Source organism: Bradyrhizobium tropiciagri (assembly GCF_018130545.1).
In the GTDB taxonomy this organism is placed as follows: Bacteria; Pseudomonadota; Alphaproteobacteria; order Rhizobiales; family Xanthobacteraceae; genus Bradyrhizobium; species Bradyrhizobium tropiciagri_A.
The window spans coordinates 55,607-170,691 of record NZ_JAFCKF010000008.1 but is presented as its reverse complement, the minus strand read 5'-3'; the positions used below and the strand labels follow the sequence as shown (position 1 = coordinate 170,691).

The window sequence follows — 115,085 nt, the reverse complement described above, 5'->3', positions numbered from 1 at the left end:
GTGATCAGGCGCAGCGGCTGCGCGACCTGGATCGCCGCAAGCCCGATGCCGGGCGCGTCGTACATGGTCTCGAGCATGTCGTCGGCGAGCTTGCGGATCTCCGGCGTCACCTTCTCGATCGGTTTCGACACCAGCCGCAACTGCTTGTCCGGCAGGATGATGATTTCTCGTAATGCCATGGCGGCGATTTAAGCCGCGGGCCTGATGCGGTCAATGCGTTCAGGAACCAGTTAAGACAGCCTTAACCACGTTTCTTCACGCCCGATTAACCAAGAAAGTTCGGAAAGCATTTACCATAAGCGTTCCCTCTTCGTTCGCGCCCGGTCGCGAATCGGCTACAACGGACGCCATGAACGAGATTCTGCTGATGATTGGCGACCTCCCGGTCCGCGTCTCCGACGCGCTGATCGGCCTTGGCGCGCTGGCGCTGATCCTGCTGTTCGCCATCGCCGTGGTGATCGCCCGCGGCAGCCGGCGCGGCGCGGAACTGGCGATGGCCCAGGCCATTCGCGCCGACGAGCTGGAGGAGCGGCTGGCCGACATGCTCCGCGCCCAGAGCGAATCCTCCGGCCGGGTCGACGCCAAGGTTGATGCCTTCGCGCAGGCGCTAGCCGGCCGCCAGGCCGAGATGGCCCGCGCCGTCAACGAGCGGCTGGACTCGGTGACCCACCGGGTCGGCCAGTCGATGGAGCAATCGACCCGCAACACGATGGATTCGCTCCGCGTGCTGCATGAGCGGCTCGGCATCATCGATCACGCCCACAAGAACCTCAACGAGCTCACCACCCAGGTGACGACCTTGCGCGACGTGCTCGCCAACAAGCAATCGCGCGGCGCGTTCGGCCAGGCGCGGATGGAGGCAATCGTCCAGGACGGCATGCCGAAGGGCTCGTTCGAGTTCCAGTACACGCTGAGCACCGGCAAGCGACCGGACTGCGTCGTGTACCTGCCCGACCAGCGCCCGCTCTGCATCGACGCGAAATTTCCGCTGGAAGCGATGACCGCGCTGCACGATGCGCGCAGCGACGAGGAACGCAAATTCGCCAGTCAACGGCTGCGCGCCGACGTGCTGAAGCATGTCAGCGACATCGCGGAGAAATATTTGATCCCGGGCGAGACCCAGGACACCGCGCTGATGTTCGTGCCGTCGGAATCGGTCTATGCCGAAATCCATGACGGCTTCGACGACGTGGTCCAGAAAGCCTATCGCGCCCGCGTCGTGCTGGTGTCGCCCTCGCTGTTGATGCTGGCGATCCAGGTGATGCAGCAGATCCTGAAGGACGCCCGGATCCGCGACGCCGCCGACCAGATCCGCAACGAGGTAATGCATCTCGGCGATGACCTCGGCCGGCTGCGCGAGCGCGTGCTCAAGCTGCAAAATCACTTCGGCCAGGTGAACGAGGACGTCAGGCAGATCCTGATCTCCGCCGACAAGATCGAGAAGCGCGCCGGCCGCATCGAGGAACTCGACTTCAGCAAGTCCGAGACCCCGATCGAGGTGCCACGCTTCGTCAAGCCCGCCGCCACCGACCTGTTCCCCGCCCCGCGCAAGCTGCAGGCGGGGGAGTAGGCGTTGCCTTAGGGGTTGTTTGGCGCGTTCGCACCACCCAATCGGTGTCATCACCCGGCTCGACCGTCGCCCGGTCAAGCCAGGCGATGGCAGACGTGGGGAACAAGGTTGTCTCCACTTGTCGTCCCTGCGAAAGCAGGGACCCATATGCCGCGGCTTTCGTTGCTGCGGGGTTCGTTGTTCCAACATCGCCAACCACCGCCATTCGTGGTTATGGGTCCCTGCTCCCGTGCGCAATTGCGCACTCGGCAGGGACGACATCGAATTTGGCGTGGCGTCCCCGCCAACCTTTTGATGTCAGCGCCCGCCGGGCGATGACAGTCTTTTTGCGGTCGAATCTGGTAACAACAACCCTATGACCGCACCTGAAGCCACGTCGGACGGATCTACCAAACCGGTCCCAGCGTCCGCCACCTCCTGGCGCGATAGCTTCGCTGTGTACTTGCAGCCACGGGTGCTGATCGTGCTGCTGTTGGGCTTCTCCTCGGGCCTGCCGCTGGCGCTGTCGGGCTCGACGCTGCAGGTCTGGATGAAGGAGGCCGGGGTCGATCTCGGCACCATCGGACTGCTGGCGCTGATCGGCACGCCCTACACGCTGAAGTTCCTCTGGGCGCCGCTGGTCGATGCGCTGCACGTGCCGCTGTTCACGCAGGTGTTCGGGCGCCGCCGCGGCTGGCTGCTGCTCTCGCAGTTACTCCTGATCGCAGCGATCGTGGTGCTCGCTGTGGCCGATCCGGCGCGATCACCATGGTTTGCCGCGTTTGCCGCGCTCCTGGTCGCAACGGCGTCGTCGACGCAGGACATCGTGGTCGATGCGTTCCGCGTCGAAAGCCTGCCGGAGAGCGAGCAGGCTGCCGGCATGGCGTCCTATGTCGCGGCCTATCGCGTCGGCATGCTGGTCTCGACTGCGGGTGCGCTGTTCATCGTCAGCGGCTTCGAATCCGCCGGCCTTGCGCGCCCGTCGGCGTGGATGTGGGGCTATATGGTGATGGCCGCGCTGGTCGTGATCGGTATCGTCACCGCGCTTGCCGCGACCGAGCCGCCCCAGTCGAAAGGCGCGGAGGAAGCCACGCACGCGCAGAACGCAGCGGAGCGCGTGCTGCACGCGGCGCTCGGCGCATTCTCCGAGTTCCTTAGCCGCAAGGACGCACTTGCGGCGCTCGCCTTTGTGGTGCTGTTCAAATTCACCGACGCGTTTTCAGGCACCATGACTGCGCCGTTCGTGATCGACATCGGCTTCTCCAAGGTCGATTACGCTGCGATCGTGAAGGGCGTCGGCCTCGCCGCAACCCTGATCGGCGGCTTTGCCGGCGGCTTCGTGGCGCGGCGCTATTCGCTGGCGTCGAGCCTGTGGATCGGCGGCGTGCTGCAGGCGGTCGCCAACCTGTCGTTCTCCTGGCTCGCCCATGTCGGGGTCGATCAATGGGCGCTGGCGCTCGCGATCACCGCGGAGAATTTCACCAGCGCGATCGGCACCGTGATCTTCGTCGCCTATCTCTCGGCGCTGTGCCGCAATCCGCTGCACACCGCGACCCAGTATGCGCTGCTCACCGCACTCGCGGCGGTCGGGCGCACCTACCTGTCGTCGGGTGCCGGCTATATCGCCAAGGCGGTCGGCTGGCAGGTGTTCTTCGTGATCTGCGTGCTGGTCGCGATCCCGAGCCTGATCCTGCTGGCCTGGCTGCAACGCCGTGGGCACTTTGATGAGCTGGGGCCGGTGCGGGTTTAGCTCGACTGTCGTAGCCCGCCACCGGGTCGCCCGCCTGAACTCTCTCCGCGTCGTCCTGGCGAAAGCCAGGACACATAACCACCGCACTTGGTTGTGAACGGGATTCTGGCCTCAGCGTCGCGCAATAACGGATAGTTGGGGTAATGGGTCCTGGCTTTCGCCAGGACGACGATGCGGACGGTTCAGGATGCCAAACAACTCGTTCGCTGACACCGCGATTGAGCCGGTTACTTCGCGACCACGCTCCACTTGGTGACGATGGCTTCGCTCATCTCGCCGGCGTCCTTGGCGCAGGCGACCTCGTCGACCTTCACCGAGATGGCCTTGCCGGAGAGGCTTTTGAGCTGCGCGGCCTGGGCGTCGTTGGTCGGAATCAACTGGAAGGTTTCCGGCCCGGTTTCGAGGTTGCACAGACCGTTCGGCGGCGGCAGGCGGCGCGGCTCGCTGGTGATCTGGTAGGTCGCGACGCGCTTGCCGCGATTCTTGGTATCGCGCACCTTCATGACGCCGAGTTCCCCCGACAGCACGTCGCCGGCGTGAATGATCTTGCCGGGCTTCTGCGGCGCGTCGCTCTGCTGCGCGATCGCGCCGGGCGCGGCGAAAATTGCCGCGAGACACGCAAAGCCCAAGCGTACGCCGAATCGGTGTGTCGTCATTTGCCGTGGTTCCGTATTTGATTCGTCAGAGTGTGGATGACCATCCCCGAATCGTCATCCACCCTATCATTTTGTTTCAGTGCGATCTTTTCGACTTGTGACGGATCGCCTGGCGAAGTCCGTCGCGTCTGGCTTCCAATCGCGCTAAGGCGCGATGAGATGAATCGTCATCGCGCCTTAGCTCTTTGTTTGAGCATGATCTTTTCGGAAAACCGCTTCGCACTTTTCCGGATCATGCTCTAAAACAGCGTCCGCTGCCGCATGGCAGCCGATAGCGTACCTTCATCGAGGTAATCAAGCTCGCCACCGACCGGCACGCCATGCGCCAACCGCGTGACCCGCACATTGGCCTCCGACAACAGGTCGGTGATGTAATGCGCGGTCGTCTGGCCATCGACGGTCGCATTCAGCGCCAGAATGATCTCACTGACTTCGGGCGCATGCGCGCGCGCCACCAGCTGATCGATGGTGAGATCCTGCGGACCGACGCCGTCGAGCGGCGACAGCGTCGCGCCGAGCACGTGATAGCGGCCATTGGTCGCATTGGCGCGTTCCAGGGCCCAGAGATCGGCGACATCGGCGACCACGACGATGATCGCGGGATCGCGGCGCGGATCGGTGCACACCGTGCAGGGGTTTTGTGTATCGATGTTTCCGCAGGTCTTGCAGACCTGGATCTTGTCGATCGCGACCTGCAGCGCCGCCGTCAGCGGCGTCATCAGCGCTTCGCGCTTCTTGATCAGATGCAGCGCCGCGCGCCGCGCCGAACGGGGACCTAAGCCCGGCAGCCGCGCCAGCAACTGGATCAGGCGTTCAATCTCGGGGCCGGCAACGCTCGCAGCCATTAGAGCATGATCCGGAAAAGTGCGATGCGGTTTTCCGAAGAAAGCATGCTCAAACAAAGAACCAAAGCACGATGATTCATCTTGATCTCGCCGAGCTCTAGGTCGGACCAAATCCCGGCGGCAGGCCGAGCCCGCCGGTCAGTGCCATCATCTTCTCCTGCATCGCCGCCTCGGCCTTGCGGCGAGCATCGCCATGCGCGGTGACCAGCAAATCCTCGAGCACCTCGCGCTCCTCCGGCTTCATCAGCGACGGATCGATCTTGATGCCCTTCACTTCCATCTTCGCGGTCATGCGCACCGCGACCAGGCCGCCGCCGGAAATGCCTTCGACCTCGACATTGCCGAGCTGCTCCTGCATCTCCTGCATCTTGGATTGCAGCTGCGCTGCCTGCTTCATCATGCCGAGAAAATCAGCCATGCGTGCGTTCCTATAACCGGATCAATCGTCGTCGCTGTCGGAAGTTTCAATCGGGTCCTCGCCGGTCGCAACCGGAACCTCGGCGGCAAGGCGGCGGACCTCGATCACCTTGGTGCCGGGGAAGCGCGCCAGCACCTCCTGCACGCGCGGATCGGCTTCCGCAGTGCGCTGATGCTCGCTGCGCGCCAATTCGTTCTGCGAGCGCACCGTTGGCTGGCCGGCCTCGTTGGAGATGATCACGGTCCAGCGCCGCCCGGTCCACAGTTCGAGCTTGCGCGGCAGGTCGGTGATGAGCGCGCGCTGCGCCTTCGGCTCCATTGCGATCTCGAGCTGACCGTCTTCGATGCGCACCAGCCGCACATCGGCCTCCAGCGCGCTCTTGGTCATGATGTCGCGCTTTTCGCCGGCGAGCGCGATCAGCTGCGGGAAGCTCGTGATCCGCAGCGCCGGCGCGGCATTGCCGGCCGGTGCCGCCATCTGCGGGCGCGCGGCAAGATCGGCGCGCGGCGCACCCTGCGGTGCGCGTACCGGCGCCGACGACGGCATGGCTGACATCGCCGAGGCCGGTGCGCCGCGTGACGGGGACGATGCGGCGGAGCCTGATGTCGCGGGCGCGGCGCCGCCGCCGTTCTCGATCATCATCCGGATCGCTTCATCCGGCGTCGGCAGGTCGGCGACATAGGCGATCCGCACCAGCACCATCTCGGCGGCGGCGGCCGGGCGCGTCGCGGTCTGCACCTCGGCGATGCCCTTGAGCAGCATCTGCCACATCCGCGATAGCACCCGCATCGACAGTTTTGCGGCGAACTCACGCGCGCGCACGCGCTCGGTCTCGCCGAACGCGACATTGTCTGCGGTCGCCGGGATGGCTTTCACGCGGGTAACGAAATTGACGAACTCGGCGAGGTCGGACAGCACCACGACCGGATCGGCGCCGACATCGTACTGCGCACGGAATTCGGTGAAGGCGCTGGCGAGATCGCCGCGCGCCAGCGAATCGAACAGGTCGATCACGCGGGTGCGGTCGGCGAGGCCGAGCATCTGCCTGACCGCGTCGGCCTTCACATTGCCGGCGGCGTGCGCGATCGCCTGGTCGAACAGCGACAGCGAATCGCGCACCGACCCCTCGGCCGCGCGCGCGATGATGCCGAGCGCCTCGGGCTCGACCTCGACGCCTTCCTTGGTCGCGATGTTGCCGAGATGCTTCATCAGCACGTCGGCCTCGACGCGGCGCAGGTCGAAGCGCTGGCAGCGCGACAGCACCGTGATCGGCACCTTGCGGATCTCGGTGGTGGCGAACACGAACTTGGCGTGCTCCGGCGGCTCCTCCAGCGTCTTCAGGAAGGCGTTGAACGCCGCCGTCGACAGCATGTGGACTTCGTCGATGATGTAGACCTTGTAGCGCGCGCTCGCCGGCGCATAGCGCACGCTGTCATTGATCTGGCGGACGTCGTCGACGCCGGTGTGCGAGGCGGCATCCATCTCCAGCACGTCCATGTGCCGGCTTTCCATGATCGCCTGGCAGTGCACGCCGAGGTCGGGCATGTGGATGGTCGGCCCCTTCACCGAGCCGTCCGGCTTGGCGTAGTTCAGGGCGCGGGCGAGGATGCGGGCGGTGGTGGTCTTGCCGACCCCGCGGACGCCGGTGAGGATCCAGGCCTGCGGAATCCGCCCGGTCTCGAACGCGTTCGAGACGGTGCGGACCATGGCCTCCTGGCCGATCAGATCCTCGAAGCTGGAGGGGCGGTATTTGCGGGCGAGGACGCGGTACGGCTTGGCGGCATCGGGCGCTGTACCGAGATCGAAACCGCTCTGGTTTGCGCCGTCGGACGGTTGGGAGGGGTCGCCAGCGTCATTCATGCGTCGATCCGCAACTTGGGTGTCTCTTCAGCCGGCGTGCGGATAGGAGCCGAAATCGAGCGCCGGGCGCGGAGACCGCCATTCCAGCGCGATTCGCTCGGAAAAACAGGTAGGAGACTGACGAGCGACCCGATCCGGACCTCGTTAGGGCTGCTTCCTTCCGGACCTGACCCGGTTGGCGAGTGGCTCGTCCACCGCCAATCTCCCGGTCCCTATTTGGGGCCAAAACCGCCGGAAAGCAAGCGGCCTGACCGGCTTTGTAGGGCTGGCTTTGTGGGGCTTGTCTGGGAACACGGAAAGGCATTATTTGCCCCTCATGCCCGCCTCCAATTGGTCGCTGCATTCGCAGCTCAACAAAGACACCATCGACATCGGCGACCTGCCGCTGTGCAAGGTGCTCGTCATCAAGGATGCGCATTATCCCTGGCTCTTGCTGGTGCCGCGGCGCGACGGCGCGGTCGAGATCATCGACCTCGACGAGGTCGAGCAGGCGCAGCTGATGACCGAGATCACCCGCGTCTCGCGGGCCCTGAAAGAGGTCACCAAATGCGACAAGCTCAATGTCGCAGCGCTCGGCAACCTCGTCCCGCAGCTTCACGTCCATGTCATCGCACGCCGCACCAGCGACGCTGCATGGCCGCGTCCCGTTTGGGGCGTGATGCCGCCGCTGGCGCATGACGCCGAGGAAGTGCAGAATTTCATCAGCGCGCTTCGCCGCAAGATCTGGTTGGGTTGAAATTCAATGTCCGCATCCGATTCATTTCCGCTCGGCCAGCCGGCCTTCGTCACCCATGTGCTCGACCGCGCCGCGCATCTGCGCACCAGTGACGAGAAACTGTTCGCGCTGGAGAGCCACCGCGAAGCCCGCGCCTATGTGATCTACCGCGACTCGCTGGTCGTGAAGCAGGAGGATGGCGGCGCCCGCGCGCTGCTCTCGCTGGAGGAGGCGCGCGGCTACGGCGCCAATCCCGGCACGATCTTCCTCGGCCTGCGCGACGCGGCGCCGATCTTCGGCATGGGGATCGCGCCGCAGGCGGCCGAGAAGCTGGTCGGGCGCGGCGACGTCGCGATCACCGAATTGCGCGGCATGGCGATGCAGGGCGTGGTGCCGCCCGAGCAGCTCTCCGCGATCGCGATGGCGAAATCGATGGTGACCTGGCATCAGCGCCACGGCTTCTGCCCGAACTGCGGCACCCGCACGGCGATGAAGGACGGCGGCTGGAAGCGCGAATGCCCGAGCTGCAAGGCCGAGCATTTTCCGCGCACCGATCCGGTCGTGATCATGCTGGTCACTTCAGGCGACAAGGTGCTGCTCGGACGCCAGAAGCAGTTCATGCCCGGGATGTATTCCTGCCTCGCCGGCTTCGTCGAGGCCGCCGAGACCATCGAGGACGCGGTCCGGCGCGAGATCTTCGAGGAGTCCGGCATCCGCTGCACCGACGTCAATTATTACATGACGCAGCCCTGGCCCTACCCGTCATCACTGATGATCGGCTGCACCGCGCGCGCGACCAACGAGGACATCGTGGTCGACCGCACCGAATTGGAAGATGCGCGCTGGTTCGACCATGCCGAGGCGACGCTGATGCTCAAGCGCCAGCACCCCGACGGCCTTGCCGGCCCGCATCCGTTTGCGATTGCCCATCATTTGCTCGGCCGCTGGGTGCACCACCGAAACCCGCTGGACCAATAGCGGGAACCGGACATCGTTCTGCCGATTAGACTGGTCACAACTTGTGCCAGTTGGAGCATGATCCGGAAAAGTGCGAAGCGGTTTTCCGGAAAGATCATGCTCAAACAATGAGCTAAGGCGCGATGACGATCGCGCGTGGAACCATTGCGACGGATCCCTGCATGAATTTTCAAGACGGCGCCCCGAAAATCCCGCCCCGTATCCTCTGCATCGGCCTGCCGGTGCGCGACCTGACGTTCCGCGTCGGCGTTCCGGCCCGCGGCTCCAAGGAGAACGCGACCCATTTCGAGGAGATCTGCGGCGGCAACGCGCTGAACGCCGCGATCGGCATCGTCCGGCTCGGCGGCCGCGTCTCGATCTGCGGACCGATGGGCGATTCGCGGGAGACCTCGAGCCGCTACATCTTCGACAAGCTCGGCCAGGAAGGTATCGAGACCAACCATCTCATCCACATGCCTGATCTGGTGACCCCGATTTCGGCGATCATGATCGACGACACCGGCGAGCGCACCATCGTCACCTTCCGCGACCCCGAGCTGTGGAAGGTCAAGCTGCCGCCGACCGACCTGTTGCTGGAGGATTGCGCGGCGATCCTGACCGAGAGCCGCTGCGCGCCGTTCTGCACCGAGCTGTGCGCCGAGGCCGTCAAACGCGGCATTCCCGTGGTGGTCGACGTCGACCGCGCGATGTCGATGCGGGAGGGGCTGCTGACCGCCTCCTCCCATTTGGTGTTCTCCAGCGAGCCGCTGCAGGAGACCGCCGACGTCACCGATGACGGCCAGGCGCTGCACAAGCTCGCCAAGCTCACCCCCTCCTTCCTGGCCGGCACCCGCGGGCCGATGGGCACGATCTGGCTCAATGAGCAGGGCGAGCTCGAGGAAACCCCTGCGTTCCCGGTCCACACCGTCGACACGCTCGGCGCCGGCGACGTCTTCCACGGAGCGTTTGCGCTGGCGATCACCGAGAAGCAGGAGCTGCGGCAGGCGCTGCGCTTCGCGTCCGCCGCCGCAGCGCTGAAATGCACCCGCTTCGGGGGCGCTTATGCCGCACCGCAACGTGCTGAAGTTGAAGCGTTTTTGGGCGAGCACGCCGAGGCCCGGCCAGCCTGACCGGCTAGGAACCGCTTGCGCGAGAAGATTTTTCTCTATATGAGGGATATTGATCCTTCATATGGAACTTTCTTCTATGTCCGAACTCGCCGTTCAGCTTCATGACAATAATCGCCGCCTCGACGCCATCGATCGCAAGATCCTGACCGTGTTGCAGGAGGATGCCTCGCTCTCCGTCGCCGAGATCGGAGACCGGGTCGGGCTGTCGTCGACGCCGTGCTGGAAGCGGATCCAGCGGCTCGAGGCCGATGGCGTGATCCTGCGTCGCGTGGCGCTGGTCGACCAGAACAAGATCGGGCTCGGGATTTCGGTGTTCGTCTCGGTCGAGAGCGCCGACCATTCGGAAGCCTGGCTGCGCAAATTCGCCGATGCGGTCAGCGCCATGCCCGAGGTGATGGAGTTCTACCGGATGGCCGGCGACGTCGACTACATGCTGCGCGTCGTGGTCGCCGACATGCAGGCCTATGACGTGTTCTACAAGAAGCTGATCAGTGCCGTGCCGCTGAAGAACGTCACCTCGCGCTTTGCGATGGAGAAGATCAAGTCGGTGACCGCGCTGCCGGTGCCGGCGGCGTAAGCATCCCGCCCAACTGTCATCGCCCGCGCGGGATGACAGCGACCTCACACACGATCGTCGTCCTGGCGAAAGCCAGGACCCATAACCACGATAGTTGATGGTGAACGGGATCGTGGCCCCGGCACCGCACAACAGGACTCATTTGGGGTAATGGGTCCTGGCTTTCGCCAGGACGACGATGAGGATGGCGCTGGATTCAAGATGTCGGACGACTCGTTCGCTCGCGGCGGTCCCGCCTCAAATCTTCTGATTGTACTCGCCGACCTCGGGATAGGTGCGCAGCACGGAATCCATTGCCTCGAACATGTCGCGCATGCGCTGTTCGCTGACCGGGCTCTCGACCACGACCACGAGCTCCGGCTTGTTCGAGGATGCACGCACCAGGCCCCAGCTGCCGTCCGCGACCGTGACGCGCACGCCGTTGACGGTGACGAGATCGCGGATGTTCTGGCCCGCAACCTTGCCGCCGTTCTGCTGCAACGCCTCGAAGTGCTTCACCACGGCGTCGACCACGCCGTACTTCGTCTCGTCGGCGCAATGCGGCGACATGGTCGGCGACGACCAGGTCTTCGGCAGTGCGTCCTTCAGATCGGCCATCGACTTGCCGGGCGCACGGTCGAGCATCTCGCAGATCGCGATCGCCGACACCAGGCCGTCGTCATAGCCGCGGCCGAACGGCTTGTTGAAGAAGAAGTGGCCGGATTTCTCGAAGCCGGCGAGCGCACCGAGCTCATTGGTGCGGCGCTTCATGTAGGAATGGCCGGTCTTCCAGTAGACAGTCTTGGCGCTCTGCTTCTGCAACACCGGATCGGTCACGAACAGCCCGGTCGACTTCACGTCGACGACGAACTGTGCGTTGGCGTTGATCGCCGACATGTCGCGCGCCAGCATCACGCCGACCTTATCGGCGAAGATCTCCTCGCCGGTGTTGTCGACCACGCCGCAGCGGTCACCGTCGCCGTCGAAGCCGAGACCGACATCGGCCTTGTGCGCCAGCACCGCATCGCGGATCGCGTGCAGCATCTCCATGTCTTCCGGGTTCGGATTGTATTTCGGGAAGGTGTGATCGAGCTCGGTGTCGAGCGGAATCACCTCGCAGCCGATCGCCTCCAGCACCTGCGGCGCGAACGCGCCCGCGGTGCCGTTGCCGCAGGCCGCGACGACCTTCAGCTTGCGCTTCAGCTTCGGCCGGTTGGTGAGGTCGGCGATGTAGCGTGCCGGATAACTCTCGTGAAACTGATAGGAACCGCCGGCGCTATTCCTGAACTCCGCGTTGAGCACGATCTGCTTCAGTCGCGTCATCTCGTCGGGACCGAAGGTGAGCGGGCGGTTGGCGCCCATCTTGACGCCGGTCCAGCCATTGTCGTTGTGCGAGGCGGTGACCATCGCGACGCAGGGCACGTCGAGATCGAACTGCGCGAAATAGGCCATCGGCGTCACCGCCAGCCCGATGTCATGCACCTTGCAGCCGGCCGCCATCAGGCCCGAGATCAGCGCGTATTTGATCGAGGCGGAATAGCCGCGGAAATCGTGGCCCGTGACGATCTCCTGCTTGACGCCGAGCTCCGCGATCAGCGCGCCGAGCCCCATGCCCAGCGCCTGCACGCCCATCAGGTTGATCTCCTTGTTGAACAGCCAGCGCGCGTCGTATTCGCGAAACCCGGTCGGCTTCACCATCGGCTCGGATTCGAAGGCATAGGTGTTCGGGACCAGCGCGGATTTCGGCTTGGGAAACATGGGTCGGCCTTATGGTCGTATGCAGAAAGACATCGCCGCAGCCTTTAGCGAATGGGCAGGCCGGGCGAAAGGTTGGATTGCGGCTGGTGGCCGACAATTACGGCGGAAATGGGCGATGACTATCCCTAATCGTCGTCCCGGCGAAGGCCGGGACCCATACGCCGCAGCCGGCGCAATGGGCACGCGGCGAGACGGTTTTCTAACAACACCCATTCGTGGTTATGGGTCCCGGCCTCCGCCGGGACGACAGCGAGTTTGTTGCACGGTGCCCCGTGCGGATGGGCTCTTATTGCTCCAGCAATAATTTGCCATTGGCGTATTCGAAGCGCTTCAGCTTCGACAGGAAGGACAGGCCGAGCAGGTTTTCCGACAGCGCCTCGTCGGGCAACACCAGGGCGTCGACGTCGCGCACGGTGATGCCGCCGATCTCGACCATGGCGAGACGGGCGCGGGCGGCCTTGATGGTGCCGTTGGCGGTGGTGACGCGCGAGGTGTAGTCGCCCGGCACCGGACGCAGGCCGAAGCGCGCGGCCGAGGTCTCGTTCAGGGCAACCACGGAGGCGCCGGTGTCGACCATGAAATTGATACGCTGGCCGTCGATCCGGCCGTCGGTCGCGAAATGACCGCGCGGATCGGGCGCGATGCTGAGCGTGCGGGCGCTGGCCTGCGCCACCGTGACGGCGGGGGCGACGGTCTGCTTGGTGGTGGTCGCGGCGGCGGGCGACATCTTGCTGGCCATCTGGGCCATGAAGGTGCCCAGCCCGATCAGGATGGCCGCGAAAATCATCAGGTTACGCATGACACCAACTCGGAGAACCGAACACGCAATTTCACCACGCCGCTCGTCCCGCCGCGAGCAAGCGCGGCAGCGCGAGCCTGCCATTTTGGCGAAAAGGATGAGCGAAGAGTTAATGCGAGCCCAAAGTGGCGGCCGAATGCTGTCGGCCGCCTGCCAAAGCAGCAAATTTGACGGCCCTCAGGCCGTCCTTCAGGCGGTTTTGGCAACCGGGCTCGGCATCGCAACACGCAGCGCGTAGTAGACCGCCCCTGCGATCGCGACCCCGAAGAACCAGCCATAGACCGCCCACCACGCCGGCAGGATCGAGGTGAAGTTCGGCAGCACCGACGAGAACAGCGCGCCGACGGCAGCCGCGATCAGCGCGCTGACGTTCCAGCCGTTCTGGAAGCGATACTCGCCGTTCTCTTGATAGAGCGCCGGCACGTCCACCCGGCCTTTGGCGATCAAGTAATAGTCGACCATCATGATCCCGTAGATCGGCCCCATGGTCGCGCCGATCAGCCCGACGAACGAGGCCGCGCTGCCCTCCCAGGGCGCGAACGGATACAGCGCCAGTGCGATCAGCGCCGCGATGTAGCCGCCCTTCTTGAAGTCGATGTGGCGCGGAAACACGTTGGAGAAATCGAACGCCGGCGAGACGAAATTGGCGACGACGTTGATGCCGAGCGTCGCCACCGCGAAGGTGACCGCGGCGAGCAGCGCCAGGAACCAGCTGTCGAACTTCGCCGAGATCTGGTCGGGATGCAGCAGCACCTCGTGATAGACGTTGAAGGCTGCGATCGTGGTGACGCCGGCGACCAGCGAGAACAGGATCAGATTGACCGGCAGGCCCCAGATATTGCCCTTGCGCAGCGCGTGGACGTCGGGCGCGTAGCGCGAGAAGTCGCAGAAGTTGAGATAGAGCGCGGCGAAATAGGTGATCCAGGTCGCGGCGACGGCGCACAGCGCCGGGAACGAGCCGGGCACCCCGGGCACGCCGGCCTCCTTGGTCTTCTCCAGCAGCACGTCCTGCGGGATCGGCGCGGTCAACGAGATGCCGCCCGCCGTGACGCAGAGATAGATCGCGAGGATCAGCATCATCAGCCACACCGCCGGTCCCGCCCAGTCCTGGAAGCGCCGCACGGTCTCCATGCCGCGCTGGATGATCAGCAGTTGCAGCGCCCAGATCACGACGAAGCAGATCACCTCGAGCGTGGAATGGCCGAGCATGTGGCTCGATTGGTGGAACGCCTTGAAGCCGTCGATGCGGGTCAGCAGCGCGACGATCGCGCCCGAGGCCGCCGCGGTCTGCGCGCCGTACCAGAAGCAGGCGACGATGGCGCGCACCAGCGCCGGAATGTTGGCGCCCCAGACGCCGAACGAGGCCCGCGCCAGCACCGGATAGGGCACGCCGGTCCGCACCCCGGCGTTGCCGATCAGGCTCATCAGCACGAAGATCACCAGCGAGCCGACGCCGATCGCGAGGATGAAGTTGACGAAGCTGCCGCACAGCAGGAACAGGCTGGCGGCGAGATAATAGCCCCACAGGCTGTGCACGTCCGAGGTCCAGACGTTGAAGATGCTGAAGGCGCCCCAGTTGCGTTCCTTGGCCGGCGCCAGGTCTTCATTGTACAGCGACGGCGATGCGTTCTTGATCTCCATGGCGGCGTCCCCAAGATGCGAGCCCGTGATCCCGACGCATAAATCTAACCACCGTTTGCCGGCGCTTGCCAGCGCATCCGATCGGGTATGAGCAGGAAAAGAGACACTCCCTGTCGTCCCGGCGAAGGCCGGGACCCATAACCACAAATGTCAGTTGTTGCGCGACGTTGGAACGACGAGTCCCGTCCACAACACCGGCCGCGGTGTATGGGTCCCGGCCTTCGCCGGGACGACGAACGAGAGAAATGCGACCTTCGGGTGCAACAGCGCGAAACGTTGCACGAACGCTGAGGCGTTAGCGCAGTTCAAGTGCCGCGCGGTTTCACGCGCCGTGTCGGCATCGCGCTGGCGGGATCTTCCGGCCAGGGGTGGCGCGGATAGCGGCCGCGCAGGTCGGAACGCACGGCGGCGTAACTGCCGCGCCAGAAACCCGGCAGATCGCGCGTCACCTGCACCGGCCGCTGCGCCGGCGACAGCAGTTCCAGCACCAGCGGCACCGCACCCTTGGCGATCGAGGGATGGGTGTTGAGTCCGAACAATTCCTGCAACCGCACCGCGATGGTCGGGCCCTGCTCGGCCTCGTAATCGATCGCGAGCTGCGTTCCGGTCGGCGCCTCGAAATGCGTCGGCGCCTCGCGATCGAGCCGCGCGCGTAGTTCCCACGGCAGCAACGCCATCAGCGCGTCCGACAGGTCACCGGCCGACAGGTCCTTCAGCGCGGTCTTGTCGTAGAGTGCAGGCACCAGCCAGTCGTCGGGCCGCGCGGCAAGCGCGGCATCGGACAGATCGGGCCAGCTGTCGTCCTCGGCCTTGCGCAGGAACATGATTCGGTCGCGCCACTGTTTGGCTTGCTTCGACCACGGCAGGCGGTCGAGCCCGGCCGCGATCAGGCCGTCGGCGAACACGCGCGCAGTCTCGGACGATGGCTTGAGCGACATCGGCGCCTCCGAGAACGTGATCGCGTGCAGCGAACGGCGGCGGCGCGCGCGCAGCGCCATCGCGCCGCGGTCGAAGGTCACCTCTTCGATCGTCTCGATCTGGTCGGCGAAGCGCTGCTCGATCTCCTCCTGGGTGATCGGCGCCGCCAGCAGGATGCGGCCGCTCGCGGCCGTGCCGGTCAGCTCGGCAACCGCAATGTAAGGCAGCCGCGCCAGCGCCGCGGTCTGCTCGACGGCGGCGCCGCGGCCATTGGCCAGCACGAAGCTGCCATTGCCGCGGTTCTTCGCGACCCGATCCGGAAACGCGAAGGCCAGCATGACGCCGGTCGAGAGTTCCTTTTGCTCGACAACCGGCACCTTCACCTGCGAGGCCCAGCGCGCGGCCATGCTGCGCGCGCTCGAAGCCCGCTGCGAACGATCTCGGCGGAACTGATCGAGCCTGTGGTCGAGATCGACGCTGTCGCCGCCGAGCCCTCGCTCGGTCAGCACGGCGGCGATCTCGGCGGCCTCCTCGCCCATGCCGAAACGCGCGGAATCGACGATCATGCGCGCCAGCCGCGGCGGCAGCGCCAACGCACGCAGGCTCTGGCCTTCCTCGGTGATGCGGCCATCGCCATCGAGCGCGCCGAGCTCTGACAGCAGCGATTTGGCTTCCTTCAGCGCCGGCCCCGGCGGCGGGTCGAGGAAGGCGAGGCTTGCGGGATCGCTGACGCCCCATTGCGCGAGGTCGAGCACCAGCGAGGACAAATCGGCGGAGAGAATCTCGGGCGCGGTATAGGCCGGCAGCGATGCGGTCTGCGGCTCGTCCCAGAGCCGGTAGCAGACGCCGGGCTCGATACGGCCGGCGCGGCCGCGGCGCTGGTCGACCGCGGCGCGCGAGGCCCGCACGGTCTCGAGCCGGGTCAACGCCATGTCAGGCTCGTAGCGCGGTACCCGCGCCAGGCCGCAATCGACCACGATGCGCACGCCCTCGATGGTCAATGAGGTCTCGGCGATTGACGTCGCCAGCACCACCTTTCGAATGCCTTTCGGCGCCGGCGCGATGGCGCGGTCCTGCACGGCGGCATCGAGCGCGCCGAACAGCGGCACGATCTCGACCGAGGCGTCGTGCACGCGCTCCGCGAGGAACGTTTGCGTGCGACGGATTTCGGCTGCGCCCGGCAGAAACGCGAGCACCGAGCCGGCATCGGCGCGCAGCGCGGTCGCGATCGTCTCGGCCATCTGTCGCTCCACCGGCGCGTCGACCTTGCGGCCGACGTAACGGGTCTCGACCGGAAAGGCGCGGCCCTCGCTCTCGACCACGGGTGCATCGCCGAGTAGCTTTGCGACGCGCGCGCCGTCGAGGGTCGCCGACATCACCAGGATGCGCAGATCCTCGCGCAGGCCGGTTTGCGCGTCGCGCGCCAGCGCCAGGCCAAGATCGGCATCGAGCGAGCGCTCGTGGAATTCGTCGAACAGCACCGCGGCGACGCCGTTGAGCTCGGGATCGTCAAGGATCTGCCGCGAGAAGATACCCTCGGTGACCACCTCGATCCGCGTCGCGCGCGACACTTTGGAGCCGAAGCGCACGCGATAGCCGACGGTCTCGCCGGGACGCTCGCCGAGCGTCTTCGCCATCCGCTCGGCACTGGCACGCGCGGCGATGCGGCGCGGCTCCAGCACGATGATCTTCTTGCCTTTGGCCCAGGGTGCATCGAGCAACGCCAGCGGCACGCGCGTGGTCTTGCCGGCGCCGGGCGGCGCGACCAGCACGGCGGCATTGTGGCGATCGAGCGTGCGGTCGAGCTCATCGAGCACGGCGTCGATCGGCAGCGGGCTATCGAATTGGTGCGGCAAGGAGTCTCATCGCAGGCCACGGCCCTCGGCCAGCCCAGCGTCCTGTGGTTAACGAGCGTCGGATTCTCTTAGGATTTCCGGGGCTCTTAGACCATTCGCCTGGTCCAGGGAACCGGGGAAAGAGCGGGGGTTAAGCTGGCACATCCCTTGTACTGATAAAGGAGAAAGCAACCGATCGGGCCGATGATAGGCCCGATCACGCCGAAACGGGACAAGGATGACCACAAACGGCACAATCGCTGCGACAGCTCGTTCCCCCGGGAACGCGAGCGCGCGCGTCGATTGGGTCGACTATGCCAAGGGCATCTGCATCATCATGGTTGTGATGATGCATTCGGTGCTGGGGGTCGAGAAGGCCGCCGAGCAGACCGGCTTCATGCATTATGTCGTGATGTTCGCCAAACCGTTCCGGATGCCGGACTTCTTCATGATCTCGGGACTGTTCCTGTCGGTCGTGATCAATCGGGACTGGCGCACCTATCTCGACCGCAAGGTGATGCACTTCGCCTATTTCTACGTGCTGTGGGTGACGATCCAGTTCGGCTTCAAGGCACCGTTGCTGGCCGCCGAGGCCGGTTGGGCCGAGGCCGGGCGGCAATACCTCATCGCCTTCGTGCAGCCGTTCGGCACGCTGTGGTTCATCTACCTGCTGCCGATCTTCTTCGTCGTCACCAAGCTGACCCGCAACGTCCACCCGCTCGTGATCTGGCTGATCGCGGCCACGCTGGAGTCGGCGCATGTCACGACCGGCTGGTACGTGATCGACGAGTTCAGCGCCCGCTTCGTCTATTTCTATACCGGCTATGTCCTGGCCGATTACGTGTTCGCGCTGTCCGACCGCGCGCGGTCGCGGCCTGCGCTTGCCCTGCTCGGGCTTGGGCTGTGGGCCCTCGTCAATGGTGGCCTGGTGGCGCTCGATGTCAGCGAATGGCCGATCGTTTCGCTGGCGCTAGGCTTTGCCGGTGCCTGCGCGATCATCGTGACCGGCACGCTGCTGGCGCGCAGGCATTGGCTCGGCTTCCTGCGCTTCTGCGGCGAGCATTCGATCGTGATCTATCTCGCCTTCTTCCTGCCGATGGCTGCGACCCGCACGCTGCTGCTGCGATTCGATGTCATTCCCGACATCGGGCTGGTCTCGCTGATCGTGACCGCGGCCGGTGTCGCCGGTTCGCTCCTGATCTGGCGGCTGGCGCTGGCGGTTCGGGCCACTTTCCTGTTCGAACGGCCTGACGCCTTCTGGATTGCCCCGAAAAAGGCAGCGACCGCTTTGCAGGCGGCCGAATAGTGCCAAAAGTCATGGCGCGGATTCGTTCCAACCGGGACGATTCCAGCCTCCTGGAATTTCCCCCCGTTGAAATTACTGACTTTTCGGTCCCGAATGTTTCGTCGTCCCGCCGGCGACGAAACAATTCTCCCGGTCACGAAACCATTTTCCGCTTTTCGCGCAGACATCCGGAAACGGGCGGTAACTAGCTTTCTCCCAACGAACTGCCGCCTAACGGCGAACTGGGAGCCTGTCATGCCGAACGTCATCGCCATCAACGCTGCAGCCGCGAAACATATCGAAGCTGCCCGCGCGACCTCGGATGAAACGCTGCTCGCGCGTATCGCAAAGAATAACCGCACCTCGATGCACACGCTTTATGCCCGCCACAACGTCCGGGTTTACCGCTTCGTGCTCCGGATGGTGCGCGACACCACGATGGCCGAAGACCTGGTCAGCCAGGTCTTCCTGGACGTCTGGCGCACCGCAGCCCAGTTCGAGGGCCGCTCGCAGGTCTCGACCTGGCTGCTGTCGATCGCCCGCTTCAAGGCGCTGACCGCGCTGCGCCAGCGCAAGCATGAGGATATCGACCAGGACGACGTGCTGGAGATCGCCGACGGCGCCGACACGCCGGAAACCTCGCTCGATCGCGCCACCACCAGCGAGATCCTGCGGGCCTGCGTCGCCAAGCTGTCGCCGGCCCACCGCGAGATCATCAATCTGGTCTACTACCATGAGAAGTCGGTCGAGGAGGCCGGGCAGATCATCGGCATCCCGCAGAGCACGGTGAAGACCCGCATGTTCTATGCCCGCAAGCAGCTCGCCGACCTCCTCCGGGGCGCCGGCGTGGACAGCGTTGCGGCGTAAAGCGACGGCATATCAATAGCTTAAAAGGAGATCGCGCAATCCGGCCAATTGTCCACGAAGCCGAAAAAGTCCGGCGACGAAACAATTGAAACAATCGACGACATCACCCGGAAAAACGCGATCTCTATACCCATATCCAACGACGCAACCCCAACCCAATTCACTGAACCAGTTTCGACGCTTCCTAGTTCTAACCTCCCAAGTAAACCTCCAACGACCCGGCCGGGATGCCCCTCAGCCGGGTCGCTCTGTTTTTGGCGCGCGTTTGTGAGGCCGGACACGCGTCGTGTCACACAGACGTGACGGCGCCTGCGATCGCCGCACAGTAACGGCCGCCCCGTCCTTCCGAAGATCATCAGGCGTACCCGGCACGGCCCTCTGGCGCGCCGGGACTTCTGATGGACGGACGACGATGCTCAGCCTTGCCCCTGCCCTTACCTTGGCCCTGCTTGCCGGTGTCGCCACCGTCGCCGCGCCCTGCACCCTGCCGATGCTGCCGATCCTGCTTGGGGTATCGATAGGCCAGACCGGCAAGGCGCGGCCCGCGATGATCGCGCTCGGCTTCGTGATGTCATTCTCTGCGGTGGCATTGCTGCTGAGCGCGATCACGCGCGCCTTCGATTTCGATCCCAACCTGCTGCGGACCGGCGCAGCGATCCTGCTCGCGGGCTTCGGCCTGTTGATGATCTGGCCGGCGCCGTTCGAATGGCTGGCGATCCGGCTCACCGGCACCGCCGGCAATCTCGGTCGGGCCGCGCCGTCGCCGAGCCTGTTCGGCGGCTTCGTGCTCGGCTCGACGCTCGGCCTGGTGTGGACGCCCTGCGCCGGTCCGGTGCTCGGCTCGATCCTGACCATCGTCGCGACCTCGAAGGATACCGCATGGGCAAGCCTGCAGCTCGTGACCTACGCGATCGGCGCCGCGATCCCGATGCTTGCCATTGCCTATGGCGGGCAGGCCGTCACCACCCGCGTGCGTAGCCTGGCGCGGATCGCGCCGCGCCTGCAGCAAGGCTTCGGCGTCGTGATCATCGGCTTCGCCGCGCTGTCCTACCTGCAATACGACACGCTGATCGTGGCGTGGCTGACCCAGTTCTATCCCAACGGCCAGATCGGCCTGTGAGCCCAACAAGGAGAGTACAATGTCCCTGCGCATGATTGCCGTATCCGCTGTGGTCGCGGGCCTTGGTCTCGGCGGCGCCGTCATCCCCGGTCTCTGCACTGAATCCGACACGCCGACCGTGCCGGTGCCGAGGGCCGTCGCCATGACGACCGAACAGAGTCAGGCTGCGCCCGAATTCACCGGGATCAGCAACTGGTTCAATTCGCAGCCGCTGAAGCTCGCCGACCTGCGCGGCAAGGTCGTGGTGGTGGATTTCTGGACCTATGGCTGCGTCAACTGCGTCAACACGCTGCCGCACGTCACCCAGCTTTATTCAAAGTACCGGGATCGCGGCCTCGTCGTGATCGGGGTGCACACGCCGGAATTCCCATTCGAGCGCTCGGCCACCAATGTGCAGGCGGCGCTGAAGCGGCACGGCATCCTCTATCCGGTGGCGCAGGACAACAATTCGCAGACCTGGAACGCCTACGGCAACCAGTATTGGCCGGCGCAATACATCATCGACCAGAACGGCAAGATCGTGTTCCAGCACGCCGGCGAGGGCCAGTACGACGAGATCGACCGCACCGTCGCGCGGCTGCTCAACGCGAGCAGCTAGTGGCGAAGCAGACAGGGATATCGCCTTGTGACGCGGAGCGGACACTCAGTTGTGCCTCACTCACAACGGAAGCTGAAGCAGGTCTCTTCCGACAACGATGTTGCCTCCAAACGTCCTCCGAACCGCATCTCTCCATACCTCGGGCGCCACGTTGTTGTCACCGGCAGGCACGAAGTGATTTAGAACAAGCGTTTTTACGTTCGCCATCGCTGCGATCCGACCCACGTCCTCCGCGCGAGTGTGGTGGCTCAGAATGCTGGCTTTCAACTTCTCGGCGTTCGGCACGCGGCGCACTACGGTGTCTAGACCGGGTTCGTACAGCGCCTCATGCACGAGATAGTCGGCTCCCTTCGCGAAGTCAGCGAGCGGCGGAAAGAAGGTAGTGTCGCCCGAAAAGACCACTGTCTTGTCGGCCAACTGGAATTTGAAAGCGTAGCTCTCGGTCACCGGTGGATGGTTGACCTTCAGCGCGAAGACGCGAACGTCGTCATGAGACATCGTCAAACCCTCACTCAGTTCGTGAGGCGTAACAAGCTTACGAGGATCTGGCCTGCCTTCATCGGAGATCCGCGTCTCGATGTCGAAACGATTTGACTCCCAGTAAGCGGAGAGCATCGCGGAAAGGCCCATCGGTGCATAGACGTCGACCGGTGTTCGCAATCCAGCCGCCCACGCATTGTATAGAAGCGGGCCAAGCCCGAGATTGTGATCAGAATGGTGGTGCGTGATGAAAATGTACCGCAGCAGGGGCAAGCGCAGCCCGGCATCGACCAGCTTGAAGGTGACGCCGTAACCGGTGTCGACCACGTACGGGACGCCTCTGTAAACCAGCAAATTTGCCGGGGGGCTAGGCGAGTAACCGGTGATGTTCGGGCCACCCCGCGTCCCGAGCAATACGATGCGGTCGGGACCCGGATTATTCGGGGGCTGCTGTGCAACCATCGATTTGACACCTGAGCCGAAGATGCCGACTACAAGACCGGATTCGATCAGAAAACGGCGTCGCGTAAGCGGCATAGCCCCCTCCCGTTACCGGAACCAAATTTTCGAACCGTTGTTGATATTAGTCCACCCGTGTTAGGTAGCGATTCAAGTTCGTAATCGGCTGTTGGCTGATGTGTCCGCCGGAGTACTGGAGATCCGCTTTTGACGCTGAGCGGACGTGTCCACCTGGCCGCAGGTTCAGACGAGACAAAGAATGAAACGGCACTGGCGCGCCAGGAGAAGTCGAACGAACTTCGGCTGCGGTCCACCAATTCGCTTGCTATTCGTACCCCGCCTTCTCCAGCCCACCGAAATAGAGCTCCCTCATCCACGCGTGGGCAATCATGGTTCTTTCAGTTACTTCTTTCAGCGTCTGCACTGGCGTGAGTGATCGGAGGACAGCAACCGCCTCCAAAGCGTCCTCACTTCTGCCGAGATGCGCAAGAGTTGCCGCCTTATAACGCCACGTCACTCTCGCAGATGGCGCAAGCTCGATAGAGCGATCCAATAGCGACAAAGCTTCCGAGAACTTTCTCTCAAAGAACAGAACGATTCCCAGACCTTGGATCAAGAAATAATTGCGAGGATCAAGCGGGTTGATGCGCAGCGCTCTTTCGAAGTTATGGCGGGCAGCGTCCAGTTCGCCGCGATAGAGATAACCAAACCCACTGTTGACGCAGACAAAAGCTGAATTTGGCTGAAGGCGTAAAGCACGCTCGGCGTATTCTCGAGATGAATCATGCTTGCCAACTAGGATCGTATGGACCCAAGAAGCGATTGCCAGCGCAGTGCCATCTTCGGGATCGGCTTGGACCGCCTGCTGAGCGATCCGCTGAGCCTCGAGTACTCGTTCCCTATATGGCTGCGCACCCATGATGCACTGTCGGCCAATACAATCGGCCAAGAGCGCAAGAGCACTGGAATATTGCGCGTCGAGGCTAACGGCCCGTCGGAGCAATTGTTCCGCCTGTGTATAGGACTGTGGATCGAATTGCCGGATGAACGGCTGGGCCCGCAGGAAGTAGTCGTAAGCACTAAGGTCTGAAGTCGGTCTCTTTTTCGACTTTTCTAACTCCCTCAAGTTGATGGTCGGCTCGATAGCCGCAGCGACAGCGGAGGTCATCTCGTCTTGCAGCTCGAAGACGTCTTTGTACTCGCGCTCGAATCGTTCCGCCCAGATGTGATGTCCCGTTTCCGCCTCGATGAGCTGGCCCGTAATACGAACCCTGTTTCCCGCTTTGCGGACGCTTCCTTCAAGGACATATCGGACACCAAGCTCACGCCCAATCTGCTTGATATCGACAGCTCTGCCCTTGTACGTAAATGAGGAATTGCGGGCTATTACAAAAAACCACTTTACCCGCGATAGCGCGGTGATGATGTCCTCGACCATACCATCCGCGAAATACTCCTGTTCAGGATCGCCACTCATGTTCTGGAACGGCAAGACTGCAATCGATGGTTTGGCAGGAAGCGGCGGGTAGGCTGAGTCGCTTTGCACTGTTCTCGTACTCACCGACAGCACCTGCATCGGCCTTGGCAGGTTTTTCAGGCTGACTTCGCCCTTGTCAAGGAACGTGACCTTCACTCGATCCCGAACCTGATCATAGAGGGGCCGCGAGATGGTAATGCCACCCGGCTCGGCTACGCCCTCCAACCGAGCAGCTACATTGACGCCGTCTCCGAGCAGGTCGTCTTGATCGGCTACAACGTCTCCAAGATGGATGCCAATTCGCAGGCGCATCTCGGTCGTTCCGTTTTGGATAGCGATGGCACATTCCAAAGCTCTGACAGGGCTGGCGAACTCGGCGAGGAAGCCATCACCCATCGTCTTGAACAGGCGACCTTCGTGCGCGCGTATTGACGGCTCGATAACTTCGTGTCGCAATCGGCCGAGTTGGACCAAGGTAGTAGCCTCGTCTGCCGCGACCAGCCCCGAGTAGCCGACCACGTCAGCCGCCATGATGGTCGTCAACCGCCTATGGATCGGCTCCTCCTGCACGATCATCCTCCGCGCGACATCAGCATGTATCAAATCACATCGTCGGGGTACCGGGAAGCGATCAGAAACGCTAGACCATCGAGCCAGGGTAGACGTTGCCGCCAATTCCAGGCTTTCTTGGTTTCGAGCTGCATCGCTCAATCGAAAATCCTCATCGTTACCGGTTCCTGACGATGGGATAGCGCTTCTGCTCATAATGCTTTTCGAGCATCGACGACATTCGTCGAATGGCGGGCGCTGGTTGGACCATGTTGCGCTGGGCCGCCCGAGGTAGAGCATACCGAGACGGTGGTATCGACGTTCCAAGAGTCTTCCTGAGGCCCGCTTCTGACGGCCATGCGGACGTCCTTTGTTGGGCGGATGCATGGGTACGCCTAGTGCACGGCATCATGCGGTTGCTTCTAATCGCATGATGTTCCCCCTAGGCAATCCGCCCTGTATTGTCGTCATCGCCGTCGTGGTAGGGTCCACGCCGGGGATGACGCGATCCCGAACGCGCATGCCGTGACCGGATCGCGCCCCAGAGCGTTGGCAATGGGTGGTGCGTGATGTTCGAAGGCTGGGATGCGGTCGTACTCGCCCGCGCGCAATTCGCTTTCACGATGTCGTTCCACATCGTGTTTCCCGCATTCTCGATCGGGCTTGCGAGCTATCTCGCGGTGCTGGAAGCGCTGTGGCTGATCACCAAGCGTGAAGTCTTCATCAACCTGTTCAATTACTGGCTGAAGATCTTCGCGGTCGCGTTCGGCATGGGCGTGGTGTCGGGCATCGTGATGTCCTACCAGTTCGGCACAAACTGGTCGTCCTTTGCCGACAAGACCGGGCCGGTGATCGGCCCGATGATGGCCTATGAGGTGTTGACCGCGTTCTTCCTCGAGGCCGGCTTCCTCGGCGTGATGCTGTTCGGGCTGTCGCGCGTCGGCCCGCGGCTGCACTTCCTGGCGACGATGATGGTCGCGATCGGCACGCTGATCTCGGCATTCTGGATTCTGTCGGCCAATTCCTGGATGCAGACGCCGGCCGGCCAGGCCGTCAATGCCGACGGCCAGTTCGTCGCCGCCGACTGGCTCAAGGTGATCTTCAATCCGTCCTTCCCCTATCGCCTGGTGCACATGGTGCTGGCGGCCTACCTCACCACCTCGCTGGTGGTCGGCGCGGTTGGTGCCTGGCACCTGTTGCGCGACCAGCATCTGGCGGGCGCGCGCGTGATGTTCTCGATGGCGATGTGGATGGCAACCTTGGTGGCGCCGATCCAGATTTTGGCCGGCGACCAGCACGGCCTCAACACGCTGGAGCATCAGCCGGCCAAGGTGATGGCGATGGAAGGCCACTTCCAGAGCCACAAGGACGGTGCGCCGCTGATCCTGTTCGGCTGGCCCGACCAAAAAGATGCCAAGGTGAAATACGCGATCGAGGTGCCGAAACTGTCGTCGCTGATCCTGAAGCATTCGCTCGACGCCCCGCTTGCCGGCCTCGACACCGTGCCACGTGAAAACTGGCCGCCGGTGCCGATCACCTTCTGGGCGTTCCGCATCATGGTCGGGCTCGGCTTCCTGATCATGGGGCTCGGCCTGTTCAGCCTGCTGATGCGGTGGCGCGGCATGCTGTACCAGTCGTCGCTGCTGCATCGCTTCGCGGTGACGATGGGCCCGGCCGGCTTCATCGCCGTGCTCGCCGGCTGGATCACCACCGAGACCGGGCGGCAACCCTTCACCGTCTACGGACTGCTGCGCACCGCCGATTCGGCCTCGCCGCTGGCGGCACCGGCGGTGGGCTCGTCGCTGATCGCCTTCATCATCGTCTATTTCGTCGTGTTCATCGCGGGCGTGATCTACATCCTGCGGCTGATGGCGCAGCCGCCGCACCCCGGCGAGCAAGGCCCGGCAACGAATATCCCCGCCCGCGCGGCCGGCATCACGCCGGCGGCCGGCGCCGTGGAGGGCGCGCGATGATCGATCTCACCATCATCTGGGCCTTCATCATCGCCTTTGCCGTGTTCGTCTATGTCGTAATGGACGGCTTCGATCTCGGCCTCGGCATCCTGTTTCCGCTGTTTCCGCAAAAGGCCGACCGCGACGTCATCATGAACACAGTGGCGCCGGTGTGGGACGGCAACGAGACCTGGCTGGTGCTCGGCGGCGGCGGCATGATGGCGGCGTTTCCGCTGGCCTATGCAGTGCTGATGCCGGCGCTGTACACGCCGATGATTGCGATGCTGCTCGGCCTCGTGTTCCGCGGCGTCGCCTTCGAATTCCGCTGGCGGACCCAGAAGGCGCGCAACAAATGGGATCTCGCCTTTGCCGGCGGCTCGCTGGTCGCGACGTTGGCGCAGGGCATCGCGCTCGGTGCCATCCTGCAGGGCATCCATGTCGAGGGACGTCATTATGCCGGCGGCTGGTGGGACTGGCTGACGCCGTTCAGCGTCCTGACCGGCATCGCGCTGGTGATCGGCTATGCGCTGCTAGGAGCGACCTGGCTGGTGATGAAGACCGAAGGCGGGCTGCGTGACCGCGCCTATCACCTGAGCTGGATCCTGCTGATCGCCATGCTCTGTGCGATCGGCGCTGTCAGCATCGCAACGCCGTTCCTGGCCGTGCAGTACACCCAGCGCTGGTTCGCCTGGCCCAACATCATCCTCACCGCGCCGGTGCCGATCGCGGTCGCCGCCGTCACCGCGCTATTGCTGCGCGCGCTCGGCAGCAAGAACGACCACCAGCCGTTCTTCCTGACACTGGCGCTGTTCGCATTGTCCTATGCCGGGCTCGGCATCAGCATGTATCCCTACATCGTGCCGCAGAGCATCACGATCTGGCAGGCGGCGGCGCCCGCCAACAGCCAGATCTTCATGCTGTTCGGGGTCTCGATCCTGGTGCCGCTGATCCTCGGCTACACCGCCTGGGCCTATTGGGTGTTCCGCGGCAAGGTCCGCCCCGGCCACGGATATCACTGATGCCGTCCCACCCGAATCAGCGGCCGCTCGGCCAGCGCCTGCTGTGGTTCGCGGCGCTCTGGCTCGGCGGCGTCGGCACGGTGACGCTGGTCTCGTTCGTGCTGCGGCTCTGGATCGCGCCGAAATAGGGCAGTCGGCACAGCCGTCGCCGATTCCAGGCGTCAAAAAACAGAAGCATTACAGTGATCTATATCAAGGCCTGCCCTAAACTTGCCATCAAGCTGCCGCTGGGATTTGATGTTCCCGTGATTTGGGTGGAGCAACCATTGGCTGCGCGCCAACAAGGAGAGCTTTGCATGACGAAACTTCGTCACCTGGTCTGGATGTTGATCGCCACGGGCGCGCTCGTGCTGTCGACGTCGCAGGGCTTCGCCCAGAGCCGCCCCGACGCCGACGAGCCCGGCCTGATCGCCGACGACAGCTACCAGCTCGACCCGGAATGGCAGAAGCAGGTCGTGTATTACCGGACCAATGAGGCGCCGGGCACCATCATCGTCTCCACCGCCGAACGCCATCTCTACCTCGTGCAAGGCAATGGCCGCGCGCTGCGCTACGGCATCGGCGTCGGCCGCGACGGCTTCCAGTGGCAGGGGCTGGTGACCATCACCCGCAAGGCCGAGTGGCCGGATTGGACCCCGCCGCCGGAAATGATCGCGCGCCAACCCTATCTGCCGCGCTTCATGGCGGGCGGCCCGGGCAATCCGCTCGGCGCACGCGCAATGTATCTCGGGACCACGGTGTATCGCATCCACGGCACCAACCGGCCCGACACCATCGGCACCGCGATCTCGTCCGGCTGCTTCCGCCTGGTCAATGCCGACGTCGCCGATCTCTACAACCGCGTTCCCGTCGGCACCAAGGTGATCATCCGGCAGAAGCCTGAACTCTGATTTCTAATCTCTACCCGCCTTCGATATCCGACCTGATTTTCCCCCGATCATTCGCGAGAGAGAACCCATGCGTACATTTCGAGGCGGCCTGACGATCGGGCTCGCGGTCGCCGCGCTGATTGCGGCCGCCGCCATCACCTATGAGCGCTATGACACCCGCACGCTGAAGCGCACCGTCCGCCGCGGCGAGGTGCTGTGCGGCGTCAACAAGGGCCTGCCGGGCTTCTCGATCCCGGACGACAAGGGCAACTGGACCGGCTTCGACGTCGACTTCTGCCGCGCGGTCGCCTCGGCGATCTTCGACGATCCGACCAAGGCGAAGTTCGTTCCGCTCGACGCCAGCGAGCGCTTCAAGGAGCTGCAGAACCGCAAGGTCGACATCCTGTCGCGCAACTCCACTTGGAGCATGTCGCGCGAGGTCAATTACGATCTCTATTTCCCGGCGGTCGCCTACTATGACGGCCAGGGCTTCATGATCCCGCGCTCGCGCAACATCGATTCCGCGCTCGACCTGAACGGCAGCAAGGTCTGCGTGCAGTCCAACACCACGACGCAGCTCAACCTCGCCGACTATTTCCGTGCCAACAACATGAAGTACACGGAGATGAAGTTCGACAAGCTCGACGATGTCGTGAAGGCCTATGACAGCGGCCAGTGCGACACGCTGACCTCGGACGCCTCGCAGCTCTATGCGCTGCGGCTCAACCTTTCCAAGCCGGGCGATCACATGATCCTGGCAGACATCATCTCCAAGGAGCCGCTGGCCCCGGTGGTGCGGCAGCGCGACGACGACTGGATGATGATCGTGAAGTGGACGCTTTACGCCATGATCAACGCCGAGGAGCTTGGCATCACCTCGAAGAACATCGACGAGGCGCTGAAGTCGAAGAAGCCGGAAGTGATGCGGCTGGTCGGCACCGAAGGTTCCTATGGCGAGGATCTCGGCCTGACCAAGGACTGGGCGGTGCGTATCATCAAGCATGTCGGCAATTACGGCGAGGTCTATGACCGCAACGTCGGCGCCGATTCCAAGCTGAAGATTCCACGCGGCATGAACCAGCTCTGGAACGCCGGCGGCGTGCAGTACGCACCGCCGATCCGGTGATCGCTGCCTAGATCACCGTCGCTACCGCACCACTCAACTGTCATCACCCGCGAAAGCGGGTGATGACAGTACGCCGCGGCCTCTCCGCTCAATAACAATCGTCTCTGGAATACTGGATCGCCCGGTCGCGCCGGGCGATGACAGTTTGTTGCGCGGCGACGGCGACGCGACGGCTAGTATCCCTTGCCGCTCGCCAGCTGGTCGGTGTGGAAATTGCTGTCGCCGAACAGCTCCTGGCAGACCCGGGCGCGCTTCATGAAGAAGCCGATGTCGAACTGGTCGGTCATGCCCATGCCGCCGTGCATCTGCACGCCTTCCTGCACGGCGCGCGTCGCGGTGGTGCCGGCGCGCGCCTTGGCCACCGAGACCGCAGTGGCGGCCTTCGCGGTGTCGGTATCGAGCGCCTGCAGCGCCTTCAGCACCGCGGCGCGGGTGATCTCGATATCGATGTAGAGTTCGGCGGCGCGGTGCTGCAGCGCCTGGAATTCGCCGATCGCCTTGCCGAACTGCTTGCGCTCCTTGAGATACGTCACGGTCCGGCCGAACACCTCATCCGAGAGGCCGACCATTTCGGACGCCACCGCGCCGCGGCCGATATTGAGCACGCCCTCGAGCAGCGCAAAGCCCTGATCGACCTCGCCGAGCACATGATCGGCATTGACCTCGACATTCTCGAACACGATGCGCGCCGCGTTGTGCGAATCGACCATCGCGGTGCGTTCGACCGTGAGCCCCTTCGCCCTGGGATCGACCAGGAACAGCGTCAGCCCGTTCTTGTCGCCGGCGCTTCCCGCCGAGCGCGCCGCGACGATCAGCAGATCGGCGGTGTGGCCGTCGACCACGAAAGCCTTGTCGCCCGACAGCTTGAAGCCGTTGCCGGCGCGCGTGGCCTGCAACTTGGTCTGCAGCGGGCGATGCTTGGCGCCCTCATCGATCGCGAGCGCCGCCAGCAGCGAGCCGTCGGCGATTTTCGGAAGATGCTGCGCCTTCTGCGCCTCGCTGCCGCCGCGCGTCAGCGCCGATGCGGCAAGCACCGAGGTCGCAAGGAACGGCGACGGCATCAAAGTGCGGCCGATCTCCTCCATGACGATGCCGGCCTCGACGCAGCCGAGGCCGCTGCCGCCGAACTGGTCCGGTACCAGCAGCCCGGAGAAGCCCATCTCGGCAAACGTCTTCCAGAGCTCGCGCGAGAAGCCGATGGTGTCCTTGGCATCGCGCAGGCCGCGCAGATGCGCCACCGGCGCCTTGTCGCTGATGAGACCGCGCGCACTGTCGCGCAGCATGGATTGTTCTTCGGTGAGGACGAGGGCCATGGATTAATTCCGCTCTTCGATAATTCAAATTCGGTCGATGTTGAGTTCGTCATTCCGGGGCGCGACATCGTCGCAAGCCCGGAATCCATACTCCCGATCGTGGTTATGGATTCCGGGCCTGGCCCTTCGGGCCGTCCCGGAATGACGCGTGGTGAAACGGTGCGTCACGCGCCCGGCAGATCGAGGATGCGCTTGGCGACGATGCCGAGCATCACCTCCGAGGTGCCGCCCTCGATCGAGTTGGCCTTGGTGCGCAGCCAGGCGCGCGGACGGGCGCCGCCCCTGGAGCGGTCGCTCTCCCACTCCAGCGCATCGATGCCGCCGGCCGACATCAGGATCTCGTAGCGCCGCTTGTTGAGCTCGGTGCCGTAATATTTCATCGCCGAGGAGAACGCCGGATGCGACTGCCCGGCCTTGGCGAGATCGACCGCGCGCTCGGCGGCGGCGGCGAGCGCCGCCTCATCGACCTCGAAGTTCGCGATCTGGCTGCGCAGCTGCGCGTCGTCGAGCTTGCCTTGCGCATCCGCACCGACCGAGTCGGCGGCGATCTGGCCGAGCGGACGGCCGACGCCGCGCTCGCCCATGCCCGAGATCATCGCGCGCTCATGCTGCAGCAGGTACTTCGCGACATCCCAGCCGCGATTGACGGTGCCCACCACATGCGACTTCGGCACCCGGACATTGTCGAAGAAGGTTTCGCAGAACGGCGAATAGCCGGAGATCAGCAGGATCGGCTTGGTCGACACGCCCTTCGAGGCCATGTCGAACAGGATGAAGCTGATGCCGTCGTGCTTCTTCGCCGCCGGATCGGTGCGCACCAGGCAGAAGATCCAGTCGGCATAGTTGGCGTAGGAGGTCCAGATCTTCTGGCCGTTGATGATGTAGTCGTCGCCGTCGCCGACCGCGCGGGTCTGCAGCGAAGCGAGGTCGGAGCCGGCGTTCGGCTCGGAATAGCCCTGGCACCAGCGGATCAGGCCCGCGGTGATCTTCGGCAGATGCTCCTTCTTCTGCTCCTCGGTGCCGTATTTCAAAAGCGCCGGTCCGAGCATCGAGATGCCGAACGAGGTCAGCGGCTGGCGCGCGCCGATCGCCGCCATCTCCTGGCGCACGATCTTGGCCTCCTCGCCGTCGAGGCCTCCGCCGCCATACTCCTTCGGCCAATGCGGCACGGTCCAGCCCTTGTCGCGCATCCGCTCGAACCAGACGCGCTGCGCCTCGGACGAGAATTTCGTGTTGCGGCCACCCCAGAAGGTGTCGCCATCCGAGGTCATCGGCTTGCGCATCTCAGCCGGGCAGTTCTGCTCCAGCCAGGCGCGGGTCTCTGCGCGGAATTTCTCGAGGTCAGCCATGGTGCGTTTCCAGTCAAATTCGACGAATTGGATTCGACCTTAGACCTACGCCGCCGCCGAATTCAATATGCCTCGCGGCCGCGCCATGCTCTGGCGTCGCTACTCACCTTGCGCGATCGGGTGTATCGCCGAGATGGGGTAACGATTGAAAAACAAGAGGAAACGGTCATGCGGCTGAAGCTGCTTTCGCCTAGCGAAATGAACGCCGCCCAGAAAGAAACCTACGACGAGTCGATCGCCGGCAAGCGCGGCGCGCCACCGGCGCCGATGATGGCCTGGCTGAACAGCCCCGAGATGGCACGGCATGCCACGCGGCTGGGCGAGGTGCTGCGCTTCGACACGATCTTTCCGCCCAAGCTGTCGGAGATCGCGATCCTGGTCACCGCGCGGCACTGGACTGCGCATTACGAATGGTATGCCCACAAGCGCCTCGCGCTGAAGGGCGGGCTTGATCCGAAGATCATCGAGGACATTCGCGTGCGCCGGACGCCGACCTTCGACGATCCCAAGGCCAGGGTGATCTACGACGTCGCCAAGGCACTGCATGAAGGTCACGGCCTGCCGAAGGCACTGTATGACGAGGCGGTCGAGGTGCTGAGCCAGCGCGGCCTGGTCGAGGTGATCGGCCTGTGCGGCTACTACACCATGGTGTCGATGACGCTGAACACGTTCGAGTTCCAGCTGCCCGGCGGCGAGCTGTCGGAGCTCTGCTAGGTCAGGCGGACCGGGGCGCCTTTCGGAAACCTTGCGTTTCCGGATCGGTCGCTCCGCGTTCGGCAAATCCGGACTATATCAACGGCAGAAGCCTTGCCCGTAACGCAGGGCGCTGACCCGATCGGAGCCGGACTATGGCGCAAAATCCTCCCATCATTGCTGGCACCCGGATCGGGCATGTCCACCTCAAGGTGGCCGATCTCGAGCGCGCGCTCGGCTTCTATTGCGGCGTGCTCGGCTTCGAACTGCAGCAGCGGATGGGCGCGGACGCGGCCTTCATCTCGGTCGGCGGCTATCACCACCACATCGGCCTCAACACCTGGGAGAGCAAGGGCGGACGGCCGCCGCCGCCCGGTACCACCGGCCTGTTCCACACCGCCATCCTCTACCCGACCCGCCCGGCGCTCGCCGACGCGCTGCACCGGGTGATCTCGGCCGGCATCCAGCTCGACGGCGCCAGCGACCACGGCGTCAGCCAGGCGCTGTATTTGCGCGATCCCGACGAGAACGGCGTCGAGCTGTATTGGGACCGGCCCGAAGCCGAATGGCCGCGCGGCGCCGACGGCAAGCTTTCGATGTTCACGCGGCGGCTGGATCTCGAGGATTTGCTGAAGCAGCGGGCGACGTAATTCCGTAACGCGGACTACGCGCCCCCCTACAAGCGCAGCCACGCGCGCCCGAGCCAGCCGGCCGCGTAGAGCCCAATGCCAAACACCGCATGCGTCACGAGGCTCTGCAGCCGCGCTGCCCACGGATCGGGCGTGCGGCTCGCGGCTAGGCCGGCGCCCATCGCGGGCTGCATCACCAGGAATGGCGCGGCCACGCTGCCGATCCCGACCATCAGCGCCGGTCCGATGGTGGGCTGCCGCACCCAATCGAGGCCGAAGATCGCAAGCAGCACGCCGGCAAACCCGATTCCGATCAGATAATGCGCGGCCCAACCGATCACGCGCTCACCCGCAACCGGTGGTGACGCGGCGATGCGGTCGTGGCGCAGGCGCCCGGATAAGAGATGGCCGAGCCAGCGACCGACCAAAGCATAGTCCAGCGACGGGATGCCGAGCAGGCGCCTGCGGATGATCCCCCAGATGTCCATCGCGATGGTCGCGCCGGTCCCGATCAGCACGGCGCTCGCGAGATAGTCCACGGCGTCAGCCATGTGCAGCCTCCGCCGGCGCTCGTGCCGCGACCATCCAGCAGGCCGCGGTGAAACGAATTTCGTTCCCGTGGATATAGCGATCGAAGGCACCGCAGACGGTCTCGATCACTCGCGTGCGAAGCGGCTCTTGCATCCCCTGCAGCATCACGCCGACCGGGCCGAGCCAGCTCACATAGCGGGTCAGCTCCGACACCGGAAAGCTGAGCGCGGCGTCGACCGGCTCGATCGCGATCTTGTCCCAGCCGCCGTCCTCCAAGATGCTTTCGACCCGCGTTCGGTCCGCAAAGCCGAACTGCCCCGGTGCATCGGGACGCCGCGCCGGAAGATTCGGCAGCAACGGCTTTGCCGCCTGTTCCGCGGTCGTCATGAATGGATTCTCGGCGGCACCTCGCCACACGATCAAGCGGAGCGCAGCACCCGGGCGGGCCGCGCGGCGTAGATTGGCGAAAGCCCGCCCTGGATCAGCAAAGAACATCACGCCGAGACGCGAGATGATCATGTCGAAGCTCGCGGGCGTGAACGGGTAGGTCTGCGCGTCGGCGCAGATGAAGCTGGCCGGCCGCCCTTCCCGCTCCGCGCGGGCGCGCGCCGCTGCGATCATCGGTTCGGAGATGTCGATGCCAGTGCAATGCCCCTGCGGGCCCAGCGTTCGAGCCGCAGCGAACGTCGTGGCGCCTGTGCCGCAGCCAATGTCGAGCACACGGCTGGCCGCGGCATCGAACACCGCCTGAACCAGCAGCTCCTCAAGCGGCCTGAACATCCCCTCGAGCACGTCGCGTGTCTCGACCCAGGCACGGCCGGCGGCGCCGTTCCAGAGTTTGCCCTGCTCGTCCTCGGCCTGCGGTGCGATGCGCATGATCTCGTCCTTGTTGCCTTGCCGGTTGCCTTGATGCTTGCCTGGCGCAAGCGGTAGGCTGCACACTGCCAGTTCAAGTGAACTTGAGGTCAAGGACCATGCGGGACATCGACATCGCGGAGGTGGCGGAGCTGTCGGGCGTTCGCGCTTCGACCTTGCGCTTCTACGAGGAAAAAGGCCTGATCGCCTCGCACGGCCGGCGCGGGCTGCGCCGGCTGTTCGATCCGGGCGTGCTGGACCGGCTGGCGCTGATCGCACTCGGGCGCGCCTCCGGCTTCTCGCTCGACGAGATCGGGCGAATGTTCGCGCCCGATGGAAGACCGCGCATTGACCGGAAAATGCTTGCCACCAAGGCCGACGAGCTCGACCGCACCATCCGCAGGCTCAACGCGATGCGTGACGGCCTGCGCCACGCCGCCGTCTGCCCGGCACCGAGCCACATGGAATGCCCGACCTTCCGACGCCTGCTACGGGCCGCGGCGGCCGGCAAGATCGGCGAACCGAAGAGGGCCAGGAAGTCACGCCGCAAATCGTAGGCGGGATGCCGCCTCGCTTCCGGGCTACTTCCCTTTCGTCATGATCGTCGCCGCCGCGATCAGCTCCAGCCCGATGCAGCCATAGAACGGCAGCGCGTAGCTGCCGGAGAGATCGTGCAGCAGCCCGATCACGCCGGGCCCGAAGGCGTAGGTGATCTGGTTGATCGCGGTGATCAGGCTGACCAGCACGCCGAACGCGCGCGGATCGAATTCGCGCTGCACGATCAGCGCCGGCAGCGTGATCAGATTGCCGACCGAGAAGCCGAACAATGCGCAGGCGGCGATCTGCACGAAATCATTGTGCACATTGATGATGAGCGCGAGTGCGATCGCCTGGCTGACAAAGGACAGCGCCGACGCCAGCCGCTGGTTGAGCCGGTCGATCACGAAGGAAAACGAGACGCGGCCGACCACAGCCATCGCGGTCAGCAGCGCCATCGCCACCGTCGCCCGCTCGCGGCCGATCACCTGGTCGAGGTAGGCGATCAAGTGGACGATGAAGCCGACCTGGGCGAACAGCACCAGCGCGAAGGCGATCGAGACCGAGAGGAAGCGGAGATCGCGCAGCGCATTGGCGCGTACCTGGGTCGCTGACGGGGCGTCGGCCGCCGCAGAGGTCACCGCGTGCAGATGCACCGGCGGCCGTCCGACGAAGATCAGGATGACCGGCACCATCACCACGACCAGCAGCACCGCGGCCGCGATCATCGCGCCGGAGAAGCCGAACGCGCCGATGCCCGCGACCAATAGCGGCACGCCGACGATGCCGCCGAAGCTCGCGCCGTTCAGCGCCAGGCTGATTGCCATGCCGCGCTTCTTGTCGAACCACAGGCCGAGCGTGTTGGTGATGATGCCGAGGCTGGTGCCGGCCCAGCCGAACGCCAGCAGCGCATCGGCGAGATAGAGCTGCCAGGGCGCGCGCACCTCGCCGATCGCGACCGCTGCGACCGCCATCGCCAGGGTGCCGGCGATCAGGCAGCTGCGCGCGCCGAACGCCTTGATCGCCTCGCTGACGAAGGCGACCAGCGCCGCGCCGAACAGATAGAAGAAGGTGGTGCCGGACGAGATCAGCGACGCCGGCCAGCCGTGCAGCCGCTGCAGCTCGGCGACATAGACGCTCTGTCCGTAGAAGCCCAGTCCCCAGCCGAAGGTCGCAAGCAGGAAGCAGACGGCGACGATGCGCCAGCCTTCATAACCGACCGAGGATTCGTCTGCTTGTGTGGGCGAGGATGCGTCCATTTGTTGCTCTTGCTTCTCACATCGTCAGGGCCGGATTGATCCGTTCCCACGATGTAAAGAGCCGTGCAAGCCATTCACTTCGAAACGGATCGAAGTGTCAGCAACTGGCAGCAGGAAACTCTTTTGGGCGCGTTCTTCCGGAAAACCACGCCACACTTCCCGGAACATGCCTAGATGCTGGAACCCGGGATTTCTTCCACCGCGCGCAATTTCGCCCGCCGCCTGGCGAACGAGGCCAGCGACAGCACGGCAAGCCCGAGCAGCACCGGCGGAAACACCACCATGTTGACGGCGTTCCAGCCGTAATGCGCGAGCAGCTGGCCGGACGAGAACGAGCCGATCGCCATCATGCCGAAGACGAGGAAATCGTTGAACGCCTGCACCTTGTTGCGTTCCTGCGGCCGGTGCGTTTCCAGCACCAGCGCAGAGGCGCCGACGAACGCAAAATTCCAGCCGATCCCGAGCACGAACAGCGTCGCCCAGAAGTGCGGCGCGGTGATGCCGGACAGCCCGATCATCGCGGCGACCGCTTCCAGCGTCAGCCCGAGCGCGACGATGGCGGGCGCGCCGAAGCGAGCGATCAGCGAGCCGGTGAAGAAGCTCGGGCCATACATCGCCACGATGTGCCACTGGATGCCGAAATTGGAATCGCTGACCGTGAGCCCGCACATCTTCATCGCGAGCGGTGCCGAGGTCATCACCAGATTCATCATCGGATAGGCGATCACGCCGCACAGCGCCGCTGCAATGAAGCGCGGCTGTTTGGCGATCTCGAGCAGGGGACGGCCGCCATGCAGGTCCGCCGCCGCAGGCTTTGGCGCGTCGACGCCCGACAGCACAGCCATCGCCACCAGCGCGACCAGCGCCTGCATCACGAAAGAGAACGCGAACAGATAGGGCGGCCAGATGTCCATGGTCCATTGCACGAGCTGCGGTCCGAGCACGCCGGCGAACACGCCGCCGGCCATCACCCAGGACACCGCCTTGGGCCGGAACGCGACGCTGGCGCCATCGGCCGCCGCAAAGCGATAGGACTGCGCGACGGCGCCGTAGAGCCCGCCGAGGAAGGTCGCGCCGCAGAACAGCCAGAACGATGAATGCAGGATCGCCCAGGCACCGAGCGCGCCGGTGAGCGTGCCGCAGAAGGTGCCGACGATGAAGGCGACGCGCCGTCCATAGGCGCGCGAGATCGCGCCGGTCGGCAGCGTGCCGGCGGCCATCCCGAGCACATACATCGAGAGCGGCACCGTCGCGAGCGAGACATCAGGCGCCAGCGTCGCGCCGACGATCGAGCCGGTGGCGAAGATCACGGCCGAATTGGCGCCGGTCAGCGCCTGCGCCGCCGCAAGCCGCCATACATTGCTGCGCGCCCGCGCGTCATCGCTGGTTTCATCCACAGCCGTCACATCGATCATCGGTGGTCCCGCACTGAAGCCCCGGCGGGAGCCTCCAAATCGTGGACACTATGGAGAGCGGGTGCAGGCCGATCAACCGGCGCAAACGGACGTAGGCCATGCGGGAGGCGCACGAGGGTGGGGCTGATCGAAGACTCATACTCCGGCGTCGTCATGGCGAAGGCCAGGACCCATAACCACCGAATCATGTTGTGAGAGGGGAGCGCGGCCCCAGCTACGTTCAACAATCACCATCTGGGGTAATGGGTCCTGGCCTTCGCCAGGACGACATCAGTGTATTCCGACGCACAACCATCACCGCACCGGCTTCTTGCCCGGCCGTTTCTCGGCGCGCAGCGCGCCGGTCTTGTGCACCTTGGAGCGCGGCGCGATCGGGGCGCCGCGCGGATAGCCGCCCGGCCATTCGAGCGCGAGCGAGCTCGCAAAGCCGAAGAAGCTCGAACGGCTCATGCCGAGCTCGGCCGCACGCTTGTCGATCCGTGTGATCAGGCTTTTCGGCAAATAGACATTCACGCGCTCGGATGGATCGGGCGGATCGACGCCGACCATGAAGAAGGCGGCAACGTCAGAGCCCTTCGGCGGAACGATCCGCTCGATCGGCGTCGGCTCCGGCAGCGCGTGGCCCTGCTCGACCCAACCATCCATCGCCTGCGCCAGCGCATGCTCGGCGCGCTCGATCGCCTCCTCCTGCGACTTGCCGCCGGCGACGCAGCCCGGAAAATCCGGAAACCATGCCCCGAACGTGCCGCGCGGACCGCGCTCCAGCACGGCCGGATAAAGCCGTCTCTTCATTGTGGCCTCCGTCGTTGATGTATGCTATTTGACACACCTTGGTGTGTCAAATCACACAACACGCGGGAGGACGCGGCTCTATTGCGATGCCGGGATTCCCGATGAGCATTGCTGGCTGCGCGGGGACGGATGGTGCCTGGCTTACGACTAGAGCGCGATGAGATTTGGTTGAATCGTCATCGCGCTCTAGTTTCCTATTTTAGCATGATCCTTCTTAAAAACCGCTTCGCACGTTTCCGGATCATGCTTCACCCGCATCCTTCCGCACAAACATCAGGATCATGTTGTTGGCCGGCATCTCGAACGTGCCGCCGAGCTTCAACCCGACGAGCTCGGCAAGCGCCTCGACATCGGCGATATCGCGCACACCCCATTCGGCGTCGCGCTCGCGCAGCGAGGTGTCGAACACCGCATTGCTGAGCGCGGTGTGCTTGCCGCCGCGCTTGAACGGGCCGTAGAGGAACAGCCGGCCATCGGCGCGCAGATGCCTGGAGGCGCCGGCGAACAGGCCCTCGGCCACGCGCCACGGCGCGATGTGGATCACATTGGCGCAGAAGATCGCGAGCAGTTTGTCCGGATCTTTGCCGTCCGACGGCGCGGGCGACCAGGCGGGATCGGACAGATCGATCGGCTGCGGCGGCCGGATGTTGGCAAGGCCGGCATGCGCACGCCAGGCCTCGATGCTGCGCAGATGCGCGGCATGGAGGTCGCTCGGCCACCAGATGATGTCGGGGGTCTGGCCGGCGAAATAGACGACATGCTGGCCGGTACCGCTGCCGGCCTCCAGCACGTCGCCGGACTGACCGGCGAGGTAATTCTTCAGCACCGCCCAGATCGGCTGGTGATTGCGGTGGAAGGCTGCCGCGTCGAGCCGCCCGTCCGCCTCGACCGGCCTGCCGTCCTTGCCGAACTCCACCACAAACTCCGCCACCGCGCTCTCCTTACGCCTCAACCGCACTCAACCGCACCAACATGACAGATGGAAGGCGCAGGAGACACTCCAGTTCCGGACCGCCACGCTTCCATTAACCCCGTCGCAACGCGCCTATTCTCCGTGTTGCCAGCCGATGGCCTTTGTGCTTTCCACTCTTTATATTGCGATGGGATCATCGAGATTGAAGCCCGGGAAACGTCCTTGATCGCCACTTTCGTTAAGCCAGCCTTCGTTCTGGCGCTGCTGGCAGGCATCGCCATGGCCGCGCCCGCGCAGGCCCAATCCGCCGCCGAGGGCCAAAAGCTCGCCTTTGACCGCGGCAAGGGCAATTGCCTGACCTGCCATGTCATCAAGGGCGGCGAACTGCCCGGCAGCATCGGCCCCGAGTTGACCGGCCTCAAGGCGAAATACAGCCGCGACGAGCTGATCGCGATCGTGACCGACGAGACCAAGCGCAACCCGCAGACCGTGATGCCGCCGTTCGGACGAAACCGGATTTTGAGCGAGAAGGAAATCAACGCGGTGGTGGACTTCCTGCAGACGCTGTGACGCCGCACCGCTTGAGGAGAGTTTTTCGATGAACATCACGACCAGCGAATTTTCCGGAACGCGCCGTCTGCTGCTGAAGGGCGCGGGTGTCGCCGCACTGATCGGCCTTGGCGTCATTCCGTTCGACGTGCCGCAGGCGCTCGCCGCCGCCAACGACAAATATCCGGAAGAGGCGTTCAAGCAGAAGAACGAGGCCGACGCGATCAAGGCGCTCTACGGCAAGACCGCCGAGCCCTCGGACAAGGTCAAGATGGACGCGCCCGAGATCGCCGAGAACGGCGCGGTGGTGCCGATCTCCGCCACCACGACGCTGGCAGACGTCACCTCGATCTCGTTCCTGGTGAGCGAGAACCCGATCTCGCTGATCGCATCGTACAAGATTCCGGCCGGCACGCTGCCGAGCGTCGCCAACCGCATCAAGATGGCCAAGACCAGCAACGTCACCGTGATCGTCGAGGCCGGCGGCAAGCTCTACAGCGCCCAGAAGGAAATCAAGGTCACCGTCGGCGGCTGCGGCGGCTGAGCTAAAAAAGGAAAAAAAGCGATGGCATCGAGCATTCGCGTGCGCGCCACCTCAAACGGCGACACCACCGAGGTGCAGGCGCTGATCCAGCATCCGATGGATTCCGGCTTCGTCAAGGACGCCAAGGGCGAGATCATCCCGCCGCATTTCATCCAGGTGCTGACCTTCGAGTATGACGGCAAGCCGGTATTCGTCGCCGACTGGGGCGGCGGCGTGTCGAAGGACCCCTACGTCAAGTTCGCCTTCAAGGGCGGCAAGAAGGGCGACGACCTGAAAGTCAGCTGGGTCGACAACAAGGGCGCGACCGACACCACCACGGCGAAGATTCAATGACGCGGCGCTTCGTAGCAATCGCGACGCTTGCGCTCGGCATGCTGGCGCTTGCGCCGGCCGCGCGCGCGGCCGAGAGCGTCGATCCCGCTGCCGACAAGGCCGCGTTTCAGAAGTTCTTCACCAGCAAATTCCCCAAGCTGAAGCTCGAGGATTTCGTCAACGGTCCCTATTCGATGAATGAGGACCTGCATAAGCAGTGGGAAGAGAAGGAGCAGTTTCCGCCCTACGAGTTCTCGCTCGAAGCCGGCAAGGAAATGTTCTCGACGCCGTTCAAGAACGGCAAGACTTACGCCGACTGCTTCCCGAACAAGGGCATCGGCATCCGCCAGAACTATCCCTATTTCGACGAGAAGGAAGGCAAGGTCGTCACGCTCGAGCTCGCGCTCAACCGCTGCCGCGAGGCCAATGGCGAGGCGCCGTTCTCCTATGTGAAGGACGACATGGCGGCGCTGACCGCCTACATGGCCTTCACCTCGCGCGGCAAGCCGATGGACATCAAGATCCCGAACGATCCGCGCGCGCTGGAGGCCTACCAGAAGGGCAAGGAATATTTCTACACCCGCCGCGGCCAGCTCAATTTCTCCTGCGCCACCTGCCACATCCAGAGCCCGGGCGAGCGGATCCGCGCCGAGGTGCTGGCGCCGGCGCTCGGCATCCTGAACGCAATGCCGATCTACCGCTCGGAATGGTCGGGCATGGGCACCACCAGCCGCCGCTTCACCACCTGCAACAGCCAGATCCGCGGCGTGCCGCTCAATCCGCAGGACGACGAGTACCGCAACCTCGAATATTATTTGTCCTATGTCAGCAACGGGCTGCCGATTTCGGGTCCGGGAGCACGGCCATGAGCGCTGTGATGAAAGCGATTTTCGCCGCTTCCGCCCTGCTGATCGCGACCGCACCCGCCGCCCTTGCCGCTTCCGAGGCCGACTACAAGGCGGCCTATGCCGCGGCTGAAGCCGCCAACAAGGAAGCAGGCTCTCTGCGCAACCAGTGGACCACGACGGCCTCGACGCTCGCCGCCGCAAAAAAGGCCGGTGAGGCTGGTGATTTCGACACCGCAGTCGCCCAGGCCAAGGAGGCCGAGGCACTGGCAAAGGCATCGATCTTCCAGGCCACCAGCGAAAAGGAACGCTGGAAGGACATGGAAGTTCGTTAAAGGCGCGCTGGCCAGGGGCCGCGCGGAGAGAGTGATGATCATCCGCCGCCGGGATTTCCTGAGAGCTTCGGCCGCCGCGACGCTTGTGGCCGGCCTGCCCCGCCTCGCGCGCGGTGCCGATACCGCGAGCGTCTACGACCTCGAACGCTTCGGCAACGCCCGCATCCTGCACATGACCGATACGCATGCGCAGCTGAAGCCGGTGTTCTTTCGCGAATCCAGCGTCAATATCGGCGTCGGCGCGATGGCCGGCCAGCCGCCGCACCTGGTCGGCAAGGCGTTCCTCGACCGCTTCGGCATCCGGCCCGACAGCGCCGACGCCTATGCCTTCACCTGCGTCGAGTTCGAAAAGGCGGCCGGCCGCTTCGGCCGGCTCGGCGGCTTTGCCCATCTGAAGACGCTGGTCGACAAGCTGCGCGCCGACGTCGGCGAGAAGCGCTCGATCCTGCTCGACGGTGGCGACCTCTGGCAGGGCTCAGGCCTTGCCAACGCCATGAACGGCGCCGACATGGTCGAGGCCGCCAATCTGCTCGGCATCGAGGCGATGACCGGGCACTGGGAATTCACCTATGGCGAGCAGGTGCTGCGCGACAATCTCTCGCGCTTCAAGGGCGAGTTTCTGGCGCAGAACGTGTTCCTGACCGAGGAAGCCGCGTTCAACGACGCCAAGGCGTTCGATCCGGCCTCGGGGCGGGTGTTCAAGCCGTCGATCATCAAGGAGATCGGCGGCCATCGCGTCGCGATCATCGGCCAGGCCTTCCCCTACGTGCCGATCGCCCATCCCAAGCGCTTCACGCCGGACTGGAAATTCGGCATCCGCGACGAGGAACTGCAGAAGCTCGTTGACGGCCACCGCAATGACGACAAGGTCGAGGCGGTGATCCTGCTGTCGCATAACGGCATGGATGTCGACCTCAAGCTTGCCAGCCGCGTTACCGGCATCGACGTCATCCTGGGCGGCCACACCCATGACGCGATCCCGATTCCGATCACGGTGACCAATGCCGGCGGCGTCACGCTGGTCACCAATGCCGGCTCCAACGGCAAGTTCATCGGCGTGCTCGATCTCGACCTTACCAAAGGCAAGGTCGCCAATGTCCGCTACCGCCTGCTGCCTGTTTTCGCCGAGCTGTTGAAGCCCGATCCGGCGATGCAGGCGCTGATCGACAAGATGCGCGACCCGCATGTCGACGAGTGGAGCGACAAGCTCGGCACCGCCGATCGCCTGCTTTACCGCCGCGGTAATTTCTCCGGCACCGTCGACCAGCTGATCTGCGATGCGCTGCTGAACGAGCTCAACGCCGAGATCGCGCTGTCGCCCGGTTTCCGCTGGGGCCTCACCACGCTCGCCGGCCAGCCGATCACGATGGAAGACGTGCTGTCGGAAACCGCGATCACCTATCCCGAGACCTACGTCGCGACGATGACCGGCAGCCAGATCAAGGATGTGCTGGAAGACGTCTGCGATAACCTCTTCAACACCGATCCCTATTATCAGCAGGGCGGCGACATGGTCCGTGTCGGCGGCCTCGCCTACACCTGCACGCCCGGCGAGAGCGTCGGCAAGCGCATTTCCGAGCTGAAGTTCGGCAACGGCAAGCATGTCGAAGCCGGCAAGCACTACAAGGTCGCGGGCTGGGCCTCGGTCAACCAGCAAAGCGGCGCGCCGATCTGGGATGTGGTGGCCAAACATCTGCGCGCCGGCCGGCCGCCGAACCGCGACGAGCCCGGCGTGACGCTGAAAGGTGTCGACGACAATCTGGGCATTGCGAGGCACGGATGATGCGGCGCGCGCTGATCGCGGCGTTCGGCCTTGCGGCGATCGCGCTTGCGACGCCGCTCGCTCGCGCCCAGCTGGCACCATTGCAGGACAAGCCGTTCGCCGAGCACAAGGTCGTGCTGCAGCTCTCCGACAATGACCCGAAGAAGCAAGGCCTCGTCATCAGCGTCGCCAACAATCTGATGAAGCACTACGACCCCGACAAGGTCGCGGTCGAGATCGTCACCTTCGGCCCCGGCATTGAGCTGCTCAAGCCCGACAACCCAAACCGCAAGCTGGTCGAGAGCCTGGTCGCGCAGGGCGCGCGGGTCGACATCTGCCTCAACACCGTCGACACCATCGAGCGCGACACCGGCAAGCGGCCGGACTACATCGCCGCTGCAACTCCCGTGCAGGTCGGCGTTGCGCAGATTTTGCTGCTGACCGAGAACGGCTACACACTGGTCCGCCCCTAGGAGTCCCCATGCTTCGCCGTCTCGCCGCCGCCGCGCTGCTTTCGCTTGCCTTTATCGCGAGCGCACTCGCCACCGACAAGCCGCACCGCATCGCGATCCAGGTCGACCAGAACGACCCGCAGGTCATGAATCTCGCGCTCAACAACGCGACCAACGTGATCGAATATTACCGCGCCAAAAACGAGGACGTGGAGATCGACATCGTCACCTACGGCCCCGGCCTGCACATGCTGCGCAGCGACACCTCGCCGGTGCAGGAGCGCATCAAGCGGCTCAAGGATTACGTCTTCCCCGGCAAGATCCAGTTCTCCGCCTGCAACAACACCAAGCAGGGCATGGAGAAGGCCGAAGGCCACGCCATCTCCGTCGTCCCCGACGCCACCATCGTACCGTCGGGTGTGGTGCATCTGATGGAGCTGCAGGAGCAGGGCTGGAGTTACGTGAGGCCGTAGGCCTCCAAGGTGCAGAGCACAACCCGTCATCCTGAGGAGCCGCGAAGCGGCGTCTCGAAGGATGCACGGCCCCATTGCTTCCGCACGCCAATCCCCCTCCCTGAAAAAGCCGGGCGCTCGACCCTTTGAGACGCCGCTTCGCGGCTCCTCCAGCGACAACGGCAAAGCCGTTGCGCGGGGGTGACGGTCAGGGATTGGTCTCCGGGGATGGATTTGCTTTGAATCGACCCTATCTATGGAATAATATCCTCCATGCGACTCGACCCGGAGAACAGGTAAGCCGCCATGATCTTTCGCCAGCTCTTCGACAGCGTGTCCGGTACCTACAGCTACCTGCTCGCGAGCCGTGCCGGCGGCGAGGCGCTGATCCTCGATCCCGTGCTCGAGAAGGCCGACCGCTACTGCAAGCTGCTGCAGGAACTCGACCTCAGGCTGGTGAAAGCCGTCGATACCCATCTGCATGCCGATCACGTCACCGGCCTCGGCGAGCTGCGTGACCGCACCCAGTGCATCACCATCATGGGCGAGCAGAGCAAGGCCGACGTGGTCTCGATGCGTGTCTCTGACGGCGACAAAGTGACGATCGAGGGCCTCTGCCTCGAGGCGATGTATACGCCCGGCCACACCGACGATTCCTACAGCTATCTGATGGGTGACCGCGTCTTCACCGGCGACACGCTGTTGATCCGCGGCACCGGCCGCACCGATTTCCAGAACGGCAGCGCGCGGGCGCAGTATGATTCGATCTTCAACCGCCTCTTGAGGCTGCCCGAGGAAACGATGGTGTTCCCCGCGCATGACTACAAGGGCGACACCGTCTCCACCATCGGTGAGGAGAAGCGCTACAATCCGCGGCTGCAGGTGAAGTCGATCGACGACTATGTCGAGCTGATGAACAACCTCAACCTGCCGAACCCGAAGCTGATGGACGTCGTGGTGCCCGCCAACATGCATGTCGGCCTGCACCAGGACGAGCTCGCGAAAGAAGGCCTCTCGCTCAGCGCGCGCGACGCGATCTCAAGCCTCGGGCGGCCCGATATCCTGCTGGTCGATTTGCGCGAGAGCGCTGAGCGCGCCAAGCACGGCACGCTCGCGGGCGCGTTGCACGCGCCCTATCCGGGAATCGGCGCCGGCCTGCAGCCCGGCGGCATGCTGCGCGAAGTCGCCGCCGCAACCGGCCGCCGCGTGGTGTTCTTCTGCGCGTTCGGTGAACGCTCGGCGATGGCGGTGGCTGCCGCGAAGAAGGCAGGGCTTGCGAACACCGCCCATATCGAGGGCGGCATCGACGCCTGGAAGAAGGCCGGCGGGCCGGTGGTGTTGGGATAGTCGTGTAGCCGCAAGCGCACGTATCTCACCGTCGCCCTGAGGTGCTCGCCCCTTCGGTGAGCCTCGAAGGGCGACGGCTCCGCTCCCTACGCGAATACTTGGAAACGTCCGGGCCATGCATCCTTCGAGGCTCGCACGTGCTCGCACCTCAGGATGACGGATTACGTTACCGCGTCACTCGCTTGAGCTCCTCCGTCAACCGATCCAGCGCGTCCGCCAGCATGACGCCGCCGCACACCGTGAGCCGCTCGGGCAGCACGATGCGCTTGCTGTCCGGATAGAATCGCTCCAGCGCCGGATGCAGCAGGAAGGCGCGGCCCTCATCCTCGGCGCGATCGCCGGCCTCCGACACCAGGATGAAATCCGGCCGCAGCTTCACGATCGCCTCGAGCGAGGCAAACCCGCCGGCGCCGAGGCCGAGTTCGTCGGCCGCATTGGTCAGGCCGGTTGCCGCCAGCAACGAGTTGATGAGGCTCTGGTCGCCCGACACGAAGCCGCGCCGCTCCAGCGGCAGCACGCGATAATGATGCGCGCTCGCCAACGCCCGTGCCTGCGCGATGGCTGCATCGAGGCGCGCGATCTCGGCCTGCGCGCGATCCGGATGCTGCACCACGTCACCCATCGCCAAAATCTGTCTCTTCACCTCATCCAGCGTGCGCGGCACGATGAACTCGACGAGGTGCAGCCCGTTGGCCTTCAGCAGGTCACGCGTCGCGCGCTTGTCGAACAGGCTGACGACGACGATGTCGGGCTTGAGCAGCAGCACGTCCTCAGCCCCGCCGGACAGACGCGGAAAGTTTTGCGCTTTCTCCGCGGCCCAGGATTGCCAGGCATCGCGCGAAAAGCGGCTGAGGCCGAGGATCTGGTCCGCGTCGGCGAGCGAGAGAACGAGCTGGTCGCTGCAGACATTCATCGAGACGATGCGCGGCCCTGACGCAAGCGAAGCGCTACACGACATCATCCATGCCGCGACACTCAGAGCTACGAGCCTCCAGCGCATCAGACGTCCGCCCACGGCACGATGACGGCTTCGCGCTGGAATTCGGCGCGATAGGCGCTGACGCGGAAGACGCTGGCAAGGACGGCTTCCGACAATGCCTCGGCGGGCGCGCCCTGCGCCGCCAACCGTCCCTCCGAGAGCACCAGCACTTGATCGGCGAAGCGCGCAGCGAGCCCGAGATCGTGGGTCACCACGATCACAAGCACGCCGGTGTCGGCGACATTGCGCAGCTTCTGCATCACGTCGATCTGGTGGCGCGGATCGAGCGAGGCGGTTGGCTCGTCGGCTAAAATCACCGGCGCCTCGACCGCGAGCACCCGGGCCAGCGCAACGCGGCTGCGCTCGCCGCCGGAGAGCTCGGTAACGCGGCGATCGCTGAATTCGGTGACGTCGACCGCCTGCATCGCGCGCAGCACGGCCTCCATGTCGTTCGGCGACAGCCGCGCCGGATCGGTCGCGCCATGCGGATAGCGGCCGAGCGCCACGATATCGCGCGCCGGCAGCGGCCAGTGCACCATGTGCCCCTGCGGCAGATACGCAAAACGTTTCGCGCGTTCGCGCAACGGCAGCGAGGCCAGCGCGTCGCCGCCAATCCTGATCTCGCCGTCCGACGGGATCAGCCCGGCCAGCGCGCGCAGCAGCGTGGTCTTGCCGGCGCCGTTCGGTCCGACCAGCGCGACCAGATGGCCCTTTGCCAGCGATAGCGAGACATCCCGCAGCACCTTGCGGCTACCGAGCGAGGCATTGAGCCCAGTGGCGGAGAGCGTCATGCCACGCCTCCACCGAGCGCGCGGCGTTCGCGCATGATGAGGTAGAGGAAGAACGGCACGCCGATGATCGAAGTCAGCACGCCGACCTTGATGTCCGAAGTCGAGGGAATGATCCGCACCGCGATATCGGCGGCGAGCAGCAGCGCCGAACCGGTGAGCGCGCTCGGCACCAGCAGCCGCGCCGGATCATGACCGATCACCGGGCGCATCAGATGCGGCGCAACGAGGCCGATGAAGCCGATCGTGCCTGTCACCGCGACCGCGCCGCCGACGCCGAGCGCCACGCCCGTGATGACGAAGAGCCGCAGCCGTCCGACATCGACGCCGAGGCTCTGCGCCGCCTCCTCGCCGAGCGTCAGCGCGCGGAACGCGCTCGCCTGGCTGAGCAGGATGGCCGCGCCCGCGATGATGAAGGGCAGCGCCAGCGCAACATGCTGGAAGCTGCGATCCTCCAGCGAGCCGAGCAGCCAGAACGCGATCTCCAGCACCACGAAGGGATTGCTGGAGAGGTTCATCACGAGCGCCGTTGCGGCTCCCGCGAAGCTCGAAATCGCAAGCCCCGCGAGGATCAGGATCAAGAGCCCGGCGTTGCGGCCGGCGATCGCGAGCAGTGCGAACACCGAGCCGAACGCGGCGATGATCGCCACCACCGGCAACGCGTAGGAGCGCACGTCGGCGAGGCCCAGCGCGATCACCAGCACCGCGCCGAATGCCGCCGATTGCGGCGCGCCGAACAGCGACGGCGAGGCCAGCGGATTGCGCAGCAGGCCCTGCAACGCCGCGCCCGACAGCCCGAGAATACCGCCGATCGCGAACGCCAGAATGGTGCGCGGCAGCCGGATCTCGCGCACGATCACCTGCGCGACGTCGCTGCCACCGCCGAACAGCGCCTCGATCACCGTGAGCGGCGACAGCCGCACGGGCCCGATGCCGAGCGAAAGCACGCACAGCAGGGCCACGAGCGCAAGCAGCGCCGCGGTGGCGCCCCACCGGCGCCGCGCCGCGACCTCGGCCGCCAAGGCAAAATCCTGCACGCTCATCTATTCCATGCTCTTACAGCGATCGCCGTGGCAGACAAGCGACACTCGACAAAAACCATGGCCGCGCGGCCATCGCCCGACCCGTGCCGGATTGACTTTGCTGCCCGGCCGAACCCTAGATGACCATGACGGTTCTTTCATGAGATGAAAAGGGAATGCGGTGCAGGGAAACTTCCCCAACGCCGCAGCTGCCCCCGCAACTGTAAGCGGTGAATCCTTCGTCACAAGCCACTGGGAATCTCGGTCCTGGGAAGGCGACGAAGGGTAACGACCCGCGAGCCAGGAGACCTGCCGTCAGCCGTGGTCACACGCGAGGATGCCGGTCGGGGAGTACAGGCATGAGCTTCACCTGATGCTGCAAGCACATGGTGAGACTGCTTCGCGGTGACGTGCCACTGACGTTACCGAGGTCTCGCCTATGTGTTCCTTTCCACCCCATCGGCGCCGCGCGCTTCTGCTCGCGTCGACGATGATCGCGCCTGCAATCCTTGTCTCCGCCGCACGAGCGCAGCAGGCGCCCTCCCCCGATCAGCTGCCGACGATCGAAGTCACCAAATCGGGCGATCAAAACGTCACACGCGCCAAGCCGGCCGCTGACGAAAGCCCGGCCCCGCGCCGTCCGGCACCGGGCACCACACAGAGCAATAACGTAGGCAGCGGCGCTGGGGCGAATTCGGCTGGAACCAGCACAACCACGGGGACCGGCGATAGCGGTGGCGGCGGCCGCCAGTTCGCCGGCATTGTCGGCTCGTCCTCGACCGTGATCACCGCCGACGACATCGCGCATGCGCCGACGCAATCGCTGCCGGATATCCTGGCGCAAGTGCCGGGCGTGCAGTTGCAATCGCTCTATGGCGGGCCGAACGGCGCCAAGACCTCGGTCGACCTGCGCGGCTTCGGCGCGTTCGCGACCGACAACACCCTGTTCCTGCTCAATGGCCGCCGCCTCAACGATGTCGACAAGGCCGGCTTCGACCTCACCACGATCCCGCTCGATTCGATCGAGCGCATTGAGATCACGCGCGGCAACAGCGGCGCCGTGCTGTACGGCGACAACGCGGTGGGCGGCGTCGTCAACATCATCACCAAGACCGGCGCCGGCGGTCCGCCCGCCACGATCCGGGCTGAAGGCGGTTTCGGCTCGTTCAACACCCGCATGGCCGCGGTCTCCGCGGCGCTCAATTCAGGGCCGTGGTCGACCTCGTTCTACGGCAACGGCATCAAGTCCGACGGCTACCGTGTCAACAATGCGCTCGACCAGCGCAATGCCGTCGGCAATGTCAACTATACGACATCAGATCTCACGGCCTTCCTGACCGTCACCGGCAGCGACCAGAAGCTCGGCCTCCCCGGCGGACGGCTGGTCGATCCGTCGATCGGGGTCAACGAGTTGCTCACCGATCGCCGCGGCGCGGCAACGCCGTTCGACTACGCCAACCAGCAGACCGCGAGCGTCACCACCGGCTTCACCAAGACGCTGGTGAACGGCGTCGACCTGATCGTCGACGGCGGCTGGCGGCAGCGCGAGACGCAGAGCGGATTCTTCGGCACCGTGCCGACCATCAGCTTCGCCTCGACCTACAACGACGCCGCGCTGCAGACCTGGTCGCTGACGCCGCGGCTCAGCGTCAAGAACGTCGTGCTGGGCATGCCGTCCACGATCCTGACCGGCATCGACTATTACGATTCGACCTTCCGCGAGGCACGCGGCGCCTATCAGGGCGTCGACCCCTACCATATCTACAACATCGAACAGCAGAGCGTGGCGGGCTACTGGCAGCACACGATCGGCCTGCTGCCGACCACCGATGTCTCCTACGGCGCGCGCGTGCAGAACACGAATGTCTCGGCACGCGATCGCTACGACCCGAATGCGCCATTTGCGTTTGATACGCAGGCAGCGCCGCTCGACAGCAACGAGACGCAATACGCGCTGCATGTCGGCGCCGAGCATCGCTTCACCGACACCTTCTCGGTGTTCGGCCGCGCCGCGCGCGCCTTCCGCACGCCGGATGTCGACGAGCGCGTCGCATCGGGCCCGTCGTTCGATCCGGTGACCTTCGCCCCGATCCCGCAGAATTTTCAGCTCAAGACCCAGACGTCGCAGGACGTCGAAGGCGGCTTCCGGGTCAAGACCAATCGCTTTCAGGTCCAGACCAGCGTCTATCTGATGGATCTCGAGAACGAGATCCATTTCAACCCGGTGCTGTTCTACAACGTTAACCTCGATCCCACCCGGCGCTACGGCTCTGAGACCAGCGCATCGTTGAAGGTCAGCGATAGCGTTACCTTGCGCGGCGGCATGGCGATCACCCGTGCGGTGTTTCGCGAAGGCATCTGGGCCGGCAACGACGTGCCGCTGGTGTCGCGCTATACCGGCAATCTCGGCGTGACCTGGAATATCTGGCAGAACTATCTGGTGTTCGACGCCACGGTGCGGGCCTGGAGCTCGCGCATCATGGACAACGACCAGGCCAACACCCAGAGCAAAATTCCCGGCAACGCCACCGCCGATATCAAGCTGAGTGGACAGGTTGACCGCTTCTTCTGGTCGCTCAGCGTCAACAATCTGTTCAACGCGCTGTACTACGACTACGCCATCGCGAGCTCGTTCACCGAGGGCCGCTTCTCGGCCTATCCGCTGCCCGGCCGCACCTACATGGTCAAGGCCGGCGCGACGTTTTGAGACATCCTGCGCGGCGGGATGTGACCCCGCCGCGCCGTCTGCTCACATTACAGTGCAAGGAAACTGGGGTAGAATTCTCTCAGCTGATTTAACCCGCGCAGGGGAAACGCATGGCCAAGGGCGGAAAGACGAGCAAGGGCGGCGCCAAGACCAAAGAGAAGACCGACGACAAGCCTAAGGTGCCTCCGCCGCCTGCATCAAAGCAGGACGACGAGTATTATGAGGATGGCGACATCGCCACGCCGAAGATCGACCGCTACGGCAATGATGACGAGCCGTTGTAGGGCGAGATCCATCCTCACGTCGTCCCGGGCAAGCGAAGCGCGACCCGGGACCCATAACCACCGATGGTGATGATTGATTTCAGCTGGCGCCACAGCCCGGTCGACGATCAGCTGCGGTGGTTATGGGTCCCGGCTCCCGTGCGCAATTGCGCACTAGGCCGGGACGACGGGGGATGGAGCTAACCGAAATCCTCGCTCTCGATCTTCTTGATACTCCCACGATCGAGCAGATGCGCGCCGAAGCCGCCGCGTGCCAGCGATGCGGCGATCGGCGGCGAGGCCAGCAGCAGGGCTGTCGTCATCGCCAACGGCACGGCACTGAGCCAATCGAGCCGCACGGGCGTCAATTCCTCGGTGCTTGCCCGGTAGAGACCTCCGCCCGCGGCGATGCGGCCGCATTCCCTGATCAGATCGCGCCGCGTGCCGTCGCGCGACGCGCTGCCGAGCAGCGCCTGCATCGCCAGATGCGTGCGTATTCCGGCGCGGCTCTCGGGAAGCGGCGCCGGCGTCTCGCCGAGCGAGACGCGCAGCAAGAGATCGACCAGGTCGATGCCCGACTGGTACGCGTTCATCGGCTCGACCAGCCGCGGATTGCAATCGATCAACAGCGGCGTCGCGCTGTCGAGCGGCATGATGACGTCGACCGAGAGCGCGCCGTGCCAGCCGAGATGCGCACCGATGGTCTCGACCGCGGCGCGGATTACCGGCCGGCTGACGCTCTCCTTGATCGCCTCGCCGCCGCCGACGCCGGCCGCGATCTGTCGATAGGCGTGAAAGCCGATCAGCGTGCCGCGGCAGAACACCGACTGGGCCTTCTCGACCGTGCCGGTGATGAGATCCTGCGCCAGCACCTCGCCGGCAAAGTCGCCTGATGATTCCAGATCGTAGAACGCGCGGTTGAGATCACCGGCGTCGCGCACGAACCAGATGCCGCGGCTCGCGGTGCCGACCGACGTCTTGACCACAGAGGGAAACCGCAGGCCGTCGCGCAGCTCGTCGGCCGAGTTCACGATCCGGGTCGACGGCTGCGGCAGGCCCAGTTGGTCAAGCAGGCGGCTGAAGCCGGCCTTGCTGTGCACGGCGCGATAACTGGCGAAATCCGGCAGCGCGAGGCCGGCATGAGACAACAGCCGCGGCGCGGCGCGGGCGAACAGAAAGCCCTGCTCATGGGTCGGCAGCAGCACGTCGAAATGCTGCGACGCCAACAGGCGCTCGACGAAACGCAGGAAGCCAGCCGGATCGGTCCGCAGCGGAGGACAATGATGATACTTGCGGACAAAGCGGGAATAGCGGGCCAGGCACCAGCGCGAGGGATCGCAGACCTCGACGTGATGGCCGGCCAGCCCCAGGATCGTGATCGCCTCGCGGCCCGAGGTGCTGGAGCCCTCTGACACAAGCACCTTGAGCGGCTTCTTGGCGTCGATCATGGCCGATCATCACCGCGCCGCCGCACTTTGTCGCCGCCTTTAATGCCGCATGTGTCGATCCGGCACGCCCGCGCCGGGGGCAGCCATGCGCCTGCGTTCATGGACAATTAGCGGCCAGCCTCTATTTTCGGCCGGCCCTGCCGGGCTTTGGGAAGTAGAGGGTGTCTCAGCAATGGTCGACGTTCTGGCCGCACCGCAGCAAGCGAGGGCCGACAGCGCGCTGCGCACGCTGACGGGGATCTCGGTCGCCCATTGGGTCAGCCATTTCCATATCTTCGTGCTGCCGATGCTGTTCCCGTTCCTGAAGCAGCAGCTCGGCGTCGGCTATGTCGAACTCGGCCTGGCGCTCACGGTGTTCGCGGTGGTCTCCGGCCTGACCCAGGCGCCGATCGGCTACCTTGCCGACCATATCGGCGCGCGCAAGATCCTGCTGATCGGGCTGACGATCGGCGGCTGCGCGCTGATCGGGCTCGGCCTGCATCTCAGCTATAGCTCGCTGATCGTCTGTGCGGTGCTGCTCGGCCTCGCCAACAGCGTCTATCATCCGGCCGACTACGCGATCCTCTCGGCGCATATGGACGAGGCGCGGATGGGCCGCGCCTTCTCGATCCACACCTTTGCAGGTTTCCTCGGCGGCGCGGTGGCGCCGGCGATCATGGCAGCCCTCGTCGCCTCGATCGGCGGCCTCGGCGCGTTGATCGTCGCCGGCGCGGTCGGCCCGCTGGTGGCGCTGTTCCTGATCGTGCTCGGCATTCCCGATGCCGGCGCCAACAAGAACAAGTCGAAGGACGATGCCGCGCAGAAGGCGAGCGTGATCACCCCGGCGCTGATGGTGCTGACCGTATTCTTCACGCTGCTCAGCCTGTCGACCTCGGGCATCAACAATTTCGGCGTGGTCGCGCTGATGGGCGGGTACGGCGCATCGTTCTCGACTGCCAACATCGCGCTCACCGCGTTCCTCGGCGCCAGCGCGGCGGGCGTGCTCGCCGGCGGCTATCTCGCCGACTGGACCCATCGCCACAGCCAGCTCGCCGCGGCCTGCTTCGCGGTCAATGCCGTGCTGGTGCTGCTGATCGCGCTGATGAACCTGCCGCCGGTGGCGCTGACGCTCGCCATGGGGCTCGCCGGATTCCTCGGCGGCGTGATCGCGCCGTCCCGCGACATGATGGTGCGCAACGCGGCACCGCCCGGCGCCGCCGGCCGCGCCTTCGGCATCGTCTCCACGGGCTTCAATTTCGGCGGCATCGTCAGCCCGCTGCTGTTCGGCTGGATCATGGACCAGCACATGCCGCATTGGGTGTTCGGCGCCTCGGTCGGCTTCATGGTGCTGACCGTGCTGCTCGCGCTGGTCACCGAACGCAAGCCGCAAGCCCCCGCGATGGCAGTCCAGGCGCAGCCGCATTAGGCGGAACGCCTGCCGCCGCCAAACTCATCGGCCCCAGAACACCGGCGTCGCCTTGAAGCGCTGCCAGCTCTTGCGCAGCGTTTTGGCCATCGCGATCTGATCGCGGGCCAGCCAGCCGGCCATCGCGCCGATGCCGAGATGAAGCGCGGGCTGATCGTCCTGCGCGATGGTGTGGAGCAGCACGCGCGTGCTGCCGATATCGCACACCCGGCCGAGGCTGTTCTGCAACCGGGCGAGCCGCTTCACGTAGCGCTTGGCCGGCGCTTGGGCGGCATAAAGCGGTAGGAAGAACTCCGCCGCATAGCGCAACTTCTTGAGGTTGATCCGCAGATTATGCTGCGCATGGATATCGAGCTGCCGGAAGCCCGCGCCACGTTTCAACGTCTTGCGATGCAGGCGTTGCAGAATTCGATCGGCAAGCCCCGGCATCGGTTGCGACAGGATCGCCAGCGCTTCGCTGTCGATCTCGTTGCGCCAGCTGCGACGCTCCACCAGCTGCCCCAGCGAGAGCAGGAAGCGGCTGCACCGGGGATCGGCGAGGACGCCATGCAAGGCGCCGTAGCTCGACTTCTGCCGCTGCTCGACCGCCTTGCGCAGGCCATCCAGGTCGATATCCGGAACCGCGCTGACCAGACGGGTGATCGTGGTTTCGGCGAACACATCCCAATCCCGGGCCTTGCCGAGTTGCCGCATCAGCCATCTTGCTTCGCCGTTGAGCGTCTCAAACGCCGGCGATGGAATGTCGCGCCGAAACAGCGCGCAGATCGTGCGCAGGCGCCGCAACGCCACTCGCATCTGGTGCACGCCTTCGGGATCCGTCCCCTGTTCGGCCACCGCGTGATTTTTCAAAAGATGATGCCAGCAGGAGCCGACCAGCCGCGCGATCACGTCGTCGACCACAAGATCCGCAGTGATGCCGGAAGACTCGGCCTTCGCCGCCGACGGCGCGACATCAAACGCAAGCGCGTAGCCGCGTTCCGCCTTGCTGCGCGTGCCGATCTGCAGCGGCGCCGCGTCGAGCAACTGCGTTCCCAAATCGAACAGCACGCCGGCATTGCCGCTCTTCAGCTCGAGCTCGATTTCCGACAGAACCTCCTGGCGCGCGTCGGCCTCGATGGTTCCCTCGTCGAATGCGACTTCAACCGATGCGTCGGGCAGATCAAGCTGCCGAGCGTGGCGGCGCACTTTGGTCGCGAAAACCGGCACCAGCGCGTCGTTGCCGAGCGTCGCCACGGGATCGCCGACCTCGTCGGCGGGAAGCAGCCGCAGATCCGGGACGATGCCTCCAACCTGCACCTCCCATTGACGGCGCAGCAGAGGCTGCGCACTGTTCGGCGCGAGCTTCAGCGTCTGAATGAAGCTCTTGCCGTTGCGTCGCACGCGCAATGAGATGCCGCGCTGAAACAGCAGCCGCTCCGCCGTGTCGTAATACACTGTTTCCAGCCGGTGAAACGCGCCGCGATTGCGCGCGTGCTGCACGATGCAGGGTGCCTCGCGCAGCTTTTCGAGGCTTCCTTGCGGCGCAAGCAGCTTGAGCTCGACTTCCGCCTGATCGCCATGCCCGACGGCAATGGCAGTGCCCGCATCGATCACGACCGGTCGCCGCTCATTCAATGAAATCGCCCCGGGTGTGGTGTATGAAGATTTCATGACAAAGACAAGGCATATCCATTGCATTGCGGCGTGCATTGGCCGTGCATTGTAGCGCAAATCCACGCGGTCGAATTGTGCGTGACCGCACTGTCAGCCGAGAGCGACGAATGCTTCGCGCGCGAAATGTTTCGTGCGTTCATTCCGAACGTCGCGACAGCACCTGCTTCAACAGCGGCTCGATCCGCGACAGCTCATCGAGATGAACCGCTGACAATTCAGCGAGATGCTCGGTCGCACGTGCGGTCAATTTCAGCAGAACGCGACGCTGGTCGGCGGGGTCGAGCACACGCTCGACCAGTCCGGCCTCTGAGAGCCGATCGACCAGTTCGACCGTGGTGTGGTGACGCAGCCGCAGCCGCTCGGCGAGGTCACCAATCGTGACCGGGCCGCCGCCCGGATAGCCCCGGATCGCCAGCAAGGCCTGATGCTGCCTTGGCGTCAGGCCCTCGGCCTTCGCGGCATCCTGGCTGAACTCCAGAAATCGGCGGATCAGATAGCGAAATTGCGACAGCGCCTCGTAGTCGGCCTGGCTCGGAACCCGCGTCCTGGCCTTGTTCAGGGGCTGGTTCCGAGCCTGGTTCAGGGCCTTGGCCGACGATTTCGAGGGCCCTTTCAACGCTGCCATTCGCAGTCTCCCGCTTGAAATTATATCGCAATGCGATATTACGCCCGCATCCCAATTCAGCCGAGCCTTACGCCAGCCATGAGCGTCATTTCCACCAAATCGAGCCCCAGTGCCAAGTCCAGTGCCAAGACAAGCGCCAAAATCGGCGACAAGGCCAGCCACCTGCTGAGCGACTTCACCACCGATCCGCGCGTCGTGGTGATCTCGGCAATCGCCGTGTTCGTCGCCGCTGCCGGCGTGCTGGCCGGTGCCGGTCTGCTGGAATTGATCAAGCTCGCCACCAACATCGCCTATTTCGGCAAGTTCAGCTTCGCCGACCTGAAATTGCAGAATTCGCCACTTGGCCTCTGGACCGTGCTGGTGCCTGTCGCGGGCGCGCTGATCATCGGCCTGATGGCGCGCTTCGGCAGCGAGAAGATTCGCGGTCACGGCATTCCGGAAGCGATCGAGGCGATTTTGCTCGGCCGTTCCCGGCTCGACCCCAAGGTCGCGATCCTCAAACCGCTGTCGTCGGCGATTTCGATCGGCACTGGTGGACCGTTCGGCGCCGAAGGCCCGATCATCATGACCGGCGGCGCGATCGGCTCGCTGATCGCGCAGATGCTCCCCGTCACCGACAACGAGCGCAAGACCCTGCTGGTGGCGGGCGCCGCTGCCGGCATGACCACGGTATTCGGAACGCCGATCGCCGCGATCATGCTCGCGGTCGAACTGCTGTTGTTCGAATGGACCCCGCGCAGCTTCATTCCCGTCACCGTCGCCGCCGTGGTGGCGGCGGTCGGGCGCACCTTCCTGCACATGCCCGCGCCGCTATTCCCGTTCACCGGCGGCGTCGACATCTCGGTGCTGCAGCTCGGCGCCTGGATGCTGATCGGAATCCTCTCTGGGCTGCTGTCGGGCGTGCTCACGCAGCTGGTCTATGGCTGCGAGGATCTTTTCCTCAAGCTGCCGATCCACTGGATGTGGTGGCCGCTGATCGGCGGTCTCGTCGTCGGCCTCGGCGGACTGATCGAGCCGCAGGCGCTCGGCGTCGGCTATGACAACCTCGCGTCGATGCTGAGCGGCGACGTGGTGCTGAAAGCCGCGCTGCTGCTGCTCGTGGTGAAGGCTGTGATCTGGTCGGTCGCGCTCGGCTCCGGCACATCGGGCGGCGTGCTGGCGCCGCTGCTGATCATGGGCGGCGCGATGGGCACCGCGCTGAGCGGCTACCTTCCCGCCGCGAGCCCGGGCTTCTGGGCGCTGCTGGCGATGGCGGCGACGATGGGCGGCACGATGCGCTCGCCACTGACCGCGACCTTCTTCGCCGTCGAGCTCACCGGCAACACCCATGTGCTGCTGCCGCTGATCGCGGCCTGCTGCAGCGCCCATGGCGTCACGGTTCTGTTGATGCGGCGATCGATCCTGACCGAGAAGGTGGCGCGACGCGGCCATCATCTGGTGCGCGAGTATCGGGTCGATCCCTTCGCGCTGACGCGGGTGCGTGACGTCATGACCAAGGCGGTCGAGAGCGTCGCCGACACCATGACGCTGCACGGCGCGGCAGCCTTCCTGACCAACCCGAAGACCAGTCATCCGAGCTTCCCGGTCGTCGATGCCAACCATCACGTGCTCGGCGTGATCGATCCGCCATCCGTGCTGCGCTGGCGCCGCGCCGGCAAGCATCGTACCGCGACGCTCAGCCAGCTGCTGGCGGGCAGCAAGATCACGGTCGCCTACCCGGATGAATATCTCGACCGGCTGGCCGACCGCCTGATGCAGGTCAACGTCTCGCATCTGCCTGTGATCTCGCGCGAGGATCAGCGCCTGGTCGGCTATATCGGCTGGAAGGATCTGATGCGGGTGCGCGCCAGGCTGCAGGCCGAAGAGACCCAGAAGACGGCGTTCTTCGGCGCGCGATAGGTCCGCGGACAGCTTGCCCGGCGGAACAAATTTCCGCCGGGCGCAACACTCGTTCCCGCTGGCAAAATCGCTGCCAGCGCATCCCAGAGCTTCACCGGCGATGGTTGACAGCATCAAGGGCTCACCCATGATGCCGCATAACCAAGAACAGCCTCGGGATGAAACGCCATGACCTCGACCCCAGACCTCGTGATCCGCGGCGGCAGCATTGCCGACGGCAAGGGCGGCGACCTCTTTGAAGCCGATGTCGCGATCACCGGCGGCAAGATCACCGAGGTCGGCAAGGTCTCCGCAAAGGGCAAGGAAGAGATCGACGCCAAGGGCAAGCTCGTCGCGCCCGGCTTCGTCGACGTCCACACCCATTACGATGGCCAGGTGACCTGGAGCCAGGACATCACGCCGTCGTCGCAGAACGGCGTCACCACGGCGATCATGGGCAATTGCGGCGTCGGCTTCGCGCCGTGCCGACCGAGCGACCACGTCAGGCTGATCCAGCTGATGGAAGGCGTCGAAGACATTCCGGAGCCGGTGCTTTCCGCCGGCATTCCCTGGGCGTGGGAGAGCTTCCCCGACTACATGGAATGGCTGTCGAAGCGCAGCTTCGACATGGATATCGGCGCGCAGCTGCCGCACGCGGCGCTGCGCGTCTATGTGATGGGCGAGCGCGGCGCGCGCCGCGATCCCGCAACGGCTGAAGACAACAAGGCGATGGCGGCGCTCGCCGGCGACGCCGTGCGCGCGGGCGCACTGGGCTTCTCGACCTCGCGCACGCTCAATCACCGCACCTCGACCGGCGACTACACGCCGACGCTGAAAGCAGGCGAAGATGAATTGACCGCCATCGCCGGCGCGATGCACGGCGTCGGCCGCAGCGTACTGCAATTCGTGCTCGACCAGAGCACGGTGCACGAAGACCTGCCGATGATGCTGCGGGTCGCCGAGAACACCAGATGCCCGATCTCGTTCTCGGTTGCGCAGGCCGACAAGGCGCCGCGGCGCTGGCGGCAGACCATGGACACCATCAATGAAGCCGCCGCCCGCGGCCTCTCGATCACGACCCAGATCGCGGCGCGCCCGGTCGGCCTGCTGCTCGGGCTCGAATTGTCGCGCAACCCGTTCCAAACCCACCCGAGCTATCGCGAGATCGCCAAGCTGCCGCTGGCCGAACGGCTGAAGCATCTGCGGCGGCCCGAGGTGCGTGCGGCGATCCTGAGCGAGAGCGCAACCGCGACCGACGATCCGCTGTTCTTCCGGCCGAACTACGACAAGATGTATCTGCTGGGCAATCCGCCGGACTACGAACAACCGCCGGAGAACGCGCTCGGCCCGCAGGCGCGGCGCCAGGGTCGGCAGCCGGAAGAGCTCGCCTATGACGCGATGCTGACCGACGAGGGCCGCGGCATGCTCTACGTGCCGTTCCTGAATTATGCCGACGGCAATCTCGATGCCGTGCATGAGATGCTGCGCGAGCCAAGCGCGGTGCCCGGATTGAGTGACGGCGGCGCGCATTGCGGCATCATCTGCGATGCCAGCTTCCCGACCTATCTGCTGACGCACTGGACCCGCGACCGCAGCCGCGGCGAGAAGCTCTCGATCCCGTTCGTGATCGCGGCGCAGTCGCGCAAGACCGCGCTGTCCGTCGGCCTCACCGATCGCGGCGTGATCGCGCCGGGCTTCAAGGCCGACGTCAACGTGATCGACTACGACCGGCTGCATCTGCATCCGCCGAAGGTGCATTACGACCTCCCGGTCGGCGGCCGCCGCCTGTTGCAGCAGGTTGACGGCTACGATGCCACCATCGTCTCGGGCGTCGTCACCCAACGCGCAGGCAAAGCCACCGGCGCGCGGCCGGGCAAGCTGGTGCGCGGGGCGCAGGGCTTGAATTGAGATAGACGCACCCTCCCTGGAGGGGGAGGGTCGGATCACATTGAGCGCAGCGAAATGTGAGGCGGGGTGGGGTGATCTCTCAACACGGGCAGTGCCCGAATGGAGAGATCACCCCACCCCGCCGTTCATTTGATTCGCGTCGCCCCCTCCCCTTCAGGGGAAGGGCGAAGCGATGCCCTCTACGTCGGCGACACGGCGCCCCTGATCGTGCCCGCGGGCTGCGACGTGCCGGTCAGGCGCGCGCGCTCGGTGTTCGGCCACAGCAGCAGCAAGCCGAGCACGCCAGATCCCACCATGATCGCGGCGTTGATGGTGAAGCCCGACATGTAGCCGGCCATCGGCGTGGCCGCGTGCTGGATCACACTGCCCATCACCATCGGCGCCAGAATGCCCGAGATCGTGTACAGCGCGCCGTAGATCGCGATGATGGCGCCGCGCTGCGACACCGGCGTGAACTCGCCGAGCATCGGCGGGCACACCACATAGATCGAGCCGCACAGGCCGGAGCCGATCACCAGCAGTGCGATCATCAGCCCGCCCTGTGGCGCATGGGGCAGCATCGCGAGAATGCAGCCGCCGGCGATCAGCGGCGCCGCGCCGAGCACGCCGCGCGCGCCACGGGTGGTGAAGCCGCGCGCCAGCATCAACTGCGAGATCCAGCCGGTCAGGATCACGATGGTCGCACCGAAGATCCAGGGCAGGATCGAGACGAAGCCGGCCTGCTGCTGCGAAAAGCCGAGTCCCTCGATGATGAAGGACGTGAACCAGGTCAGCCCGAGCGACAACGCCCAGTAGGCGCCGAAAGTCGCCACCACGCAGCCGATGAAGGTGCGCGACGTCAAAAGCCTCCAGTAGGGAATCCGTCGTTCGTCGGCGACCACGGCCGCCGTCGACACCAGCGGTCCTTCCTTGCCGAGCGCGAACCAGGCGACGGTCCAGAGCAGGCCGACGATGCCGAGTGCGCCGAAGGCGTGATGCCAGCTGTGATTGACGATGACCCAGTTCAGCGCAGGCACCGCGAGGATCACGCCGAACGCCGAGCCCTGCGACAGGATCGCGGTCGGCAACGTGCGCTTCTCGTCCGGAAACCACTTGTAGATCGCGTGCGCGGCGACCGAAAAGGCCGGCCCCTCGCCGGCGCCGAGGATGATGCGGCAGATCGTGAGCGTCGTGAGGCTGACGGTGCCGATCATCGGAAATTGCGCGAGCGACCAGATCACCGCCAGGACCAAGAGCACCCAGCGCGTATCAACGCGGTTGACGATGAAGCCAACCACGATCGCCGAGATCGAGAACAAATAGAAGAAGGCCGAGCCGAGATCGCCGAACTGCTCCGGGGTGAGACCCATCTCCTTCCTGATCGGCACGCCGGCCAGCCCGACCACGATCTTGTCCGCAAAGTTCACCACCATGAACAGGAACAGAAGGAAGGTGATGGTCCACGCGCCCTTTGGAGTCCCCTTGGGCGTTGGCATTCCCTCTGACGCCCTCTTGGGCGTCGGCTGCGTCGTCATGTCTGGCTCCCCGTCGTTTCGTTTCTTGGCTTCGTAAGTTCGGCCCCAACTGGAGATGCTAGCCACGCCTCGCGGGGCAACGCAACACCGCATTTCCTCGGGGGTCCGGCGACCTGACGCGCGGCTAACGGCCGATCACGATCGCGTCGGCGCGCCAGTTGAAGCGGTGAACTGTCATGCCCCGCCTGCTATGTTCGGGGTCAACGAAAAGCCGGGGTTGTTTCATGAACAGATTGATCCTCCGCGCAGCCGCCTGCGCTGCGCTCGCGTCCGCTACGCTGCTCGCTTTGCCCACAGTCCGCGCGCAAGACGCGGCGAGCCCGGACTATGCGGCGATCGTCGCCGCACCGGATCGCAGCGATGCTGATCGCCAGGTCGACAAGCGCCGCGAGCCGGCCAAGATGCTGGCCTTTGCCGGCGTCAAGCCGGGCATGACCATCCTCGACATGGCGGCGAGCGCCGGCTACAGCACCGAACTGCTGGCGCGCACCGTCGCCCCGTCGGGCAAGGTCTACGCGCAGGATTCGGCCAGCGTGCTCGAACGCTTCGTCAAGGACAAGTTCGACACTCGCGCGAAATCGCCCGCGATGAAGAACGTGATCCATGTGGTGCGGGACTATGACGACCCGATTCCGCCCGAGGTCAAGAACCTCGACATGATCACCTTCTTCTTTTTCTATCACGACATCACCTATCTGCCGGTCGATCGCGCCGCGATGAACAAGAAGATGTTCGCCGCGCTCAAGCCGGGCGGCTACCTCGTGATCGCGGACCACTCGGCCAAGGCCGGCGACGGCACCAATGTCGCCAAGACGCTGCACCGGATCGAGGAGAGCACCCTGAAGCAGGAGATCGAGGCCGCCGGCTTCAAGCTGGTCGCCGAGGGCGATTTCCTGCATCATGCGGAGGACCCGAAGGACATGCCCGTCTTCAAGGCGCCAGTGCCGATCGACGAGTTCGTCCTGAAATACCAGAAGCCGCAGTGAGGGACGGCCATCGCTTCATCTGACCAGACCGCCGCGGTGCTTCGCGTCACCGGCCTGACCAAGAGTTACCGCTCTGCTGGTGAAGACGTCGCGGTGCTGCGCGGCGTCGACCTCGCCGTCGCAAACGGCGAGAGCGTGGCGCTGACGGGCGAATCCGGCAGCGGCAAGAGCACGCTGCTGCATCTGATCGCAGGGCTCGATGCCGCCGACAGCGGCGAGATCACCCTTGCCGATGTCAACGTCTCCACGCTGAACGACGCCGGCCGCGCCGAGCTGCGCCGCGACCGGCTTGGCCTCGTGTTCCAGCAATTCAATTTGATCCCAAGTCTATCGGTCGCGGACAATCTCGTGTTCCAGTCGCGTATCGCCGGCCGGCACGATGCCGCCTGGCATGACGAACTGGTCGTGCGACTCGGCTTGAAAAACCTGCTCAGGCGCTATCCCGAGCAATTGTCCGGCGGCCAGCAGCAGCGCGTCGCGATCGGCCGGGCGCTGGCGCCGAAGCCGCTGTTGCTGCTTGCCGACGAGCCGACCGGCAATCTCGACGAGGACACCGCCGACGAGGTGCTGCGACTCGCGCGAGATCTCGTGACGCGCACCGGCTGCGGCTTCCTGATGGTCACCCACAGCGCACGGCTCGCCGCGACGCTCGATCGCCAAGTCAACTTACATGCCGGAGTGGTGGCGTGAGGCGCCCATTGTGGATCCTCGCGGTGCTGCTCAGCCACTGGCGGCGGCATCCAATGCAGCTTGCGACGCTCTTGATCGGCCTGATCTCGGCGACCGCGTTATGGAGCGGCGTGCAGGCGCTGAACCAGCAGGCCCGCATCGCCTATGACCGCGCCGCCGCGACCTTCGGCGGTTCGCGCACCGCATTGCTGGTGAGCAAGGACAGCGCGACCTTCCCGCAAAAGCTGTTCGTCGATCTGCGCCGCGCCGGCTGGCCGGTGTCGCCGATGCTGGAGGGCCGGGTCCAGATCGACGGACGCAGCTTCCGCCTGCTCGGCGTCGAACCGGTGACGTTGCCGTCCGAGGTCGGCAATGCCCCGGCGGTCGGGCGCGGCAGCCTGCAGGCCTTCGTCACGCCGCCGGGCGAAATGCTGGTGGCGCCGGAGACGCTGCGCGATCTCGGCCTCAAGGATGGCGAACGGCCTCAGGCCAACGGCGTCGCGCTGCCGCCGTTGCGCGTGCAGGCCGAGCTCGCGCCCGGCGCGCTGATCGTCGATATCGGCATCGCGCAGGACATTTTGAGGATGCCCGGACAGGTCTCGCGCCTGCTGGTCGGCAAATCCAAGGCGCCGCATGCAACGCTGGAAAGCGTGGCGGGCGACAAGCTCCGACTGGTCGAGCCGAGTACCGAGAGCGACCTCGAACGGCTGACCGACAGTTTCCACCTCAACCTCACCGCGTTCGGCCTGCTGTCGTTCTTCGTCGGCCTGTTCATCGTCAACTCCGCGATCGGGCTCGCCTTCGAGCAGCGGCTGCCGATGTTACGTACGCTGCGCGCTTGCGGCGTCTCAGCGCGGATGCTCAACACCGTGCTGGTGATCGAGCTGGTGTCGCTGGCGCTGGTCGCAGGCCTCATCGGCCTGGTCTGCGGCTATTTCATCGCGGCGGCCTTGCTGCCCGATGTCGCGGCCTCCCTGCGCGGGCTCTACGGCGCGCAGATTCCCGGACAGCTCTCGCTGAAACCCGTCTGGTGGTTCGCCGGCATCGCCATCAGCATTCTGGGCGCGCTTGCCGCGGCGGCCGCGAGCCTCGCCAAGGCGATCCGGATGCCGGTGCTGGCGACGGCGCAGCCGCAGGCCTGGCAGCAGGCGCAGCGCCGCTGGCTGATGTTGCAGAGCGCCGCAGCGCTCGCCGTGTTCGTGGTCGCCGCGGTGCTGATTCAGTTCGGCGATTCGCTGATCGCGGGCTTTGCCGTGCTCGCCGCGCTGATGCTCGGCGCAGCCTTGATCCTGCCGACGGTGCTGCAGATCGCGCTCGCATTCGGCCAGCGCAGCGCGCGGGCGCCGGTCGGCATCTGGTTCTGGGCCGACAGCCGCCAGCAGCTCTCCGGTCTGTCGCTGGCGCTGATGGCGTTGTTGCTCGCGCTCGCGGTCAATGTCGGCGTCGGCACCATGGTGGAAAGCTTCAGCCGTACCTTCCTGGTCTGGCTCGACGGCCGCCTTGCCGCCGACGTCTATATCAGCGCCGCCAGCGATCAGCAGGCAAAGGAGATCAAGACCTGGCTGCGCGATCGGCCGGAGGTGCAGGCGATCCTGCCCGGCGGGCGCGCCGACACCCAGCTCGGCGGCGCGCCGATCGAGGTGCTCGGCCTGCCCGACCACGCGACCTATCGCGACAACTGGCCATTGCTCGAGAGCACGGCGAATGCGTGGATCAGATTGCGCCCCGGCGACACCTGCCTCGTCAGCGAGCAGCTGTCGCGGCGGATGAAGCTCGCAATCGGCGATCATATCGAGGTGCCCGCCCCCGGCGGCAACTGGCCGCTCGAGATCGTCGGCATCTATGCCGACTACGGCAATCCCAAAGGCCAGATCGCGGTCAACTTCGCCGCGCTGACCCGCCGCTTCCCGCAGACGCCGCAGACCCGGATCGGGCTCCGCGTCGCGTCCGATCACATCGCGCCGCTGATCACGGCGTTACAGGAAAAATTCGGCCTCGACGACCGCAATGTCGCCGACCAGGCGACCATGAAGCGGGAATCCAAGCGGGTGTTCAATCGCACCTTCTCCGTGACCGCGGCGCTCAACGCCTTCACGCTCGGCGTCGCCGGCATCGCGCTGTTGACCAGCCTGCTGACGCTGGCCAATTCGCGGCTGCCGCAGCTGGCGCCGCTGTGGGCGATTGGGCTAACGCGGCGGAAGCTTGCCGCGCTCGAACTGTTGAAGACCATGGCCGTCGCGCTGATCACTGCGCTGTTCGCGCTGCCGCTCGGCCTGCTGGTCGCGTGGTGCCTGCTTGCGATCGTCAACGTCAAGGCCTTTGGCTGGCGGCTGCCGTTCCACGTCTTCCCGCTGCAGCTGATCGAGCTGCTTGCGGTGGCGATGGCCGCAGCGCTCTGTGCCGCGGCGCTGCCGGTCGCCAGACTGGCGCGCATGCAGCCGGCGACCCTGATCCGGACCTTCGTCAATGAGCGTTAGCCGCACCATCACGCGGCGTGTCTTCACCGGCGGCGCGCTGGCGCTTGCACTCGGCGGCAAGAGTTTTGCGCAGGGCTTCGCAGGACTCGGCGAGAGCACCGAAGGCTTTGCCGCCGTCACACCGGGCAAGCCATTCACATTCCCCGCCGATCACGGCCCGCATCCGGAATTCCGGATCGAGTGGTGGTACGTCACCGCGAACCTCGTCGACGCGAATGGTGCCGCCTATGGCGCGCAATGGACGCTGTTCCGCCAGGCGATGAAGCCGGGCGGCCCCAGCGAGGGCTGGGCCAACCAGCAGGTCTGGATGGGCCACGCAGCGGTGACCAGCGCCACCACGCACCGCTTCAGCGAGACCTTTGCGCGCGGCGGCGTCGGGCAGGCCGGTGTCGAGGCGGCACCGTTCCGCGCCTGGATCGATGCCTGGGAGATCCACGGACTCGATCCGTTCGACGCGCAACGCATCGCGCCGCTCGAGCTGAAGGCCTCCGCGGCCGACTTCAGCACCTCGCTGCGGCTCGCTGCCGACCGTCCGCTGGTGCTGCAGGGCGACCGCGGCTACAGCCGCAAATCGGATCGCGGACAGGCCTCCTATTATTACAGCCAGCCGTTCTACAAGGCATCCGGCCGCATCGTGATCGACGACAGGCCGATCGACGTTACGGGCACGGCCTGGATGGACCGCGAATGGAGCAGTCAGCCGTTGGCATCAGACCAGACCGGCTGGGACTGGTTCTCGCTGCATCTGCCGGGCGACGAGAAGCTGATGCTGTACCGGCTGCGCCAGAAGGACGGCCGAGAGAATCTGTTCGGCAATTGGATCACGCCGGACGGCCGCTCGGCCGAGATCGCGGCAACCGGCAACAGCATCACGCCGATCGCGAGCACCGAAATCGGCGACCGCAAGCTGCCGACATCATGGCGCGTAAGCCTGCCCACGCGCGGGCTTGCCATCGACACCGCACCGCTCAATCCGAAGGCCTGGATGGGAACCAGCTTCCCCTACTGGGAAGGCCCGATCCGCTTTTCCGGCAGCCACACCGGAATCGGCTATCTTGAGCTGACCGGATACTAGACGTCGGCGGACGACTGACGCAGCCCAAAGATAGCCCAGCCTGTCACACCGGTCGCTGCGGCCCCGTCATGACATCGGGGCCAACGGAACGAGAGGAAACGTCTGCCATGTACAACTACACGGCCATTGTCACCTGCCTTGCGGTCGCGTTCTATTTCTTCACCTCGACGCAGGTCGCGCGCGCCCGCGTCCGCTACGGAGTCAAGCTGCCGGCGATCTCGGGCCATCCGGATTTCGAGCGCATCTTCCGCATCCAGATGAACACGCTGGAATGGATGCCGATCTTCCTGCCGTCGCTCTGGCTGTTCGTGATCTATATCGGCGATACCGCAGCCGCCGTGGTCGGCGCGATCTGGGTGATCGGCCGCATCGTCTATTTCATCGGCTATCGCGAGGCGGTGGCGAAACGCAGCCCCGGCTTTGCCATCCAGGCCGTGGCCTCGATCATCCTGTGGGTCGGCGCGATCGGCGGCGCCGTGTGGCGGCTGGTACATTGAAGGCCGAGACGGCGCCGCGCACTCACTGTCGTCCCGGGCTTGACCCGGGCCCCATAACCACAGGGTCCAGTTTTGCGATGGCTGGGACCCCAGCCCGATCTCACAACCAGGTTCCGTGGTTATGGGTCCCTGCTTTCGCAGGGACGACACCTATTTTGTTTCACAAGCCGCGCATACGTCAGCTACGCGTCACTTCGTCAGCGGGCAGCCCGAGTCCTTGGCCCGCGGGAACGCCTGGTCGCCGGGCACCACGGCGAGCTGCTTGTAATAGTCCCACGGCTTCTTCGATTCCGAGGGCTTCTTGACCTCGAACAGATACATGTCGTGGACCATGCGGCCGTTCTCCTGCACCTTGCCCTGGGCGAAGGCGTCGTCGACCGGCAGCTCCTTCAGCTTCTTGGCGACCGCGTCGGAGTCCTTGGTGCCGGCGGCCTTCACCGCCTTGAGATAGCTCAGCGTCGCCGAATAGGTGCCGGCGTGGATCATGCTCGGCATCCGCCCGGTGCGCTTGAAGAAGCGCTCCGAGAAGGCGCGGCTCTTGTCGTCGTGATCCCAGTAGAAGCCTTCGGTCAGCACCAGACCCTGCGCGGCGTCGAGGCCGAGACCGTTGACTTCGGCGAGCGTCATCAAGAGACCGGCGAGCTTCTGGCCGCCCCTGACGATGCCGAACTCGGCGGCCTGCTTGATCGAGTTGGTGGTGTCCTGGCCGGCATTGGCGAGGCCGATCACCTTCGCTTTCGAGCTCTGCGCCTGCAACAGGAACGAGGAGAAGTCCGACGAGTTCAGCGGCACGCGCACCGAACCGAGCACCTTGCCGCCCGCGGCCGTGACGATCTCGCTGGTATCCTTTTCCAGCGCATAGCCGAACGCATAGTCGGCGGTGAGGAAGAACCAGCTGTCGCCGCCGGCCTTCACCAGCGCGCCACCGGTGCCGACCGCGAGCGCGTGAGTGTCGAACGCCCAGTGGAAGCCGTAGGGCGTGCAGGATGCGCCCGTGATCGCCGAGGACGCGGCGCCGACCACGATGTCGATCTTCTTCTTTTCCTTCGAGAGCTCCTGCACCGCGAGAGCGACCGACGAGGTCGTCAGCTCGGTGATCATGTCGACGCCGTCGGCGTCATACCAGCGCCGCGCGATCGAGACGGCGAGGTCCGGCTTGTTCTGATGATCGGCGGTGACCATCTCGATCTTCTGGCCGAGCACTTCGCCGCCGAAATCCTCGATCGCCATCTTGGCGGCTTCGACCGAGTACTTTCCGCCGTAGTCTGCGTAGACGCCCGACTGGTCGTTCAGGACGCCGATCTTGACACCCTGCGCCATCGCCGGCGCCGCAATCACGAGGCTGCAAGCCGCAACCGCAGCCAAAAATCCCGACTTCATTGTTATGCTCTCCCAGCAGTTTTCTCATCAGGAAAAATCGGCGCGACATTATTTTATAACCCCGCGCCTGCCCATCTCTTTCGGTTCAGCCAAAAGTATGGGCTTACATCGACGCCCGCTTATAGCTCCCCGTCACCCTGAGGAGCGCGGAACGCGCGTCTCGAAGGGGCGACGGCCCGGCTGGGGCCGTGCATCCTTAGAGACGCCTGCTTCGCAGGCTCCTCCAGCGACAACGGCTCCGCCGTTGCGCGGGGATGACGGAGAAAGACCGGCTGCCGCGGAATGCCGGTGGCTCGCTACCCCGCCACGGCCGCGGGTTCCTTCGGCTTACCCTCGTTCTTCCCTTCCGCGAGGTTGCGCACCACCATGTAGAAAATCGGCGTGAAGACCAGGCCGAACAGCGTGACACCGAGCATGCCGAAGAACACGGCGACGCCGACCGCCTGCCGCATCTCGGAGCCCGAGCCGGTCGACACCACCAGCGGCAGCACGCCGAGGATGAAGGCGAACGACGTCATCAGGATCGGCCGCAGGCGCAGACGACACGCCTCGATCACGGCCTCCAGCCGTGGCCGGCCCTCGAGCTCGATATCGCGCGCGAACTCGACGATCAGGATCGCATTCTTGGCCGCCAGTCCCACCAGCACCACGAAGCCGATCTGGGTCAGGATGTTAACGTCCTGGCCCATGATGCGCACGCCGATGGTCGCCGCGAACAGGCACATCGGCACGATCAGGATCACCGCGAACGGCAAGGTCCAGCTGCCATATTGCGCGGCCAGCACCAGGTAGACGAACAGCACGCAGATCGGGAACACGTAGAGGCCGGCATTGGCGCCGTTGACCTGCTGATAGGACAGGTCGGTCCATTCGAATGAGAAGCCGCTCGGCAAGGTCTCGTCGGCGATTTTCTTGATGGTGTTGAGCGCCGTCGTCGAGCTGACGCCCGGCGCCGGCTCACCCTGCAATTCCGACGCCGAATAGAGATTGTAGCGCGCGACACGGTCGGGACCCGAGATGTCCTTGAAGTCAACGATGCTGCCGAGCATCACCATATCGCCATTGGCGTTACGGGTGCGCAGCCGCGCCAGATCGGTGGCCTCCTTGCGGAACGGCAGGTCGGCCTGCGCGGTGACGTGGTAGGTACGTCCGAACAGGTTGAAGTCGTTGACATAGGTCGAGCCGAAATAGGTCTCGATCGTGTCGGTGATGTTGGCGATGGGAACGCCGAGCTTCTGCGCCTTGACCCGATCGATATCGACGAACAATTGCGGTGTGTTCGCGGAGAACGGCGAGAACACCGAGGTGAGAGCCGGTGATTTGCGCGCGGCCATCACCAGCTCATCGGTCGCGGCTGCCAGCAGTTCGGGCCCACGCCCCTGGCGGTCCTGGACGCGGATGGTGAAGCCACCACCGGTGCCGATGCCGGGCACGGCCGGCGGCGGAATCACGATGATGAAGGCGCCCTGGATCACCGACAGACGCTTGCGTAGCTCGGCCGTGATCGCGTTTGCCGTCAGCCCCTTCTTCAGCCGTGCCTCCGGCTCGTCGAACACCGGGAACAGCGCCGCGGCGTTGCCTGCCTGCGTCCGCGTCGCGCCGGAGAATCCGGCGAAGGCCGCGACGCGTACGATGCCGGGCGTATCCAGCGCGATCCGCTCGATCTCACGCACGACGGCCGTGGTCCGCGCCAGCGACGCGGCGCCCGGCAGCTGCGCCGAGATGATGACATAGCCGCGGTCCTGCGCCGGAATGAAGCCCTGCGAGGTGGTCGCGAGCAGCCAGCCGGCGCTGCCGATCAGCGCGAGATAGATCACGACCATCACCACGGTGTGCCGGATCACGAAGTCGGCGACACCAGCATAGCCGTGGGCCAGCCGGTCGAACACGCGGTTGAACAGCGCGGTGAAGCTGCCCCAGCCGCGGGCGATGATGTTCCAGCGCGCCGGCGGCCGCTTCTCCTCATGCGGAACCAGGATCTGCGAGGCCAGCGCCGGCGACAGCGTCAGCGAGCAGAAGCAGGAAATCGCGGTCGCGACCGCGATGGTCACGGCGAATTGCTGGAAGAACTGCCCGGAGATGCCGCCGAGGAAGGCGGTCGGCACGAACACCGCGCACAGCACCAGCGCGATCGAGACCAGGGCGCCGCCGACCTCCTCCATGGTCTTGAGCGCGGCCTCGCGCCTACTCATGCCGTGCTCGAGATGCCGCTCGACATTCTCGACCACCACGATGGCGTCGTCGACCACGATACCCACTGCAAGCACGAGGCCGAACAGCGTCAGATTGTTGATCGAAAAGCCGAGTGCGGCCATCACCGCGAAGGTGCCGACCAGCGACACCGGGATCGCGATGATCGGGATGATCGCAGGCCGCCAGCCCTGCAGGAACACCAGCACCACGATGACCACGAGCGCCATCGCCTCATAGATCGTTTTGATCAGCTCATGCACCGATTGGGCGATGAATTCGGTCGGGTTGTAGCCGATGTTGTAGTCGAGCCCCTTCGGGAACGTCGCCTTCATCCGCTCCATGGTGTCGGAGATACTCTTGGCGGTCGCAAGCGCATTCGATCCGGGCCGTTGCGTCACCAGCAGCGCGACCGCGGATTTCCGCAGCAGGAAGCTGTTGGTGGCGTAGGACAGCGCGCCGAGCTCGACACGGGCGACGTCGCGCAGCCGCACCGTGCGGCCGTCGGAGCCAGCCTTCACCACGATGTCCTCGAACTGCCTGACGTCCTTGAGGCGGCCGGTGAAGACGAGGTTGGGCTGGAAGGCGCGATCGGCGATCGGCGGCTCGGCGATCTGGCCGCCGGCGATCTGCAGGTTCTGCGCCCGGATCGCCGCCAGCACCTCGGTCGAGGTCAGGCCGAGATTGGCGATCCGGTCGGGATCGAGCCACAGCCGCATCGAGTAGTCGCGCGCGCCGAACATCTGGATGTCGCCGACGCCGTCGAGCCGCAGCAGCTGGTCGCGGACCTGCAGCAGTGCGTAGTTGGAGATGTAGAGCTGGTCGAAGGTGTCGTCGGGCGACAGCATGAACACGACCATCAGGATGTCGGGCGAGTTCTTGCGTGTGGTCACGCCGTTGCGCTGCACCTCTTCCGGCAGCCGCGGCTGCGCGATCGCGACGCGGTTCTGCACCAGCACCTGGGCCTTGTCGAGGTCGGTGCCGAGCTTGAAGGTCGCGGTGATGGTGAGCTGGCCGTTCGAGGTCGCCTGGCTGTAGAGATACAGCATGTCCTCGACACCATTGATCTCCTGCTCGATCGGAGCAGCGACGGTGTCGGACACGGTCTGCGCCGAGGCGCCCGGATACTGCGTGGTGACGACGACGGTCGGCGGCACCACTTGCGGATACTCCGAGATCGGCAACGTCGGATAGGCGATCGCGCCGACAATCAGCAGCACGATCGACAGCACCATCGCGAGGATGGGCTGGTTGATGGAAAGCCTTCCGAGATTCATGGCTTCGCACCTGCCGCCGGCTTGGCGTCTGCGGGAGCTTTGTCACCCGCCGGAGCCTGCGCCATTTTCGGCGTCACCTTGGCGCCGACACGGGCGCGCTGCAGCCCGTCGACGATCACGTGATCCTCCGGCTTGAGGCCTTCGCGGATCACGCGCAGGCCCTCATCCAGCGGCCCGAGCGTGACCGCGCGGGCTTCCACCGTGTTGTCGTCCTTGACCACGAACACGATCTTGCGCGACTGGTCGGTGGCGACGGCGCTGTCCGGGATCAGCAGCGCCTCATAGGGCGAGGAGCCGATCAGGCGGACACGGCCGAACTGGCCGGGCAGGATCGACAGATCCTTGTTCGGAATCACCGCACGGCTGCGCAGCGTCGCGGTCGAGACATCGAGGCGGTTGTCGAGGAAGTCCATCTTGCCTTCATGCGAGGGCTTGGTCTCGCCGGTCAGCGCCACCTGCACCGGGTTCGCGGTGTCACGCGAGCTCGGCCGCCGGCCTTCGAACCACAGCTTGCTGTTGCGCTGGTAGGTCGCCTCGTCGACGTCGAAATAGATGTAGATCGGATCGAGCGACACGATCGAGGTCAGCAGCGTCGCGCCACCCTCGCTGCCCTGCACGAGGTTGCCGGGGGTCACCAGATGCCGGCTGACGCGGCCGGTGATCGGCGCCAGCACGTGGGTGAATTCGACGTTGAGCTGCGCGGCCTTCAGCGAGCCCTCGGCCTGGGTCTCGGCAGCACGCGCCGCCTGCAAAGCCTGACGGCGCTGGTCGACGACCTGCTCCGAGACCGCGCTGGTCTGCACCAGATTCAGCCCGCGCTCGAGATCGCGCTTGGCAAGCTCGCCCTTGGCGCGCGCGTCGGCGAGTTGGCCCTCGGCCTGTAGCACCACCGCCTCGAACGGCCGCGGGTCGATGATGTAGAGCAGATCGCCGGCATGGACGATCGCACCGTCCTTGAACTCGACGCTGTTGACGAAGCCGCCGACGCGGGCGCGGACCTGAACCTCCTCGACCGCCTCGAAGCGGCCGGTGAATTCGTCCCAGTCGGTGACGGTGCGCTTGACAGGCTGCGCAACGGTCACCGGCGGTGCCGGCGGCGCGGCCTGCGATTGCGCGCTCTTGTCGTCGCAGCCGCCGAGCGTCAGCGCGGCCAATAGCCCGATCGGCGCCAGGCTGAGCCGGCAAGCCCTGATGAATCGCTGGCGACGAAACGAATGACGCTCGACGCCGGTCACCGGAGCCACACGCTCCGCTCTGTCAATCGAACCCAATTCCTTCTCCCCCAGAACAACGAAAGCACGACGACCAAGCAGGGCTACGAAAGTCGCAATTGAAATTGCCGTGATTTTGCGCGGATGGACCACCGCGATGCCGCGGCAGCGGATGTCACAGATGTAGCCGCCACCCAGTCTGTTCAAGATGGCCGCCGGATCAAGCAAATAGTTGCGTAGTCTGAAAGCCTTACGACGCGCTCGCGAAACCGTGACGACAAAAAGGGGCAGTTTGGCTGGCCTATGGAGCTGATCGGATCACAGTCGCATAGCCGCGAATCAATCATAAGGCGAACTCGCGACACAGATCTGTCACACGGTTCCGATCCCGCCCGTCCGGCGCATGCGACCGGCTTCCCGCGGCGAAAAATCATCGGATTACAGCACTCTACCTCCCGCTGCATCGTCGCGATCAAGGCTGACCGCGTTGTGTCATCCGGGCACACATTGACACTCGGAAATATCGCCAATACGGTCGTGGTTGCCAAAGAGTAAATTTGATTGGCCGCCGCATTTTTATCGAACATTCATCGGGCTTTGTTGCGGCGTGTGTGAGTGAAAGCGACTACGTCAATGGCAAGCGCATTTGATCTTGCTGATGTCACGGCTCCGCGGACATCGCGGTCGTCCGGTATTGCAGTCAGCTTGGCGCGCACTCCGATCGCAGATGGTCAACCTCAACGTGTGAACGGCATCACACGTCCTCGTATCCAACAAATGTAATTATTGGCCGGCTTCCACGCCGGTCGCAGGAGTGCTCATGACGACCATACCTGCTTATACAATCGGTGGTTTAACGCGTCCGGAACTTCAGCTTGATTCGACCGGTCATATCGTCCTCGATTCGGCCGCGCAGGCGTTCGCCGACACGTATGGTCTGCAATATCTCTACCTCGGCTGCCCTCCCGGCACGCCCTGGCCGCCCGTCACCGACTCGCTATCGACACCGGTCGACGCCAATTCGGGAAACAACACCGTCGCCGAGGGCGCCGCGGTCAACACGCTCGTCAACATCACCGCGCAAGCCACCAGCAGCAGCGGCATTCCCGTCACCTATTCGCTGACCGCCGACAGCTCCAATGGCGGCTTCAAGATCGATCCGAACACCGGCGTGGTGTCGGTCGCCGATCCCAGCAAGGTCAATTACGTAACCAGCCCCGGTCACGCCTACACCATCACCGTTCAGGCGAGTGACGGCATGGCGACGAGCTCGCAGAGCTTCGTCATCGGCGTCACCGACGTTGCGCCGTCGACACCGGTCGACACCAATGCGGCACCCAACAAGGTCGCGGAAGGCTCCGCCGTCGGCACGCTCGTCGGCATCACCGCATCCGCGGCCGACATGAATGCCGTGACCTATACGCTGACCGGCGATACGTCCGGCGGCGGCTTCAAGATCGACCCCCATACCGGCGTCATCAGCGTCGCCGATCCCAGCAAGATCGACTACACGACCGCCCCCGGTCACGCCTACACCGTCACCGCGACGGCAAGCGACGGCACCCTGTCCAGCTCGCAGAGCTTCACCATCGCGGTGACGCTCGGGGCCGCCACGCACTTTGCGGTGAGCATCCCGGCCAACGGCGCGGCAGGCACGCCGGGCACGGTCACCGTCACCGCGCTCGATGCGTTGAACCACGTCGTCACCAACTACACCGGCACGGTTCATTTCACATCGAGCGACGGCCACGCCGTGCTGCCGGCCGACGTGACATTGACCAACGGCACCGGCAGCTTCAGCGAGACCCTCGACACCGCCGGCAGCCAGACCATCACCGCGACCGACACGGTCAACAGCGCGGTCAAAGGAACATCGAACGCCGAAATCGTGACGCCGGGTGTCGCCACGCATTTCTCCGTCAGTCTTCCCGCGAACGGCACGGCCGGGACGCCAGGTTCGGTCGTCGTCACGGCGCTCGATGCCTTCGGCAACGTCGCCACCGGTTACACCGGAACCGTCCACTTCACGTCGAGCGACGGCAGCGCCGTGCTACCTGCCGACTCAGTGCTCACCAACGGCATCGGCAGCTTCAGCGACACTTTTGATACCGCCGGCCACCAGACTATCACCGCCACCGACACGGTCAGCGCCGCCATCACCGGCACCTCGAACGCCGAGACCGTGGCGGGCGGTGCCGCCACGCACTTTGTGGTCAGTATTGCGGCCAATGGAGCGGCGGGAACGCCAGGCACGGTCACCGTCACCGCACTCGACGCTTTCAACAACGTGGCCACCGGCTACACCGGAACCGTGCACTTCACCTCGACCGACGGCCATGCCGTGCTGCCAGCCAACATGACGCTGACCAACGGCGTCGGCAGCTTCAGCGAGACTTTCGCGACCGTCGGCAGCCAGACCATCACCGCGACCGACACGGTCAGCGCCGGAATCACCGGCACCTCGAACGCCGAAACGGTCGCGCCGGGCCCAGCCACGCACTTCGTGGTCACCCTCCCGGCCAGCGAAACGGCTGGCGTCGCCGGCTCGGCCACGATCACCGCATACGACGCCTTCGGCAACGTCGCCACCGGCTATGCGGGCACGGTCCACTTCACGTCGACCGACGGCCACGCCGTGCTGCCCGCTGACATGACGCTGAACAACGGTACCGCCACCTTCAGCGAGACCCTCGACACCGCCGGCAACCAGACCATCACCGCGACCGACACCGTCAGCTCGGCCATCACCGGCACCTCGAACCCCGAGACGGTGACGGCCGCCGCCGTCACGCATTTTGCCGTCAACATCCCGGCCAACGGAACGGCAGGCGTAGCAGGTTCGGGCACGGTGACCGCGCTCGACGCCTTCGGCAACGTCGTCACCGGTTACACAGGAACCGTGCACTTCACTTCGAGCGACGGCGCCGCCGCGCTGCCCGGCAACATGACGTTGACCAACGGCGTCGGCAGCTTCAGCGAAACCCTCGATACCGCCGGTAGCCAGACCATCACCGCGACCGACACGGCCAACGCCGCCATCACCGGTACCTCGAACGCCGAGACCGTGGCGCCGGGCGCGGCCACGCATTTCGTGGTCAGCATTCCCGGCAATGGCGCTGCTGGCACGCCGGGCACGCTCACCGTCACGGCGCTCGATGCGTTCGGCAATGTCGCCACCGGTTACACCGGAACCGTGCACTTCACCTCGACCGATGGCCATGCCGTGCTGCCCGGCGACATGACGCTGACCAACGGTGTCGGCAGCTTCAGCGAGACTTTCGCGACCGTCGGCAGCCAGACCATCACCGCGACCGACACTGTCAGCGCCGGCATCTCCGGCACCTCGAACGCCGAAACGGTCGCGCCGGGCCCAGCCACGCACTTCGTGGTCACCCTCCCGGCCAGCGAAACGGCTGGCGTCGCCGGCTCGGCCACGATCACCGCATACGACGCCTTCGGCAACGTCGCCACCGGCTATGCGGGCACGGTCCACTTCACGTCGACCGACGGCCACGCCGTGCTGCCCGCTGACATGACGCTGACCAACGGCACCGCCAGCTTCAGCGAGACGCTCGACACCGCCGGCAGCCAGACCATCACCGCGACCGACACCGTCAGCTCGGCCATCACCGGCACCTCGAACGCCGAGACGGTGACGGCCGCCGCCGTCACGCATTTTGCAGTGAGCATCCCGGCCAACGGAACGGCAGGCGCGGCCGGCTCAGGCACGGTGACCGCGCTCGATGCCTTCGGCAATGTCGTCACGGGCTATGCTGGCACCGTCCACTTCACCTCGAGCGACGGCGCCGCCGTGCTGCCCGGCGACATGACGTTGACCAACGGCGTCGGCAGCTTCAGCGAAACCCTCGATACCGCCGGTAGCCAGACCATCACCGCGACCGACACGGTCAGCGCCGCCATCACCGGTACCTCGAACGCCGAGACCGTGGCGCCGGGCGCGGCCACGCATTTCGTGGTCAGCATTCCGGCCAACGGCAGGGCGAACATCCCAGGTTCGGTTACCGTCACCGCGTTCGATGACCACGGCAACGTGGCGACCGGCTATACGGGCACGGTGCATTTCACGTCGAGCGACGGCAGCGCCGTGCTGCCCAGCGACATGACGCTGACCAACGGCGTCGGCACCTTCAGCGAGACATTCGAGACCGCCGGCAGTCAGACCATCACCGCGACCGACACGGTCAGCGCCGCCATCACCGGCACCTCGAACGCCGAGACCGTGGCTCCTCCGGACGCACCGCCCGTCGTGACCGGCGGCCACACCCTGAACTACCTCGAGGGGCAAGCCGCCACCGCGATCGATCCCGCGCTGACGGTCACTGATTCGGACAGCACGACGCTCGATCATGTGACGGTGCAGATCACCGGCAACTACGTCAACGGCCAGGATGTCCTGGGCTTCGTCAACACCGCGAACATCACCGGCACATGGGACGCCGTGCACGGTGAAATGACCCTGACCGGCTCCGCCGCCTCCACGGTCGCCGACTTCCAGAGCGCGCTGGATTCGATCACATATCTCAACACCAGCAACAATCCGTCCGCCCTGGCCCGCACGGTGACCATCATCGCCAATGACGGCATCCTGGACGGCACGCCGGCGACCGACACCATCGATGTGACGCCGGTCAACAACCCGCCGGTGGTGACGTTCGGCGCGATCACCAATTTCAGCGAGCCGCCGGTCGGTACGCCGCCAGCGAATTCCGTTCCGGTCACGATTGCCCCCAACCTGACGATCACCGACGTCGACAGCAGCAACCTGATCAGCGCGACCTTCGTGCTGAACGACCTCAAGCCGTCGGATGCGCTCTCGATCGCGGGCCATGCCGGCACGAGCGGCGACATCGGCAACATCCACTTCGACATCAGCAGCACGGCCAGCACCGAAACCGTCACCCTGACCGGCACCGACACGATCGCGCACTACAATGCCGTGCTCGACCTGGTCCAGTTCAACAACACCGGCGAGCCGCCGGACACCACCGCGCGCTCCTATACCGTGACCGCGGTCGACGATGGCGGCACCGCCAACGGCGGCAACGACACCGGTTCGGCGAGTGCGAGCCAGACCGTCACCGCGATCGACGATCCGCCCACCGCGACGGTGCCGACGGATTCATCGATCGGGACCGCATTCTCGCACACCAATCTCGCGATATCGGGGCTTTCGGTCGCCGACATCGATTCCGCAGGCGGCAATGAAACCGCAACGATCAGCTCCAGCCACGGTGCGCTGAACTTCGACCTCACGGGCCTTGCCAGCTCCACCAACAACGGCACCCACACGGTCACGCTGACAGGCACGATCGCGCAGCTCAACACCGCGCTGGCGACCCTGACCTACAACAGCGACGACGGCTTCACCGGGACCGACACCATCTCGCTGAACATCAATGACAACGGTCACACCGGCACCGGCGGCCCGCTGTCATCCGGCCCCCAGAGCTTCCATGTCGGCGTCATCCCGCAGGTGTTCTATATCGACAATTCGGCGACCACGAGCCACAACCTCGGCACCCAGGCCGACCCGTACACCTCGATCGCGGCCTTTAACGCCGCGAATCCGGCCGGCTCCGGCGACTACGTCGTGCTCGAGCACGGCACCGGCACCTATAGCGAGGCCAATGGCATCAATCTCGCCGACGGCGTCAACCTGATCGGCGGCAGCCATACCCTGCAATTCACCAATCCGGTGACCGGCCAGGTGATCACCGCCAACACCGGTTCCGGCAGCGATCCGGTGATCCATGTCACCGGCGCCGACAACGGCATCGACCTGCTCGGCACGACCGGCCATACCATCACCGGCGTCAGCATCGACACCTCGGCCTCGACCGGCATCGGCATCAGCGACGACGGCAATAATGTCGGCACCGTCTCGATGTCCGACATCACGATCAAGACCGCCAGCGGCGCCGGCATGAACTTCACCCATGGCGGCACCATCACCGTCACCGGCACCAACCACATCACGACGACGACCGGCACCGCGCTCGACGTCGTCAACACCAATATCGGCAGCTCGGGCCTCACCTTCCACGACATCAGTGTCAACGGTGCCGCCAACGGCATCATCCTCAACAACACCGGCACGGGCGCAAGCAATGGCGGCCTCACCGTGACCGGCGACGGTGCGACCGCAGGTTCCGGCGGCACCATCCAGAACAACGTGCAGGGCGCGCTGTTCACCAATACCAAGGCGCTGTCGCTGTCCTACATGAACTTCACCAACCCCGACAGCGGCAACGGGACGGCGGTCAACGCCGATGATTCGACGTTCAACAGCAATGCCGAAGCCGGCATCAACATGAACAACGTCGCGGGCGTGACCCTCGACCACCTCAATGTCAACGGCAATGGCGGAGCCGGCGGCGCGCAGAACGGCATCAACGGCGTCAACGTCTCCAATCTCACCATCAGCAACAGCACGGTCGTGGGCTTCGGCGACGACGACGGCACCAACAATGCGGAAGGTGACGTCAGGCTGTTCAATCTCAGCGGCACGTCGAACATCACAAACTCGACGTTCGGCTTCGTGCCCGGCGACGCCACGGCCGGCGACAACCTCGTCGACATCCGCAACACCACCGGCACACTGACGCTGAACGTCACCGGCAGCACCTTCCACAACACCGCCGACTCCACGTCCGGTGCGGACGGCCTCCAGGTCACCAGCAACAGCACTTCGGTGGTCAATCTCAATGTCTCCGGCAGCACGTTCACCAATCTGAAGACCGCGGGCATTGATACGTTCGCCCGGGGCACGTCGACGATGAACGTCAACATCACCGACGGCGGCACGACCGGAAACGGCAACAGCTTCACGCCGGGAACGGTCGCAAGCCGCGCCGTCGGGCTGAATGCGCAGGACACCGCGCACCTCAACTTCAATATCAACCGCAACACCAACCTGGTCGGCTATGGCGGCCCGGTCGTCGAGATCTTCGGCATCAACAGCGCCGTGATCAACGGCCATGTCGACAACAACAGCAACATTGCGAACAACGGCACCACCAACCGGGCCGGCAGCCCGCTCGATTTCGACATCGAGGACAACGCCACCGCGTCGATCGAGGCCAGCGGCAATACCATCAACAATGCCGGTCAGGACGCCGGCATCGTCGCGTTCGCTGAAGGCGATGGCGGCACCACCAACAACAAGGCCGCCCTCGACCTGACATTGGCCAGCAACACCATCAACCTGACCGGCAACAACCTCAACGCCAATTCGTTCAACGACGGCATCCTGCTGGTGCCGGGCGCCAACGCCAATGACGCCACCACCATCACCGCCAACATCCACAATAATGCGGTGACGGGGATTACGGCCGGCGACGGCAACGTCGCCTTCGTCGTCGAGAACAGCGGCGGCGCCGGATCACATCTGTACCTTGAGAACTTCGCCGGCAGCACCAACGCCACCTGGAACGCCAACAACAACACGCCGCAGAACTCCACGCTCGAGCTCAACTCGCCGGCGTCCGCAGCGATTCCCGGCACCCATAATGGCGGCCACACCATCCTGCCGTCCAATGCCAACGCGCTGTTCTCCGCAAGTGGCGGCGTGGCGAGCGCGAGCGGCAGCACCGGCGAGATGAACCTGACCCAGGCGGAGCTCAACAAGGCCGTCGCTGCCGCGATCGCGAACTGGGCCGCTGCCGGACTTTCGTCCGACAAGATTGCCCTGCTCCAGCACGTCACCTATGACGTCGCCGACATCACGTCCGGCTGGCTCGGCCAGTCGACGCCGGGCCATGTCACCATCGACGTCAATGCCGATGGACGAGGCTGGTTTGTCGATCCGACCCCGTCGAGCAATTCAGAATTCGCGCACGCCGTGTCGGCAACCAGCCTCGTGACGGATCCGACCACGGCGGCGGCCGGCCACATGGACCTGCTCACCACCCTCATGCACGAGATGGGCGAGCAGCTCGGCCTCCAGGACCTGTTTGCGCCGGCCGATCAGGGCAGCCTGATGTATGCCTTCCTGGAGACCGGCGAGCGCCAGCTGCCGACCAATGCCGAGGCCGCCCAAGCCAATGCGGCAGCGGGGCTCGCCATCCCGACGCAGGACAACACGTCCTCGACCAGCACATCGTTGATCGGCCGCGACAGCTTCGACTTCTCGGCGTTCACGCAAACGTCGCACACCGACACAAGCCATACGGACCTGGGCACGAATCCCCAGCCCCTGTCCGATCTGTTCAGCGAGCATTCCGGTGCCGCTGCCCCGTGGTGGGTGGGCCACGAGACGGTGTTCGCCGCGATGGGCGGCACGCCGACCGACAATCACTCGCTGTCCCATCACGACTTGGTCATCTGACCGAGGCAGACTGTCGACGACACCAGCGCCTGCCGAACCGATTCGGCAGGCGCTGCGCTTTTCGCTTGATCGAGTCCGGGCGGCGCCGCTTTGGCGGAAGCGCTTCAATCGCTGCCCGAGGCGCGCTGGTTCATGCCCACCGACACGCGGTCCCGCAGCAAACGCTTCCATCGCGCACGCTGCGCCGACGGCCTACGCTGCAATCGAAAGAAAAAATTACAAATGATCGACAATCGTTGAGGTTGCACTTATCCGAAAACACGTTATCGTGCAGAAGTTCGCTGCACAGCGTTATTATCTCGAATTCCTTACAATCTTAAGACGTATTGGCGGAGGATCCATGGCTGAACCATTCATCGCCGAAATCCGCATGATGTCGTTCAACTTTCCGCCCAAGGGCTGGGCCTTCTGCAACGGCCAGCTGCTCCCGATCAATCAGAATCAGGCGCTGTTCTCGCTGCTGGGGACGACGTTCGGCGGCGATGGGCGCATCAATTTCGGGCTGCCCGATCTGCAAGGCCGCGTCCCGATTCACATGGGGAGTCACACGCTTGGCGAAAAGGCAGGCGAGCAGACTCACACACTGACGCTCGGTGAAATGGCGCAGCACACCCATCAGGCGAGCGGATCCAGCGCCAACGCCGGAGATCCGGTGCCGGCGGCCAACCTGTTGGGCAACAGCTCGCCGAACCTGCTCTACAGCCCGGCGGCGCACCTGACCGCACTGAATCCGGCGACCGTCGGCAATGTCGGCGGCAGTCAGGCGCATCCCAACATGCAGCCGTTCCTGACCATCAATTTCAGCATCGCCCTGCAGGGCATTTTCCCGTCGCAGACCTGAGGAGACGCCGATGGCACAGCCATATGTGGGCGAGATTCGCTTGTTCGCCGGCAATTTCGCGCCGGCCGGTTGGATGTTCTGCGACGGCTCGCTCCTGCCGATCTCGAACTATGACACGCTCTTCAATCTGATCGGCACGACCTATGGCGGCGACGGGCAGTCGACATTCCAGCTACCGGATCTGCGCGGACGCGTTCCGATCCACATCGGGCCGGGCTTTCCGATCGCCGCGAGCGGCGGCGTCGAGAACGTGACCTTGACGGTCAGCCAGATCCCGTCGCACAGCCACAGCTTCATGGGTTCGACCGACGTGGCCAATTCACCAAACCCCGCGGGCAACGTCATCGGCCGGTCGCCTCAGATCAAGGCATTTCTCAGCTCCACGCCCGGCGTGCAGATGTCGGGGCAATTCCTCGCCAACACGGGGGGCAGTCAGCCGCACGACAATTTCCAGCCCTATCTGTGCGTCGACTTCATCATTTCGCTGTTCGGCATATACCCGAGCCAGACCTAGGAGCGCATCATGGATCCGTTTGTGGCCGAGATCCGTATTTTCGGTTTCAACTTCGCACCCAAGGGCTGGGCATTCTGCAACGGACAGATTCTGCCGCTCTCTCAGAACACCGCGCTGTTCTCGCTGCTGGGCACCACCTATGGCGGCGACGGCAAGAGCAATTTCGCCCTGCCCAACATGCAGGGACGCGCGCCGATGCATCCGGGGCAGGGTCCGGGCCTCTCGCTCCACGATCTCGGAGAGACCGGCGGCGAGGAGACAGTCACCCTGCTGCAGAGCGAAATCCCATCCCATCCACATCCCGTCGAAAGCGTTGCGGCGAACTTCTCGGGCACGTCCGATGTGCCCACCAACAATGCGCTCGCGAAGTCCGCCCAGGGAAATGCCTATACGAGCACCGCAACCCTGGTCGCGATGTCACCGCTGGAAATCGGCCTCTCCGGCAACAGCCTGCCGCATAACAACATGCAGCCTTATCTCACCTTGAATTTCTGCATTGCGCTGCAAGGCGTCTATCCGCCGCGGAGCTGAGGTGAGTTTCGGTGCCGACACGCCCGCGGCGGCGTCCGCAGCGCCCGCTTTTGACTGGGCGCGCGCAGCCCTGTCGGGCTGCCGCTTTCGTCGCCTGTCGGAGACCGATCTGCCGTTCCTCGGCCGGCTTTACGCGGCGACGCGTGCCGAAGAGCTGGCGCCGGTGCCATGGAGCGAGGCAGACAAGGCTGCCTTTCTCGACCAGCAATTCCAGGCCCAGCACGCGCACTACCAGCGCTATTATCCGAACGCCGACTGGCTGGTGATCACGCATGGCGGCGAGGACATCGGCCGGTTCTACATCGAGCGCTGGCCGACCCAGCACCGCATCATCGACATCGCCTTCATGCCGGCGCATCGTGGCAGGGGCTATGGCGAGGCGCTGCTGCGCGATGCGATCGACGAGGCAATGGCGGTCGGCAAGGACGTTTCGATCCATATCGAGAAGCTCAACCCGGCGATGCGGCTTTATCGGCGGCTCGGCTTCGTCACCGAGGAAGACAAGGGCGTCTACGATTTGATGCGTTGGCGCGCGGCGGGAGCTTGTGAAGGACAGGCTCGTGAAAAGCAGGCTTCACAGCATCAGGTGAAGATCGCCTGATAGCCGTTGCCGTCAGCGAGCGGCCCGATCGGCACCAGGAATATCTCGATCACGCCCAATGCCGGATGCCGCACCGGATAGATCGCCTGCGGCAACCACGCGCCCTTCGGTCCGGCAAACAGCAGCGAGAACGCGCCGCCCGGCCGACCGCTGTTTCCGGCGGGCTCGACCTTGGCGAGCCTCAGCACCACGACGCGATCCGCCGCCTGCATCTCGAACTCCGTGTCCTGATGCGGCTTGAAGTCATCAATCTGCAATTTCGCGAGGTCGACCGTCGATGTCATGCGATGCCCCTGTTGATCCCGAAGCTGTAGCACGCCATACGCGACGGTGCCCGACAAAATGACCCGACAGGCAACTCGGATGTATGGGCCCCGCCGCTTCCCTTCGTCGTTGCCCGACGCGCAATTGCGCACCGGGGACTGATACGAACCCTTGCCAACTGCGCCTGGATGGTCGTGAGATGCTGCGTGCGGGCAAAGCCGGGAGGTTGCGATGGACGATCACACCGTACGCACGGCGCTGGAGCGCCAATGGGAAGCTTCGGACGCGAGCGATTTCGAGCGCGAGCACGAGATCTACGCCACGGATGCCGTGCTTGACTATCCGCAATCGGGTGAGCGGATCCGGGGTCGGCGCAACATCCAGGAGAGCCGCACGGTTCAGCCGAACAAGAAACGCTTCACGGTCCGGCGCATGATCGGCGGCAGCGATCTCTGGATCACCGAATTCGTGCTGACCTACGACGGCGTTCCTTCCTACACGGTGAGCATCATGGAATTCCGCGACGGACAGGTGGTCCACGAAACGCAGTATTTCGCGGACCGGTTTGAGCCGTCGCCTTCACGCGCTCATCTCGTCGAACGCATCGGCACAACTTAGTTCCGCGCAAGCGCGACCATCAGATCGGAGCGTGGTCGCCTGTGCCGCGACGCTGTCTGCTCGTCTTTGCGGGCCACGCCTGTTGGCGCGGTCCGCAAGTGCATTGGCATGTCCGCCGAGCGTTACCGCGAATTTAGCTACCTATCCCTCGAATTAATGCCTCGGACAGGCGCCCGTAATGCTGCAGCGATAGGTTTTCAGCATCGGTATGGGGCGGCCAATTTCAGGAGAAACATCATGCCAAAGGACAACAACACTCAACAGCGCAGGCCCCTGTCGGCCCGGCGCGTCGCAATGCTCGGCTCCGTTGCGATGATCGGTGCGACCATCGCCCTCGCAGGGCCGCTTGGACATTTCCAGTTTGTCGAGCAAGCGTTCGCCGCGGCTCCGACGTCTCAGACGCAAGGCCCCGCAGGCTTCGCCGACCTGGTCGCGAAGGTCAAGCCGGCCGTCATTTCAGTACGCGTGAAGCTCGACGAAGAAAGCAATGCCAACGCATCCGGTCCGGAATCAGAGAACCTGCCGCCATCCTTGCAAGGTACGCCTTTCGAAAAGTTCTTCCGCCAGTTCGGCGACGGCATGCAGGGCGGCAAGCTGCAGCGCCATCAGGTCATCACCGGCGTCGGTTCCGGCTTCTTCATCTCCGCCGACGGCTATGCCGTGACCAACAATCACGTCGTCGATCACGCCAAGTCCGTGCAGGTCACGACGGATGACGGCACCATCTATACCGCCAAGGTGATCGGCACCGATCCGAAAACGGATCTCGCGCTCATCAAGGTCGATGGCAAGACGGACTTCAGCTTTGCCAATCTCGAAAATCAGGTTCCGCGCGTCGGCGACTGGGTCGTGGCGGTCGGCAATCCCTACGGCCTCGGCGGCACCGTGACGGCCGGCATCATCTCGGCTGAAGGACGCGATATCGGTTCCGGACCCTACGACAACTACATCCAGATCGACGCGCCGATCAACAAAGGCAACTCGGGAGGGCCGACGTTCGACACCAATGGCAACGTCATCGGCGTCAATACCGCGATCTATTCGCCGTCCGGCGGCTCAGTCGGCATCGGCTTCGACGTGCCGGCAACGACCGTGAAGATGATCGTTGCGCAGCTCAAGGAACACGGCACGGTGACGCGCGGCTGGCTCGGCGTACAGGTGCAGCCGGTCACGAGCGGCATCGCCGAAAGCCTCGGCCTGAAGCAGCCCCGGGGTGCACTCGTCGACGAGGCCCAGGCGGACACGCCGGCGGCGCAGGCCGGCATCCGGCCGGGCGACGTCATCACGTCGGTCAACGGCAACGCGATCAAGGACTCGGGCACACTCGCGCGAGAGATTTCAGGGATGGCGCCGGGCAGCTCGGCGAAGCTAGACATCCTTCGCAAGGGTGAGACGAAGACCTTCACGGTGACGCTCGCCAAGATGCCGAACGAGACAAGGAAAGTGGCCCGAGCCGACGAGTCCGAGCAAGGCTCAAAGGGCATTCCTCACCTCGGTCTGTCGGTTGCCCCGGCAGGCGATGTCGGCGGCGCCGGCAACAAGGGTGTCGTGGTCACGGCGATTGAGCCGGATGGTCCGGCCGCCGAGCACGGACTGCAGTCCGGCGACGTCATCCTCGACGTGGCCGGCAAGAGCGTCAGCTCTGCGGCGGACCTGCGCAACGCGCTCTCGGATGCGAAGTCCGAAGGCAAGCATGACGTCCTGATGCACGTGAAGACGTCGGACAACACCCACTTCGTCGCCATGCCGATCGGGTAGGCATGACACTGGCCTGCCGTCGCGTGTTCTCCAGGCGCGACGGCGGGGCTCGATATCAGGTACGCCGCCGCGGCCAGCGCGGCGCGCTTATGCGTTCAACCACTCACCGCACGGGCAAGCAATGAAGATATCCCATTGGCGCACGATCGGAATCGTCTGTGCAGCATCGACCGCCCTCGCCGGCCTGGCACTTGCGTCAGACATCGCCGCCGGCCCCTCCAGGGCCGACCTCGCGCTTCTCGCGGGTGTGATGCAGCTCGTGCAGCAGGATTACGTGCATCCGGTCGACTCGGGCCAGCTCACCGACGCGGCGTTGAAGGGAATGCTGTCGCGTCTCGACCCCCACTCCTCCTACATGACCGAACCGGAATTCCGCGAGTCCCGAGAGGACATGAGCGGAAAGTTCGGCGGCGTCGGCCTCAAGATCATGGAGCACGACGGGTTGCCGACCGTTCTTTCGCCGATCGACGATACGCCGGGTGCCGGTGCCGGCTTGCAGCCGGGCGACGCGATCGTTTCGGTCGACGGTCAAAGCACACGCGGCGTGGACCTGATGGAGGTGATCAGGAAAATTCGCGGACAGCCAGGAACGGTCGTGAGATTGACGCTCCAGCGCGGCGACCAGCCGCGCTTCGAGGTGCCCCTCACCCGGCAAGTCATCGAAGTCCACAGCGTCAAATCCAGGCTCGAGGCCAACGGCATCGGCTATCTGCGGGTCAGCGAATTCGGCGAGCAGACACCGACCGAACTGCAGCAGGCCATCTCGACGCTGAAGCGCGAAGCGGGCGGCAAGTTGGCCGGCCTCGTCCTCGACCTGAGAAACGATCCCGGCGGCCTGCTCTCCGCAGCGGTTGATGTGTCCAGCGATTTCCTCAACGGCGGCACCGTCGTCTCGATCCGCGGACGCAACGGCAACGACGATCAATCGTTCACCGCTCCTGCAACAGGTGCCTTGCTGCCGGACACTCCGATGGTCGTTCTCGTCAATGGCGCCTCCGCATCGGCGTCCGAAATCGTCGCGGGCGCATTGCAGGATCGTCATCGCGCCACCGTGATGGGGACGCAGAGCTTCGGCAAGGGATCCGTCCAGACCATCATCCCGATCAAGGATCATGGTGCCTTGCGACTGACCAGCGCCCTCTACTACACACCCTCGGGCCGCTCGATTCAGGGCGACGGAATCACACCCGACGTCATCGTCAAGGCGGCCAAGGACGAACAAGTTGCGAACGCCCTGGTTTGGCGCGAAGCCCAGCTCCACGGCGCGTTCGCCAATCCCGGGATGCTGCCGAATCCCGGCGCCGCGCCGGACACCAAGAGCGCACCTTCCGAAGCAGCTTCACCACCCATCAAGGAGCAGTTGATCGGGACAGACCGGGACACCCAGCTCAAGGCAGCATTGAACCATCTCGAGCACCTGCCGGCCGGCAATCCGGCCGTCATCCGCACCAGTGTCCCGGGATGATGGTTCTGTGCGGCGCAGGATAGGGCGCACGTGATTCAGGACGGGTTGGATACAAACGACCAAGCAGCGACAACCCGTCCGGTCCAGCCCGGAGAGGTCTACAATGACGGACGAAATGTCCGGCCTGATCCGCAAGTCATGGCGCGCGCTGGCCGGTTGGATGAGCCTGATCGGCGCATCGCTGATCGGGTTCCTGCTCACTGAAGGTGCACCGTATCACCACCTCGCGACGGGCGTTCTACTGAGCTCGTCGACGCTGTTCATCCTCTTGGCTTTGTTTGAGGGTGCGTGGCGATTGCTCGTCGGCAACGAGCGATAAGCTGCCGGCAGACGAGCGATTTCGAAAGCGAGCGCAAATCCACCGCGGGAATGCGGTGCTCAATGGTCGGCGGCACCGATCCAACAGCAAACGCTGCGGCCGGCGACGGCTACATGCCGTGGCTCTCAAAGACCTTCTTGCAGCTTCGGCTCAAACTCTGGCGATTGGTCTGAAGACAGTTCTGCACGGCGCCGTCATTGCCGAGATCCTTGCGGCAGAAACGCTGGGCATCGCGCGAGCACGCGGATTGTTCCGACTTGGTGCCGGCGTGCTGGGCCAGTGCGGCCCCGCTGTTCATCACGGCGACGGCAAAAAGGGCTGCGATCGACAAATAACGCATCGGTGAATTCCTCCCGCGGCCTAACGGCAGGAGGAGCGCTTCGTTCCTGCGGGAACCCGGGATTCTATGGCGCGAGGTACCGCAGCAATTCCGGATCGCTCCGCACCTTCCCCGCCTCGCCCTGCAATGCGACACGGCCCCGATCCAGCACATAGGCGTAGTCGGCGACGCGCAGCGCGAGGTCGAGATGCTGCTCGACGATCACGACCGAGATGCTCTTGGCAAGCTCGATCAGCCGCTCGGTGATCTCCTCGATCACGCCGATCCAGACCCCTTCGGTCGGCTCGTCCAGCAGCAGCAGCTTCGGATTGCCGAGCATGGCGCGGCCGATCGCCAGCATCTTGCGCTCGCCGCCGGACAGCGTGCCGGCCGGCTGGTCGAGGCGCTGGCCGAGTTTCGGGAAGATCTCCAGCACGCGATCGACCGCGCCGGCATCGGAGTTGGACAGCGAGCCGACCGCGAGATTGTCGCGCACCGACAGGCGGGCGAACACCGAATGCTCCTGCGGCACATAGCCGATGCCGGAGCGCACCCGCTCCTCGGTGCGTCGACGGGTGATGTCGCGACCGTCGAAGAACAATTCGCCTTGCGAGCTTGCGAGCTCGCCGACGATGGTTTTCATCAGCGTGGTCTTGCCGGCGCCATTGCGGCCGAGCACGGCGACGCCGCCGCGCCAGGGAATGCCGATGTTGACATCGAACAGGACCTGGCTGCGGCCATAACCGGCATCGAGATGCTTGATATCGAGGAAGGTTTGCTCAGGCACGGCGAAGATAAATCTCCTGGACGCTCTTGTTGGCCTGGATTTCCGCGACCGTCCCCGACGCCAGCACCTTGCCCTGGTCGAGCACGGTGAGGCGGTCGCAGATGTCGCGGATGAAATCGAGATCGTGCTCGACGATGACCAGCGAGCAATGCTGCTTGATCGGCTGCAACAATTCGCCGGTGACGCGGCGTTCCTCGAGGCTCATGCCGCCGGTCGGCTCATCCAGCAGCAGCAGCCGCGGCTTGCCGGCCAGCGCCATCGCGATCTCGAGCCATTGCTGCTGGCCGTGCGACAGCGCGGCCGCGGCATCATGCGCCCGATCGGCGAGACGGAACTGGGTCAGCATCGTCATCACTTGATCGTGCAGCTTCCGGCGGGTGCGCGACAGCACCAGATCGAACAGCGAGCACTGCGCCTGCAGCGCCAGCAGGATGTTGTCATACAGCGTCAGCGTCGGCAGCACCGAGGTGATCTGGAATTTCAGGCTCATGCCGGCGCGGGCGCGCTCGGTCGGCGTGAATGCGGTGATGTCGCTGTTGATGAAGGAGACCTTGCCCGTGGTCGGGACCTCGGCGCCGGCGACGCATTTCATCAGCGTGCTCTTGCCCGAGCCGTTGGGGCCGATCAGGCCGTGAAATTCGTTCTCGCCGACGGTCAGCGCCGCACCGTCGAGCGCGGTGAGCTTGCCGAACACCTTGCTGATCCCAGAGGCCTCAAGGAGCGGCATTGCCGGACTCCTTTTTTGGCGCCTTGCCGAAACTGCCGACGCGCTCGCGTTCACCGAGCACGAAGGAGATCAGCCCGAGCGGGCGGAACATGATCACGAGCAGCAGCAGCACGCCGAGGATGATCGGCCAGATATCGCGGTAATTGTCCGACAGCCAGAACGAGACGCCCTCGATGATCACGGTGCCGATCACGGCGCCGATCAGGGTGCCGGAGCCACCGAACAGAACGTAGAGCACGACCTGGGTCGAGAACACGACGCCCAGCATGTTGGGCCAGACGAAACCTTCGTGGAAAGCATAGAGGCTGCCGGCGAGGCCGGCGATGGTGCCGCCGATCGCGAAGATGATCGCCTTCAGATGCTGCGCTTTGTAGCCGAAGAAGGCGATCCGCTGCTCGTTCTCGCGCAGGCCCGCAAGCGCAAGGCCGAATTGTGAGCGGACCAGGAAGCGGCACAGCAGGTAGACCACCACCAGGATGCCGAGCACCATGTAATAATAAACCGGCCCTTCCTCGAACTCGTAGCTGCCGAGCGTGAGCGGCGGGATCGACGGGATGCCGTTCTGGCCACCGAGATAGTACCAGCCGCGCGCCAGCCGATCCGCGGCATAGGAACCCGTGAGGGTGCCGAGCGAGACGAAGATCACGCTCGAGGGATAGCGCCCGAGCAGCAGGAAGCCGCCGAGCAGCAGCGACGCGGTGAGGCCGATCAAGGCGCCTGCGGGCAGGATCAGCAGGATCGAGGTGACGTTGAGGTCGCGCGCCATCAGCGCCACGCCGTAGCCGGCCGCGCCGAAGAACAGCGCCTGGCCGAAGCTCATGATGCCGGCATAGCCCCACACCAGGTCGAACGACAGCGCAAACAGCGCGAGGATCACCACGCGGGTGGCGAACACCGTCAGATAGTCCTGCAGAACCCATGGCAGGACCAGCGCGATCAAGAGCACCAGTCCTTCCACGATCGGCAGGACCTTCCATCCTGCCGATGCCCGTCCCGCCGGCGCGCTTGCGGCCGGTGTACCTTCACGCGTCACGACATCCTCGCTGATGCGTGCGACGGCCTCTCTTGCTCCACTCATCGATCGCTCAGCATTCCTTGGGATCAACAAGACCGTCGCTACGCGCCACGATCTCATAGTTCCCGCCTTTGGCAACAGCGGTGTACATCTTCATCTTGCAGTGACGTTTGCCCGGAACCATTTCGGCCGGTCCGCCGGGCCCTTCGGCGATCTTGGCATGGTCGAGCGCGGCCGCGACCGACTCACGGTCGACCTTGCCGGCTTCCTTGACCGCGGCCTCCCACAGCTTGAGGCCGCGATAGGTTCCGGTGGCGGCGCTGCCGGCCGCGAACAGGAAGTTGCCGGGGAAATCCTTTTCATACGCCGCTTGGAGCTTGGCATCGAACGGGCTCTCCTTGGTCAGCACCTTGAAATAGTCGAGACAGCTCGCAAGACCCTCGATCTCGTTGGCCTGATTGATGTTGAGGGTGTTCTCGTCATAGTAGACGCAGGCGAGCCGGCCGCCGTTCTTGAGGAAGCCCGCTTCATAAAGCTGCTTGAAGAACGGACCGACGCCGGGCGGGATGACCGTGTTGAAGACCACGTCGACCTTGTTGGAGATGATGCGGTTGACGGTCGATGAGAAGTCGACCTGGTCGAGCGGGTAATACTCCTCGAACACGACCTCGCCGCCATTGTCCTCGATCACCTTGCGGGCATAGACGTTGAGCGTATGCGGCCAGACATAGTTGGCGCTCGGCAGCGCGAACTTCTTGCCGCCGTTCTTGATCAGCCAGGGAATGAAGGTATCACATTGCTGCGCCGGCGTCGGGCCGGTGCAGAACAGATAGGGCGTGCACTCCTTGCCCTCGTAGAGCTGCGGATAGATGTAGAGCGTCTTGCCGCGCGCCACGATCGGATCCTTGATCGCGTTGCGCATCGAGGAGGTGATGCCGCCCAGCACCATGTCGACCTTGTCGCGCTGGATCAGCTTGCGGACATTGCCGACCGCAACCGATTCGTTCGAGGCGGTGTCCTCGATGTAGAGCTCGAGCGGCCGGCCGAGCAGGCCGCCGCCGGCGTTGATCTCCTTGATCACCATCTTGGCGACGTTGGCGTCGGCATTGCCGGCATAAGCGATCGGGCCGGTCAAATCGGTCGCGATGCCGACCTTGATCGGGCCTTCCGCGGCATTGGCCCAGTCGGGCCTCACCACCCAGCTTCCGACCCCGGTCGCGAGCGCCCCGGTCGCGAAGGCGAAATTGCTCATGAAGCGGCGGCGCGTCAGATTCATGCGTTCAATCGACATGGTGATTAGACCCCTTTTCCAGCAATGAGGCCTTGCGGCCGGAATTTGATGAAGGCGATGGCGAGTACGAACACGAGCACGTCGGCGACGACGGGCGACATGACCCATGGCAGCGCCGCGCTGAGCGTGCCGATCACGCCGGCACCGGCGACCGGACCGATGAAGGAGCCGACCCCGCCAACCATCACGGCGACGAAGCCCTGGATCAGGAAGCGGATGCCGAGATCGGCGAACAGGCTGAACACCGGCACGATCAGCGCGCCGGCAAGCCCGGCCAGCGCCGCGCCGAACGCAAAGGTCGCGCCGTAGATCAGAGGCGTCGAGATACCCGAGGCGCGCGCCAGCGCCGGGTTCTCCAGCGTGGCGCGGACCCGCAGTCCGAACGAGGTGCGCGCCAGCAGCAGATAGCAGCCGCCCATCACCAGCAGCGTGATTACGATGATGGTGAAGCGCCAGGCCGAGATGTGGACCGAGCCGAGGTCGATCGAACCGCCGATCGGCTCCGGCACCGTGAGATAGAACCCGCCGATCAGGCCGCGCACGCTTTCGCGGATGATCAGGCCGAGCGCATAGGTGCCGAGCATCGCCACGATCGGCGCGGCGTAGAAGCGCCGGATGATCAGCGCCTCCAGCACGAAGCCGAACGCACCCACCACGAAGGGTGCGGCGACCATGCCGGCCCACACCGGCGCGCCGTGGGCGTAGGCCAGGTAGGTGACGTAGGCTCCGAGCAGGACGAATTCGCCCTGCGCGAAGTTGAAGATACCCATCATACTGGCGATGATGCCGAGCCCGAGCACCACCAGCACGATGATGGCGCCGAAGCTCACGATCTCGAACACCGCGGCGAAGATGCTAGCCATGGTGTCCGATCCGTACCGTATGCGTCTGCGACAAGCGGCGCCTCACATCTTCTTCCAGTCGCCGGCCTGCTCGAAGGCATGCGCGGCGCGATAGATGGTGCTCTCCTCAAACATCCGGCCGACCAGCATCAGCCCGACCGGCAGCCCGTCGACCATGCCGCAGGGCAGCGACATCGCCGGGTGATGGGTGATGTCGAACGGCGCGGTGTTGGAGATCATCTCCAGCGCGCGGGCGACATACTCCTCGCGGCTGGCATTGGCCTCGGGCAACTTCGTCGCCTTCATCGGCGTGGTCGGAAGCAGCAGCAGATCGTAGTCCTTGAAGGCCTTGTCATAGGCCGCGGTCAGCCGGCGCGAGATGTTGAGCGCCTTGCCGTAGAAGCGCGGACCGAAATTGTTGTTGATGTAGGTGCCGAGCATCATGAACAGTTTGGTGGTCTCGGACAGCGAATCCGCCTGCCGGCGCCAGCCGCGATGGAAATCCATCAGCGAGGTGGAGTAGAGGTCGCCGCGGCTGAGGCCGTAGCCGTCGCCGTACATCATGGTCTGGGTCAGGCCTTCGGTGCCGATCGGGGTCCAGATCGCGCCGCCGGCCATGTGCATTGGGATCGACACGGTCTCGACGCTGGCGCCGAGATCCTTGAAGCGCTTGGCTGCCTCGCGCACGCTCTCGTTCACTGCGGCTTCCGCGGTCGGCTGCTCGAAGCCTTCCTTGAGGATGCCGATCTTCATGCCCTTGACGCCTTTGCCGAGCGCCTTGGTGTAGTCCTCGACCTTCGGCGCCTTGATGCGCGGATCATAGCCGTCGTCGCCGGCCAGCACTTCCAGCAGCAGCGCATTGTCTTCCACGCTCGCGGTCATCGGGCCGGTGTGATCGACATAGATCTCGATCGGCATGATGCCGGTGTAGGGCACGAGGCCCCAGGTCGGCTTCATGCCGTAGGTGCCGCAGAACGAGGACGGCATCCGGATCGAGCCGCCCTGGTCGCCGCCGATCGCCATGTCGACCTCGCCGAGCGCCACCACCACGCCCGAGCCCGACGACGAGCCGCCGGCCGAATAGCCCATCTTGTGCGGATTGTGCACCGCGCCGTAGGAGTTGGTGTGACTGCCGCCGGACAGGCAGAAGTGCTCGCAATGCACCTTGCCTTTGATCTCGGCGCCGGCATCCAGCATGCGGGTGACGATGGTGGCGTCGAAGTCGGGGACGTAGCCTTCCAGCGTCGACGAGCCGTTGGTCATCGGCACGCCGGCCAGCATGATGTTGTCCTTCAGCGCCACCGTCTTGCCCTTGAGCTTGCCGGAGGCGGCGCCCTTAACCGTCGACTTGCGGTACCAGGCATTGTGCTTGTTGTCCTCCGGCGCCGGCCGGTAGCCTGGCGTGCGCGGATATTTCACTTCGGGCAGCTCGTCCGGCATCTGGGCGACGAGATTGTATGCGTCGATCGAGCCCTGCATCAGGCCACGGAAGGAGGCCACATCCTCATCGGTGAGGGACAGGCCACACTGCTCGGCGACGGCACGAAGTTGCGTTGGCGTGGGAAGGACGACGGTCACGGCGCTCTCCTGAAGTTTTTGATCTCTGGGATTGATCCCTCGACGCAGGTCAGCGAGCTGCGCGTTGCCCCGCGCGAACCGCTCACCCCGTTGCCGTATTGAAAACGGAAATATTTTCCTTTTCAAGTATTATTTCGCAAAGCTCCCTCTCCCGCTTGCGGGGGAGGTGAAGAAAGTCTCAGATCGCCTTGATCACCCTGAAGTCGAGACCGTCGGCTTCGGCAAGATACATCGGCATCCTGGCATGGCCGTTGCGAACCGTAACCGGACCGCGCGGACCGCGATAGACCAGATTGTCGGTCGCCGCGAGCAGCGGCCGCGTGTCAAGCGTGCCGGCGCGGTTGGCGGCAGCCTCCAGCAGGCAGAAGCCTTCATAGGCGGATTCGCCGCACGATCCGACGGGCGGGGCAAACGTCCCGAACATCGCGCGATAGCGGTCCCTGAATTCGTCGCCGGCGCGCGAGCCGACGCTCGGGAAATAGCCGGACGCGCAGAACAGATTCTCGGTGTTGTCGGCGCCGATGCCGAGCAGCGCGGTTTCGTCGAAACAGGTGGCGAAGCGCAGCGTGGTGGCGGCGAGCCCGGCCTCGGCGAAGGCGCGGTTGAAGGTCACGCCGTCGGTGCCGATCAGCGAGATCAGCACGACATCGGGCTTCGCCGCACGGATTCGCTCCAGCTGCGCCGCGTGATTGTCCTCGCCAACCGGCACGAACTCCTCGCCGACGACCAGGCCGCCGGTCTCCTTGATGTAGCGCTTGACCGCGCGGTGCGACTGCCATGGCCAGACATAGTCGCTGCCGATCAGGTACCAGCGCCCGGCCCGCTTCTCCTCCGCCAGCCAGTGGATCGACGGCCGGCTCTGCCAGCGTGGCGTCTCGCCGATCGCGATGACGCCCGGCGTCCGCTCGCCGCCCTCGTACACTGGCGAGTAGATGTAGGGGATACGGCTGCGGGTGATCAGGTCGCGCAGCGCGACGCGCACCGCGCTGGTGTGCATGCCCATGATGAGATCGACGTCGTCGGACGCGATCGCCTGCTCGGCGCGGTCGCGCACGTCCTCGATCGGCCCGCCGGCGTCATAGACCGAGAACTCGATCTCGCGGCCGAGGATGCCGCCGCGTCGGTTGATGTCCGCCACCGCGAGTTGCGCGGTCGAGGTCGCAGCGGGGCCCCACATCCCCGGCGAGCCCGTGCAGCAGACGAAGCCGGCGACCCGCAGCCGGTTGCGTGCACCGCGCGGACCGAAGCCGCTGCGATCCATCGGCGCAAGCACGCGATCCGACGCCGCCGACGCCAGGTTCCTGAACAGCAGGGATGGCGGGAACGGGAGGCCGCCGGCCATGACGTTGGGCGTCAAATGCACACCTGCTCCTGTCTGGTAACGGCACGCCGCACGGCGAGTGCGGCATCGCCCTCGCGGGCGACGGTGCCACGCTAGATCGTCTTGATCACATTGAAGTCGAGACCGTCGGCCTCGGCAAGATAGATCGGCATTTCGGCGCGGCCGTCCCGAATGGTGACGGTGCCGCGGGCGCCGCTGTAGACCAGGTTGTGCGCTGCGGCGGACAAGGGGCCCGTCGACAGCGACCGGGCCCGGTTGGCCGCCGCCTCGAGGAACCGCATCCCCTCATAATTGGACTGCCCGACCGAGCCGATCGGCGGCGCATGCGCCCCGAACATCGCGCGGTAGCTGGTCCGGAAGTCGTCATTGGCGCGGGAATCGACGCAACCGAAATAGCCGGAGGCGCAGAACAGGTTCTCGGTCGCGTCCGGCCCGATGCCGAGCAGCACAGTCTCGTCCATCGCGCCCGCATAGCGCAGCGTGGTGGCGGCAAGGCCAGCCTCGGCGAACGCGCGGTTGAAGGTGATGCTGTCGGTCCCGATCAGCGTGATCAGCACGACATCGGGCTTGGCGGCGCGAATCCGCGCGAGATGCGGCTCGTGATCGTCCTCGCCGAGCGGGACGAATTCCTCGCCGACCACCTGGCCGCCGGCTTCCTTGATGTATCGCTTCACCGCGCGGTGCGATTGCCAGGGCCAGACATAGTCGCTGCCGATCAGGTACCAGCGCCGCGCCTTCTTGACCTCGGTGAGCCAATGGATCGCCGGCCGGCTTTCGGCGCGCGGCGTCTCGCCGATCGCCATCACGCCGGGTGTCCGCTCGCCGCCCTCATAGACCGGCGTGTAGACATAGGGGATGCGGCCCGCCGTGACCTTGCGCAGCGCAAGGCGGACCGCCGAGATATGCGAGCCCATGATCACGTCGATCTCGTCGAAGGCGATCGCCTGCTCGGCGCGGTGCACGACGTCCTCGATCGGCCCGCCGGCGTCGTACATCGACAATTCGACCTCGCGGCCGCGGATGCCGCCGCGCCGGTTGATCTCGGCGACCGCGAGCATGACGCTGTTGGCCGAGATCGGCCCCCAGATCCCGGGCGCGCCGGAAAAGGTGATGAAATTGCCGATCCGAAGCTTGCTGTCGGTGCCGCCACGGCGCGAGGAGCCCGGCTTGACGGTCAAAGCGACATCGGCCGCGCAGGACGACGGAGTTCGAAACAGGTGCGGCGGCGGGACGGGCAAGCCGCCAAGCGCCTGGAAAGAGACCGTCGAGAGCACGCCAACTCCTGTCTGGGAAGCAGTACGCAACGCAGCCAGCGGGCGGTCGCGGCATCCGCCCTTTGGTTGGGGGAATATCCTAGGGGAAAATATTGAATATTCAACAATTGAAGTGCATATAGAAACGGCATGCGTTGCCGGACATTCATTCACCGGGTCAGGAACCAGGTCTCACGCCGTGGCTAAACCGCCGAAAGAAAATTCCCCGATCACCGAACACCTCACCTACCTGCTCGCGCAAGCCAACCGGGAGATCAACCGGCAGTTGGAGACGCGGCTGGCCAAGGAAGGCGTGCCGGTCGAGCAGTGGCGCATCCTCAAGGTGCTGTCCGACGGCAACGGCCACTCGATGGGCGAGCTTGCCGATGCCGTGCTGCTCAACCATCCGACGCTGACCAAGATGATCGACCGCATGGTGTCGGACGCGCTGGTCTATCGCGTGCAGGACCCGAAGGATCGCCGCAAGGTGCTGATGTTCGTCTCCGACCGCGGCAAGGCGCTGTGCCGTCGGCTGAACTCGCTGGCGGTGAGCCAGGAGGAGCACATCGTCGAGAGCTATGGCGACAAGTCGACCACCGAGCTCAAGCGCCTGTTGGAAAGCCTGATCGGCAGCGCCAATTGAGCCAATTGCGGCCGGCTACGACGCGGCCTCGTCCTGCGCCACCAGACCCGGCTGCCGGACGGCCGGCTTGAGGGCGGGCTCGGCGATCGAATCGCTCAGACGGTTGCCGACGATCATGATCGCGCACACCACATAACAGCCGACGCCGATTGCGAATGTCGTGGTGATGCCGAACTGGATCGACAGCGCCATGCCGAGCACGGAGGCGAGCATCGAGGTGATGCCGTTGGTGCTCCAGAAGAACGGCAACAGCCCTTCATGCCGCCGCCAGATGCCGAGGCCAAGCGGGAACATCATGCCCATGCAGAAAGCCGGTGGCGCCAGCAGGGCGACCGACACCAGGATGCGGATATCCGTCGGCGCCGAGCGCGACCAGGCGGTGACCGACGGCGTCAGCAGGCCTGCAGCCACCAGCGTCGCGACCAGCGCCACGAGGCGGAGGATCAGCACCGTCGACCGCGCAGGCGCCGCGCCCACCGTGGCGCTGCCGATGCCGCCGAACAGCAGGATCGTGAACAGCACGACGCTGAGCCCGTAGACGGGGTGGCCGAGGAACACCATCAGCCGCTGCATCTGCGAAATCTCGATCAGCATGAACCCGATGCCGATCGCGGCGAAATAGGCCACCGGCGGCGCCAGCGTTGCCACCGGCATCCGCCGCGCCAGGCGCATGAAGGGAATGCCGATGTAGCAGATGCAGATGCCGATCTGGAACAGGAGCACCCATTTGATGACGCTGATCGCGGCATTGTTCTGCAGCTCGAAGCCGCTTTTGCTGAACAGATCGGCGAGCCGCACGGTATAGAAGAAGAATGGCTTGTCGTCGGTCGAGGCCGCGATGTCTTGCGGCAATGAATCGAGGAAACGCTGGTCGGCCTTGCCGGATAGAAGGGTCGAGGTGACGGTGTCGTAGCTGATCCCGGGTCCGAGCAGCAGCTTGAATCCCTGCGCGACCAGCCGGTCGCGCGCGCCCTGCCATTGCGCCGCCGTGAACGCCTCGGGACGGATCATCACCGTGACGACGTCGCCGACATTCGCTGCAATCACATGCTGCGACAGCTCGCTCGCCGGCACGCCCTGATGCTGCAGCGCTTCAGTTGCGATCGCAATCAGGCGATAGAACTCGCCGCGATAGACCGTCGGTTGGTACCAGCGCGACACCGAGAGCATGCCGCCGGGCTTCAGCGCGCGGAAGAAATCGTCCCACGCCTCCACCGTGTAGAGCCGGTTCTCGGTCAATGTCAGCCCGCCGGCCGCCGTGGTGGCCCAGGTGTCGATCAGCGAGATCTGGATCAGGTCGTAGCGATCGGGCGAATGGTTGATGTAGCTGCGCGCTTCGGCATTGACCAGCGATACGCCGGGCTGGCGATCGAGATGCCCCGAATAATCCGCGAACTTGTTCGTCAGCACCTCGAAGATCGCGGGATTGATCTCGATGCCGCGAATCCGCTGCGCGCCGAAATAGAGCGCGGAGAGCACGTCGCGGCCGCCGCCGACGCCGACCACGGCCACGTCATCAGGCCGTTGCTGCACCAGATAGGGCGCGTTGATGACGTCGTGCTTGAGGTAGGAGACCTTGGCGAGATCGCCGGAGAAGCGGGTGATCGGCGTTCCTGCGTCGGCATCGATGTCGAGATAGAGCTGCTCGACCTTGGCATCCGGGACGCGCGCGAAGCTCCAGCCGAACGGGATCGAGAGCCCGAGATCGGTCACGCGGATGCGCGAATAGGTATTCCAGCGTTCGAACAGCGTTCCGGTCTGCGGCTCGCCCTTGGCCCAGGTCACGCCGAGATGGCTGCTGCCGGTTGCGGCAAGCGCGGTGTGGACCGCGGCAAGTGCGGCGAGGCCGAGCGCGGTGTTGCGGCTCAGGCGCAAGCTCTCTTGACCCTCGCCGTGACGGACCACGAACCAGCCGGCCGCCGCAGCGCCAGCGCCGATCCATAGCGTCGCGCTGACCGGATCGATCACCAGCAGTACGAAGATGATGCCAAGGCATCCGGTCGCGGCACCGACCAGGTCGGCGGCGTAAAGCCAGCCGCCGACATAGGGCAACCGGGTCAGCAGCAACGTGATGCAGATGCCGCCCTCGGCAAATGGAATGGTGAAGCCCAGCGCCACCACGCCGAGTGCAGCCATGGCGTAGTTGCTGGGCGCGACCATCGGCGCGCACAGGAAGGCGCACATCACGACGACGCCGCTGATCGCGAACCGCGCGGCATGGTGGGCGAACTCCGGCCCCACACGCCCCGGCGCATAGCGCTCGGGATCCTCATAAACCCGCATCGCACCGCGCGTCAGCCCGAACATCGCAAGGGCGATGGCGCCGAAAGCGAAATGGTAATGCACCATCACGCTGAAGAAACGGGTGATCAGGATCTGATAGGCCAGTGTGGCGGACGCCAGCACGAAGATCGCCGGATAGTAACGGCCGGGCATTGTCGTCGCGGTCTGCAAAGCGCGGGCCTCCCCGATCGAGCCTTGACCAAGAGAGGCCTTGATGCGCTTGACGGCTCGTCCAACACGCCCGGCAATATTGGGACACAGAGCACTAACAAGTGGTTGATCGAAAGCCCAACATCGCCCTTGGGTGGCAGATGGATCGGCTGCGGGCTTAGCGCCGGGTTAGCGGGAACCCAAATTCGCGGAAAATACCGCCAGCCCCTCACCGACAGACGCCGGTGCGAGGGTTCCAACAAAAAGTTCGGTCGATGATGTCGGAGTGCCGGCCGCCTGCCCGTCCTCAGGATGCGCGAACGCTGCGCGCGGTTCCGGCTTTCCCGTCCCTCGATCACAAGGATCCTCTCCCCATGACTTCGATCACGCCGTTCCTGTGGCTCGACAACAATGTCCGCGATGCCGTCGCATTCTACAAATCGGTGTTTCCGAACGCCGAGATCGAGACCGTCAGCGACTTCATGGCGAGCTTCGAGCTCGAGGGGCAGCGGTTCTACGCGCTCAATGGCGGGCCGCAGCACAAGTTCAACGAGGCGGTGTCGTTCTTCCTTAGCGTCGAGACCCAGGAGCAGGTGGATTACTTCTGGAGCAAGCTCACCGACGGCGGCCAGGAATCGCGTTGCGGCTGGCTCAAGGATCGCTTCGGCCTGTCCTGGCAGGTGATCCCGACGGCACTGAGCCGCTACCTCAGCGACCCCGACCGCAAGGCCGCCGACCGCGTCATGCAGGCGATGCTGAAGATGCAGAAGATCGTGATCGCCGATCTCGACAGGGCCTATGCGGGCTGAGGCTTTAATATCAACCCGAAGGCTCATCGCCGACAATGCGGGCGTTGCTAGCGGGAGCAGCGGTAGACCGTAGGGTGGGCAAAGCGACTTGTCCGCCGTAGCTCGAAGAGCGAAGGCGGAAGCGTGCCCACCATCGCGAGCAGCGCAAGACGTGGTGGGCACGCTTTCGCTTTGCCCACCCTACAATCGCGACGATCGCGGCTGCTTACGCGTACCTGCCGTGGCAGTGCTTGTACTTCTTGCCCGAGCCGCAGGGGCAGTCCTCGTTGCGGCCGACCTTGCCCCAGCTCGTCGGATCGTTCGGATTGCGGTCGGCGGCGGCCATGGCCGGCGCCAGCGACGCCTGGGCGTAGGTGGCTTCGGTGAGGCTCGCGCGGGCGAACTCGTCCTCGCCGGTGTTGGGATCGAGCTTGTGGGCTTCCATCACCGGCAGCGGCTGCGGCGGCTCCTCGGGCGGCACGATCTCGACCCGCATCAGCTGCGCGGTGACCGCCTCACGCAGATGCGCGCTCATCTCCTGGAAGAGATTGAAGGCTTCGGTCTTGTACTCCTGCAACGGATCGCGCTGGCCGTAGCCGCGCAGGCCGATCACCTGGCGCAGATGGTCGAGCATGATCAGATGCTCGCGCCACAGATGGTCGAGCGTCTGCAGCAGGATGGTCTTCTCGACGTAGCGCATCACGTCGGGGCCCCATTGCGCGACCTTGGCCGCCATGCGCTCGTCGACATGGTTCTCGATGCGGGTGAGCAGCTCCTCGTCGGCGATGCCCTCTTCCTTGGCCCATTCGTCGACCGGCAGATCGACATCGAGCACGCGCTTGAGCTCTTCCTTGAGGCCCGCAGTGTCCCACTGCTCGGCATAGGCGTGCTCGGGGATGTGCTTGGCGACCACGTCCTCGACAAAGGCATGGCGCATGTCGGTCACGGTCTCGACCACGCTGTCGTCCTTCATCAGGTCGACGCGCTGGTCGAAGATCACCTTGCGCTGGTCGTTCTGGACGTTGTCGAACTTGAGCAGGTTCTTGCGGATGTCGAAGTTGCGCGCCTCGACCTTCTGCTGCGCCTTCTCCAGCGCCTTGTTGATCCAGGGATGGATGATGGCTTCGCCTTCCTGGAGGCCGAGCCGCTGCAGCATGCTGTCGAGCCGGTCGGAGCCGAAGATGCGCATCAGGTCGTCTTCCAGCGACAGGAAGAATTTCGAGCGGCCGGGGTCGCCCTGACGGCCGGAACGGCCGCGCAGCTGGTTGTCGATGCGACGGGATTCGTGGCGCTCGGAGCCGATGATGTAGAGACCGCCCGGCTTCTTCACGGTCCTGGCGGGCTTGTTGCCCTTGGCGGGCTCGACCTCGAAATCCTCCTCCGCCTTCAGCACGATCTCGCGGAAGCGCTCGATGTCGGCCTTGATCTGCTCGATCTTCTTGGCCTTCTCGGCCTCGTCGGTGATGCTGGCGGTCTCCTGCTGGATTCGCATCTCGAGCGAGCCGCCGAGCTTGATGTCGGTGCCGCGGCCGGCCATGTTGGTCGCGATCGTGATCGCGCCGGGCACGCCGGCTTCCGCGACGATATAGGCTTCCTGCTCGTGGAAGCGCGCGTTCAGCACCGCGAACAGCTTGGCCGGCTTGCCCGCGCGGGCGGCCGCATAAAGCTTCTCCATGCCCGACTCTGAGGTGAAGTCGATCTGCTTGTAGCCGTGCTTCTTGAGATACTCGGCCAGCACTTCCGACTTCTCGATCGACGCGGTGCCGACCAGTACCGGCTGCAGCCGCTTGTTGGCGCGCTCGATCTCGGCAAGGATCGCGCCGTATTTCTCGTTCTGCGTACGATAGACCTCGTCGTCCTCGTCGAGGCGCGCCACCGGCAGGTTGGTCGGGATCTCGACGACCTCGAGCTTGTAGATGTCGAACAGTTCGTCGGCTTCGGTCAGCGCCGTGCCGGTCATGCCGGACAGCTTCTGGTACATCCGGAAATAGTTCTGGAAGGTGATCGAGGCCAGCGTCTGGTTCTCGGGCTGGACCGTGACGTGCTCCTTGGCTTCCAGCGCCTGGTGCAGGCCTTCCGAATAGCGCCGGCCCTGCATCATGCGGCCGGTGAATTCGTCGATGATCACGACCTCGTCGTCACGGACGATGTAGTCCTTGTCGCGGGTGAACAGCGTGTGGGCGCGGAGCGCCTGGTTGACGTGATGCACGACGGAGACGTTCTCGACGTCGTACAGCGAGTCGCCCTTGAGCTGGCCGGCGTCGCGCAGCAGGTTCTCGAGCTTCTCCATGCCGGCTTCGGTCAGCGTCACCGTGCGCTGCTTCTCGTCGACCTCGTAGTCGTCCTTCTTGACGAGCTTCGGCATGAATGTGTCGATGGTGTTGTAGAAATCCGAACGGTCGTCGAGCGGGCCGGAGATGATCAGCGGCGTGCGCGCTTCGTCGATCAGGATCGAGTCGACTTCGTCGACGATCGCGTAGAAATGCTCGCGCTGGACCATGTCCTCCAGGCGGTACTTCATGTTGTCGCGCAGATAGTCGAAGCCGTATTCGTTGTTGGTGCCGTAGGTGATGTCGCAGGCATAGGCCGCCTTGCGCTCGGCGTCGTCGAGGCCGTGCACGATCACGCCGGTGGTCAGGCCGAGGAATGCGTAGATCTGGCCCATCCAGCCGGAGTCGCGGCGGGCGAGGTAGTCGTTGACGGTGACGACGTGGACGCCCTTGCCGGCGAGCGCGTTGAGGTAGACCGCGAGCGTCGCAACCAGCGTCTTGCCTTCGCCGGTCTTCATCTCGGCGATGTCGCCCTCATGCAGCACCATGCCGCCGATCAGCTGAACGTCGAAATGGCGCTGGCCGAGCGTCCGCTTGGCCGCCTCGCGCACCGTGGCGAAGGCCGGGACCAGGAGATCGTCCAGCGTCTTGCCGTTCGCGAGCTGCTGCTTGAATTCGGCGGTGCGGGCCTTGAGCTCGTCGTCGGAGAGCTTGATGAGCTCGGGCTCCAGCGCGTTGATGGCGCTGACGCGGGACTGATAGCCCTTGACCCGACGGTCGTTGGCGGAGCCGAAAAACTTGCGGGCGAGCGCGCCGATCATGCGAAATTCCTGTTCTTCGGTCTCGAGTTCGGTCTTGGTTTACAGCCTGAGATGGTCCAACGGGTCGCCTATCAACTCACCGTGACGCGCTACGGCTCGAGCCCCGACCCGGGGCTCCCTAGCCAATTAAGTGGGAAACAGGCCATCCTGGGTTCAACGGCGAAAAACGCAGCAAAATAAGCGCTCTCACCGCCGACACGGTCGGCCAGAGATATGGCCCGGTCGGGGGGTTGTCAACGCCGCCAAGATGTCAAGGAATTCATCATTTTGACAAGACTTTCGCGTTGCCAATGTAACACGATTGGGCGAGTGTCCGCCCCGCTCGAGCTTCCCCCCTTTAGACCAAGGATTTTGCATGACCACCTCGCCCCCGGAAACCAAAACCGGCCTGCGCCTCGGCCTCGCCACCCTGGCCGCCACGGGCTGTCTTGTCGCAGTGCTGGCTGCCGGCCTTCCGGTCCGCGCCGCGGAGTCCGACCCGGTGCTGGCGAAGGTCAACGGTTCCGAGATCCATGCCAGCGACGTGGCGCTGGCCGAGGAGGAACTCGGCCCGAGCCTGGCGCAGATGGACCCGGCGACCAAAAAGGACAACGTGCTGTCCTTCCTGATCGACATGAAGATCGTGTCCAAGGCCGCCGAGGACAAGAAGATCGAGAACAATGACGACTTCAAGAAGCGGCTCGCCTTCACCCGCAACCGCCTGTTGATGGACAGCCTGCTCGCCAGCGAGGGCAAGGCCGCGACCACCGACGACGCCATGAAGAAGGTCTATGACGAGGCCGCCAAGCAGATCACCGGCGAGCAGGAAGTGCGCGCCCGCCACATCCTGGTCGAGACCGAGGACGAGGCCAAGGCGATCAAGGCCGAACTCGACAAGGGCGCGGATTTCGCCGAACTCGCCAAGAAGAAGTCCAAGGACCCCGGCGCCTCCGACGGCGGCGACCTCGGCTTCTTCACCAAGGAGCAGATGGTGCCGGAATTCTCCGCGGTCGCCTTCTCGCTCGAGCCGGGCAAGATCTCCGATCCGGTCAAGTCGCAGTTCGGCTGGCACATCATCAAGGTCGAGGAAAAGCGCAACCGCAAGGCGCCCGACTTCCAGCAGGTGAAGGCCCAGATCGAGACCTATGTGACCCGCAAGGCCCAGGCCGACTACGTCGCCAAGCTGCGCGAGGCCGCCAAGGTCGAGCGCATGGACAAGCCGGCCGAGACCGCCAAGGACGCGGCACCGGCAAAGGACGCGACGGCGCCGGCGGATGCCGCCAAGGACGCGCCGAAGCCGGCCGACAACAAGATGGCGCCGGCGAAGAAGTAAGCTTCGCGAAACAGACGCAGTTGCGATGGCCGGGCATGTCCCGGCCATTTGCGTTTTTGGGTATCGTCGCGGTCACACCCATAGCTGTCGTCCCTGCGAAAGCAGGGACCCATACTCCGCGGCCCACCTTGTGAGCGGGACTCGTCGTTCCGAAGCCGGGCAACAATCAACATCGGTGGTTATGGGTCCCTGCTCCCGTGCGCAATTGCGCACTAGGCAGGAACGACACCGACGATGTTGCGGCGCTTATGGCATCTTGCGATCAATCCGCCGGGCTAGGGGGCTCTTTGAACAATTCATGACAGCCGCAATCGTGGCTTCGCCCTCTCCCGCTTCTCACGGTGAGATGATATGCAGCGCTTCCCTCCCCGTAGCCGGAAGCTTGCCGATGTCCACCGCCGTCTCCCCCCTCGCCCCGCCCGACGTTCCCGAGATGCCCGTGATCGCGGGTGTGCGGCTTGCGACCGCTGCCGCCGGCATCCGCTACAAGGGGCGCACCGACGTGCTGCTGGCGCTGATGGACAAGGGCACCACGGTCGCCGGCGTCTTCACCAAGTCGAAATGCCCGTCGGCGCCGGTCGAATGGTGCCGTGCCAAGCTGAAGGGCGGCAGCGCCCGCGCGCTGGTGGTCAATTCCGGCAACGCCAACGCCTTCACCGGCAAGACCGGCAAGGCGTCGACCGCGCTGACCGCGCAGATCGCATCGAAGGCGGTCGGCTGTTCGACCTCGGATGTGTTCCTTGCCTCCACCGGCGTGATCGGCGAGCCGCTCGACGCCACCAAGTTCGACGGCGTGCTGGCGCAGCTCGCCGAGACCGCAACGCCGGATCTCTGGATGGACGCGGCGAAGGCGATCATGACCACCGACACCTTCCCGAAGGTCGCCACCGCGACCGTCAAGCTCGGCAAGGCCAAGGTGACGATCAACGGCATGGCCAAGGGCGCCGGCATGATCATGCCCGACATGGCGACCATGCTGTCCTTCATCTTCACCGACGCGCCGCTGTCGGCCGGGGTGCTGCAATCGCTGCTCAAGACCAGTGTCGAGGACACCTTCAATGCGCTGACGATCGACGGCGACACCTCGACCTCGGACACGCTGCTGGCGTTTGCGACCGGCGCCGCGGCCGCCCATGGCGCGCCGAAGATCTCGCGCGCCAGCGACCCGCGCCTGAAGGCCTTTGCAAAAGCATTCCAGCAGATCCTCGCCAACCTCTCCGAGCAAGTGGCCCGCGACGGCGAAGGCGCGCGCAAGCTGGTCGAGGTCGTGGTCGAGGGCGCCACGACAAAGCCGTCCGCCCGCAAGATCGCGATGTCGATCGCCAATTCGCCGCTGGTGAAGACCGCGATCGCCGGCGAGGACGCCAATTGGGGCCGCGTGGTGATGGCGGTCGGCAAGGCCGGCGAGCCCGCCAACCGCGACAAGCTCTCGATCTCGTTCAACGGCATCCGCGTCGCCAAGAGCGGCGCGCGCGATCCGTCCTACAACGAGAAAGAGGTGTCGGAGGCGATGAAAGCGCCGAAGATCCAGATCAAGGTCGCGCTCGGCCTCGGCAAGGCCAAAGACCGCGTGCTGACCTGCGACCTCACCAAGGAATACGTCACGATCAACGGCGATTACCGGTCGTAGGCGCTTTCGTCATTGCGACGAGCGAAGCGACGAAGCAATCCATCTGTCCGGCGTGCGGTCAGATGGATTGCTTCGCTTCGCTCGCAATGACGATGCTAGTCCCGTCATCCTGAGGTGCGAGCCTTGCGGCGCACTTGCGCCGCTGGGCGAGCCTCGAAGGATGCACGGCCCCGGTGGCGCCGCGTGGAGAGAGCCGGGCCGTCGACCCTTCGAGACGGCCGCTTCGCGGCCTCCTCAGGGTGACGGAGATAGAATGCCGCCGCACGTCGCTAGCTGCTGATCCGCGCGTCCGCGACGGCCTTCTTGAACAACGCGTTCATCGCGTCCGAAATGCCCTGGGTCGGGCTGACCTCGAAATAGAAGCCCGGCGAGGCGCAGGCCTGCATGTTCTGCGCGATCTGGCTGTTCGGCGACGGGCCGAACGGGCCCTGATTGAACGGATCGATCCAGGTCATGTACCAATTGTTGGTCGGCAGCTGCAGATAGGTGGTGTAGAGCACCGCGATCTTGATGCCGCGATTCTTGATCGCCGTGCAGAGCGCCGGATTGATCGGCGACTGGCAGCGATTGCTGCCGGTGATCGGCTTCAGGCAGCTTGAATTGGGTTCGTCAGCCACGCCGTCGGACACGAAGAACAGAAACTTCATCGGTGCCGATGACGTGCCGGCGCCCGGGTTTCCGATCTGGTTGTTGATCTGCGGAAAGATCGTGGTGAACTGGCTGTCCTTGTCCGCGGTGTAGGCATCGTTGTTGCCGTAGACGCCCATCAGATCGATGTTGCCGGCCGCCGACTTTGCACTCGACAGGCTCGACGACAGGGTGAACAGGCTGCGCAGGCCATAGGTCGCCGAGGACGCACCGAAATCATAGATCGCCATGCGGAACTGGCTCGAATAGGTCTGGGTCGTCGCCGCGGTGTCCATCAATTGCTGGGTCGCGCTGCGCAGCACGTCGATCCGCGTCGTCACGCCAAGCGATTTCGCCAGATTGTAGTAGTTGTTGGGGTCGTTGTAGTCGTGGCAGGCGAAGGCGCATTGATCGTTCGGCTTGAAGCTGTTGCCGGTGGTGGCCTTGACCAGGGCGGCGACGTCCGTCGGCGTGGCGCCGACGCCCATCGACGGCGAATTGTCGAGCAGCAGGTAGAAGTCGATGTAGAGCGGCATGTTCGCGGTCGAGGTCGACGACCCGGACACGGACATCTTGCTTTGGCCGATCACGCCGAGAAACATGGTGGGAACGTCGGCGGTGAACTGGACCTTCGAGGTGATCGTGCCGCCGGTCTTGGTCACCGTCGGCGTCACGCTGGTCAGCGTGAAGCCGTTCTGGTTGAAGATGTTACCGTTGAAGATCTTCCGCGCGTCGGCCTCGCCGGCGGAGATCTCACCATCCGAGGTCATGGCGCCGGCGGCAATGAAGCCGGGCGACTTCTTGGCGACCGACCCGACGCTCGCCGCGTCGGCGGCGGCGATCAGCTTGCTGCGAATCTGGTTGGCACGGGAATAGTCGACCGCGCATCCGACCGCGATGACGAGTGGCAGCAAAGCGAGGCCGAAGGTCATCGCGATATTGCCGGAGCGATCGCGACGGAAACGGCTGATGATCCGGATCAAGGTGCTCATGGATTATATCGGCAAAGGATATGATGGGTCGATAAACAGCTGCACCCTGCCGACTGCGGATTAAGGCGGGCTTATCGCGAATGAAGAAAAAGTGCACCGCGACAAATCGTTTGGCGGCGGGAGCTTTGCTGGTTAATGAAATCTTGAAGATTGGAAGGGCATCCGGACCGCATGGCTGACATCAAGCTGACCCTCGTCGTCGCCTGCGCGCTGGTCGACGCCGACAAGCGCGTGCTGCTGGCGCAGCGCCCCGCAGGCAAAGCGCTGGCGGGGCTGTGGGAATTCCCCGGCGGCAAGATCGAGCCCGGCGAGCGGCCGGAAGAGACCCTGATCCGCGAGTTGCACGAGGAGATCGGCATCACCGTGAGCGAGCCCTGCCTCGCGCCGCTGACCTTCGCCAGCCATGCCTACGAGACCTTCCATCTCTTGATGCCGCTCTACATCTGCCGGCGCTGGGAAGGCATGGCGGTGGCGCGCGAGGGGCAGAACCTCGCCTGGGTGCGCGCCAACAAACTGCGCGACTACCCGATGCCGCCGGCGGACATTCCGCTGCTGCCGCATCTGATGGATCTGCTGCTGTGACCTTCTGCCGCTCCCGCTCGCGGGGGAGGCGCGTTGCCAAAGAATATCGAAAACAACCCCATGCACAGTAGCCGGCGATGACCCGGCGCTCGACCAGGCGACTTGACACGTCGGGCAACTCATCGGCATAATTCCATTATTCCGAAATTGCGCTTGCAACCGTCGCCCCCTTTTGTAGGGAGCGGTCGGCCGCCTTCGGCGGCAGTCTCTAGGAGACGCCGAAGCAGAGATTTCGCTGCCGCGCGATGAGCGAACGACCGTGAGGGCCGCACGCGTCAGCGCTTCACCTGCTTCACCGCCGCCTCCAAACTCGCCTTCGCCGAGCCGGGCTTGAGCGGCTTTTGCTGACTGTCATGCGGCGCCCAGCCGGAGAGCCAGACGATGTCGAAGGTGGCGCGGATGCGGCCGTCGGCATCGGCGAAGCGCTCGCCGTAGATCTGCGCCATCCGCAGCATGGTGGCGCGGCGGGTCGGAGTGTGACGGCGCTCGCGCAGCACGTTGGTCGCGCCCATCCGCCGCAGGTCAGCCATCAGCGCGAACGCGCTCGAATAGCGCACCACGACGCGGTCGACGTCGGTGACCGGCAACGCGAAGCCGGCCCGCTGCAACAGCGCGCCGATGTCGCGCAGATCGGCGAACGGCGCGACCCGCGGCGAGACGCCGCCCTCGCATTCGGCCTCCGCCGCGGCAAAGCTCTGCCGCAGCTCGGTCAGCGTATCGCCGCCCAGCATCGCAGCGAGCAGCAGCCCATCCGGCTTCAGCGCCCGGCGGATCTGCGCCAGCACGCCCGGCAGATCGTTGACGAACTGGAAGGCCAGCGCGGAGACCACAAGATCGAGCGACTCCGGTGGCAGGCCGAGCGCTTCCGCTTCTGAGAAGCCGATCGCATCGACCGCGGCGACACGTCCGCGCAGGACCTCCGCGAGCCCGTCACCCGGCGTCCAGACATCGGCCGCCGCCGAAAAGCTGCGCGACACCGCCTGCAAGCGGTCCGCCATGTCCTCGGTGGCGCGCTCGAGCAGGAACGTCGCCGCCCCCGCGGCCCGCGCACGCTTAAGCCGCGCGCCGAGCGATGCGCGATCGAACAGGATGGGGGCTGCGGGCGGTATCGTTGCCATGGCGGGTTGGTTACGCCGGACCGCCGCCGCAGGCAATGCGCCTTGAGCCTGCGTTGACCAAACGCTAGCCTCACCCCATGGACGCCGAGGCATCACCGATACGCGCCATGACCGGTCATTTGCAGCGCGCGCTTGGCGCGGTCGGGGGCGCGTGGCTGCGCACCGCGCGGCTCATGCTCGACGTCGCGCTGCCGACGCTGTGCGTGTCCTGCCGCGAGCCGGTTCATGGCGAAGGTGTCTGCGCGGACTGCTGGGCCAAATTGTCGTTCATCGCGCCGCCGTTCTGCCCGCGGCTCGGGATTCCCTTTGTCTACGATCCCGGGCCCGAGCTGCTGTCGATGGAGGCGATCGCCAATCCGCCGGCCTACCAGCGCGCCCGCGCCGCGGTGCGCTATGACGACGTCGCGCGCACGCTGGTGCATGCATTAAAATACCAGGATCGCACCGATCTGGCGCCGACAATGGGCCGCTGGATGGCGCGGGCGGGGAAGGAATTGCTAACCGATGCCGATATGCTGGTTCCGGTTCCTCTGCATTGGCGACGGGGCTGGAGCCGGCGCTACAACCAGTCCGGCGCGCTCGCCAAGGTGATCGCGCGCCAGAGCGGCGTCAAAATGGTCTCCGAGGCGCTGCGGCGCGTCCGCGCCACCGAGCAGCAGATCGGGCTGTCGCGCAAGGACCGCGCCAGCAATGTGCAGGGCGCATTCGGGGTCGCCGATGAATGCAAGGCTGAGATCCAGGGCCGCCGTGTGATCCTGGTCGACGACGTCCTGACCTCGGGCGCCACAGTGGATGCCTGCGCGCGGGCCTTGCTGCGCGCCAAGGCCGCGCAGGTCGACGTGCTGGTGTTCGCCCGGGTTGTCGAGCAGCACCGCGCTCCCATATAATCTAAGTATTCTGGTTCAACCGAGCACACCATGACCGCTGCCATTGAAATCTATACCCGCCCGGGCTGCGGTTATTGCACCGCGGCCAAATCGCTTTTGACGCGCAAGAACGCGGCGTTCACCGAATTGAGCGTCGCCAGCAACCCGGCCTATCGCGACGAGATGTACAGCCGCGCCGGCGCCGGGACGACATTCCCGCAGATCTTCATCGGCAAGACGCATGTCGGCGGCTGCGACGAGCTCTACGCGCTCGACCGCGAGGGCAAGCTCGACGGCCTGCTCAGCAACGGAGGCGGCGCCTGATGAGCACGGACAACATTTTCACCGCCGCGATGGTGCAGATGCGCACCGGATTGCTGCCGGAGCCGAGCCTCGAGCAGGGCACGCGGCTGATCCGCGAGGCGGCGGCGCAGGGTGCCAAATACGTGCTGACCCCCGAGGTCAGCAACATGATGCAGCTGAACCGCAAGGCGCTGTTCGAGCACCTGGCGAGCGAAGAAGACGACAAGTCGCTACAGGCCTATCGCGCGCTCGCCACTGAGCTGAAGATCCATCTGCATATCGGCTCGCTGGCGCTGCGCTATTCGCCGGAGAAGGCGGTCAACCGCTCGTTCCTGATCGGGCCCGAGGGCAACGTGCTCGCGAGCTACGACAAGATCCATATGTTCGATATCGACCTGCCAGGCGGCGAGAGCTACCGCGAATCGGCCAATTACCAGCCCGGCGAGACCGCCGTGATCTCCGACCTGCCCTGGGGCCGGATCGGACTGACGATCTGCTACGACGTGCGCTTCCCGGCGCTGTACCGCGCGCTGGCCGAAGCCGGAGCGTCGTTCCTCACGGTACCCTCCGCCTTCACCCGCAAGACCGGCGAGGCGCATTGGCACACGCTGCTGCGCGCCCGCGCCATCGAGACCGGCTGCTTCGTGTTCGCCGCCGCGCAGGCCGGCCTGCATGAGAACAAGCGCGAGACCTTCGGCCATTCGCTGATCATCGACCCCTGGGGCGAGATCCTCGCCGAGGGCGGCGTCGAGCCGGGCGTGTTCCTCGCCGAGATCGATCCGGCCAAGGTCGAGACCGCGCGCAAGACCATTCCCTCGCTGCAGCATGGCAGGCGTTTCGGCATCGCCGACCCCAAGGCCGGCCCGGAGCATCTGCACCTCGTCCGGGGATCGGCATGATCCGCTACACGCTGCGCTGCGAGCGAGGCCATCAGTTCGAGAGCTGGTTCCAGAGCTCTTCGGCCTATGAATCGCAGGAGCGGCGGCACCTGATCGATTGCCCGTCCTGCGGCTCCGACAAGGTCGAGCGCGCCATCATGGCGCCGCGAGTGATCGGCAAGAAGGGCCGCGAACCGGCCCAGCCGGCGCCGGCCGTACCCGTCGAAACGGCGTCCAACGAGTCGACCTCGCTGATGATGGCGCAGGAGCGTGAGCTGCGCAGCAAGCTGAAGGAACTGCGCGACCATATCGTGAAGAACGCGGACAATGTCGGCGACCGCTTCCCCAACGAAGCGCGCAAGATGCATTACGGCGATATCGAGCACCGCCCGATCTACGGCGAAGCCTCGCCCGAGGAGGCCCGTGCGCTGATCGACGAAGGCGTCGAGGTTTCGCCGCTGCCGACGCTGCCGGAAGACCGGAATTGACCTCGACCTGGCAGGTCTGGGCGTTTCTCTCCGCCGTGTTCGCGGCGCTGACCGCGATCTTCGCCAAGGTCGGCGTCGAGGGCATCAACTCCGACCTCGCCACCCTGATCCGCACCGTGGTCGTGCTGATCACGCTGTCGGCGATGCTGTTCGCGACCGGGCAATTCACCCAGGCTGGACCAATCTCGTCCAAGAGCTGGCTGTTCCTGCTGCTGTCCGGGCTCGGCACCGGCGCCTCGTGGATCTGCTATTTCCGCGCGCTCAAGCTCGGGCCGGCGACGCTGGTGGCGCCGATCGACAAGCTCAGCGTGGTGCTGGTGGCGCTGTTCGGCGCCGTCTTCCTCGGCGAGCGCCCCTCGGCCTATGGCTGGATCGGGATCGCGCTGATCTCAGCGGGAGCTGTATTGATCGCAGTGAAGGGCTAAAGCGTTTTCGAGCGAAGTGGGCACCGGTTCGCGTGAAGAAAACGCGTCAGACAAGAGTCTACGCGGCGATCAAGAGCGCGACACCGATCACGATCAGGACGATGCCGAACACCTCACGCAGCGAGAACGGCTGCTTGAGCGAGAAATACGCCACGCCCTGCGCGAACAGCACCTCGATCAGCGCCAGCGTGCGCACATTGGCGGCGGCGGTGAGCGCGAACGCCAGGAACCAGAACTGCGATGAGAACGCGCCCATGAAGCCCGCGAACATCGAGGGCCGCCACAGGCCGAGGATCTTCCGCAGCACGTCGGGCGCGCGCAGCAAGAGATAGACCGACAGGATCAGGGTCTGGACGAACAGGCTCCACATCAGCGTGTAGGAGGCCGCCGTCACGAACGACACCCCGGGCACGGCAATGATGGCGCCGCGGAAGCTCACCGCCGAGATCGCGAACACCGCGGCGGCGCCAAGG

At 64.9% G+C, this 115,085-nt stretch carries 101 protein-coding genes, 1 other RNA gene and 1 riboswitch (2 of these 103 running past the window's edge); of the genes, 57 read left to right on the top strand and 45 right to left on the bottom strand.

The features are described from left to right. On the bottom strand, window positions 1-179 hold the start of the coding sequence (gene def, locus JQ616_RS30765) for a peptide deformylase (RefSeq protein ID WP_212021217.1). 349 nt of this gene lie to the left of the window's left edge; the window shows 179 of its 528 coding nt (coding positions 1-179); the start codon lies at window positions 177-179; its stop codon lies beyond the left edge, outside the window. A 170-nt stretch (window positions 180-349) separates the two neighbouring features. On the opposite strand from def, the gene JQ616_RS30760 reads away from it, so the two are divergent. After that, window positions 350-1,570: a DNA recombination protein RmuC gene (locus JQ616_RS30760; protein WP_212021216.1), complete on the top strand. Its 1,221-nt coding sequence runs from the start codon at window positions 350-352 to the stop codon at window positions 1,568-1,570. 355 nt (window positions 1,571-1,925) lie between these two features. After that, entirely contained in the window at window positions 1,926-3,299 is a 1,374-nt protein-coding gene (locus JQ616_RS30755) for an AmpG family muropeptide MFS transporter (protein ID WP_212021215.1), read from the top strand. 227 nt (window positions 3,300-3,526) lie between these two features. Here the strand turns inward: JQ616_RS30755 and JQ616_RS30750 are convergent, their stop codons facing one another. The 5 genes from JQ616_RS30750 to ffs form a co-directional block, all read right to left on the bottom strand. Beyond that, window positions 3,527-3,955, bottom strand: coding sequence for a hypothetical protein (locus JQ616_RS30750; protein WP_212021214.1), 429 nt, complete (start codon window positions 3,953-3,955; stop codon window positions 3,527-3,529). Between the two features lie 239 nt (window positions 3,956-4,194). Then, a complete protein-coding gene (recR, locus tag JQ616_RS30745; protein WP_163160808.1) occupies window positions 4,195-4,800 on the bottom strand; it encodes a recombination mediator RecR in 606 nt (201 codons plus the stop codon). A gap of 97 nt (window positions 4,801-4,897) precedes the next feature. Further along, a complete protein-coding gene (locus JQ616_RS30740) occupies window positions 4,898-5,218 on the bottom strand; it encodes a YbaB/EbfC family nucleoid-associated protein (RefSeq protein WP_076864531.1) in 321 nt (106 codons plus the stop codon). Between the two features lie 21 nt (window positions 5,219-5,239). After that, window positions 5,240-7,078, bottom strand: coding sequence for a DNA polymerase III subunit gamma/tau (locus JQ616_RS30735; RefSeq protein WP_212021212.1), 1,839 nt, complete (start codon window positions 7,076-7,078; stop codon window positions 5,240-5,242). A 109-nt stretch (window positions 7,079-7,187) separates the two neighbouring features. Next, window positions 7,188-7,284: signal recognition particle sRNA small type (gene ffs / locus JQ616_RS30730), an RNA gene on the bottom strand. 110 nt (window positions 7,285-7,394) lie between these two features. Here ffs and JQ616_RS30725 point away from each other — a divergent pair. From JQ616_RS30725 to JQ616_RS30710, 4 genes are all read left to right on the top strand, one after another. Then, window positions 7,395-7,814 (top strand): HIT domain-containing protein, encoded by a 420-nt coding sequence (locus tag JQ616_RS30725; RefSeq protein ID WP_212021210.1) that lies wholly within the window; start codon window positions 7,395-7,397, stop codon window positions 7,812-7,814. Between the two features lie 6 nt (window positions 7,815-7,820). Next, complete coding sequence (nudC, locus tag JQ616_RS30720; protein WP_212021208.1) at window positions 7,821-8,771, top strand: NAD(+) diphosphatase; 951 nt, start codon at window positions 7,821-7,823, stop codon at window positions 8,769-8,771. Window positions 8,772-8,932: 161 nt separating this feature from the next. Continuing rightward, window positions 8,933-9,880: a sugar kinase gene (locus JQ616_RS30715; protein WP_212021206.1), complete on the top strand. Its 948-nt coding sequence runs from the start codon at window positions 8,933-8,935 to the stop codon at window positions 9,878-9,880. Between the two features lie 76 nt (window positions 9,881-9,956). After that, a complete protein-coding gene (locus tag JQ616_RS30710) occupies window positions 9,957-10,457 on the top strand; it encodes an Lrp/AsnC family transcriptional regulator (protein WP_212021204.1) in 501 nt (166 codons plus the stop codon). 237 nt (window positions 10,458-10,694) lie between these two features. On the opposite strand, the gene JQ616_RS30705 is transcribed toward JQ616_RS30710, so the two are convergent. The 4 genes from JQ616_RS30705 to hrpB all read right to left on the bottom strand — a co-directional run bounded on the left by JQ616_RS30705 (window position 10,695) and on the right by hrpB (window position 17,408). Then, the gene (locus JQ616_RS30705) at window positions 10,695-12,194 is read right to left on the bottom strand and encodes a phosphomannomutase/phosphoglucomutase (protein WP_212021202.1); all 1,500 of its coding nucleotides are present in this window, start codon (window positions 12,192-12,194) and stop codon (window positions 10,695-10,697) included. Between the two features lie 286 nt (window positions 12,195-12,480). Further along, the gene (locus JQ616_RS30700; protein ID WP_249137482.1) at window positions 12,481-12,993 is read right to left on the bottom strand and encodes a TIGR02281 family clan AA aspartic protease; all 513 of its coding nucleotides are present in this window, start codon (window positions 12,991-12,993) and stop codon (window positions 12,481-12,483) included. A gap of 189 nt (window positions 12,994-13,182) precedes the next feature. Continuing rightward, the gene (locus JQ616_RS30695) at window positions 13,183-14,634 is read right to left on the bottom strand and encodes an NCS1 family nucleobase:cation symporter-1 (RefSeq protein WP_212021200.1); all 1,452 of its coding nucleotides are present in this window, start codon (window positions 14,632-14,634) and stop codon (window positions 13,183-13,185) included. Window positions 14,635-14,939: 305 nt separating this feature from the next. Continuing rightward, a complete protein-coding gene (hrpB, locus tag JQ616_RS30690) occupies window positions 14,940-17,408 on the bottom strand; it encodes an ATP-dependent helicase HrpB (protein WP_212021198.1) in 2,469 nt (822 codons plus the stop codon). Window positions 17,409-17,625: 217 nt separating this feature from the next. Between hrpB and JQ616_RS30685 the strand changes: the two genes are divergently transcribed. From JQ616_RS30685 to JQ616_RS30670, 4 genes are all read left to right on the top strand, one after another. After that, complete coding sequence (locus JQ616_RS30685) at window positions 17,626-18,693, top strand: acyltransferase family protein (RefSeq protein ID WP_212021196.1); 1,068 nt, start codon at window positions 17,626-17,628, stop codon at window positions 18,691-18,693. 234 nt (window positions 18,694-18,927) lie between these two features. Further along, window positions 18,928-19,539: a sigma-70 family RNA polymerase sigma factor gene (locus JQ616_RS30680; protein ID WP_212021194.1), complete on the top strand. Its 612-nt coding sequence runs from the start codon at window positions 18,928-18,930 to the stop codon at window positions 19,537-19,539. Window positions 19,540-19,951: 412 nt separating this feature from the next. Further along, window positions 19,952-20,659 (top strand): cytochrome c biogenesis CcdA family protein, encoded by a 708-nt coding sequence (locus JQ616_RS30675; protein ID WP_212021192.1) that lies wholly within the window; start codon window positions 19,952-19,954, stop codon window positions 20,657-20,659. 19 nt (window positions 20,660-20,678) lie between these two features. Continuing rightward, on the top strand, window positions 20,679-21,257 hold the full coding sequence (locus tag JQ616_RS30670) for a thioredoxin family protein (protein ID WP_212021190.1): 579 nt from the start codon (window positions 20,679-20,681) through the stop codon (window positions 21,255-21,257). A 60-nt stretch (window positions 21,258-21,317) separates the two neighbouring features. Here JQ616_RS30670 and JQ616_RS30665 read toward each other — a convergent pair whose 3' ends face one another. Then, entirely contained in the window at window positions 21,318-22,274 is a 957-nt protein-coding gene (locus JQ616_RS30665) for an MBL fold metallo-hydrolase (protein WP_249137481.1), read from the bottom strand. A 247-nt stretch (window positions 22,275-22,521) separates the two neighbouring features. Beyond that, the gene (locus JQ616_RS30660) at window positions 22,522-24,243 is read right to left on the bottom strand and encodes an adenylate/guanylate cyclase domain-containing protein (protein WP_212021188.1); all 1,722 of its coding nucleotides are present in this window, start codon (window positions 24,241-24,243) and stop codon (window positions 22,522-22,524) included. A 95-nt stretch (window positions 24,244-24,338) separates the two neighbouring features. Here JQ616_RS30660 and JQ616_RS39850 point away from each other — a divergent pair, with 95 nt between their 5' ends. The 6 genes from JQ616_RS39850 to JQ616_RS30635 all read left to right on the top strand — a co-directional run bounded on the left by JQ616_RS39850 (window position 24,339) and on the right by JQ616_RS30635 (window position 29,188). Beyond that, complete coding sequence (locus JQ616_RS39850) at window positions 24,339-24,425, top strand: antibiotic biosynthesis monooxygenase (protein WP_349630077.1); 87 nt, start codon at window positions 24,339-24,341, stop codon at window positions 24,423-24,425. Window positions 24,426-24,791: 366 nt separating this feature from the next. Then, complete coding sequence (locus JQ616_RS30655; RefSeq protein ID WP_212021186.1) at window positions 24,792-26,195, top strand: cytochrome ubiquinol oxidase subunit I; 1,404 nt, start codon at window positions 24,792-24,794, stop codon at window positions 26,193-26,195. Continuing rightward, complete coding sequence (gene cydB, locus JQ616_RS30650) at window positions 26,192-27,193, top strand: cytochrome d ubiquinol oxidase subunit II (RefSeq protein ID WP_212021184.1); 1,002 nt, start codon at window positions 26,192-26,194, stop codon at window positions 27,191-27,193. The genes JQ616_RS30655 and cydB overlap by 4 nt, the downstream gene beginning before the upstream one ends. After that, window positions 27,193-27,321 (top strand): DUF2474 domain-containing protein, encoded by a 129-nt coding sequence (locus JQ616_RS30645; protein WP_212021182.1) that lies wholly within the window; start codon window positions 27,193-27,195, stop codon window positions 27,319-27,321. Before cydB ends, JQ616_RS30645 begins: the two co-directional genes overlap by 1 nt. A 168-nt stretch (window positions 27,322-27,489) precedes the next feature. Then, entirely contained in the window at window positions 27,490-28,083 is a 594-nt protein-coding gene (locus JQ616_RS30640; protein ID WP_212021180.1) for a L,D-transpeptidase, read from the top strand. 67 nt (window positions 28,084-28,150) lie between these two features. Further along, entirely contained in the window at window positions 28,151-29,188 is a 1,038-nt protein-coding gene (locus JQ616_RS30635; protein WP_212021178.1) for an amino acid ABC transporter substrate-binding protein, read from the top strand. Between the two features lie 173 nt (window positions 29,189-29,361). Here JQ616_RS30635 and JQ616_RS30630 read toward each other — a convergent pair whose 3' ends face one another. Both JQ616_RS30630 and JQ616_RS30625 read right to left on the bottom strand, forming a co-directional pair. After that, window positions 29,362-30,501 (bottom strand): acyl-CoA dehydrogenase family protein, encoded by a 1,140-nt coding sequence (locus JQ616_RS30630; protein WP_212021176.1) that lies wholly within the window; start codon window positions 30,499-30,501, stop codon window positions 29,362-29,364. A gap of 164 nt (window positions 30,502-30,665) precedes the next feature. Then, window positions 30,666-31,850, bottom strand: a complete 1,185-nt coding sequence (locus JQ616_RS30625) for an acyl-CoA dehydrogenase family protein (protein ID WP_212021174.1) — start codon at window positions 31,848-31,850, stop codon at window positions 30,666-30,668. 168 nt (window positions 31,851-32,018) lie between these two features. Between JQ616_RS30625 and JQ616_RS30620 the strand changes: the two genes are divergently transcribed. Both JQ616_RS30620 and JQ616_RS30615 read left to right on the top strand, forming a co-directional pair. Further along, the gene (locus tag JQ616_RS30620; protein ID WP_038385649.1) at window positions 32,019-32,564 is read left to right on the top strand and encodes a carboxymuconolactone decarboxylase family protein; all 546 of its coding nucleotides are present in this window, start codon (window positions 32,019-32,021) and stop codon (window positions 32,562-32,564) included. Between the two features lie 134 nt (window positions 32,565-32,698). Then, window positions 32,699-33,193: a VOC family protein gene (locus JQ616_RS30615; protein WP_212021172.1), complete on the top strand. Its 495-nt coding sequence runs from the start codon at window positions 32,699-32,701 to the stop codon at window positions 33,191-33,193. 26 nt (window positions 33,194-33,219) lie between these two features. Here the strand turns inward: JQ616_RS30615 and JQ616_RS30610 are convergent, their stop codons facing one another. Beyond that, complete coding sequence (locus JQ616_RS30610; protein ID WP_212021170.1) at window positions 33,220-33,723, bottom strand: DUF2938 domain-containing protein; 504 nt, start codon at window positions 33,721-33,723, stop codon at window positions 33,220-33,222. After that, a complete protein-coding gene (locus JQ616_RS30605) occupies window positions 33,716-34,579 on the bottom strand; it encodes a class I SAM-dependent methyltransferase (protein ID WP_212021168.1) in 864 nt (287 codons plus the stop codon). Before JQ616_RS30605 ends, JQ616_RS30610 begins: the two co-directional genes overlap by 8 nt. A gap of 98 nt (window positions 34,580-34,677) precedes the next feature. Between JQ616_RS30605 and JQ616_RS30600 the strand changes: the two genes are divergently transcribed. Continuing rightward, a complete protein-coding gene (locus JQ616_RS30600) occupies window positions 34,678-35,115 on the top strand; it encodes a helix-turn-helix domain-containing protein (protein WP_212021167.1) in 438 nt (145 codons plus the stop codon). A 24-nt stretch (window positions 35,116-35,139) separates the two neighbouring features. On the opposite strand, the gene JQ616_RS30595 is transcribed toward JQ616_RS30600, so the two are convergent. From JQ616_RS30595 to JQ616_RS30580, 4 genes are all read right to left on the bottom strand, one after another. Continuing rightward, window positions 35,140-36,354 carry an MFS transporter gene (locus JQ616_RS30595; protein WP_212021165.1) on the bottom strand — a complete coding sequence of 405 codons (1,215 nt, stop codon included), beginning with the start codon at window positions 36,352-36,354 and terminating at the stop codon, window positions 35,140-35,142. A 170-nt stretch (window positions 36,355-36,524) separates the two neighbouring features. Next, window positions 36,525-37,769, bottom strand: coding sequence for an MFS transporter (locus JQ616_RS30590; RefSeq protein WP_212021163.1), 1,245 nt, complete (start codon window positions 37,767-37,769; stop codon window positions 36,525-36,527). A 294-nt stretch (window positions 37,770-38,063) separates the two neighbouring features. After that, the gene (locus tag JQ616_RS30585; RefSeq protein WP_212021161.1) at window positions 38,064-38,561 is read right to left on the bottom strand and encodes a type II toxin-antitoxin system HicB family antitoxin; all 498 of its coding nucleotides are present in this window, start codon (window positions 38,559-38,561) and stop codon (window positions 38,064-38,066) included. Between the two features lie 241 nt (window positions 38,562-38,802). Then, complete coding sequence (locus tag JQ616_RS30580; protein WP_212021160.1) at window positions 38,803-39,492, bottom strand: DUF938 domain-containing protein; 690 nt, start codon at window positions 39,490-39,492, stop codon at window positions 38,803-38,805. A 261-nt stretch (window positions 39,493-39,753) separates the two neighbouring features. Here JQ616_RS30580 and soxX point away from each other — a divergent pair, with 261 nt between their 5' ends. The 9 genes from soxX (at window position 39,754) to JQ616_RS30535 (ending at window position 46,072) form a co-directional block, all read left to right on the top strand. After that, a complete protein-coding gene (soxX, locus tag JQ616_RS30575) occupies window positions 39,754-40,044 on the top strand; it encodes a sulfur oxidation c-type cytochrome SoxX (RefSeq protein WP_212021678.1) in 291 nt (96 codons plus the stop codon). A 28-nt stretch (window positions 40,045-40,072) separates the two neighbouring features. After that, a complete protein-coding gene (gene soxY / locus JQ616_RS30570; RefSeq protein ID WP_212021159.1) occupies window positions 40,073-40,567 on the top strand; it encodes a thiosulfate oxidation carrier protein SoxY in 495 nt (164 codons plus the stop codon). A 21-nt stretch (window positions 40,568-40,588) separates the two neighbouring features. Next, complete coding sequence (soxZ, locus tag JQ616_RS30565) at window positions 40,589-40,900, top strand: thiosulfate oxidation carrier complex protein SoxZ (protein ID WP_050419904.1); 312 nt, start codon at window positions 40,589-40,591, stop codon at window positions 40,898-40,900. Window positions 40,901-40,938: 38 nt separating this feature from the next. Beyond that, window positions 40,939-41,748 (top strand): sulfur oxidation c-type cytochrome SoxA, encoded by an 810-nt coding sequence (gene soxA / locus JQ616_RS30560; protein WP_249137519.1) that lies wholly within the window; start codon window positions 40,939-40,941, stop codon window positions 41,746-41,748. Beyond that, entirely contained in the window at window positions 41,745-42,059 is a 315-nt protein-coding gene (locus JQ616_RS30555; RefSeq protein ID WP_212021157.1) for a hypothetical protein, read from the top strand. The genes soxA and JQ616_RS30555 overlap by 4 nt, the downstream gene beginning before the upstream one ends. Window positions 42,060-42,093: 34 nt before the next feature. After that, a complete protein-coding gene (gene soxB / locus JQ616_RS30550; protein WP_212021155.1) occupies window positions 42,094-43,842 on the top strand; it encodes a thiosulfohydrolase SoxB in 1,749 nt (582 codons plus the stop codon). Beyond that, the gene (locus JQ616_RS30545; RefSeq protein ID WP_212021154.1) at window positions 43,839-44,294 is read left to right on the top strand and encodes a hypothetical protein; all 456 of its coding nucleotides are present in this window, start codon (window positions 43,839-43,841) and stop codon (window positions 44,292-44,294) included. Before soxB ends, JQ616_RS30545 begins: the two co-directional genes overlap by 4 nt. Before the next feature lie 8 nt (window positions 44,295-44,302). Continuing rightward, window positions 44,303-44,746: a DsrE family protein gene (locus tag JQ616_RS30540; protein ID WP_212021153.1), complete on the top strand. Its 444-nt coding sequence runs from the start codon at window positions 44,303-44,305 to the stop codon at window positions 44,744-44,746. 285 nt (window positions 44,747-45,031) lie between these two features. Further along, on the top strand, window positions 45,032-46,072 hold the full coding sequence (locus JQ616_RS30535; protein WP_212021152.1) for an MBL fold metallo-hydrolase: 1,041 nt from the start codon (window positions 45,032-45,034) through the stop codon (window positions 46,070-46,072). 166 nt (window positions 46,073-46,238) lie between these two features. Here JQ616_RS30535 and JQ616_RS30530 read toward each other — a convergent pair whose 3' ends face one another. Genes JQ616_RS30530 through JQ616_RS30520 form a run of 3 tightly spaced genes read right to left on the bottom strand, consistent with a single transcriptional unit; the run spans window position 46,239 to window position 48,882 of the window. Further along, complete coding sequence (locus tag JQ616_RS30530; protein ID WP_212021144.1) at window positions 46,239-47,033, bottom strand: ABC transporter substrate-binding protein; 795 nt, start codon at window positions 47,031-47,033, stop codon at window positions 46,239-46,241. Window positions 47,034-47,071: 38 nt separating this feature from the next. Continuing rightward, window positions 47,072-47,842, bottom strand: a complete 771-nt coding sequence (locus tag JQ616_RS30525) for an ABC transporter ATP-binding protein (protein ID WP_212021142.1) — start codon at window positions 47,840-47,842, stop codon at window positions 47,072-47,074. Continuing rightward, window positions 47,839-48,882, bottom strand: a complete 1,044-nt coding sequence (locus JQ616_RS30520; protein ID WP_212021140.1) for a FecCD family ABC transporter permease — start codon at window positions 48,880-48,882, stop codon at window positions 47,839-47,841. The genes JQ616_RS30525 and JQ616_RS30520 overlap by 4 nt, the downstream gene beginning before the upstream one ends. 112 nt (window positions 48,883-48,994) lie before the next feature. Beyond that, a riboswitch (cobalamin riboswitch) is annotated at window positions 48,995-49,192 on the top strand. A gap of 159 nt (window positions 49,193-49,351) precedes the next feature. On the opposite strand from JQ616_RS30520, the gene JQ616_RS30515 reads away from it, so the two are divergent. Together JQ616_RS30515 and JQ616_RS30510 are read left to right on the top strand one after the other, a co-directional pair. Beyond that, on the top strand, window positions 49,352-51,568 hold the full coding sequence (locus JQ616_RS30515; RefSeq protein ID WP_249137479.1) for a TonB-dependent receptor: 2,217 nt from the start codon (window positions 49,352-49,354) through the stop codon (window positions 51,566-51,568). A gap of 110 nt (window positions 51,569-51,678) precedes the next feature. Then, window positions 51,679-51,852 carry a hypothetical protein gene (locus JQ616_RS30510; protein ID WP_212021136.1) on the top strand — a complete coding sequence of 58 codons (174 nt, stop codon included), beginning with the start codon at window positions 51,679-51,681 and terminating at the stop codon, window positions 51,850-51,852. A 179-nt stretch (window positions 51,853-52,031) separates the two neighbouring features. Here the strand turns inward: JQ616_RS30510 and JQ616_RS30505 are convergent, their stop codons facing one another. Then, the gene (locus tag JQ616_RS30505) at window positions 52,032-53,279 is read right to left on the bottom strand and encodes a hypothetical protein (RefSeq protein ID WP_212021134.1); all 1,248 of its coding nucleotides are present in this window, start codon (window positions 53,277-53,279) and stop codon (window positions 52,032-52,034) included. A gap of 172 nt (window positions 53,280-53,451) precedes the next feature. Between JQ616_RS30505 and JQ616_RS30500 the strand changes: the two genes are divergently transcribed. Then, window positions 53,452-54,684, top strand: a complete 1,233-nt coding sequence (locus JQ616_RS30500; protein ID WP_212021125.1) for an MFS transporter — start codon at window positions 53,452-53,454, stop codon at window positions 54,682-54,684. A gap of 24 nt (window positions 54,685-54,708) precedes the next feature. On the opposite strand, the gene JQ616_RS30495 is transcribed toward JQ616_RS30500, so the two are convergent. Together JQ616_RS30495 and JQ616_RS30490 are read right to left on the bottom strand one after the other, a co-directional pair. Continuing rightward, window positions 54,709-56,298, bottom strand: coding sequence for a CYTH and CHAD domain-containing protein (locus JQ616_RS30495; protein WP_212021123.1), 1,590 nt, complete (start codon window positions 56,296-56,298; stop codon window positions 54,709-54,711). A 175-nt stretch (window positions 56,299-56,473) separates the two neighbouring features. After that, a complete protein-coding gene (locus tag JQ616_RS30490) occupies window positions 56,474-56,962 on the bottom strand; it encodes a MarR family winged helix-turn-helix transcriptional regulator (RefSeq protein WP_249137476.1) in 489 nt (162 codons plus the stop codon). Window positions 56,963-57,040: 78 nt separating this feature from the next. On the opposite strand from JQ616_RS30490, the gene JQ616_RS30485 reads away from it, so the two are divergent. Then, window positions 57,041-58,861, top strand: coding sequence for a chloride channel protein (locus tag JQ616_RS30485; RefSeq protein ID WP_249137475.1), 1,821 nt, complete (start codon window positions 57,041-57,043; stop codon window positions 58,859-58,861). Between the two features lie 168 nt (window positions 58,862-59,029). Continuing rightward, window positions 59,030-60,748, top strand: a complete 1,719-nt coding sequence (locus tag JQ616_RS30480; RefSeq protein WP_212021121.1) for an N-acyl-D-amino-acid deacylase family protein — start codon at window positions 59,030-59,032, stop codon at window positions 60,746-60,748. Between the two features lie 179 nt (window positions 60,749-60,927). Here the strand turns inward: JQ616_RS30480 and JQ616_RS30475 are convergent, their stop codons facing one another. Next, window positions 60,928-62,262: an MFS transporter gene (locus JQ616_RS30475; RefSeq protein WP_212021119.1), complete on the bottom strand. Its 1,335-nt coding sequence runs from the start codon at window positions 62,260-62,262 to the stop codon at window positions 60,928-60,930. A gap of 224 nt (window positions 62,263-62,486) precedes the next feature. Between JQ616_RS30475 and JQ616_RS30470 the strand changes: the two genes are divergently transcribed. From JQ616_RS30470 to JQ616_RS30450, 5 genes are all read left to right on the top strand, one after another. After that, window positions 62,487-63,248: a class I SAM-dependent methyltransferase gene (locus tag JQ616_RS30470; protein ID WP_212021117.1), complete on the top strand. Its 762-nt coding sequence runs from the start codon at window positions 62,487-62,489 to the stop codon at window positions 63,246-63,248. Window positions 63,249-63,284: 36 nt separating this feature from the next. Beyond that, window positions 63,285-63,938 carry an ABC transporter ATP-binding protein gene (locus tag JQ616_RS30465; protein WP_212021115.1) on the top strand — a complete coding sequence of 218 codons (654 nt, stop codon included), beginning with the start codon at window positions 63,285-63,287 and terminating at the stop codon, window positions 63,936-63,938. Continuing rightward, window positions 63,935-66,394, top strand: coding sequence for an ABC transporter permease (locus JQ616_RS30460; RefSeq protein ID WP_212021113.1), 2,460 nt, complete (start codon window positions 63,935-63,937; stop codon window positions 66,392-66,394). The genes JQ616_RS30465 and JQ616_RS30460 overlap by 4 nt, the downstream gene beginning before the upstream one ends. Beyond that, window positions 66,384-67,469, top strand: a complete 1,086-nt coding sequence (locus JQ616_RS30455) for a lipocalin-like domain-containing protein (RefSeq protein ID WP_212021111.1) — start codon at window positions 66,384-66,386, stop codon at window positions 67,467-67,469. Before JQ616_RS30460 ends, JQ616_RS30455 begins: the two co-directional genes overlap by 11 nt. 107 nt (window positions 67,470-67,576) lie before the next feature. Continuing rightward, the gene (locus tag JQ616_RS30450; RefSeq protein ID WP_212021109.1) at window positions 67,577-67,966 is read left to right on the top strand and encodes an MAPEG family protein; all 390 of its coding nucleotides are present in this window, start codon (window positions 67,577-67,579) and stop codon (window positions 67,964-67,966) included. A 189-nt stretch (window positions 67,967-68,155) separates the two neighbouring features. Here the strand turns inward: JQ616_RS30450 and JQ616_RS30445 are convergent, their stop codons facing one another. From JQ616_RS30445 to JQ616_RS30435, 3 genes are all read right to left on the bottom strand, one after another. After that, window positions 68,156-69,346, bottom strand: coding sequence for an ABC transporter substrate-binding protein (locus JQ616_RS30445; protein WP_212021107.1), 1,191 nt, complete (start codon window positions 69,344-69,346; stop codon window positions 68,156-68,158). 296 nt (window positions 69,347-69,642) lie between these two features. Beyond that, a complete protein-coding gene (locus JQ616_RS30440) occupies window positions 69,643-72,813 on the bottom strand; it encodes an efflux RND transporter permease subunit (protein ID WP_212021106.1) in 3,171 nt (1,056 codons plus the stop codon). After that, window positions 72,810-74,084, bottom strand: coding sequence for an efflux RND transporter periplasmic adaptor subunit (locus JQ616_RS30435; RefSeq protein WP_349630071.1), 1,275 nt, complete (start codon window positions 74,082-74,084; stop codon window positions 72,810-72,812). The genes JQ616_RS30440 and JQ616_RS30435 overlap by 4 nt, the downstream gene beginning before the upstream one ends. 760 nt (window positions 74,085-74,844) lie before the next feature. Here JQ616_RS30435 and JQ616_RS30430 point away from each other — a divergent pair. The 5 genes from JQ616_RS30430 (at window position 74,845) to JQ616_RS30410 (ending at window position 84,858) form a co-directional block, all read left to right on the top strand. Continuing rightward, window positions 74,845-82,371, top strand: a complete 7,527-nt coding sequence (locus tag JQ616_RS30430; RefSeq protein WP_212021104.1) for a hypothetical protein — start codon at window positions 74,845-74,847, stop codon at window positions 82,369-82,371. Window positions 82,372-82,711: 340 nt separating this feature from the next. Continuing rightward, window positions 82,712-83,212: a phage tail protein gene (locus JQ616_RS30425; protein WP_212021669.1), complete on the top strand. Its 501-nt coding sequence runs from the start codon at window positions 82,712-82,714 to the stop codon at window positions 83,210-83,212. Between the two features lie 10 nt (window positions 83,213-83,222). Further along, window positions 83,223-83,726, top strand: coding sequence for a phage tail protein (locus JQ616_RS30420; protein WP_212021102.1), 504 nt, complete (start codon window positions 83,223-83,225; stop codon window positions 83,724-83,726). Window positions 83,727-83,732: 6 nt separating this feature from the next. Then, window positions 83,733-84,257: a phage tail protein gene (locus JQ616_RS30415; protein WP_212021666.1), complete on the top strand. Its 525-nt coding sequence runs from the start codon at window positions 83,733-83,735 to the stop codon at window positions 84,255-84,257. Window position 84,258: 1 nt separating this feature from the next. After that, the gene (locus tag JQ616_RS30410; RefSeq protein WP_349630070.1) at window positions 84,259-84,858 is read left to right on the top strand and encodes a GNAT family N-acetyltransferase; all 600 of its coding nucleotides are present in this window, start codon (window positions 84,259-84,261) and stop codon (window positions 84,856-84,858) included. On the opposite strand, the gene JQ616_RS30405 is transcribed toward JQ616_RS30410, so the two are convergent. Beyond that, window positions 84,840-85,142, bottom strand: coding sequence for a DUF6916 family protein (locus JQ616_RS30405; RefSeq protein WP_212021100.1), 303 nt, complete (start codon window positions 85,140-85,142; stop codon window positions 84,840-84,842). The two genes, JQ616_RS30410 and JQ616_RS30405, sit on opposite strands and share 19 nt — an antisense overlap. A 211-nt stretch (window positions 85,143-85,353) precedes the next feature. Here JQ616_RS30405 and JQ616_RS30400 point away from each other — a divergent pair, with 211 nt between their 5' ends. The 4 genes from JQ616_RS30400 (at window position 85,354) to JQ616_RS30385 (ending at window position 89,282) form a co-directional block, all read left to right on the top strand. Further along, window positions 85,354-85,740, top strand: a complete 387-nt coding sequence (locus JQ616_RS30400; RefSeq protein WP_212021098.1) for a nuclear transport factor 2 family protein — start codon at window positions 85,354-85,356, stop codon at window positions 85,738-85,740. Between the two features lie 237 nt (window positions 85,741-85,977). Beyond that, a complete protein-coding gene (locus tag JQ616_RS30395) occupies window positions 85,978-87,498 on the top strand; it encodes a Do family serine endopeptidase (RefSeq protein ID WP_212021096.1) in 1,521 nt (506 codons plus the stop codon). Between the two features lie 121 nt (window positions 87,499-87,619). Beyond that, the gene (locus JQ616_RS30390) at window positions 87,620-88,963 is read left to right on the top strand and encodes a S41 family peptidase (RefSeq protein ID WP_212021094.1); all 1,344 of its coding nucleotides are present in this window, start codon (window positions 87,620-87,622) and stop codon (window positions 88,961-88,963) included. Between the two features lie 103 nt (window positions 88,964-89,066). Then, window positions 89,067-89,282 (top strand): hypothetical protein, encoded by a 216-nt coding sequence (locus tag JQ616_RS30385; RefSeq protein WP_212021092.1) that lies wholly within the window; start codon window positions 89,067-89,069, stop codon window positions 89,280-89,282. Between the two features lie 109 nt (window positions 89,283-89,391). Here JQ616_RS30385 and JQ616_RS30380 read toward each other — a convergent pair whose 3' ends face one another. The 9 genes from JQ616_RS30380 to JQ616_RS30340 form a co-directional block, all read right to left on the bottom strand. Further along, window positions 89,392-89,622 carry a cysteine rich repeat-containing protein gene (locus JQ616_RS30380; protein WP_212021090.1) on the bottom strand — a complete coding sequence of 77 codons (231 nt, stop codon included), beginning with the start codon at window positions 89,620-89,622 and terminating at the stop codon, window positions 89,392-89,394. Window positions 89,623-89,686: 64 nt separating this feature from the next. Then, window positions 89,687-90,388, bottom strand: coding sequence for a branched-chain amino acid ABC transporter ATP-binding protein (locus tag JQ616_RS30375; protein ID WP_212021088.1), 702 nt, complete (start codon window positions 90,386-90,388; stop codon window positions 89,687-89,689). Next, complete coding sequence (locus JQ616_RS30370; RefSeq protein ID WP_212021086.1) at window positions 90,381-91,115, bottom strand: ABC transporter ATP-binding protein; 735 nt, start codon at window positions 91,113-91,115, stop codon at window positions 90,381-90,383. The genes JQ616_RS30375 and JQ616_RS30370 overlap by 8 nt, the downstream gene beginning before the upstream one ends. Further along, window positions 91,102-92,193, bottom strand: a complete 1,092-nt coding sequence (locus tag JQ616_RS30365) for a branched-chain amino acid ABC transporter permease (RefSeq protein ID WP_249137471.1) — start codon at window positions 92,191-92,193, stop codon at window positions 91,102-91,104. Before JQ616_RS30365 ends, JQ616_RS30370 begins: the two co-directional genes overlap by 14 nt. Before the next feature lie 7 nt (window positions 92,194-92,200). Continuing rightward, window positions 92,201-93,421 (bottom strand): substrate-binding protein, encoded by a 1,221-nt coding sequence (locus JQ616_RS30360; RefSeq protein ID WP_212021084.1) that lies wholly within the window; start codon window positions 93,419-93,421, stop codon window positions 92,201-92,203. Window positions 93,422-93,426: 5 nt separating this feature from the next. Next, entirely contained in the window at window positions 93,427-94,284 is an 858-nt protein-coding gene (locus JQ616_RS30355) for a branched-chain amino acid ABC transporter permease (RefSeq protein WP_212021082.1), read from the bottom strand. Window positions 94,285-94,326: 42 nt separating this feature from the next. Beyond that, window positions 94,327-95,841 carry an amidase gene (locus JQ616_RS30350; protein WP_212021080.1) on the bottom strand — a complete coding sequence of 505 codons (1,515 nt, stop codon included), beginning with the start codon at window positions 95,839-95,841 and terminating at the stop codon, window positions 94,327-94,329. 178 nt (window positions 95,842-96,019) lie between these two features. Further along, window positions 96,020-97,183 (bottom strand): substrate-binding domain-containing protein, encoded by a 1,164-nt coding sequence (locus JQ616_RS30345; protein WP_212021660.1) that lies wholly within the window; start codon window positions 97,181-97,183, stop codon window positions 96,020-96,022. A gap of 92 nt (window positions 97,184-97,275) precedes the next feature. Continuing rightward, complete coding sequence (locus tag JQ616_RS30340) at window positions 97,276-98,457, bottom strand: substrate-binding domain-containing protein (RefSeq protein ID WP_212021078.1); 1,182 nt, start codon at window positions 98,455-98,457, stop codon at window positions 97,276-97,278. A 178-nt stretch (window positions 98,458-98,635) separates the two neighbouring features. Here JQ616_RS30340 and JQ616_RS30335 point away from each other — a divergent pair, with 178 nt between their 5' ends. Beyond that, entirely contained in the window at window positions 98,636-99,079 is a 444-nt protein-coding gene (locus tag JQ616_RS30335) for a MarR family winged helix-turn-helix transcriptional regulator (RefSeq protein WP_038387042.1), read from the top strand. 15 nt (window positions 99,080-99,094) lie between these two features. On the opposite strand, the gene JQ616_RS30330 is transcribed toward JQ616_RS30335, so the two are convergent. Continuing rightward, a complete protein-coding gene (locus tag JQ616_RS30330) occupies window positions 99,095-101,533 on the bottom strand; it encodes a hypothetical protein (protein ID WP_212021076.1) in 2,439 nt (812 codons plus the stop codon). A gap of 353 nt (window positions 101,534-101,886) precedes the next feature. Between JQ616_RS30330 and JQ616_RS30325 the strand changes: the two genes are divergently transcribed. Further along, on the top strand, window positions 101,887-102,321 hold the full coding sequence (locus JQ616_RS30325; protein ID WP_212021074.1) for a VOC family protein: 435 nt from the start codon (window positions 101,887-101,889) through the stop codon (window positions 102,319-102,321). 205 nt (window positions 102,322-102,526) lie between these two features. On the opposite strand, the gene secA is transcribed toward JQ616_RS30325, so the two are convergent. Further along, entirely contained in the window at window positions 102,527-105,391 is a 2,865-nt protein-coding gene (gene secA, locus JQ616_RS30320; protein ID WP_212021072.1) for a preprotein translocase subunit SecA, read from the bottom strand. Window positions 105,392-105,746: 355 nt separating this feature from the next. On the opposite strand from secA, the gene JQ616_RS30315 reads away from it, so the two are divergent. After that, complete coding sequence (locus JQ616_RS30315) at window positions 105,747-106,703, top strand: peptidylprolyl isomerase (RefSeq protein ID WP_212021069.1); 957 nt, start codon at window positions 105,747-105,749, stop codon at window positions 106,701-106,703. A 388-nt stretch (window positions 106,704-107,091) separates the two neighbouring features. Continuing rightward, the gene (gene argJ / locus JQ616_RS30310) at window positions 107,092-108,333 is read left to right on the top strand and encodes a bifunctional glutamate N-acetyltransferase/amino-acid acetyltransferase ArgJ (RefSeq protein WP_212021067.1); all 1,242 of its coding nucleotides are present in this window, start codon (window positions 107,092-107,094) and stop codon (window positions 108,331-108,333) included. A 269-nt stretch (window positions 108,334-108,602) separates the two neighbouring features. Here argJ and JQ616_RS30305 read toward each other — a convergent pair whose 3' ends face one another. Then, window positions 108,603-109,952, bottom strand: coding sequence for a TadE/TadG family type IV pilus assembly protein (locus JQ616_RS30305; protein ID WP_212021065.1), 1,350 nt, complete (start codon window positions 109,950-109,952; stop codon window positions 108,603-108,605). A 171-nt stretch (window positions 109,953-110,123) separates the two neighbouring features. On the opposite strand from JQ616_RS30305, the gene JQ616_RS30300 reads away from it, so the two are divergent. After that, on the top strand, window positions 110,124-110,534 hold the full coding sequence (locus JQ616_RS30300; protein WP_212021063.1) for a (deoxy)nucleoside triphosphate pyrophosphohydrolase: 411 nt from the start codon (window positions 110,124-110,126) through the stop codon (window positions 110,532-110,534). Between the two features lie 275 nt (window positions 110,535-110,809). On the opposite strand, the gene JQ616_RS30295 is transcribed toward JQ616_RS30300, so the two are convergent. Next, the gene (locus JQ616_RS30295) at window positions 110,810-111,652 is read right to left on the bottom strand and encodes a methyltransferase domain-containing protein (protein WP_212021061.1); all 843 of its coding nucleotides are present in this window, start codon (window positions 111,650-111,652) and stop codon (window positions 110,810-110,812) included. Window positions 111,653-111,729: 77 nt separating this feature from the next. On the opposite strand from JQ616_RS30295, the gene JQ616_RS30290 reads away from it, so the two are divergent. Genes JQ616_RS30290 through JQ616_RS30270 form a run of 5 tightly spaced genes read left to right on the top strand, consistent with a single transcriptional unit; the run spans window position 111,730 to window position 114,612 of the window. Then, window positions 111,730-112,539 carry a ComF family protein gene (locus JQ616_RS30290; RefSeq protein WP_212021059.1) on the top strand — a complete coding sequence of 270 codons (810 nt, stop codon included), beginning with the start codon at window positions 111,730-111,732 and terminating at the stop codon, window positions 112,537-112,539. A 30-nt stretch (window positions 112,540-112,569) separates the two neighbouring features. Then, window positions 112,570-112,842, top strand: a complete 273-nt coding sequence (gene grxC / locus JQ616_RS30285) for a glutaredoxin 3 (protein ID WP_212021057.1) — start codon at window positions 112,570-112,572, stop codon at window positions 112,840-112,842. Further along, on the top strand, window positions 112,842-113,720 hold the full coding sequence (locus tag JQ616_RS30280) for a carbon-nitrogen hydrolase family protein (RefSeq protein ID WP_212021055.1): 879 nt from the start codon (window positions 112,842-112,844) through the stop codon (window positions 113,718-113,720). The genes grxC and JQ616_RS30280 overlap by 1 nt, the downstream gene beginning before the upstream one ends. Beyond that, entirely contained in the window at window positions 113,717-114,187 is a 471-nt protein-coding gene (locus JQ616_RS30275; protein WP_212021052.1) for a DUF1178 family protein, read from the top strand. Before JQ616_RS30280 ends, JQ616_RS30275 begins: the two co-directional genes overlap by 4 nt. Further along, window positions 114,184-114,612: an EamA family transporter gene (locus tag JQ616_RS30270; protein ID WP_212021050.1), complete on the top strand. Its 429-nt coding sequence runs from the start codon at window positions 114,184-114,186 to the stop codon at window positions 114,610-114,612. Before JQ616_RS30275 ends, JQ616_RS30270 begins: the two co-directional genes overlap by 4 nt. A 58-nt stretch (window positions 114,613-114,670) precedes the next feature. Here JQ616_RS30270 and JQ616_RS30265 read toward each other — a convergent pair whose 3' ends face one another. Then, window positions 114,671-115,085, bottom strand: partial view of a DMT family transporter gene (locus JQ616_RS30265; RefSeq protein ID WP_212021048.1) — the 3' portion only. The gene runs 485 nt beyond the window's last position; 415 of the gene's 900 nt are visible here — the last part of the coding sequence; the start codon falls outside the window, past its right edge; the stop codon is at window positions 114,671-114,673.

Excerpts from the sequence above, each read along its gene's own strand:
- JQ616_RS30760 (WP_212021216.1), top strand. The coding sequence starts at position 350 with ATGAACGAGATTCTGCTGATGATTGGCGACCTCCCGGTCCGCGTCTCC.
- JQ616_RS30755 (WP_212021215.1), top strand. The coding sequence starts at position 1,926 with ATGACCGCACCTGAAGCCACGTCGGACGGATCTACCAAACCGGTCCCA.
- JQ616_RS30750 (WP_212021214.1), bottom strand. The coding sequence starts at position 3,955 with ATGACGACACACCGATTCGGCGTACGCTTGGGCTTTGCGTGTCTCGCG.
- recR (WP_163160808.1), bottom strand. The coding sequence starts at position 4,800 with ATGGCTGCGAGCGTTGCCGGCCCCGAGATTGAACGCCTGATCCAGTTG.
- JQ616_RS30740 (WP_076864531.1), bottom strand. The coding sequence starts at position 5,218 with ATGGCTGATTTTCTCGGCATGATGAAGCAGGCAGCGCAGCTGCAATCC.
- JQ616_RS30735 (WP_212021212.1), bottom strand. The coding sequence starts at position 7,078 with ATGAATGACGCTGGCGACCCCTCCCAACCGTCCGACGGCGCAAACCAG.
- JQ616_RS30725 (WP_212021210.1), top strand. The coding sequence starts at position 7,395 with ATGCCCGCCTCCAATTGGTCGCTGCATTCGCAGCTCAACAAAGACACC.
- nudC (WP_212021208.1), top strand. The coding sequence starts at position 7,821 with ATGTCCGCATCCGATTCATTTCCGCTCGGCCAGCCGGCCTTCGTCACC.
- JQ616_RS30715 (WP_212021206.1), top strand. The coding sequence starts at position 8,933 with ATGAATTTTCAAGACGGCGCCCCGAAAATCCCGCCCCGTATCCTCTGC.
- JQ616_RS30710 (WP_212021204.1), top strand. The coding sequence starts at position 9,957 with ATGTCCGAACTCGCCGTTCAGCTTCATGACAATAATCGCCGCCTCGAC.
- JQ616_RS30705 (WP_212021202.1), bottom strand. The coding sequence starts at position 12,194 with ATGTTTCCCAAGCCGAAATCCGCGCTGGTCCCGAACACCTATGCCTTC.
- JQ616_RS30700 (WP_249137482.1), bottom strand. The coding sequence starts at position 12,993 with ATGCGTAACCTGATGATTTTCGCGGCCATCCTGATCGGGCTGGGCACC.
- JQ616_RS30695 (WP_212021200.1), bottom strand. The coding sequence starts at position 14,634 with ATGGAGATCAAGAACGCATCGCCGTCGCTGTACAATGAAGACCTGGCG.
- JQ616_RS30685 (WP_212021196.1), top strand. The coding sequence starts at position 17,626 with ATGACCACAAACGGCACAATCGCTGCGACAGCTCGTTCCCCCGGGAAC.
- JQ616_RS30680 (WP_212021194.1), top strand. The coding sequence starts at position 18,928 with ATGCCGAACGTCATCGCCATCAACGCTGCAGCCGCGAAACATATCGAA.
- JQ616_RS30675 (WP_212021192.1), top strand. The coding sequence starts at position 19,952 with ATGCTCAGCCTTGCCCCTGCCCTTACCTTGGCCCTGCTTGCCGGTGTC.
- JQ616_RS30670 (WP_212021190.1), top strand. The coding sequence starts at position 20,679 with ATGTCCCTGCGCATGATTGCCGTATCCGCTGTGGTCGCGGGCCTTGGT.
- JQ616_RS30665 (WP_249137481.1), bottom strand. The coding sequence starts at position 22,274 with ATGCCGCTTACGCGACGCCGTTTTCTGATCGAATCCGGTCTTGTAGTC.
- JQ616_RS30655 (WP_212021186.1), top strand. The coding sequence starts at position 24,792 with ATGTTCGAAGGCTGGGATGCGGTCGTACTCGCCCGCGCGCAATTCGCT.
- cydB (WP_212021184.1), top strand. The coding sequence starts at position 26,192 with ATGATCGATCTCACCATCATCTGGGCCTTCATCATCGCCTTTGCCGTG.
- JQ616_RS30645 (WP_212021182.1), top strand. The coding sequence starts at position 27,193 with ATGCCGTCCCACCCGAATCAGCGGCCGCTCGGCCAGCGCCTGCTGTGG.
- JQ616_RS30640 (WP_212021180.1), top strand. The coding sequence starts at position 27,490 with ATGACGAAACTTCGTCACCTGGTCTGGATGTTGATCGCCACGGGCGCG.
- JQ616_RS30635 (WP_212021178.1), top strand. The coding sequence starts at position 28,151 with ATGCGTACATTTCGAGGCGGCCTGACGATCGGGCTCGCGGTCGCCGCG.
- JQ616_RS30630 (WP_212021176.1), bottom strand. The coding sequence starts at position 30,501 with ATGGCCCTCGTCCTCACCGAAGAACAATCCATGCTGCGCGACAGTGCG.
- JQ616_RS30625 (WP_212021174.1), bottom strand. The coding sequence starts at position 31,850 with ATGGCTGACCTCGAGAAATTCCGCGCAGAGACCCGCGCCTGGCTGGAG.
- JQ616_RS30620 (WP_038385649.1), top strand. The coding sequence starts at position 32,019 with ATGCGGCTGAAGCTGCTTTCGCCTAGCGAAATGAACGCCGCCCAGAAA.
- JQ616_RS30615 (WP_212021172.1), top strand. The coding sequence starts at position 32,699 with ATGGCGCAAAATCCTCCCATCATTGCTGGCACCCGGATCGGGCATGTC.
- JQ616_RS30610 (WP_212021170.1), bottom strand. The coding sequence starts at position 33,723 with ATGGCTGACGCCGTGGACTATCTCGCGAGCGCCGTGCTGATCGGGACC.
- JQ616_RS30605 (WP_212021168.1), bottom strand. The coding sequence starts at position 34,579 with ATGCGCATCGCACCGCAGGCCGAGGACGAGCAGGGCAAACTCTGGAAC.
- JQ616_RS30600 (WP_212021167.1), top strand. The coding sequence starts at position 34,678 with ATGCGGGACATCGACATCGCGGAGGTGGCGGAGCTGTCGGGCGTTCGC.
- JQ616_RS30595 (WP_212021165.1), bottom strand. The coding sequence starts at position 36,354 with ATGGACGCATCCTCGCCCACACAAGCAGACGAATCCTCGGTCGGTTAT.
- JQ616_RS30590 (WP_212021163.1), bottom strand. The coding sequence starts at position 37,769 with ATGATCGATGTGACGGCTGTGGATGAAACCAGCGATGACGCGCGGGCG.
- JQ616_RS30585 (WP_212021161.1), bottom strand. The coding sequence starts at position 38,561 with ATGAAGAGACGGCTTTATCCGGCCGTGCTGGAGCGCGGTCCGCGCGGC.
- soxX (WP_212021678.1), top strand. The coding sequence starts at position 39,754 with ATGGCCGCGCCCGCGCAGGCCCAATCCGCCGCCGAGGGCCAAAAGCTC.
- soxY (WP_212021159.1), top strand. The coding sequence starts at position 40,073 with ATGAACATCACGACCAGCGAATTTTCCGGAACGCGCCGTCTGCTGCTG.
- soxZ (WP_050419904.1), top strand. The coding sequence starts at position 40,589 with ATGGCATCGAGCATTCGCGTGCGCGCCACCTCAAACGGCGACACCACC.
- soxA (WP_249137519.1), top strand. The coding sequence starts at position 40,939 with ATGCTGGCGCTTGCGCCGGCCGCGCGCGCGGCCGAGAGCGTCGATCCC.
- JQ616_RS30555 (WP_212021157.1), top strand. The coding sequence starts at position 41,745 with ATGAGCGCTGTGATGAAAGCGATTTTCGCCGCTTCCGCCCTGCTGATC.
- soxB (WP_212021155.1), top strand. The coding sequence starts at position 42,094 with ATGATCATCCGCCGCCGGGATTTCCTGAGAGCTTCGGCCGCCGCGACG.
- JQ616_RS30545 (WP_212021154.1), top strand. The coding sequence starts at position 43,839 with ATGATGCGGCGCGCGCTGATCGCGGCGTTCGGCCTTGCGGCGATCGCG.
- JQ616_RS30540 (WP_212021153.1), top strand. The coding sequence starts at position 44,303 with ATGCTTCGCCGTCTCGCCGCCGCCGCGCTGCTTTCGCTTGCCTTTATC.
- JQ616_RS30535 (WP_212021152.1), top strand. The coding sequence starts at position 45,032 with ATGATCTTTCGCCAGCTCTTCGACAGCGTGTCCGGTACCTACAGCTAC.
- JQ616_RS30530 (WP_212021144.1), bottom strand. The coding sequence starts at position 47,033 with ATGATGTCGTGTAGCGCTTCGCTTGCGTCAGGGCCGCGCATCGTCTCG.
- JQ616_RS30525 (WP_212021142.1), bottom strand. The coding sequence starts at position 47,842 with ATGACGCTCTCCGCCACTGGGCTCAATGCCTCGCTCGGTAGCCGCAAG.
- JQ616_RS30520 (WP_212021140.1), bottom strand. The coding sequence starts at position 48,882 with ATGAGCGTGCAGGATTTTGCCTTGGCGGCCGAGGTCGCGGCGCGGCGC.
- JQ616_RS30515 (WP_249137479.1), top strand. The coding sequence starts at position 49,352 with ATGATCGCGCCTGCAATCCTTGTCTCCGCCGCACGAGCGCAGCAGGCG.
- JQ616_RS30510 (WP_212021136.1), top strand. The coding sequence starts at position 51,679 with ATGGCCAAGGGCGGAAAGACGAGCAAGGGCGGCGCCAAGACCAAAGAG.
- JQ616_RS30505 (WP_212021134.1), bottom strand. The coding sequence starts at position 53,279 with ATGATCGACGCCAAGAAGCCGCTCAAGGTGCTTGTGTCAGAGGGCTCC.
- JQ616_RS30500 (WP_212021125.1), top strand. The coding sequence starts at position 53,452 with ATGGTCGACGTTCTGGCCGCACCGCAGCAAGCGAGGGCCGACAGCGCG.
- JQ616_RS30490 (WP_249137476.1), bottom strand. The coding sequence starts at position 56,962 with ATGGCAGCGTTGAAAGGGCCCTCGAAATCGTCGGCCAAGGCCCTGAAC.
- JQ616_RS30485 (WP_249137475.1), top strand. The coding sequence starts at position 57,041 with ATGAGCGTCATTTCCACCAAATCGAGCCCCAGTGCCAAGTCCAGTGCC.
- JQ616_RS30480 (WP_212021121.1), top strand. The coding sequence starts at position 59,030 with ATGACCTCGACCCCAGACCTCGTGATCCGCGGCGGCAGCATTGCCGAC.
- JQ616_RS30475 (WP_212021119.1), bottom strand. The coding sequence starts at position 62,262 with ATGACGACGCAGCCGACGCCCAAGAGGGCGTCAGAGGGAATGCCAACG.
- JQ616_RS30470 (WP_212021117.1), top strand. The coding sequence starts at position 62,487 with ATGAACAGATTGATCCTCCGCGCAGCCGCCTGCGCTGCGCTCGCGTCC.
- JQ616_RS30455 (WP_212021111.1), top strand. The coding sequence starts at position 66,384 with ATGAGCGTTAGCCGCACCATCACGCGGCGTGTCTTCACCGGCGGCGCG.
- JQ616_RS30450 (WP_212021109.1), top strand. The coding sequence starts at position 67,577 with ATGTACAACTACACGGCCATTGTCACCTGCCTTGCGGTCGCGTTCTAT.
- JQ616_RS30445 (WP_212021107.1), bottom strand. The coding sequence starts at position 69,346 with ATGAAGTCGGGATTTTTGGCTGCGGTTGCGGCTTGCAGCCTCGTGATT.
- JQ616_RS30440 (WP_212021106.1), bottom strand. The coding sequence starts at position 72,813 with ATGAATCTCGGAAGGCTTTCCATCAACCAGCCCATCCTCGCGATGGTG.
- JQ616_RS30430 (WP_212021104.1), top strand. The coding sequence starts at position 74,845 with ATGACGACCATACCTGCTTATACAATCGGTGGTTTAACGCGTCCGGAA.
- JQ616_RS30425 (WP_212021669.1), top strand. The coding sequence starts at position 82,712 with ATGGCTGAACCATTCATCGCCGAAATCCGCATGATGTCGTTCAACTTT.
- JQ616_RS30420 (WP_212021102.1), top strand. The coding sequence starts at position 83,223 with ATGGCACAGCCATATGTGGGCGAGATTCGCTTGTTCGCCGGCAATTTC.
- JQ616_RS30405 (WP_212021100.1), bottom strand. The coding sequence starts at position 85,142 with ATGACATCGACGGTCGACCTCGCGAAATTGCAGATTGATGACTTCAAG.
- JQ616_RS30400 (WP_212021098.1), top strand. The coding sequence starts at position 85,354 with ATGGACGATCACACCGTACGCACGGCGCTGGAGCGCCAATGGGAAGCT.
- JQ616_RS30395 (WP_212021096.1), top strand. The coding sequence starts at position 85,978 with ATGCCAAAGGACAACAACACTCAACAGCGCAGGCCCCTGTCGGCCCGG.
- JQ616_RS30390 (WP_212021094.1), top strand. The coding sequence starts at position 87,620 with ATGAAGATATCCCATTGGCGCACGATCGGAATCGTCTGTGCAGCATCG.
- JQ616_RS30385 (WP_212021092.1), top strand. The coding sequence starts at position 89,067 with ATGACGGACGAAATGTCCGGCCTGATCCGCAAGTCATGGCGCGCGCTG.
- JQ616_RS30380 (WP_212021090.1), bottom strand. The coding sequence starts at position 89,622 with ATGCGTTATTTGTCGATCGCAGCCCTTTTTGCCGTCGCCGTGATGAAC.
- JQ616_RS30370 (WP_212021086.1), bottom strand. The coding sequence starts at position 91,115 with ATGCCGCTCCTTGAGGCCTCTGGGATCAGCAAGGTGTTCGGCAAGCTC.
- JQ616_RS30365 (WP_249137471.1), bottom strand. The coding sequence starts at position 92,193 with ATGAGTGGAGCAAGAGAGGCCGTCGCACGCATCAGCGAGGATGTCGTG.
- JQ616_RS30360 (WP_212021084.1), bottom strand. The coding sequence starts at position 93,421 with ATGTCGATTGAACGCATGAATCTGACGCGCCGCCGCTTCATGAGCAAT.
- JQ616_RS30355 (WP_212021082.1), bottom strand. The coding sequence starts at position 94,284 with ATGGCTAGCATCTTCGCCGCGGTGTTCGAGATCGTGAGCTTCGGCGCC.
- JQ616_RS30345 (WP_212021660.1), bottom strand. The coding sequence starts at position 97,183 with ATGGCCGGCGGCCTCCCGTTCCCGCCATCCCTGCTGTTCAGGAACCTG.
- JQ616_RS30325 (WP_212021074.1), top strand. The coding sequence starts at position 101,887 with ATGACTTCGATCACGCCGTTCCTGTGGCTCGACAACAATGTCCGCGAT.
- secA (WP_212021072.1), bottom strand. The coding sequence starts at position 105,391 with ATGATCGGCGCGCTCGCCCGCAAGTTTTTCGGCTCCGCCAACGACCGT.
- JQ616_RS30315 (WP_212021069.1), top strand. The coding sequence starts at position 105,747 with ATGACCACCTCGCCCCCGGAAACCAAAACCGGCCTGCGCCTCGGCCTC.
- argJ (WP_212021067.1), top strand. The coding sequence starts at position 107,092 with ATGTCCACCGCCGTCTCCCCCCTCGCCCCGCCCGACGTTCCCGAGATG.
- JQ616_RS30305 (WP_212021065.1), bottom strand. The coding sequence starts at position 109,952 with ATGAGCACCTTGATCCGGATCATCAGCCGTTTCCGTCGCGATCGCTCC.
- JQ616_RS30300 (WP_212021063.1), top strand. The coding sequence starts at position 110,124 with ATGGCTGACATCAAGCTGACCCTCGTCGTCGCCTGCGCGCTGGTCGAC.
- JQ616_RS30295 (WP_212021061.1), bottom strand. The coding sequence starts at position 111,652 with ATGGCAACGATACCGCCCGCAGCCCCCATCCTGTTCGATCGCGCATCG.
- JQ616_RS30290 (WP_212021059.1), top strand. The coding sequence starts at position 111,730 with ATGGACGCCGAGGCATCACCGATACGCGCCATGACCGGTCATTTGCAG.
- grxC (WP_212021057.1), top strand. The coding sequence starts at position 112,570 with ATGACCGCTGCCATTGAAATCTATACCCGCCCGGGCTGCGGTTATTGC.
- JQ616_RS30280 (WP_212021055.1), top strand. The coding sequence starts at position 112,842 with ATGAGCACGGACAACATTTTCACCGCCGCGATGGTGCAGATGCGCACC.
- JQ616_RS30275 (WP_212021052.1), top strand. The coding sequence starts at position 113,717 with ATGATCCGCTACACGCTGCGCTGCGAGCGAGGCCATCAGTTCGAGAGC.